We start from the raw sequence: 88,167 nt of genomic DNA on the forward strand, positions 1-88,167 counted from the left end.
GGCGATGCGCACGCACCCGAAGCGAGCCGTATGAGTCTCGATCTTCTGTCCACGCCCACGGCGACGAAGCCGTGGGACCACCCCGCGTCCTACTGGGACGCCATGAGCCATGCCGTGGCGGACGTGAGCGGCCCGGTGGCCGCCATCAACGCCGAGGCGCTGCGGTACAACGCGCTCGACCTCGTGGTGCGGGCCGGCGGTGTGCCGATCCGCGTCGCCAGCAAATCGGTCCGCGTGCGCGAGGTGCTGGACGCCGTTCTGGCCCTGCCCGGCTACCAGGGCATCCTCGCGTTCACCCTCCCCGAGGCGCTGTGGCTGGCCGAGACGATGGACGACATCGTGCTCGGCTACCCGACGGCCGACCGTGCCGCCATCGCCGCACTTGTCGCCGACGAGACCGCGGCGTCGCGCATCACACTGATGGTCGACGACCTGGCACAGCTAGACCTCGTCGACGTCGTCGCCGCGCCAGGTGCGCGGCCCGAGATCCGCGTGGCGATCGACGCCGACGCCTCTTGGCGGGCGCCGGCTCTCGGGCACATCGGCGTGCTCCGTTCGCCCGTGCACGAGGCGGCGGAGGTGGCCGCGCTCGCACGCTCGATCGCCGCCCGCCCCGGATTCCGCCTCGTGGGACTCATGATGTACGAGGCCCAGATCGCCGGTCAGGGCGATGCCACCGGATCCGGCGACGCCGTGATCCGCTGGATGCAGCGCCGCTCTGCCGCCGAACTCCTGGATCGGCGCGGCGCCATCGTCGCGTCGCTGCGCGACATCGCCCCGCTCGAGTTCGTCAACGGCGGCGGCACCGGATCCCTCGAGCTCACGGCATCCGATCAGGCCGTCACTGAGGTCACCGCCGGCAGCGGCCTGCTCGCCGGCCACCTGTTCGACGGCTACCGCGCGTTCGATCCCGCGCCGGCCGCGGCCTTCGCGCTCGAAGTGGTGCGCAAGCCCGCCCCCGACGTCGCGACCGTGCTCGGGGGCGGATGGATCGCCTCCGGACCGGCACTCGAGTCGCGTCAGCCCCGGGCGGTGTGGCCCGGCGGCCTGCGCATGGCGCCCCGGGAGGGCGCCGGCGAGGTGCAGACGCCGCTGCGCGGCGACGCGGCACGCGATCTCCGGGTGGGCGACCGTGTCTGGTTCCGCCATTCCAAGAGCGGCGAGCTCGCGGAGCGCGTGGATCGCTACCACCTCGTCGACGGCGACACCAGGGTGGGGGAGGTGGCGACCTACCGCGGCGAGGGTAAGGCGTTCCTGTGACCCGTCCCGGAGGCGTGTGGCGCAATTGGGGCCGCACGGAGTCGGTGCGGCCGCAGCGCCTGGAGTTCCCCCGCACCGTCGCGGCCGTGCAGCGCGCCGTCGTCGCGGCGGCGGCGCAGCACATGCCGATCAAGGCGGTCGGCGCCGGCCACAGCTTCACCGGCATCGCGGTGGCTCCCGGCGCGCTCCTCGAGCTCCGCGATCTCAGCGGGCTCGTCTCGGTCGACGTCGACCGTGCCCGGGTGACGCTTCTGGCGGGCACGCGCCTGCACGAGGTCCCCGCGCTCCTCGCGCCGTTCGGCCTCGCGATGGAGAACCTCGGCGACATCGACCGCCAGTCGATCGCGGGGGCGATCTCGACCGGCACGCACGGCACGGGGGAGCGCTTCACCGGCATCGCGGGCCAGGTCGTCGGCGCCACCCTCGTGACCGCCTCCGGCGAGCTGTTCACCGTGAGCGAGGACGTGAACCCCGAGCTCGTGCCGGCAGTGGCCCTCGGGCTCGGTGCCCTCGGCATCCTCGTCGAGGTCACGATCCAATGCGTGCCCGCCTTCGTGCTGCACGCGGTCGAGCAGTCCGAGGACCTCCACGATGTCCTCGGGGCCCTCGACGAGCGCGCGGCGGCGGCCGACCACTTCGAGTTCTACTGGTTCCCGCACACCGACCGCGCGATGACCAAGACCAACACGCGGCTCCCCGAGAGCGCGCCGCGGCATCCTCTCCCCGCCGTGGGCAAGTGGATCGACGACACGCTCGTCGGCACGGGTGTCCATCAGGTCGCGTGCGCGGCCGGTGCGGCGATCCCGGCGCTCGTGCCGCCGATCAACCGGCTGTCGGCGAAGATCTGGGGGAATCGGGAGTTCACGGATGCCTCGGCCCGCGTCTTCGCGACGAACCGGTCCGTGCGGTTCCGCGAGATGGAGTACGCGGTGCCGGTCGAGAACCTGCGCCCCGCGTTCGAGGCGATGCGTGCACTCATCGATGACCGCGGCTGGCGGATCGGGTTCCCGGTCGAGGTGCGGGTGGCGGCCGCCGACGACCGCTGGCTGTCGACGGCTCACGGACGCGACTCCGGGTACATCGCGGTCCACCGCTACTGGCGCGAGGACCCGACCGAGTACTTCGAGGCGGTCGAGGAGATCATGCTCGGCTTCGACGGTCGGCCGCACTGGGGCAAGATGCACACCCTCGGCGCCGACACCCTGCGGTCGCGCTACCCCCGATTCGACGACTTCGTCGCCCTGCGCGACCGTCTCGACCCGCAGCGGCTGTTCCGCAACCCGTACCTCGATCGCGTGCTCGGTGGGTAACGGCTGAGAGTCGGGGATAACCCCACATGCGAGGGGGTTTCGCGTCGGTAGGATGAGGGCACTATCGAACGGAGCCTCGGCAATGGAATGGCTGATCCCGGTCCTCATCGTGGTGGCGCTCGTCGTCATCATCGGCATCTATCTCTGGGCGACGTACAACTCGCTCGTCCAGCTGAATGTGCGGGTGGATGAGGCGTGGAGCGACATCACGGTGCAGCTCAAGCGTCGTGCGGATCTGCTGCCGAACCTCATCGAGGCGGTGAAGGGCTACGCCGCGCACGAGAAGGCGGTGTTCGAGAACGTGACGCGAGCGCGCGCCGAGACGCTGTCGGCGTCGGGTCCGGCTGAGGCCGGCGTCGCCGAGGGACACCTGCAGCAGGCGCTGAAGTCTCTGTTCGCGGTGGCCGAGGCCTATCCGCAGCTGCAGGCGAGCCAGAACTTCCTGCAGCTGCAGCAGTCGATCGTCGACACGGAGGACAAGATCCAGGCCTCGCGCCGGTTCTACAACGGCGGCGTCCGCGAGCTCAACACGAAGATCAAGGTCTTCCCGAACAACCTGTTCGCGCGCAACCTGGGCTTCCACGAGCGCGAGTTCTTCGAAGTGATCGACGGTGCGGCGATCTCGGAGCCTCCGCGCGTCCAGTTCTGACGCGGCTGACGTCGGACGCCGGCGATAGCGTCGGGACATGGTCCATCGGCTGAGCCGCGAAGAGGCGCGGCGCATCGCGTTGCGGGGACAGCTGCTGACGGCTGAGAGGCCGGCCGGCATCGTCGAGACCATCGACGCGCTCACGGTGGTGAACATCGAGCCGACCGCGGCGATCGCGCCCAGTGCCGACCTCATCCTGTGGAGCAGGCTCGGGTGGCCGTATCAGCCGGCCGACCTGACGCGCCTGTTCGAAGAGGACCGCGCGGTGTTCGAGTGGGGCGGGTTCTACCGAGCCATGACCGACCTCGCCCTTCTCATCCCCGAGATGCGGCGTCGACCCGAGTCCGCGCAGGCGCGGGAGTGGCTCGCGGCGAACGAGGTGTTCCGGCGTGAGGTCCTCGCGCGACTGCGTGCCGAGGGTCCGCTGCGGGCGGCCGACATCCCCGATGCCGCGCAGGTGTCGTGGCGTTCGTCCGGCTGGACGAACAACCGCAACTCGATGCAGCTTCTCGAGATGCTCGTGCTGTGCGGGGATGTGGCCGTGTCGTCGCGGGATGCCGGTGGCCGCCTGTTCGATGTCGCCGACCGCGTCTACCCGCGAGATGTGCCACAGCTGACCGACGAGGACGCCGGCCGCGAGCGCGCAGAGCGTCGGCTCGCGTCCCTCGGGATCGCGCGGGTGAAGGGAATCGCCCAGCCGTTCGAACCGATCGACGTCGGTGAGATCGGCGAAGCGGCCATCGTCGACGGGGTCGACGGCGTCTGGCGCGTCGACGCCGACGCCCTGGCCGCTGCTGGCGGGTTCGCAGGGCGCACCGCTCTGCTGTCGCCGTTCGACCGCCTCGTGTTCGATCGGCGCCGGCTCGAGGAGCTCTTCGGCTACGAGTACCTGCTGGAGATGTACAAGCCGGCGGCGAAGCGGCGGTGGGGCTACTTCGCGCTGCCGATCCTTCACGGCGACCGCTTCGTCGGAAAGCTCGACGCCAAAGCCGACCGCAAGGCGGGCCTGCTCCGCGTGCATGCCGTCCATGAGGACGAGCCGTTCACCGAACAGGTCCGGGAGTCCGTGGACGCCGAGATCCAGGACCTCGCCCGCTGGCTCGGGCTCGAGGTGGTCGGTCCGGGCGCCTGAACCCCGCTGGGTTGCCGGATCAGCCCGCGAGCTCCTCGACATCGAGGTCGCGCGCGTCTGCCCCGGGCTCGTCCGCGGCGAGCGGCACCGGCTCGGCCGGACCCGCATCGTGGCGCGTCGCCTCGGGCAGGACCCGGGCGAGGTCGTCGGTGGCATCGCCCCAGCGGGAGACGGAGAGGGACTCGAGTCCTTGCCAGGACGCGGCGAGCCGGAGTTCGTCGGCGAGACGAGGCGCAGCATCGACGGGGGCGCCGTGCTCCCACCACGCGGACTGCACGAGCAGTGTCGAGGCGGCGCGGTCGGCCTTCAGGTCGACGCGGCCGACGATGTCGTCGCCGATGAGGACCGGCAGCGAGTAGTAGCCGAACCGGCGACGCGGCGCGGGCGTGTAGATCTCGATGCGGTACTCGAAGTCGAAGAGCCGCTCAGCACGATCGCGGAACCACACGACGGGGTCGAACGGGGTCAGGATCGCGGCGGCGTCGATCTTGCGCGGCACCACGGCGTCGGCGTGCAGCCACGCCCTGGCCGGGCGACCGGCGGTCGTCCACCCTTCGACGGTGATCGGGTGCAGCTCGCCGGCGTCGACGAGGTCGTCCAGGGCCGCTGTGACGGCCTTGCGGTCGGCGATGCGCCAATAGTCGGCGATGTCGGCGGCGGTGGCGACGCCGTAGGCGCGCGCCGCGCGACGCGTGAGCTCACGCACGGCCTCGTCACGGGGGACCGGTGCCTCGAGCACGTGGCGGGGGATCACCTGCTCGGCGAGACCGTACCGTCGCTCGAAGCCGCGGCGGCCGGCGATCGCCACCTCGCCGAACATCCACAGGTATTCGAGAGCCTGCTTGACGACGTCCCAGTCCCACCAGGGACCCCGCGCACTCTCTTTGGCGTCGTGTTCGATCTGAGCCGGGCGCAGAGGGCCGCGATCGGCGAGCTCGGCACGCACCCAGTCCACGATGTCGCGGTTCGCGTCGAACCAGCCGCCGGGCTTGCTGCCGTACTTCGCACGCATGGCCTGCATGCGGAAATCGAACAGTCCCCAGTCTTCTGCGGGGATGAAGGCCGCGACGTGGGCCCAGTACTCGACGTAGGGTGAGCGCCGCGCGAACAGCAGGCGGTCGAGGGCGGCCGTGTCATAGGCGCCGACCCGCGAGAACAGCGGCATGTAGTGGGAGCGGGCGAAGACGTTGACCGAGTCGATCTGCAGCGTCGCCATGCGTGCGAGCGCACCGTTCAGCTGCCGGGTGCCGGCGGCGGTGGGCCGGGGTCGCCCGAATCCCTGGGCGGCGAGAGCCACGCGGCGCGCCTCTGCGGCGCTGAGTGAGGACTTCACGCGCGCCAGCGTAGCCCGGGGTCCGGACATCGCGCCGCCCGTCGTTCATGACCGGCGCGGAATGCGACGCGCCTAGACTGGCTCAATGAGCGGCTCCGACGACAAGCCCCGCGGCTCCATCTTCGACGCCGTCCGCGACCGCAGCAGGGTCGTCTCCACCGAGACGTCCGCCGCGGTGCCGCGCGGCCTCCGCCTGGCGACCGCCTACTCGTGGCGCCTCATCGTCGTCGCCGCGGCGATCGGGGTCGGCGTGTGGCTCGTCATCCAGCTGAAGCTGCTGGTGATCCCGCTCCTCATCGCCATCCTCATCACCGCCCTGCTGTGGCCCGCCTTCGCCTGGATGCTGCGTCGCCGCGTGCCGCGCTGGCTGGCAATCGTCATCTCCGTGGTGGGCACCGTCGCGATCGTGACGGGTCTGCTGTGGCTCGTGGTCTGGCAGATCATGCAGCAGTGGGACTCGGTGCAGGCGAGCACCGTCGCCGCGGTCGAGCAGTTCCGGCAGTACCTCATCGACGGCCCGCTCCACCTGAGCGAGGACCAGATCGACGACCTGCTCGCGCAGGGCTGGACGTTCCTCCAGCAGCAGGCCGAGCTGCTGTGGTCGGGCGCACTCGCCATCGGCTCGACGATCGGCCACGTCGTGACGGGCGCCGTGCTGGCGTTCTTCATCCTGCTGTGCCTGCTCGCCGACGGCGCGGGCATCTGGCGCTGGACCCTGCGGCTGTTCCCCAAGAAGGCGCGCCCCGCCGCCGACGGCGCCGGCCGCGCCGGATGGATCACCGTCGTCAACTACGCGCGCACGCAGCTGCTCGTCGCGACGATCGACGCCGTCGGCATCGGCCTGGGCGCCGCGCTCCTCGGCGTGCCCCTGGCGATCCCCGTGGCCGTGCTCGTGTTCCTCGGCGCGTTCGTCCCGATCGTCGGTGCCGTGGTCACCGGAACGGTCGCCGTCTTCCTCGCTCTCGTCTACAACGGTCCGTGGATCGCGCTGTGGATGCTCGTGGTCGTCCTCGGCGTGCAGCAGCTCGAAGGTCACGTGCTCCAGCCGCTCCTCATGGGCTCCGCCGTCAAGGTCCACCCGCTCGCGGTGGTGCTCGTGGTCGCGGGCGGTGCCATGATCGCCGGCATCCCGGGAGCCCTCTTCGCCGTGCCGCTCGCCGCGTTCGTGAACGTCGTGGCGGTCTACCTTGCCGAACGCGCGTGGGAGACCGGCGCCAGACCCACCGGGGATCTCATCTGGAGCACCGTCCCCCGGCAGAGGAGAGTCCGTTCGTGACCACCGCCATGTCATCCGCCGATCAGGCCGCCGAGACCGCGGCCACCCCGGCGGCACTCGCTTCGGCCGTGCCGACGCTCGCTGACTTCGAGGATGCCGCCGCCACCCTCGAGGGCGTCATCTCGCACACCCCGCTCGACGCCTCGCTGCACCTGTCGGACGTCCTGGGCGTGCCGGTGCACCTCAAGCTCGAGAACCTGCAGCGCACCGGGTCGTTCAAGATCCGCGGCGCGACCTATCGCCTCTCGCGGCTGACCGCCGAGGAGCGCGCCCGCGGCGTCGTCGCCGCCTCGGCCGGCAACCACGCCCAGGGCGTGGCGCTCGCGGCGAAGGCGCTCGGCATCCACGCGACCATCTTCATGCCGCTCGGCGTGCCGGTGCCGAAGCTCCTCGCCACGCGCGGGTATGGCGCCGACGTCGTGCTGGAAGGTGCCACCGTCGAGACGCCGCTGCGCCTCGCGGCGGAGTTCGCCGAGCGGACGGGGGCCGTGTTCATCCACCCGTTCGACCACCACGACGTCATCGCCGGGCAGGGCACCCTGGGCCTCGAGCTCATGGACGAGCTGCCCGACCTCGACACCGTCGTGCTGGGGATCGGCGGAGGAGGACTCGTCGCCGGCGTCGCCGCCGCGGTCAAGGCGCGCGCCGCGGCGGAGGGCCGCACGGTGCGGGTGATCGGCGTGCAGGCGGAGAACTCCGCCGCGTATCCGGCGTCGCTCGAGGCGGGGCATCCGCTCGAGGTCCCGACCTCGCCGACGATCGCGGACGGCATCGCGGTCGCCCGTCCGGGGGACCTGCCGTTCGAGATCATCCGCGATCTCGTCGACGAGGTCGTGACGGTGACCGAGGACGACATCGCCCGCGCGCTGCTCGTTCTGCTCGAACGCGCGAAGCAGGTCGTCGAGCCCGCGGGCGCGGTGGGCGTCGCGGCGATCCTGGCGGGCAAGGTCGTCGCGACCGGCCCGACCGTCACGGTGCTCTCGGGTGGCAACATCGACCCGCTGCTGCTGCAGCGCGTCGTCGCGCACGGGCTCGCGGCATCCGGTCGGTACATGACGCTGCGCATCCCGCTGCCGGATCGTCCCGGACAGCTCGCGCGCGTGTCGGAGCTGCTGGCGATCGCCGGGGCGAACGTCATCGAGGTGCTGCACACCCGCCACGGGCAGGGTATCCAGATCAGCGAGGTGATCCTGCAGCTGAGTGTGGAGACGCGCGGCGAGGAGCACCGTGCGCACGTCATCTCGGTGCTCGAGGATGCGGGCTACGCGCCCACGGTCGTCCCGGACTAGCTGAGGCCGCGCCCGGCGGCCTCAGAGGGATCCCTGAGGCCGCTTCGGGTCACTGCCCGTTGTAGGTCTCGACCTTGACGATCTCGACGGCGATCTCACGGCCGTTGGGGGCGGTGTACGACGTCTTCTCGCCCTCCTTGCGGCCGAGGATCGCGACGCCCAGGGGAGAGGCCTCGCTGTACACGTCGAGCTCGGAGCCGACCGCGATCTCGCGGTTGCCGAGCAGGAAGACCTCTTCGCCACCCGCCACGATCGCGGTGATGACGGTGCCGGGCTCGACGACGCCGTTGCTCTCCGGCGCCTCGCTGACCGTCGCGGTCTTGAGCAGGTGCTGAAGCGTGCGGATGCGGGCTTCCTGCTTGCCCTGCTCGTCCTTGGCGGCGTGGTAGCCGCCGTTCTCCTTGAGGTCGCCTTCTTCGCGCGCGGCCTCGATGCGCTTGGCGATCTCCTCGCGGCCGGTGGTCGAGAGGTGCTCGAGCTCGGCGGCCAGGCGATCGTAGGCGTCCTGGGTGAGGAAGGTCACGGGGGCGTCGGTGGACACGGCTGACTCCTTCGTTGGGCCCGCGGCCGACCGGAGCGGTGCGGGCATAAACCGAACGCCCCGGCTCACGGCCAGGGCGCGATTCTGCTGATGTCCCGCCAGACTACGTCACGGCGTCTGTTCGGACAAACTCACCCGGGCAGCACCCAGCACGAATTCACGAACCCGGTGGTGGCGAGCGCGGTCGTCGGGATCGTCTCGCGGAAGGCGCGCGCGTGGAGCTCGGATGCCGGCAGCTCGACGACCCGCCAGCCCACCACGCCGTGCTCCTGGTCCTGCGCCTCGATCGCGCACGCGACCGCGGCGCCGGGGGGACTGCTGATCTGGAATCCGAGGGTCACGGAGTGCTCGTCGACGACGTCGAACGACGTCGTGTCCGAGTCGACGGAGTTGAGGGAGCCCCGCACGGTGGACCAGCCGAACAGTCCGACGACGGCGACGGCGACGACGATGCCGGCGCCGATGATCCACGCGCGTGCGGGGGAGCGGCGGCGGCCGTAGCGCTCGTCGAGCATGTCCTGCGTGGTCACGCCGCTCCTTCGGGCTCGTCGGGTCGGATCGGAAGATTAGGCTGGAACTCCAGGCTATGCGCTCGCGCGCACCCCCGACGACACCGCCCGCCACGCGGGCAGAGCGAGGACCCCATGCAGCACGCGATCGTCGCACTCCTTTCCGCAGCGACGACTCCGACGCCGACTCCCACGCCCGCGGTCGATCCGAACCTCGTGAGCCCCGGAGTCGTGGGATTCCTCTTCACCGCGCTCATCGCGATCGCCGTGATCTTCCTGATCTGGGACATGATGCGCCGCATCCGCCGGGGCCGCGTGCGCGCCGACATCCAGGAGCAGCTCGACGCCGAGGAGCAGGCGGCGCGCGCCACGGAGGCGACCGAGGTCGACGACCAGAGCATCGACCCGGCGGCCGGCGACGAGCGCGGTGACGCCACGGCGCCGCCCAAGGGCTGAGCCGCCCGAGCGGTGATGGTGACGGATGCTGCGGCCCGCAGCATCCGTCTCGTCATCAGCCCGCGAGCCCCAGCGACGGGGAGTACGGGTGCAGCGCGATGATGAGGCACGCCGTCCAGTGGCAGAGGAAGGCCAGCACCGTGCAGACGTGGAAGATCTCGTGGAAGCCGAAGTGGCCCGGCCACGGGTTGGGGCGCTTGAGCGCGTAGACGACCGCGCCGCCGGTGTAGAGCAGGCCGCCGATGGCGACGAGGACCATCATGGCCGCGCTGGCCTGGAACAGCGGAACGATGTACATGACGGCCGCCCATCCCAGCAGGAGGTAGAGGGCGACATAGAGCCAGCGCGGCGCGTTGATCCAGAAGACGCGGAACAGGATGCCGAGCAGTGCGCCGCTCCACACGAGGACCAGCAGCAACGCCCCCTGTTGCGGCGGCAGCGCGAGCACGGCGATGGGAGTGTAGGTGCCCGCGATCAGCAGCAGGATGTTGGCGTGGTCGATGCGCTTGAGGATCGCCTTGGTCTTGGGCTTCCAGTTGAACCGGTGGTACAGCGCGGAGTTGCCGAAGAGCAGCAGCGAGGTGGCCATGAACACCGCCGACGCCCACTTCGCGGGCGCGCCCTGCGCGAGCACGATCAGCACGATGCCGGCCGCGATCGCGACGGGGAAGGTCGCCGCGTGGATCCAGCCGCGCCACGTCGGCTTGAGGTCGGGCGTCGCGGCGTCGACCGCCGCGGCGTCCATCAGCGGCAGCACGGGGACTTCGGGGGCCCGGGGAAGACTGCGACGGCGGCTCATGTCCTAAGCGTAGAGGGGCCCGCATGCCCCGAGGGGAACATACTGAGTACCGCGAATGGTGACACTCAGTCCCGAGCTAGGGACGGGGTCGCGCGAGAGGTAGCGTAGGCATGTGGCGCGCGGCGAGACGAACGAGGGCAGGGGGCCCCTCTATCGGCTCTACATAAACCGCCTGCGCCGACGTCTGGACCCGGCATCCGTTCCCCGCCACCTCGCGATGATGATCGACGGGAACCGCCGGTGGGCCAAGCAGCTCGGCTACGACTCCGCCGCGCACGGCCACCGCGCGGGTGCGGCCAAGATGAAGGAATTCCTCCGCTGGTGCGACGACGTCGGCATCCGCGTCGTGTCGCTGTACCTGCTGTCCAACGACAACCTGCGCAAGCGCGATTCGCGGGAGCTCTCCGACCTCATCGAGATCATCGCCGAACTCGCCGACGAGCTCTCGCACGAGCGCGACTGGCGGGTGAAGCACGTGGGCCGGGCGGACGCGCTGCCGGACGACCTCAGACGCGTGCTCGCAGACGTCGAGTCCCGCACCAAGGGCAACGCGGGGATGCACGTCAACCTCGCGGTCGGCTACGGCGGCCGGGGCGAGATCGTCGACGCCGTGCGCAGCATCATCGCCCAGCACGATGAGCGCGGGGGATCGCTCGAGGAGCTGGCGGCGAGCCTCACGCCCGAGCAGATCGGCGAGCACCTCTACACCGGCGGACAGCCCGATCCAGACCTCGTCATCCGCACCTCGGGGGAGCAGCGGCTGAGCGATTTCCTCCTGTGGCAGTCGGCCCACTCGGAGTTCTACTTCGTCGAGGCGCTCGGCCCGGATCTGCGCGAGGTGGACTTCCTCCGCGCCATCCGCGACTTCGCCTCGCGCGACCGTCGATACGGCGGCTGATCGGCCGCTCACACCGCTGATCCGACCTCTGCCAGAATGATCCGCGTGACGGATCTGGATTCATATCTGGCGTCGTTCGATGGGGAACCGGGGTATCTGGACTGGGCGGCGTTCGGGCCGCTCTCGCCTGCGGTCCGCAGCGAGGCGCAGGGGGACACCGAGCTGCTCGGCTCGGGCCGGCGGACGAGCATCGAACTCGTGGCCGACCACGAGCGAGAGGCCCGTGAGCTGGTCGCGGAGCTGATCGGGACGGATGCCTCGCACGTGGTGCTGCAGCCGTCCACGACGTACGGCCTCATGCACGCCATCTACGGACTGGCGGGCGGCCTCATGCTCGGCCGCGGCGAGTTCCCGAGCCTGACTGTGGCGGCGACCCGCGCGTCGGAGGCGTTCGGCTCGGTGCAGCTGCAGTGGGTCGAGCCGGCCGACGGGTTCATGACACCCGACGCGATCCGCTCCGCCCTCTCCGACGACACACGTGCCGTCGCGGTCAGCCTCGTCGACTTCCGCACGGGGTACCGCACCGATCTGTCGGCGATCCGCGAGGTGATCGGCGATCGCCTGCTCATCGTCGATGCCATCCAGGGATTCGGTGCGGTCGAGGCCGACTACCTCGCGGCGGACGTCGTGTGCGGCAACGGCTACAAGTGGCTCCGCGCCGGCCGGGGGACGGGGTTCGCGTGGTTCGGTGATCGCGCGCTCGAGCGCATCGCGCCCGTCCTGTCGGGCTTCCAGGGCGTGGAGGGCGACTTGCCGGTGGACACCGTGCCGGTGCCCGCCGCATCGGCGCGGGCCTTCTCGGTCGCCGGCGTCGACACGCTCGCCGCCGCACGCCTGGCGACGGCCCTGCGCGAAGTGGTCGATGTGGGTGTGGCCGACATCGAGTCGGTGCTGGCCGCGCGGGCGACCGACGTCATCTTCTTCGCGGATCGCTACGAGGTGCCGGTGGTCACCCCCAGGGAGCCGGAGCACCGCGCGGGCATCGTGACCCTGGAGCCTGCCCCGCAGGACGCGGCACCCCTCGCCGCCTCCCTGGCGAACCACGGCCTCACCGTCACGACGCGCGCCGGCCGCATCCGGGTCGCCCCGCACGTCGGCACCGGTGCCGACACGCTGCGGTTGTTCGGCGACGCGCTCGCCGCCTTCTCGTCGACGCGCGTCTGGTGACCGGGGATGCTGCTCGTGCAGCATCCGTTCACCGACATGTCACGAATTCGTGCGTGTCGAGCGCGTCCGACGACGCGGCGCGGTCGTAGCGTGAGCGCATCGGGCAAGGAGCCCGGTCGAGTCGGCCTTCCGGATCGCGACTCGTGACCCATGGTCGACTCGTGACTGCCGGGTGAACCACCCGGGGCGGGAGTGGGTTGTGACCACACGAGCACCACACGAGCAGCGCAGTCAGGACCTCGAGCGGGTCGCCGATTCCGATCAGGATCTGCGGACCTATGTACTCGACACCTCGGTGCTGCTGAGCGATCCGCGGGCGTTCTTCCGCTTCGCCGAGCACAGCGTCGTGATCCCCGTCGTGGTGATCACGGAGCTGGAAGGCAAGCGGCATGACCCAGAGATCGGCTACTTCGCCCGGCAGGCACTGCGCCATCTCGACGAACTCCGCGTCGAGCACGGGCGCCTCGATTTCCCCGTTCCGGTCGGTGAGGGCGGCACGCTTCGCGTCGAGCTGAACAACACCGACGCGACGGTCCTCCCCTCGGGCATGCGGCTCGGCGACAACGACAGCCGGATCCTCGCCATCGCGATGAACCTCGCCCAGGACGGGCAGGAGGTCACCGTCGTCTCGAAAGACCTGCCGATGCGGGTCAAGGCGGCGTCGCTCGGCATCACGGCGGAGGAGTATCTCGCGGAGCAGGCGGTCGATTCCGGCTGGACCGGCATCTCCGACCTCGACGTCTCGGGTGACGACATCAGCGACCTGTACGAGAGCGAAGTCGCCTCCAGCGAGGACGTGCAGGGGCTCCCGGTGAACACGGGCCTGATCATCCACTCCGAGCGGGGCTCGGCCCTGGGCCGGGTCGTCGGTGACGGCGAGTACCGCCTGGTGCGCGGCGACCGCGAGGTCTTCGGCCTGCACGGGCGTTCGGCCGAGCAGCGGATCGCCATCGACCTGCTGCTCGATCCCGAGGTCGGCATCGTGTCGCTGGGCGGCCGCGCCGGCACCGGCAAGTCGGCTCTCGCCCTGTGCGCGGCCCTGGAGGCGGTGCTCGAGCGCCAGCAGCAGCGCAAGATCATCGTGTTCCGTCCGCTGTTCGCCGTGGGCGGGCAGGAGCTCGGCTACCTGCCCGGCGACGCGCAGGAGAAGATGAACCCGTGGGGCCAGGCGGTCTTCGACACGCTCGGCTCCGTGGTTTCGACCAACGTGCTCGACGAGGTGGTCGAACGAGGCCTCCTCGAGGTGCTGCCGCTGACGCACATCCGCGGCCGTTCGCTGCACGACGCGTTCGTGATCGTCGACGAGGCGCAGTCGCTCGAGCGCAACGTGCTCCTGACGGTGCTCAGCCGCATCGGGCAGAACTCGCGCGTCGTGCTGACCCACGACGTGGGCCAGCGCGACAACCTGAGGGTCGGTCGTCACGACGGCGTCGCGTCGGTCATCGAGACGCTCAAGGGTCACGCGCTGTTCGGCCACGTGACGCTCGTGCGGTCGGAACGGTCGGCCATCGCCGCGCTCGTCACCGACCTCCTGGAGGCCGGAGAGCTCGCCTGAGAGACTGCGTCATCAGCTGACGACGCAGCGGGTCGGGGTGCCGGATCCCGGCCCGCTGCGCCGTGCGAGCATGAGGAAAGTCTCATCGCCCACGGCGCATACCGCGCGATCGGTCTGTCACCATGGAGGAGGGGAATCGATTCCGCGCACACGGAGGGCAGGCGAGAAGTGCAAGCACGCACGGGGCTCGTGATCGGCGGCATGACCGCTGTCGCGGCGAGCGTCGCCGTCGTGACTGCCGTCGCCCTCGCGAACACCGCGGCCCTGGCCGAGTCCGCCGGCACGAGCGTCGCCTCCAAGCGCGTCGTCGTCCCAGCGGCGGCATCCCCGTCGGCGACGCCCCAGCCCGCGCCGGCCGCGACGCCCGACGCACTGAGTCCCTCGGCCGAGCCCGAAGTGGTCCAGGCGCCCGCACCTGTCGAGGTCGCGCCGCCCGCGTCGACGACCACCCGCACGCCTGCGAACGCGGCGCCCGAGGTGGCCGCGCCCGCCCCTCCGGCGCCTCCGGCTCCTCCTGCCGCGCCCGGCGACATCGACTCCGCCATCGCCGCAGCGAAGGCCGCGGGCACGTGGGACGCGCTGCGCAGCTGGGCAGCCTCGCATGGCTGGTCGAACGGTCGGCTCGATGCGCTGATCGCTCGCCTGGAGCGGGAGTTCGCCGGACAGAACGAGCAGGGCGACGGGAACAAGTCGGGCGACTCGAGCAATTCGAGCGGATCCACCACTCAGCGGCAGGGCATCGTCCAGGCTCCGGCCCCGGAGCAGAAGGCCCCGGAGCAGAAGGCCCCGGAGCAGCCGCCTCAGAAGCAGAAGCAGTCCGGTCAGCAGCCGACCGGCCAGAAGCCTCCCGCCCACGCGGGATCGAACGTCGGAAACGGCAACGGCGCCGGCAACGACGGGAAGAAAGACCAGTCGCGCAATTCCCCAGACAAGCGCGACTGACAACGGTCGGATCCCCCAGTCCGGCCCTTCACAGCCCCCGGTGTCCCCCAGCACCGGGGGCTTCTTCCTGCTCGGGCGGGCACCCCGGTCATGGGGTGCCCGACGAGCTCACTCCCAGCGGTAGCCCGCGCCACGGACCGTGACGATGTGGTCGGCGCCGAGCTTGCCGCGCAGATACCGCACGTACACGTCGACCACGTTGGACCCGGGATCGAAGTCGAGCCCCCACACCCGGCTGAGCAGCTGCTCTCGGCTGAGCACGCGACCGGGGTTGCGCAGGAACTGCTCCGCGAGGGAGAACTCGCGCGCCGACAGGTCGACCTCGCGGCCCGCGACGGTCGCGCGGCGCGCGAGGATGTCGAGCACGACGTCGCCGTGCGAGACCGCGACGCCGGGCTGCGGCACGCTCTCGCGAAGGCGCGAGCGCACACGGGCGAGCAGCTCCTCGAACGTGAACGGCTTCGGCACGTAGTCGTTGGCGCCGGCATCCAGCCCTGTGACGGTGTCCCGCGTGCTGGATCGGGCGGTGAGCATGATCACGGGCACCGCGGAACCGCGGGCCCGCAGTTCGCGCAGCACCTCGAAGCCGTCCATCGTGGGCAGCCCGACATCGAGGAGCACGAGGTCGGCATCGCCGCGCAGCGCCGCCTCGAGCCCTTCCGGGCCGTCCTCGAAGAGGAGCGTCTCGTAGCCGGCGGCCTCGAGGCCGCGACTGACGAACGCGGCGATCCGAGGTTCATCCTCGACGATGAGGATCCTGGTCATCCGGCGGCCTCCCGTTGCAGCACGTCTCCGGCACGTACCGGTGCCGGCAGTTCGGCCTCCGTGGGAGGCAGGTGGATCGTGAATGTCGCGCCGCCGCCCGGCGTGTCCGTGACGACGCAGTGCCCGCCGTGACCCTTCGCGATCGCGTCCACGATGGCGAGGCCGAGGCCCGACCCGCCCACCGAGCGCTTCACATGGGCGCGGTCGAATCGGCGGAAGATCCGGGCCCGCGCTCCGGGTGGGATGCCGGGGCCGTGGTCGCGCACCCAGAGTCGTGAGCCGTCGCCCGAGTGGGCGCTGCCGATCTCGATGGGGCTGCCCTCTGGGGTGTACTTGGCGGCGTTGTCGGCGAGCTGCAGCCACGCCTGCAGCAGGCGGTCCTGGTCGCCGATGGTGCCGCCTTCGGCGCGGGCCTCGACCGTCCAGCTGTGCCCGGGGATGACGGCAACGAGCTCGCCCACCCGCTCGGTGAGCCCGGCGAGGTCGACCGTCTCGAGGCTGTACGAGTCCGCCTCGGCGGTGGCCAGCAGGTCGATGTCCTCGACGAGCCGCGTGAGCCGGTCGAGCTCCGCGATGCCGATGTCCCGGGCGGACGCCACATCCGCAGCATCCTGCGGGTTCATGAGCTCGAGGTGACCCCGCACGATCGTGATGGGCGTCTTCAGCTCATGGCGCACGTCGTCGAGGAGCTGGCGCTGCACGTCGACGGAGTCCTCCAGGCGATCGAGCATGGAATTGACCGTGCGCGACAGGTCCGCGATGTCGTCGTTGCCCTGGGGTTCGAGCCGATGCGAGAGGTCGGTGATCGAGATGGCGTCGGCCGTCTCGCGGAGGCGCCGGATCGGCGACAGAAGCCGACCGGTGACGAACCACCCCACGATCCCGATCGCGAACAGCACGGCGACCGCCGCGATGACGTACGTTGTCATGGCGAAGGTAACGGGTTGCAGCTCCTCGCCGAGATTCACTGCGCGGACGTAGAGTCCTTGTCGCGGGTCGCCGGTCATCCGCACCGGGATCGCGATGTAGCGAAGAGAGCCCTGAGGAGTGACGGCGGTGCCCCGTTTCGTGTCGCCTTCCGCGGTCTCCCGCACGACGCGATCGATGAGCTGCTTGTTCTCAGCGATGCTGAAGCCCGACAACGTCTGGGGCGCCCACCGCGGAACGCCGTCGATCAGCGCAAGCGACGCCTCGTTGCGGGCCGGGACCAGACGGGCCACAACCGCGTTCAGGTAGTCGTCGACGTTCTGGAAGTCGTTCTTGTCGAGATCTTCCACCGCCGCGGAGGCGCCGTCGATCGGGTCGACCGCTTCACCGGTTGCGACGTCCTCGAGCACCTTCACCTGATCCTCGAGTCGGGCGTTGACCCCGGACAAAGCCTGCTCGCGCTGCACCAGGAAGGTGACGCTGCCCACGATCGCGAGACCCACGCACGCGACCGCCAGGATCGCGGCGAGGATCCTGACGCGCGCGGGAACCGGGCGGGGCGTTCGGGCCATGACCCGATTATCCCGCCGACGCACGGCTTGCGGCATGGGACGGGCGAATCAGCCCGGGTGCGTCATCGAGAGAAGGTCGAGCTTCTCGTCGAGCTGCTCGAGCGTGAGCTCGCCGCGCTCCACGTAGCCGAGGTCGATCACAGCCTCGCGCACCGTGATGCCCTTCGCGACGGAGTGCTTGGCGATCTTGGCGGCGGCCTCGTAGCCGATGAGCTTGTTGAGCGGCGTGACGATCGACGGCGACATGCCGGCGTACGCGGCGGCGCGCTCGACGTTCGCCTCGAGACCGTCGATGGTCTTGTCGGCGAGGACGCGCGAGGTGTTCGCGAGCAGCTCGATCGACTCGAGCACCGCGCTGCCCATGATCGGGATGGCGACGTTGAGCTCGAACGCACCCGAGGCGCCGGCCCACGCGACGGTCGCGTCGTTCCCGATGACGCGCGCGCACACCATGAGCGTGGCCTCCGGGATCACCGGGTTGACCTTGCCGGGCATGATCGACGAGCCGGGCTGCAGGTCGGGGATGTGCAGCTCGCCCAGACCCGTGTTCGGGCCCGAGCCCATCCAGCGGAGGTCGTTGTTGATCTTGGTCAGCGACACCGCGATGGTGCGGAGGGCGCCGGATGCCTCGACCAGGCCGTCGCGGTTGGCCTGGGCCTCGAAGTGGTCCTTGGCCTCGGTGATCGGCAGCTCGGTGTCGGCGACGATGAGCTCGATCACGCGCTGCGGGAAGCCGAGTGGGGTGTTGATGCCGGTCCCGACCGCGGTCCCGCCGAGGGGGACCTCGGCGACGCGGGGGAGCACAGCCTGCACGCGCTCGATGCCGAGGCGGATCTGGCGGGCGTAGCCGCCGAACTCCTGGCCCAGGGTGACGGGAGTCGCGTCCATGAGGTGGGTGCGGCCCGACTTCACGACGGTCTTCCAGAGGTCGGCCTTCGCCTCGAGAGCGACGGCCAGGTGGTCGAGCGCGGGGATCAGGTCGTCGATGAGCTCCTGCGTCACGGCGATGTGCACCGAGGTGGGAAACACGTCGTTGGACGACTGGGACGCGTTGACGTGGTCGTTCGGGTGCACGGTCGCGCCCAGCGCCTGCGTGGCGAGGGTCGCGAGCACCTCGTTCATGTTCATGTTCGACGACGTGCCGCTACCGGTCTGGTAGACGTCGATCGGGAACTGGTCGGCGAACTCGCCGGCGATGATGCGGTCAGCCGCACCGGCGATGGCGTCGGCGATGGCGCCGTCCAGCGTGCCGAGCTCCTTGTTGGCGAGGGCCGCGGCCTTCTTGATGCGCGCGAGCGCGACGATCTGCGCGGGCTCGAGCCGGTCGCCGGAGATCGGGAAGTTCTCCACCGCGCGCTGGGTCTGTGCGGCATACAGCGCGTTCTTGGGCACGCGCACCTCGCCCATGGTGTCGTGCTCGATGCGGTACTCGATGTCGGTCACGTCGTTGTTCCTCACGTGTCGGTACAGGGGATGTCTTGGCAGAGTTCGGGGGTCAGGCGGCGTCGAGCCCCACAGCGACGAGGGGCACGGCGACGCCCTCGGCGAGGCGGTAGTTGGCGCCGACGATGCCGACGCGTCCTTCGGCGACGGCGGTGCTGATGAGCTCGGACGAGCGGAGGATGTCGGCGACTGTGTTGCGCAGGTGCTCACGTCCGACGAGCTCGGCGTCGATCTCGTCCGCGCGCGAGACGCCGGTCTCCGCGGCGACCTGGCGTGCGGCGGGCACGATCGGCGCGATGAGCCGCCAGATGTGCGGGGGGAGGGGCGCGGCATCGATCGCGGTGCTGTCGATCGCAGCGCGCACGGCGCCGCAGCTGTCGTGCGCGAGCACCACGATGAGCGGGACCTCGAGCATCGCGACCGCGTACTCGAGGCTCGCGACGATCGACTCGCCGACCACCTGACCGGCGTTGCGAACGACGAAGAGGTCGCCGAGCCCCTTGTCGAAGATGATCTCGGCCGCGAGCCGCGAGTCGGAGCAGCCGAAGAGGACGGCGCGCGGCCGCTGCCCTGCGGCCGTCTCTGCCCTGCGGTCGACGTCCTGGCGCGGGTGGTTAGGCTCGCCCGCGACGAAGCGGGCATTGCCGCGGATCATCTCGTTCCACACCTTTTCGGGCAGGGGCTGAGCGGTCACGGAGTCTCCTCGATGCTGTCGGCGTCGCGCAGTGCGGTGATCTGATCGGTGACGGAGCGGGCCGTCTCCGCGAGAGCGTCGGCGCTCGCGGCGCCGTAGATGAGCACCGTGTCGGTGCCGGCGTCGGTGGCGAGCGCGACCGAGATGTTCCCGGTGCGGTCGGGATCGAGTTCGTAGCGCTCCCACGTGATGCCGTCGATGGTGACGGTGTCCTGCGGGGCGGAGCCTGAGAGCACGCGGGCGGGCCACGCCTCGTCGGCGTCGAATCCCTGCGCGACGCGCAGGAAGCCGCGTTCGTCCTCCTCGGCGGGGGCGTAGACGACGGTGAACGCGCGCACCCCGCCGTTGCCTTCGATGCCGGCGCGGTTCACGATCCACCCGTCGGACATCTCCGGGGTGATGATCGTGCGGCCCTCGGAGGCGGCGACACCCGCCGCGACCGAGGCGACGTCGATCGCTTCGCGCGGCGGCGGCGTACCGCGGGGCACCGCGGCGATGATCACGATGACGACCGCGAGCGTCGCGAGCAGCGCCGCGATGAGATTGCGGACGTTCTGACTCGAGCGGTAGACGCGCGACGACTCGGCCTTGCGGTCGGCGGTCTCCTGCGGCGTCTCGGCGCGACCGAGTTCGGCGACGATGCGGGGTTCGCGTGACATCAGAGCGCCTCGCCCTGTGCGCGATCGGCGGAGGCGCGAGCGGCCTCGAGACGACGCTTGGCGCCCAGCAGCCATTCCTCGCAGCGGGCGGCGAGCGCCTCGCCGCGCTCCCAGAGTGCCAGGGAGTGCTCGAGGGTCGGGGCGCCCTGCTCGAGTTCGGCGACGACGCGGACGAGTTCGTCGCGCGCCTGCTCGAACGAGAGGGTCGCGACGTCCGTGAGGGCGCCGCTCGTCTCAGTCATGGTCACAGTCTATTCGGCCGCGGGACCCGCCCCGCCCCGCGCCCGGTCCGGCTCGACATCGTCGCCCGTCCGGCTGTCGTCCTCCGCGATCTCACCCTCCGAGCGTGCCGCGAACGAGCCGCGCCCGACGGTGACGACGATGGGGGTGGATGCCGGGGCCTGTGTGGCGTCGCGCACGATCACGCCGTCGGCGAGGTGAGCGATGGCGTAGCCACGGGCGAGCGTCGATGCGGGGGAGAGGGCTCGCAGCGTCGCGCGGAGCTCGGCGGTGCGCTGCTCCTGGACGCGCAGCGACCGGTCGATGCGATCGCGCCCGCGAGCCGCGAGGAGCTCGACCTCGTGCGAGCGGGTGGTCAGCAGCGTCTCGGGGTCGCGCAGCACCGGGCGGGAGCGCAGCTGCTCGAGCTGGGCGATGTCGTGCGAGATGCGCTGCGTGAGCCGCGTGTTCATGCGGGCACGCAGCTGCCCGACGAGCGCGCGCTGCTCCGCGACGTCCGGCACGACCCTCTTGGCGGCGTCGGTCGGGGTCGATGCGCGGAGGTCGGCGACGTCGTCGAGGAGCGGGTGGTCGTTCTCGTGGCCGATGGCGCTGACGATGGGGGTGGATGCCGCCGCCACCGCCCGGATCAGCCGCTCGTCGCTGAAGCCGAGCAGAGTCTGCGGGTCGCCGCCGCCGCGGGCGATGATGATGACGTCGACGTCGGGTGCGGCATCCAGCGCCTTCAGAGCGGCGATCGTCTCGGGAACGCACCGGTCTCCCTGCACGGCGGCGTACTTCGTCTGGAACCTCACCTGCGGCCATCGCAGCTCGGCGTTGCGATGGACGTCCTTCTCGGCATCCGAGTTCTCGCCGGTGATGAGGCCGATGAGGTGCGGCAGGAAGGGGAGGGGCTTCTTGCGGGAGGGATCGAACAGTCCTTCGGACCGCAGCTGCACGCGCAGGCGCTCCAGCTTCTCCAGCTGGTCGCCGAGTCCCACATGGCGCATCGCCGAGACGCCGAAGCTGAAGTCGCCGTTCTTCACGAAGTAGTCGGCCTTGACGCACGCGATCACATGGTCGCCGACCTTCAGGTCTGCGGGCAGCCGGTCTCGTGTGGAGGACCAGATGCGGAACGAGATCGTGGCGTCGGTCACCAGATCCTTCAGGCGGCCGAACACGTTGCCGCCGCGCTGGTTCCACCCCGTGATCTCGCCCTCGACCCACACCGAGCCCCACGTCTGGACGAAACCGCGGATCGTGTCGTTGAGCCGGGCGACGGAGGTCGGCGCCTGCGCCGTGGAATCTCGCGGCGGAACGGAGTCGGGGGGCGGCGGCTCGCCGGGGACGGTGGCGGGCTGGAAACTCGTCATGCGGTCCTTTCATGCCCGTGCGCGGGCTGCTCACGCCCGTGAGCCGGCGGGCATCGCGGGCTCCTCGGCGGAGGCCCCGCTCAGGAGCCCGCCCGTAGAATCGAGGGGTGAGCATCAGCACCGCGGGACAGACCCGATCGAGTCAGGCCCCTGTGAGCATGCCCGTCCCGCGGATCCCGCGGCGGCGCGAACCGCTCAAGGATATCGCCGGGGCCGGACAGAAGCGGGTGCTCCTGGCATCCCCGCGCGGCTACTGCGCGGGCGTGGACCGCGCCGTCATCGCCGTCGAGAAGGCGCTCGAGCGCTACGGCGCACCCGTGTACGTGCGCAAGCAGATCGTGCACAACATCCACGTCGTCACCGAGCTCGAGAAGCAGGGCGCCATCTTCGTCGAAGAGGTGGACGAGGTCCCCTCGGGCGCCCACGTCGTGTTCAGCGCGCACGGGGTGTCGCCCGCAGTCGTGAACGCGGCATCCGATCGTGGTCTTCGCGCCATCGATGCGACGTGCCCCCTCGTCACGAAGGTGCATCGCGAGGCGGTGCGCTTCGCGCGCGACGACTTCGAGATCCTCCTCATCGGCCACGTCGGCCACGAGGAGGTCGAGGGCACCGCCGGTGAGGCTCCCGACCACGTCACCATCGTGAACTCGCCTGAGGAGGCCGACACCATCGAGGTGCGCGACCCGTCGAAGGTCGTGTGGCTGTCGCAGACGACGCTCTCGGTCGACGAGACGATGGAGACCGTGCGCCGCCTGCGGGTGCGCTTCCCCGAGCTGCAGGATCCGCCGTCGGACGACATCTGCTACGCGACGCAGAACCGCCAGGTCGCGATCAAGAAGGTCGCGAAGGACGCCGACCTCGTGATCGTCGTCGGATCGGCGAACTCGTCGAACAGTGTGCGGCTCGTCGAGGTCGCGCTGGAGCACGGCGCCAAGGCCGCCTATCGCGTCGACTACGCGGACGAGGTCGAGCAGGCCTGGCTCGAAGGCGTCGAGACCGTCGGCGTCACCAGTGGCGCGTCGGTGCCCGAGGTGCTCGTGCAGCAGGTGCTCGACGATCTCGCCGCGGCCGGCTACCGCGATGTCGAAGAGGTGCGCACGGCCGAGGAGGATCTGCAGTTCTCCCTCCCGAAGGAGCTCCGGACGGATGCTGCCGGCAAGCGCGACGACCGCGCCCTCGGTGGACGGACCCGCGCATGAGCGACGCCGCGAACGCCGAACCCGATCCGCGCTCGCGTCCCCGCCCCCAGTACGGCGAGTACGCGACGCCGGAGGAGCAGCGCGCGCGCATCCAGGAGCCGGCGCCGTGGCAGCAGGAGCCGATCGCGCCGATCATGACGGATGCCCCGGCCGACGGCATCCCACCCGCCCCTGCCGTCGCCGAGAAGCGTCAGCACCCCGTCGATCGCATCGTGACGTTCGCTCTGCTCGCCTACGGCCTGGTCAACGTGATCAGTTCGGTGCCCGCCTTCCTCGACTACGGCTCGTATGCCGAGACGATGCTCGGACTGATGGGCGTCGACGTGCAGCTCTCGGATCCCGCCGCCGGAAAGCCGTGGGCGATCGCTGCCGTGATCGTCCTCGTGGTCGGCTGGTGCGCCACGGCGGCCCTCTCGGTCTGGAACATGCGCCGCTCGCGCGTGACGTGGTGGATCCCGCTGGTGGGCGGCATCGTCTTCTCGCTGATCGCCGGCGCGCTGATGGTCGCACCGCTGACGAACGACCCCGCCGTGTGGCAGGCGCTCCTCGACAGCGCGCGGCTCTGACCTTCTGCGGCGCGCGCATCGCGCGCCGTGCGGTCCCGCCGCCGCGGGTCCATACTCACAGGTGACGGCGCGGGCGCGCTGCGGATTCACGTGAACCCGCGGGTCGTGTGTCTCGTGTCTCCTGCGGGAGGTGATGGATGCCGCACGACAGCGTGGAGCATCGAGACAGTGCCGCCGGACGCGATGCCGCGCGACTGGCCGCTCTGTACGACGCACATGCGGCGCCGGTCTGGCGCTATGTCGTGCATCTCACCGGCGACCGCGCCGGTGCCGACGATATCGTGCAGGAGACGCTGCTGCGGGCGTGGCGAACGCCCAAGATCCTCGAGCAGGATCCCTCGACCACGCGCTCGTGGATGTTCACCGTCGCGCGTCACCTCGTGATCGACGAGGCGCGCAGTGCGCGGCGCCGCCGGGAGATCGGCGTCGCCGAGGTCCCTGAACGCAGCGCGCCGGACGCGACCGACGCGCTGTTCGAAGCGATCCTCGTCGAGGAGGCGCTGGCGACCCTCACCACGGACCACCGTGCCGTCGTCGTGCGCGCCTACTACCGAGGGCTCTCCGTCGCCGAGATGGCCGACGAACTCGACATCCCGGAGGGCACCGTCAAGTCGCGCCTCCACTACGGGCTGCGCGCCCTCCGGCTCACCCTGCAGGAGAAGGGGGTGACGCGATGACCACGGATCACGCCCGCTTCGCCGACTGGGACGCCGCGTACGTCGTGCGCGCGCTCAGCGTGGACGACCGCCGCCGGTACGAGGCCCACCTCGACAGCTGTCCCGTCTGCCGCGACGCGATCGCCGATCTCGCGCCGACGATGGGACTCCTGGCGCGGGTCTCACCCGAACGCGCCGAGACCCTGCTCGAGCCATCGGACCAGGACGGGCCCGATCCCGCGGCGCGCGAGCGCATGGTCGTCCGCGGGACGCGCGACGCCCGCAGGCGCCGCATGATCGCGTGGGGCAGCGGACTCGCCGCGGCGGCGGCCGTCGCCGTGGTGGTCGCGTTCGCGGTGACGACGGCGGTCGCGCCGGCGAGCGTGCCCGAAGAGGTCGTCGCGCTCCAGGCGGTGACGGACGTGCCACTGACCGCGAAGGTGGAACTGACCGATGTGGCGTGGGGCACCCGCATCGCGATGACCTGCCACTACCCGCCCAGCCGCGACCCCTACACAGCCGACAAGGAGTGGCCCTACGTGCTCGTCGTCACCTCGACCGACGGCACCACGAGCGAGCTGTCTTCGTGGCGAGCGGGGCCCGGGACGACGGCCCACCTCGACGCCGGCACGGCCCTCGACCGCGACGACATCGCATCGATCGAGGTGCGGGCCGTCTCCGACGGCCGCGTGCTGCTGCGCGGCGAACCTGCGGCGCCGCCGGGGGAGTGAGCGTGACCGGCAGGGCCCCTGGCTAGGATGAGCGGATGCCTCGCCTGGTCGCCGTCTGCGCCGTCCGACAATTGCGTCCCGATGCCGGCTCCGTCGGCGTGACCGCGATCGACAAGGGCCCCGTGGACGGACCCGTGCGCGTCGGTCCCTATGGCGTGTACGCCGACGTGCAGGCCGACCGCAAGCACCACGGCGGGTTCGACAAGGCGCTCTACGCGTACGCCGAGGAGGACGCCGCGTTCTGGGAGTCGGAGCTCGGCCGCGAGCTGCCGCCCGGCTGGTTCGGCGAGAACCTGCGGGTCGAGGGAATGGACGTCAACGCCGCGCTCATCGGCGAACGCTGGCGCATCGGAGACCGCGTCGAGGTCGAGGTCACCATGCCCCGAACCCCGTGCCAGACATTCGCGCGCTGGGTCGGCGGCGACGACGCGCGCGGATGGGTCAAACGCTTCTCGAACGAGCGTCGCCTCGGGCCGTACCTTCGCGTCGTCCAGGGCGGACGCGTGGAGGCGGGCGACGAGATCGTGGTGGTCCACCGCCCCGAGGGCGCGCCCGGGCTGCTCGACGGCTACGCCGACCCCGAGTGAACGAAAGCCCCGGCTCGGCCGCGAGGCCGGTGCCGGGGCATCCGTCGAATCCGCTGCTTACGCGCCGAGGCTCTTGCCGGCCGAGCCGAGCTGCTTCGTGGCCTCGACCACGCGGGCGGCCATCGCCGACTCGGCGATCTTGCCCCAGGCGCGCGGGTCGTAGGCCTTCTTGTTGCCCACCTCGCCGTCGACCTTCAGGACGCCGTCGTAGTTCGAGAACATGAAACCTGCGACCGAGCGCGTGAACGCGTACTGCGTGTCGGTGTCGACGTTCATCTTCACCACGCCGTTGGCGACCGCGAGCGCGATCTCCTCGTCCGTCGAGCCGCTGCCGCCGTGGAAGACGAGGTCGAGCGGCTTCGGGCCGGTGCCGAACTTCGCGGCGATGCCCTCCTGGATCTCACCGAGGAGCTCGGGGCGGAGCTTGACGTTGCCCGGCTTGTACACGCCGTGCACGTTGCCGAAGGTGAGGGCCGAGATGTAGCGGCCGTGCTCGCCGAGGCCGAGTGCCTCGACCGCCTTCGTCACGTCGGCGACCGTCGTGTAGAGCGCCTCGTTCGAGCCCTCGTGCTGGACGCCATCTTCCTCGCCGCCCACGACGCCGATCTCGACCTCGAGGATGGCGTTGATGTTCTTGAGGCGGGGGAGCAGGTCCTTCGCGATCTCGATGTTCTCGTCGAGCGGGACTGCCGAGCCGTCCCACATGTGCGACTGGAAGATCGGGTTGCGGCCGGCCTTAACCTCTTCCTCCGACGCCTCGATGAGGGGGAGCACGAAGTCGGCGAGCGCCGGCTTCGGGCAGTGGTCGGTGTGGAGAGCGACCGTGATGGGGTAGCTCTTGGCGACCTCGGTGGCGAACTTCGCGAACGCGAGCGCACCGGCGGCGCGGTTCTTCACGGTGTGGCCGGCGAAGTAGTCGGCGCCGCCCGTCGTCACCTGGATGATGCCGTCCGAGCCGGCCTCGGTGAGTCCCTGGAGGACCGCGTTGATCGACTGCGAGCTGGCGACGTTGATGGCGGGATACGCGAAGCCACCGGCCTTCGCGCGGTCCAGCATGTCGGCGTACTGCTCCGGGGTGGCGACGGGCATGAGTGCTCCCTTTTGATCGAATGGGCGTCACCGCAAACTCTACCCAAGGGCCGGAAGCCGGAATGGATGCCGCTGCCCGGCGGAGCGCGGGAAACCCGCGTCCCTGCACTATTGGAAAGAAACGCGATTCCTTCCCTTTCTGTCGCGTGAAATTCTCGTGAATCGGGCGCGATGCTGGCATAGGCTGACCGCATGGTGAGCCTGACCGCGGACATGAGTCCCCTCCACCCCGACCGCAACCTCGCACTCGAACTCGTGCGGGCGACCGAAGCGGCGGCGATCCGCGCAGTGCCGTTCATCGGCCGCGGCGCCAAGGAGGCAGCCGATGGGGCCGCCGTCGACGCGATGCGGGCGTTCTTCACCACGGTCAACTTCGACGGCACGATCGTCATCGGCGAGGGCGAGAAGGACGAAGCGCCCATGCTCTACAACGGCGAGCGGGTCGGCAACGGCCGCGGCCCGCAGGCCGACGTCGCGGTCGACCCGATCGACGGCACCTCGCTGACCGCCGCCGGCCGCAACAACGCGCTCTCGGTCATCGCCGTCTCTGACCACGGCACGATGCTCGACGCGTCGAGCGTCTTCTACATGGACAAGCTCGTCACCGGCCCCGCGGGCGTCGGCGTCGTCGACATCCGCCTGCCGATCGGCGAGAACATCCGCCGGCTGGCCAAGGCCCTCGACAAGCCCGTCGACGAGCTCGTGGTCTCGGTGCTCCATCGCCCGCGTCACGAGCGCCTCATCGAGGAGATCCGCGAGGCCGGCGCCGGCACCCGTCTGATGAGCGACGGCGACGTCGCCGGAGGCATCAATGCGGCGCGGCACAACGCCCGCACCGACATGTGCGTCGGTGTCGGCGGCAGCCCGGAGGGCATCGTCACCGCGTGTGCGATCAAGGCTCTCGGCGGCCACATCCAGGGCCGACTGTGGCCGCGCGACGACGACGAGAAGCAGCGCGGCATCGACGCGGGCCTGAACCTCGACGGCTTCGTCTACGAGGCGGACGACCTCGTGAAGGGCAACAACACGATCTTCGTCGCGACCGGCGTGACCGACGGCGCGCTGGTCGCCGGCGTCCGCCGCGAGGGCGGGTACGTCTACACCGAGAGCGTCGTGCTGCGCGGCGCGTCGGGCACGCTGCGCCGGATCTCGTCGGAGCACCTGGTCTCGAAGTGGCTCTGACCGCCTGAGGGAGACGGCCGCGGCGGCGCGACACGTGATGCCGCCGTGACCGTTTCGTGACCGGCCTTCGAGGGAACTCTGGCAGAATCTTCAGTGGTGTCGATGGAGACACGTTGGTGTTTCCTACTCGAGGAGTTGACGATGTCTGCGCACTCAGCCGATCCGTCGTCGCCCCAGACGGGCGCGCAGGCGGTGGTCGCGAACGCGATCGATCCCGCCCGCCGACCGGACGTGCTCCTGCGTGTCCGCCGTGACGAGGGTCACGAGATCAGTGCCTGGTGGATGATCGGCGCCTTCGTCGGCGTCTCGGCCGCAGTCATCGTGCTGCTGAGCTTCGTCCCCGGCGGCGCCTGAGCCTCACTCGTTCGGCGAGGCGATGCGTGCGCGCACGTCGCCGAGCTCCGCGGTCGCGGAGAGACGCGGGTGTTCGACGTCGCGTCCGGTGTCAGGTCCGGGTCGCTCTTCGAGCCCGGGGAGCGTCTCGTCGAGCATCTCCGGCGCGGTGAGACGGCGCGGACTCTTCTCGATGGCGGCGGGCTCGTTGACGGCATCGAGCTTGGTGGCGTCGATGCCGGGGAACTTGCGCGCGCTCACCAGCACACGGGTCTCGAGCGATCCGGCGAACCGGTTGTAGCTGTCGACGGTGCGCTCGATCGCCCGGCGCAGGTCGTCGGCGTGCGCCGCCAGCGACCCGAGCCGCTCGTAGAGCTGGTTGCCGAGGTCGAAGAGAACGCGTGCCTCCTGCGAGACGTCCTGCTGGGTCCAGGTGTACGCGACGGTCTTGAGCACCGCCCAGAGGTTCACGGGCGATGCCAGCGCAACGCGCTTGCCGAACGCATAGTCGAGCAGCGAGGGGTCCTCTTCCAGGGCGGCCGCAAGGAGCGACTCGCTCGGCACGAAGCACACGACGAACTCGGGACTCGACGAGAGTCCCGCCCAGTAGGTCTTGCGGGCGAGGGCGTCCACGTGCGCCCGTACGGCCTTGACGTGCTTGTCGAGCAGGCTGCGCCGACGAGCGCCCTCAGCGCCCTGCGCCGTCAGCGGGATGGCGCTCGCTTCGAGGAACGCGTCGAGCGGCACCTTGGCGTCGACGGCGATCGCCTTCTCGCCGGGGAGACGGATGACCATGTCGGGGCGGCCCGCGCCGGCGTCCGACGTGATCGACGTCTGCAGGTCGAAGTCGACGTGGCGCGTGAGCCCGGCGGCCTCGACGACGCGCCGCAGCTGCGTCTCGCCCCAGACGCCGCGGGTGCTGCCCGAGCGCAGGGCGCCGGCCAGCGACTCGGTGGTCGCCCGCAGGGCCTCGTCGGACTCGTGCGCCCGTCGCAGCTGCTCGGCGAGGGTGCCGAACTGCAGGTGCCGGTCGCGCTCGAGATCGTCGACCTTCGTGTGCATCGCGGCCAGCGTCTCCTGCACGGGCGCGAGGGCCCGCAGCACCGACTGCTCGCGGCGCTCGCGCTCCTCGCGGGCCGCCTGGTCGTGGCGCGCCTGGCTCGCGAGCTCGCGGTAGAGCACCTGCTGATGCTCGAGCTGGGCCTGCACCCCCTGCCGCGCGGCCTCCGAGCCGGCGAGCCGCGCGGTGAGGTCGGCCTGTTCGCGCGCGGCACGTGCCGCGCCGCGGGCGAGTCCCGCCGCCCAGCCCGCCATCACGCCGACGAGGAGACAGGCGATTGCCACCACACTGATCACGACTGCGTCCATGACTCCAGGGTGCCGGATGCCTCGGACATCGCCCGCGCGGCGGGCCGCAGGTGGGCGTACGCGGCCCGAGGCTCCGCTCGACGCGCCGGCGGCGAGTGGAGCGGCCGTGGGGACCGGTTCCGCGTCAGGCGACGGCGAACGAGACCGCGGGGGCTTCGGTGACCGAGATCTGCGACACCCGGACGCCGACCGCCTCGGTGAGGGCGTCGATGTCGTCGGCGCCCACGCGCCGCGCCGCGTCGATCATGACGTGCGCGCAGGCCATGGCGTCTGCGGTGGCGTTGTGGTGCGGGAAATCGGCGAATCCGGCCTCCGCCGCGACGAACGGCAGACGGTACGACTCGAGACGGTAGACCCTGCGGGCCACCTGCAGGCTGCACGCGTAGCGGTAGGGCGGGCACTCGTCGCCGGTCGCGTCGCACGCCCGCTTGAGCACCGCCATGTCGAAGCCGGCGTTGTGGGCGACGAGCACGTCGGATCCCACGAACGCGACGATGTCGGCGAGCTGGCGGCTCCACGGCGCTGCGTCGACGACGTCCTCCGGCCGGATGCCGTGGATGCGGACGTTCAGCTCGAAGAACACGTCGTGCCCGGCCGGCGGGCGGATGAGCCAGCCCGTCCGGTCGACGATCTCGCCGTCTCGCACGCGGACGAGTCCGACTGCACACGCCGAGGCGTTGCTGGAGTTCGCCGTTTCGAAGTCGATCGCGGTGAAGTCCAGAGGCACGTGTCCAGACTCACCCCGGCCCGGCTGCGCGGACGGAAGGCGCGCCGGGCGCGCACTCTCGTCATAGGGTCGGTGGCATGGCCAGTCGCGAAGAGATGTCGCTGTCGTTCGGGGCCGCCGCGGGAGCGTACGAGTCGGGCCGGCCCGACTACCCGCGCGAAGCCGTCGACTGGATGCTCGCCCCGGTGCGCGAGCCGGGCCGCGCCGTACGCGTCGCCGACGTCGGGGCGGGCACCGGCAAGCTCACGCGCACGATCGTCGAAGCCGGCGCCGAGGTCGTCGCGATCGACCCCGACGCCGACATGCTCGCCGCTCTCCGCGAGCACGTCCACGGGGTTCCGACCTTCGTGGGGACGGCGGAACGGATGCCGCTTCCCGACGCCTCCGTCGACGCCGTGCTGCTCGGCCAGGCGTGGCATTGGGTCGACCCCGTCGCGGCGTCCGCCGAAGTCGGGCGCGCGCTCCGCGAGGGAGGCGTGCTCGGGCTCGTCTGGAACATCCGCGACGAGTCGGATCCGTGGGTCGCGCGCCTCACGGCGGCGATGCGCGGCAGTCACGCCGAGGAGATGCTCGCGGGCGACGGACCCCGCGTGGCCGAGCCGTTCGACGGACTCGAGCCGCGCTCGTGGACATGGACGCGCTCGCTCACACGCGCAGCGCTCCTCGACATGGTCGCCTCGCGCAGCTACGTCATCACGGCGTCGGACGCGGACCGGGCGGCGATCCTGGCCTCGGTGAGCGACCTGTTCGACGAGCGCCGGGTCATCGAGGCGACCGGCGCGGAGGTCGTGGACCTGCCGTACCTGACGCACGCGTTCCGCGGCATCCGGTCGTGAGCTCGACGGGTCACGTGCGCACGGAGCCGACGACGTGCCACGGACCGCTGACCTCGCGGTAGCGCGGTTCGAGGCCGCGCCCGCTCAGCACCGCGATCATGGCGTCGGGCATGTGCGCGTACGCGCGATACGGGTTGCCCGTCAAGGTGTAGAAGGCGTTGATCGCGCGCGCCGAGAACCGGGCGAACAACGTGCGCGGCGGATGGCTGAACACGACGGCGCGCTTGGCTCGTCCGGCGGCGGCGCCCAGCAGACGCTCGTAGTCCGGGTAGCAGCAGACGACGCGATGCAGCACCACGATGTCGGCGGGCTCCACCGCCTCGGGCGTGCTCGCGAGATCGACCCCCAGCATCCGTGTGGCGCGATCGCGCAGGCCGGCCTCGTCGAGCAGCCGGGCGGCCTCGGGCTCGTAGGCGGCGGACAGCTCGACGTTGGTCGTGTGGGACGCGCCCCGCTTCAGCGCCTCGAGCTGGATGTCGCCGATCCCTCCGCCGATCTCGAGCAGCGAGGCTCCCTCCAGCCCGACCGAGCCCGCGAAGTCGAGCACCAGGGCCGCACTCGGCGTGAGACCGTCGCTCCGGTACTGCCGGGCGAGCCGCCGGGCGAACCGGGCGTTGAACTCCCGGTCGTAGCCCTCCGGCACCCGCGGCGCGCAGCACTCGTCCACGCGCTCAGTATCGCGTCGTGCGACACGCGCGGCAACGGGCGCGAGCGTCACGACGCAGCGGCGGCTTTCACGCCGCTCGAGACCCGGTCGTCGGAGCGATCGGGCAGCGTCCAGATGCGGTGGCGCGTCGACCCGGACTGACCCTCGGCGGGACGGATGCCGCGGGGTGCAGCATCCGTCGCCATCTAGACTGGATGCCCGTGGCTCTCACCATCGGAATCGTCGGTCTCCCGAACGTCGGCAAGTCGACCCTCTTCAACGCCCTGACCAAGAACCAGGTGCTCGCGGCGAACTACCCGTTCGCGACGATCGAGCCCAACATCGGCGTGGTCAACCTGCCCGACCAGCGGCTCGACAAGCTGGCGGAGATCTTCCACTCCGAGCGGATCCTGCCCGCCGCCGTGTCCTTCGTCGACATCGCCGGCATCGTCCGCGGCGCGAGCGAGGGCGAGGGTCTCGGCAACAAGTTCCTCGCGAACATCCGCGAGGCCGATGCGATCGCCCAGGTCGTGCGCGGCTTCGACGACGACGACGTGGTGCACGTCGACGGCGCGGTGAACCCGCAGAGCGACATGGAGACCATCAACGCCGAGCTGCAGCTCGCCGACCTCGAGACGCTCGAGAAGGCGATCACGCGGTACGAGAAGGAGGTCAAGGGCAAGAAGCTCGACCCCTCGGTGCTCGCCGCGGCTGTCGAGGCGAAGGACGCCCTCGAGCGCGGTGTGCTGCTGTCGGCCTCGGGCATCGACCTCTCGCCGATCAGGGAGCTGGGCCTGTTGACCGCGAAGCCGTTCATCTTCGTCTTCAACGTCGATGAGGCGGTGCTGACGGATGCTGCGAAGAAGGCCTCGCTCGAGGCTCTGGTCGCACCGGCCAAGGCCGTGTTCCTCGACGCGAAGATCGAGTCGGAGCTCATCGACCTCGACCCGGAGGAAGCGGCGGAGCTGCTCGCCTCGACCGGGCAGGACGAGTCCGGTCTCGACCAGCTGGCGCGCATCGGCTTCGACACGCTCGGGCTGCAGACGTACCTCACGGCCGGCCCGAAGGAGGCCCGCGCCTGGACCATCGGCAAGGGCTGGAAGGCCCCGCAGGCGGCCGGCGTGATCCACACCGACTTCGAGAAGGGCTTCATCAAGGCAGAGGTCATCTCGTTCGACGACCTCGTCGAGACCGGTTCGGTCGTCGAGGCCCGCTCGAAGGGCAAGGCCCGGCTCGAGGGCAAGGACTACGTCATGCAGGACGGCGACGTCGTCGAGTTCCGCTTCAACGTCTGACGCTCGCTTCCCGGAAAGGCTTCCCATGACCGACACCACGCAGATCTTCGAGCCCGACGGACGCGCGATTCCGTACATCGTCGAGGGCGACGGGCCCATCGGCCTGGTGCTGATCGCCGAACCCGGACAGGACGCGCTGGGTGTGGTGGGGCACTACCTCGCCGAAGAGGCGGGATTCCACATCATCCGCGTCGGCTATCGCACGAACGTCGACGCGGCGGCGACCGGCGATCAGGCCGACGATGTCGTCGCGGTCATCGATGAGCTGGGCCTCGAGCGCACGTGGGTCGGCGGGCACGGCCGCGGCGGCACCGTCGCGCGTGCACTGGTCGCCGCGCACCCCGAGCGGGTCAACGGACTGCTGCTGCTGGGTGTCGAGGACGAAGACATCGCTCTCGCCCCGGTGATCCCGGTGCTGATCGTGCAGGGTGCGGACGACGAGGTGACCCCGCGCGCCAACGGCGAGCGCCTGCAGGCGACGGCGCCCGAGCGGGCGAGCGTCAAGAACCTCGACGGTGCCGGTCACCTCTTCCCGCTCACGCACCCGGTCGAGACGGCGGTCATCGTCGAGGAGTACCTCGACTGGGACTGAGGTCCCGACGCGTCAGCCGATCGGGATCAGGTACGCGACCACGGCCACGACGGCGGCGACGGCGAACGCCAGCAGGCTGATGAGCAGCGCCTTGCGCTGATCCTTCCGCCGGAACTCGGCGTCCTGGATGCTCTCCTCCTTGCCGAGGTCGCCGAAGTTGTACAGACCCCGGCTCGCGAACCCGACGCAGAAGTGGAAAGCTGCCTGCAGGAATCCCTGGGCCGACAGGAAGACCGGCAGCGCGACCAGCAGACGCCACGGAGCCGTCCACCCGAGGGCGAACGCGATGCCCAGGAAGACGACGGCGATCGCGAGCCCCCACCACCCCGACGCGCGTCGCCTGCGGATCTCGGCGGGACCGATGTTGCACACGCCCGGCTGGTAGACGGCAGTCTGGTTCATGGCGACATTCTGACGTACGGGCTATGCGATCCCCGCGAATTCTGCGAGACGCGCCCGCCCTGCGCCGATGTTCTCCTTGAACCTCGCCGCGGCGGCGAGCACGGCCGGGTCGTCCGCCCGTTCCGGAGCCACGCGCGCAGGGTTCAGCGGCGTCGTGTTCGACCACGCCCGCAGATCCGTCTCCTTCGACATCGCGAGCGACGCGTCGCCGCCGATCGTCTGCATCGTCGCCCAGTCGGCGGGGGTGTCGGAGTACGGCGAGGGGCGGCAGACGCGGTTCTTCTCGGCGTCGTCGTCGCGGGTCGCCTCGACGTAGCCGGAGAGGGCTGCACCATAGCAGGGGAAGCCGACCCGCACCGGCTGCGGCGTGATGGCCTCCGGGGTCCAGATCGGTGTGAGGCCCGGGTACTTCAGCCCTTCGGCTGCGCAGTGCACGACGAGCGAATCGGCGGGCACGTGCACGTCGCCGTCGGCGAACGTCAGGCGTCTCTGGCCGACGGACTGCAGGTGTCCGCGACGGACGACGTCGTCGATCGTCCGGACGAGGTCGAGCTCCCATGTGGCGAGCGTCGGCGTCTTGGCCATCGTCGGGGTGACCGCGGGATCGAAGCGCAGCATGATCCCGGCATCCTCCATCCGGAAGAACACGTCGTCGGGATCCGAAGCCGCCGCCGCGGCGGCCATCGTGTCGGCCGCCATGCCGAGGAAGATCGCCGGGTCGGGCTGCACGACGGCACGGTTGAGCAGCCACGGGTCGCGCGGACGGACCCACGTGATCGCGTTCGCGGCGACGCCGTTCTGCAGCAGCCACACGCACGTGTCGGTCGCCGTCTTGCCGGCACCGACGATGACGTAGTGGCCGGGAGCCTCCGCGAGGCGCACGAGGTCGTTGACGGCCACGACGTGGGCGCCGTCCTCGACCGCGAACGGCGGGGGAGTGAGCAGCGGGATGTCGGGTGACAGGTACCGCGCGTCCACCACCCGCGCGCGGGGCGCATGGAAACGCGTACCGCTGAGCAGCGACACGAACCGGCGGTCGCCCAGGTACTCGCTGCGCCCGTGGAAGGCGACGCGGCCCGACCGGACGAGACGGGCGAGCACGCGCGCGTAGTACTCCGACACCTCCGCGGCGCTCGCGCGTTCGTGCAGTCCCCGCTCGGGGCCGTCCGTCTGCAGCCGGCCGCCGCCGAGGAGCGTCGAGGCGACGCCGTAGAAGGCCGACGCCTGGTGCAGCCGCACGAATCCGTACGCGTCGAGCCAATGACCCCCGGCGCCGTGGCGTCGGTCGACGATCGCGACCGACACGTCGTCGGCGGCCGCGGTGAGGGCGTCCACGAACGCCATCCCCATCGCACCCGCACCGACGACCACGTAGTCGACGTCGACGATCGCCTCCATGCGCTCATCAGAGCAGTGCGCGTGCGGCTCGTCAATGGCCCTTACGACACCCGGACCGCACAAGGCAAGAGGGCGCGGGCGAGACCCGGCCGCGTTCAGAATGGTCGCGTGGGCGAGAACGAAGAACCGCAGGTCTGTCGCGCGCCGCTCGCCGTGACGCCCGACGAGCCGCTTCCGCACCCCGACCCCCACCGCGCGACGGTCCTGGTGATCGGCGTGGTGGCCACGGTGCTGTTCGTGGTGCTGCGGTTCGCGGTGGCGCTGGGCGGACACGATCCCCTTGCCGTCGACCTCTGGTGGGACGACATCATGCTCGCGGGTCTGACCGACGTGGGTCTGGTGATCGCCTGGGTGCCTTCCATCGTCGGCGGGGTGGTGGGAGCGCCTGTCGTCGGGATCCTCATCATCGCGGTCTTCCTCTGGCGGCGACGGCGATGGGATGCTGCGACCCTCGCCGTCGCCATCGTCACCGTGACGGTGATCGGCGCCCCGATGGCCGCGATCATCGCGCGGGTGCGCCCGTCGGACTCGCTCGCCGAGAGCGTGGCCACCTCGTTCCCCTCCGGTCACACGGCCGTCGCGACCACCATCGCCGTCACGCTGGGACTGCTGCTGCGCCGCTGGTACGTGTGGGCACTCGGAGCGGTCTGGATCGCCTACATGATGTGGAGCCGCACCTACCTTCACGCCCACTGGGCGAGCGATGTGCTGGCGGGACTCCTGGAGGGCATCGCGGTCGCCTGCCTGGTGTGGAGTGCGATGCAGGCGTACCGCATCCGAAGGGCGATGTCGTCGCGGGCGTCCTCTGCGGAACCGGACGCCTGAGCACGGTTCGCGTGCGGATTTCAAGCCCCATTCCTGCGGGATTCCCCGGCGATACGCTTCGCGAATGACCACTGCGAAGAACGCGGCGCGGGCAGCGACGGAGTCGCCCGCATTCCGGACCATCGCCCGCATCGGCTACATCGTGCTGGGGATCGTGCACATCGTCATCGGCTTCATCGCCATCTCCGTGGCGACCGGCGGCGCCGGAGAGGCCGACCAGGGCGGTGCGATGGAGGCGATCCGCAGCACACCTCTCGGGGTGTTCCTCCTCTGGGCGATCGCTATCGGGCTGGCGGCGCTCGCCGTGTGGCAGGTCGCGCAGGCGTTCTTGGAGCGCAACCCCGACACCAGGAAGAAGTGGGGCTACCGCGTCAAGTACATCGGCACCGCCGTCGCGTACCTCGCCATCGCCTTCACGGCGCTCGTGTACGCGCTCGGCGGCAGCTCCGACTCGTCTCAGTCGTCGCAGACGCTCAGTGCCCGTCTCATGAGCACCCCCGGCGGGATCTTCCTGCTCGTGCTCATCGGTCTCATCGTCTTCGCCATCGGCGCGGCCTTCGTGGTCCGCGGGTTCACGCGCGCGTTCGAGAAGCACCTCGACCTGCCGACCGGAGTCGCCCGCAAGGGCATCGTGACGTTCGGGATCGTCGGCTACGTCGCGAAGGGCATCGCCGTGGCGGTGGCCGGCGCGCTGTTCGTCGTCGCGGCCGTCACGCACGATCCGCAGACGGCCGGAGGGCTGGATGCGGCACTCCACACGCTCGCCGGTCTGCCCTTCGGGCCCATCATCCTCTGGGTGGTCGCCGCGGGTCTGATCATCTACGGAGTCTTCTGCTTCGCGCGCGCCCGCTACGCGCGGATGTGAGAGAGCGCCGCGACGACTACTCGGCCACGAGCGCGGCATCCGCGGAGAGCGACGCACCACGCTGTGTCGCAGCATCCAACGCCGCCGTCGCCGCGCGGCGTCCTTCGGCGATGAGGCGCGGCACGTCGGTCATCCGCCACTGCGCCATGCCCTCCATCTCGGGCTGGACCAGCACGACCGACGGGTCGGCGACGAGGTCCGCGGTGCGGGTGACGGTGCGCATCATGCGCACGTTCTCCCACTTCGCGTGCAGCCGCACCACGATCACGCGCGTGGCGCCGAGGGCGCGCGCCGCGGCGACCGGCACGTTGTCGATCATCCCGCCGTCCGCGAGCAGCGCATCGCCGCGGCGGATCGGGGGGAGAAGACCCGGCACCGCGACCGTCGCGCGGAGGGCGGCGCTCAGCGGCCCCTCGTCGAGGATGATCCCGCGGCGCGTGCGCAGATCGGTGGCGTACGCGGCGAAGCGCCGGGGCAGGTGCTCGATGCGAGGGTCCTCGCCGAGAGCACGAGGGACGGCGTCGACGATGGCGGTGGTGTCGAGCAGACCCCAGCGCGGCGTCATCGACCAGCGTGCGATCGCGCTCCAGCGGAAAGCGCGTGCGGCGCGCTCGATGGCGTGCGCCTCCAGGCCCGCGGCGTACGCGGCCGCGACGAGGGCGCCCGAACTCGTTCCGGTCGCGATGCCGGGACGGATGCCTCGCTCGGCGAGCACCTGCAGTACACCGACGTGGGCGGCGCCGAAGGCGCCACCACCACCGAGTACGAGCCCCAGCTCAGGGTCGTCGATCATCCGTCCTCCACTTGTCGCGCCCGGGCGAAGGTAGCACTGCGCGGTTGGGGAACGCCTGTGACGCGTGCCGATCGCGGAGGCGATTGACGCGCCACGCGTCTGTTGGGATCCTGGGCGGGATCACGGATCGGCACTGGGGCGAGAGGTGACTGCCATGGCGATGTCGACACGGGCGACGGCGGCGAAGGCGGCGGTGGATGTCGTCGGTTCCTACTTCTCCCGCATGCAGGTCGTCGCGTCCGACCCGGAGGCGCTGGTCTTCGCGTTCGGCAACCCGCACGAGATGGCGCTGCCCGGCCTCCCGGCGGCCATTCGCAGGAACGCCGAGCCGCGGACCGTCGACTGGTTCGCCTACAAGAGCAGCGAGCGGTCCGCGCAGGAAGTCGTGGCGGGCGCGCTGTCCGGAGAGCTGGGACTCGACTTCGAACCCGAAGACATCGCCATGACGCAGGGCGCCTTCGGTGCGATCTCCCTCGCGTTCGCGCTGCTGGCCGACGCGGGGGACGAGGTGGTGATCCCGGTGCCCGGCTGGTTCTGCTACGCGCCGATGCTGCACGCCGCGGACCTCGTCCCGGTCGGTGCCGACCTCGCGCCCGACACGTTCGACCTCGATGTCGACGCGATCGCGCGCGCGATCACCTCTCGCACGAGGATCGTCGTCGTCAACTCGCCCGCGAACCCCACCGGTCGCGTCTATCCGCCGTCGACGTGGGAGGCGCTCGCCGCGGTGCTCGAGAAGGCGTCGCGTGCCCAGGACCGCCGTATCTGGCTGCTGTCCGACGAGCCGTACCGCCGCATCCGCTTCGACGGCATCGCGTTCACCAGCCCCGCCGCCTATTACCCGTGGACGCTGATCGACTATAGCTACGGCAAGGTGCTGCTCGCCCCCGGGGCGCGGCTCGGCTACCTGGCGCTGTCGCCCCGGATCCCCACGGCGGAGCGGGACGAGCTGCGCGCCGGGCTCTTCCCCCTGGGGCTGGCCATCGGCTGGGGGTTCCCCGACGCCGTCATGCAGTACTCGGTGCCGGAGCTCGAGACCCTGTCGCTCGACACGGCCGAGCTGACGCGCAAGCGCGACCGGATGTACGCCGCGCTCACCGATGCCGGGTACGAGGTCACCCGGCCGGAGGGCACCTTCTACCTGTGGGGCAAGGCCCCGGGCGGCGACGCCCAAGCGTTCTGCGACACCCTCGAGGCGCGGGGCGTGTACGTCATGCCCGGGTCGCTGTTCGAGCAGCCGCATCACTTCCGGATCTCGTTGACGGCGACCATGACGATGATCGACCGCGCGATCCCGCACCTCCTCGAAGCGGCCTCGGATCACGACGGGTCTGATTGACGCGGATGCCGCGTCGCCCGCGTTCAGGTCAGGCGCGAGTGTGCGCAGTCGGAGGGGTGGGATCGAGCAGCGACCGCGCAAGCAGCGTCGCCCCCGCGACGGCTGCCGGCATCGTGGCCACAGCGCCGAGCGGCACCAGGAAGCACAGCTGCGTCGCGACGCCGAACCCCAGCACGCGGAAGCGTCCGCGGCGGAGCAGCTTCTTTCGGTCGCGCCTCGTCAGTCCGCGGGCGGTCAGCGCGCGCGAGCTCAGCTCGTCGGCGATCAGCCATCCGGTGAAGACCACCGCGAAGACGGTGCTCGCCACGGCGCCCATCACCGGGAGGAGGCCGATCAGCGCGGCGACCAGTGCGATGCCGACGCCGCGTGCGATGAGCGACAGCCCGTCCGCGACCGAGCGCCAGAACCCGTAGTCGCCCTCGAGCCTCGGGGTCCCGGCGTCTGCCTCGACCGCCCTCCAGATCCGCTCGTAGAACGGCTCGCCCACCAGCAGGGTGAGTGCCGTGAACGTGACGGCGACCAGTATGAGGGCGGCGCCGAGGAGCGCGGTACCGACCGCGATGCGGAAGACGGTCGCCCACACACCTGGCCAGCGGTCGGCGAACGGCGTCATCGCCTCGGTGAGCGCCGGCAGCGAAGCGCTGAGTGCGATGAGCCCGCCGAGGAACAGCAGGCCGACGATCGCCGCAGGAACGAGGCCGAGTGCCATGAGGCCGGGCCTCTGCCGCCATTGCGCGAAGCCACGGCCGAGCAGACCGACCCCTCCGAAGAACTCCCGCATCGGCATCAGCCTAAGACGCCCTCGGCGGCGCAGCGCCACGTTCAGATCGCGGGCCCGCCGTCAAGCCCCTCCTCCCGCCATCCTTCGCCGAGGATCTTTGACGATGACGCGCGACGAGGCGCGGTCACCACCCAGGAGGTCGCCATGCTCGAGACATCGATTCCCGCGATTGAGACCCGTCGCCCCGAGCTGCTGTGGGTGGGATCCGGAGCCTGGGTGGCCTGCGATCCGTCTCTCGACCCCACGGATCCTCGTCGCGTGGTCGCGTACCTCGAGTGCAAAGACGACCTGGTCTATGTGCTGTGGGTCGCCGGAGCCGCCGGCGTGTGCGAGTTCGGATCGATCCGCGACGCACTCGAGCAGATCGCCCACAAGCTCGCGCCCGTGGCGCTCTGACCGACGTCGTCAGCTCGTGGGGAGCGCGGTCTCCGAGACCATCGCGAGAACGTCCTCGAGGAAGCTGGCGACGACACGGGCGTCGCTCGCAGGCAGTCCCGAGGCGAGACTGCGCAGCTTCATCGTGAGCGGGTCGAGGTGGTCCGGGTCGATGTTCCGGTCGAAGGGCTGGACGATCTTCTTGCGCCGGTCGTGTGGGTGACCTTCGACGACGACGAGTCCGCGTGCGACCAGACGGTCGATGAGGGCCGTGCCGGAAGCGGGGGAGAGGTGGAGCGCTTTCACGATCATGGAGGGAGTGACCTCCTCTGTGTCGACCCGCTCCAGCAGGTAGCGCATCGCTGCGCGGTCGGTCTCATTCATGCCGGTCTGCTGCTCGCGGCGACGGGCGAGCTTCGCTTCGGCGAGACGCAGTCTCTCGAGGACACCGGCCACGTCGGGGCTCTGGCCATTGATTCCCGCCGTCGAAGGCATCACGCTCTCCGTCACGAGCACACTCCCTCGTCGGTCCCCGCTCAGGCTCGAGCAAAGAGATACGTTTGATTCGACCACAAAAGGCTTGAAAGCGAAACCTTCAGTCAGTGAACTTCAATTAGCTGAACTTCTGAGAGTGAAATTCTCACTATCGAAAAGTACGGTATCAAACTATTATGGGGAGACGTCTCCGGAAGGAGCAGTCCCCATGGCTGAACTCGCCTACGGTGCCGAGGGCACCCCCATCTACGTCCCGGAGCATCTCCTCGCCCACGTCAAGCTGATCGTCACGACCAAGCTGCGCCGCAACGAGAGCTTCATGATGTCGTGGCGTCACGCCGACGGCTCGGGACGCTCGTCCGTCTGGCTCGATCCGTCGATTCCCCTCCGCTTCACGTTCGAGAGCGCCGACGAACCTCGGATCGATCACGCCCTGCTTGCCCGCCTCGCCGCCGAGGCGAGCTCCAACGCCGGCCTCGTCCTCGAGCTCGATGACATCCACCTGCTGGCTCCGCCGGCGATGACGTCACCCGCGCTCGAGCAGTCCGTGGCCTAGGAGGCTCCGTCCTCAGGAGCAGCCTGCGCTACCACGTCGATCCTGCCCCCGCAACGACGTGGGCGGTTCACTCACCGCCGCGCAGGCTGGGAGCATGGTCTTCCTCGGCTACCACGCCTCCCACGAACAGCTCCCGCCCTCGCGCCTGCTGGCCTCTGTGCAAGAAGCTGAACGCGCCGGATTCGACGGCGCGATGTGCTCCGACCACTTCGCACCGTGGGGTTCGGCGCAGGGGGAGTCGGGGCACGCGTGGAGCTGGCTCGGCGCAGCGATGGCGACCACCGGCTTTCCGATGGGCGTGGTCACGGCACCCGGCCAGCGGTACCACCCGGCGATCTCGGCGCAGGCCATGGCGACGCTCGCGGAGATGTTCCCGGGGCGCTTCTGGTCCGCACTCGGCAGCGGCGAGGCGCTCAACGAGCATGTGACGGGCGACGCCTGGCCGCCGAAGCCACGGCGCGAGGAGCGCCTCGCCGAAGTCGTCGACGTCATCCGGCGCCTTCACGCGGGTGAACGCGTCGACCACGACGGGCTCGTCAGGGTCCACGACGCCCGGCTCTGGTCGCGTCCCGCCGGTCCGCCGCCGCTGCGCGCGGCCGCGGCGTCCGAGCCCACGGCCGCATGGGCGGCCTCCTGGGCCGACGGCCTCATCACGGTGGGACACGACCCCGACGAGATCCGCGCGATCATCGCCGCGTACCGGGATGCCGGGGGCCCCGGCCCGTGCGCGGTGCAGGTGCACGTCAGCCTGGCCGATTCGCACGACGAGGCACGGCGCATCGCGGCCGACCAGTGGCGTCAGGCGACCGTGCCTGCAGAGCTCATGTGGGATCTCATGCAGCCCGAGGACTTCGACCGCCTCGCCGATCCCGGCGATGTCGACGCCCTCGAACACGGCGTGCTCATCTCGTCCGACGTCGGGGAGACGGCGGAGCGCCTCGGCTCCCTCGCGGCGGCCGGCGCGGACGAACTGTTCCTCCACGCAGTCGGATCCGACCAGGAGGCGTTCCTGCAGCGCGCCCGCGGCGGATTGCTCGAGGCGGTCAGGAGCCGGGCATGACGCGCGCCTACACGGGCGATCTCTGGTGGAAGACCGCCGTGATCTACTGCATCGATGTGGAGTCCTACTCCGACTCGGACGGCGACGGCGTGGGCGACTTCGCAGGACTCACCGACCGCGTCGACTACCTCGCGGAGCTCGGCGTGAACTGCGTCTGGCTGATGCCCTTCTATCCGTCGCCCGGCCGGGATGACGGCTACGACATCACGGACTTCTACGGGGTGGACCGACGGCTGGGCACACATGGCGACGTGGTGGAGTTCTTCCGAGATCCTCGAGACCGGCTTGCGCGAGGCGCTGGCACACCGGCTGTCGATCGGCGAGCGCGGCTTCGTGGCCGTGCACAACCTCTCGGACTCGGGCACGTCGGTCACGGTGCCCGTGACAGGTAAGGGGCTCGCCGATCGGCTGTCACCCGCCGTGTACGCCGCCGACGACGACGGCACCGCGACCCTCGCGCTCGAGCCCTACGGATTCCGCTGGCTGCGCGAGGTCGAGATCGTCTGACGGCGCCGTCGCCGCGGTGAGCAGACGCATCGGGGTGCGCGATGTCAAGCCCCTTCGCCGATGCGCCCCGGACGCACAGGCTCGCGCCATGGAACACGACGATATCCACCAGCTGGTTCTGACGCCCCTCGTCGATCGTGCGTGGCGGCTGTGCGACCGCGGGGTGGCCCGGAGCGAGGTGGCGAGCGTGATCGCCTACGTGGAGCAGCTCGACTCGGGGGCGTACGAGGCTGTCTGGGTGTCGGTCGGCCTCGGATCGGCGCGGTTCGCCTCCTTGGAGGGTCTCTTCCGGGCGGCGGTCCAGATGCTCGAGCAGTCGCGCAGCCTCGGCGCGCTCAAGCCTGCACCGATTCCGCACCGCCCGCCCGCGCGCGCCTGACGGCCTCCATCAAGCGCTCGTTGACGCCGGCATCGATTCCGCGGATGAGCGCTCCATGATGACGCTGGGCGGACATCGCGCGATCCGCGTGTCGGGGCTCGGTGGCAGGATGGGGCCATGCCTGAGTCGCCGGAGGTCGAGGCTCTCGTGCGGTTCCTCGCTGACGAGGGGTCCGGGCGAGAGTTCCGCGGAGTCGATGTGCTCGAGTTCCGCACGGTCAAGACGCGTGCCACGCCCCCGGCGAGCATCACCGGACGAACGATCACCGGCGCCCGCCGCCACGGCAAGCATGTGGAACTCGTCCTCGACGAGGCGAGCCTCGTGGTCTCGCTGGGGCGCCATGGATGGATGCGGTGGCTCGATGCCGCGCCCGACGACGAACCCGCCCCGCTCTCGGTTGACGCGCCGCCGGCCCTGGCGAGCTTCGAGCTGTCGGGCGACCGCAGTCTGGAGGTGACCGATGCCGGCAGCTGGGTGTCGCTCGGACTGTTCGTCGTCGGCGACGCCGGTGAGGTTCCCGCGATCGCGAAGCTCGGGCCCGATCCCGCGGACGCGGCCTTCACGCGCGCGCAGTTCGACAGCGCGCTGGGCGGTCGCCGCAAGCAGATCAAGGCGATCCTGCAGGAGCAGGAATCGCTCGCCGGCATCGGCAACGCCTACTCCGACGAGATCCTGCACCTCGCCAAGGTGTCGCCTGTGACCCACGCGGCTGCGCTCGACGACGGCTCGACGGACCGGCTGTTCGACGCGACGCTGACGACCGTGCGCGGTGCGATCGATGCCCGGCTCGGCGTCCCCATCGATCAGCTCAAGGAGTACAAGGTGGCGGCGATGCGCGTGCACGGGCGCACGGGCGAAGCCTGCCCCGTGTGCGGCGACACCATTCGCGATCTGACGTTCTCCGGCACGTCGGCGCAGTACTGCCCGACGTGCCAGAACGGGGGAGTGCCGCTCTGAATCGGAGCCCTCAGGGACTCGGGCGGCCGACGTCGCTGTTCCCGTGGGTAGCATGGTCGCTATGACGACTTCGCAGCAGCCCGCCCCGATCACCCTCGCACCCGTCGCCGACGAGAAGAACCTCCTCACGGTGGTCGAGTCCGCAGGTTCGTGCTGCGGTGGCGGCAGCTGCAGCATCGACTGACCCGCCTCCGTCCACTTCACGACGCGCCGGCGATGACCGACGAACAGCTTCACATCACCCCGCGGGTCGGCCGCATCCTCATGTCGGAGGAGGCGATCTACGGACTGATCCTCGTGTCGGGCATGATCGTCGTCTCGGCGAAGGGCACCTCATGGGAGGCGCTCGTGACCGTCGCGGTCACCGTCATCGTGTTCTTCGCCGCCCACGTGTTCGCCGGCACTCTGGGCCGCCTGGCCGCCACCGACGGTCATGCCGGACTCCGGGCCAGCCTGCGCGCGTCCGCTCGTCAATCGGGCGGCATGCTCCTCGCGTCTGTTCCGCCGCTGCTCATCCTGCTGCTCGGCGCGACGCGCGTCATCGAAGACTCCACCGCGCTCTGGGTGGCGCTCATCGCCAACACCGTCATGCTCGGCGCACTGGGCTGGATCGCCGTCGCGCGCTGGAGCACGCACTGGCTTCCACGCATCCTGAGCGCGCTCATCACCGCCGCTTTCGGCGGAGTGCTCATCCTCTTGAAGGCCGTCATCCACCACTGACGTGGCCGCGTGCGGCCTGCGCCGGCGCGAGCAGGGCGGCGACCAGTGCGGGGCTGAGACCCGGCACGTCGTCGACGGGCACCGCCAGGGCCAGCAGCGCCCGGCTGAAGTAGTTCCGCACGGCCGCGGCGAGCGTGATGTCGACGATCTGCCGATCGGTGAACCCGAGATCGCGGAGGCGCTGCGTGTCGGCGTCGGTCATGGTCGCGGCATCCGTCGAGAGCTTCTCGGCGTACGCGACCACCGCCATGTCGGTCTCGTCGAGGCCGGCGTCCGCGCCCTCGCGTGCAAGCCGGGCGAGTTCGTCCTCATCGAGGAGACCGGCGCGCAGGCTCTTTCGGCCATGCGCGAGGAGGCAGTGGTCCGACCCGATCGCGCGGGCGGCGCCGAGGGTGGCGAGTTCGTAGTTGCGCAGGCCGATCGACGGCACGATGCTCCGGATGAGCGTCTCGAAGGCCGCATGGGCCTCGGGATTGATCGCCATCGCGCGCGTATGCCCGAAGACGAACCCGTCGCTGCGGAGGTCGCCGTCGTACATCTCGGCGACGTGGCCGGTGGCGCCGTCGAGGTCCGGAGTGCTCACGATCATGGTGCTGCCTTCCCGTCGGGTTTCGGGCGCATCCAGAATCGCGGATGCCCCACCCCTTGTCGAGGGGCGGGGCATCCGGGTGATACCTCGGTCAGTGACCGGCGGGCGCGCCCATCGGTGCGTCGGCCGGCTTGCGGATGAGGAACGCGCCGACCAGCAGCGGCAGCGACAGGAACGCCGCCGTGAGGAACGCGGCGTGCGTGCCGGCGGCTCCGGCGGCGACGGTGTCGGCACCCGACGACGTCGCGGCCGACGATGCCGCCGCCATGACGCCGAACATCAGTGCGATGCCCGCGGCGCCGGCGACCTGCTGGGCGGTGCCGACGACAGCGGAGCCGTAGGAGTAGAACTTCGGCTGGAGCGAGCCGAGCGACGCCGTGAAGAGCGGCGTGAACGACAGCGCCAGGCCGAACGACAGGATCGTCTGCGCCACGGCGATCAGCCACACCGGCGTCTCGGCGCCGAAGGTCGTGTAGAACCACAGCATCGCGCTCGTGATCACCGCGCCGGGAACCAGGAGCACGGTCGTGCCCCAGCGGTCGTAGATGCGGCCGATGACGGGGCCTGCGAGGCCCATCGCGAGAGCGCCGGGGAGCACGACGAGACCCGTGGTGAGCGGGTCGACGCCGACGACGTCCTGCAGGTAGAGCGGCACCACGGTGATCGCACCGAAGAACGCCATCGACATGATCGACATCTGCGCGATCGACAGCGAGAAGTTCGCGCTGCGGAACACGCGGAGGTCGAGCAGCGCGTCATCCTTGCGCTGGAGCACGACCTGGCGCCAGCCGAAGAGGCCGAGCGCGACGACGCCGACAGCCAGGGACACGATGAGGGTCGTGGTCGAGGCGGCGCTCGCGGCCGCGGCATCCGCTCCGCTGCCGTGTCCGCCGGCGCCCAGCTGGCTGAGGCCGAAGACCAGGCCGCCGAAGCCGAGGGCCGAGAGGATGACCGACAGCACGTCGATCGGCGCGCGCGTGGTCTCGCCGAGGTTGTGGATCCAGCGCGCGCCGACGACGAGCGCCACGATCGCGATCGGCAGCACGATGCCGAAGATCCAGCGCCACTCGAAGTTGTTGAGGATCGCACCCGCGAGGGTCGGCCCGATCGCCGGGGCCAGCGACATCACGATGCTGACGCGCCCCATCATGCGGCCGCGGATGGCGGCGGGCACGACGGTCATGAGCGTCGTCATCAGCAGCGGCATCATGATCGCGGTGCCGGACGCCTGCACGACGCGTGCGGCGAGCAGCATCGGGAAGCCGGGCGACAGGAAGGCGATGAGCGTTCCCAGCGAGAACAGCCCCATCGCCGCGATGAACATCGCCCGTGTCGTGAAGCGGCGCAGCAGGAAGCCGGTGATCGGGATGACCACCGCCATCGTCAGCATGAACGCGGTCGTCAGCCACTGCGCGGACAGCGCGGTGATGCCGAGGTCGGTGATGAGGTGCGGGATCGCCACGCCCATCGTCGTCTCGTTGAGGATGGCGACGAAGGCGGCCGCGAGCAGCAGCCAGATGACGCGGCTCTCTTCGGGGCGCAGCTTGGGCGCCGCACCCGCGGCGCTACTCGGAACAGCGGGGAGGCTGCCGGTTCCGGGGGTCGTTTCGATGGCGGCCATAGGTCGTCTCCTCGAGGCTCGGATGGACAGCGATGTGCCACCCGAGGATGGCAAGCCTTCAAGATAACCACAGGTTCCGACATCCCATTCCCGCATTTCGGGACGGGATGCCGGAGATCAGGCGACCCGAGGGGTCAGCTGTCGGAGCGCTCGGGCTCCGCGTCGTCCCACTTCTCGGAGCCGATCGCGTCGGTCGGCTCGGCCTCGGGCTCGCGCTCTTCGAGGTTCTTCGGGAGGGGGTTCACGATCTCCTCGTGCGGGATGGCCTGGAGGGCGTCGATCTCTTCGCGGAGCTCCGCGAGGTCGCTGCCGTCGTGTGCGGGGAGGTCGGGCGTCGAGGTCATGCCACGAGCCTAGCGTCGGCGGCGCTGGTTAGGCTGGCCACGTGAGCATGCGCGGCGGTGGGGGCGGGGGCGGACACCCCGGCTTCCGCCCGGTCGACACTGACGCCCAGCGGCGCGCGAACGCCGAGGCGCCCCAGATCCCGAATCTCGGGCGGCGGGTGGTCGCCCTCTTCCGGCCGTACAAGTGGTCGATCGTCATCACCGGAATCCTGGTGGTGGTCGCCGCCGGCATCGCGGTCATCCCGCCGCTGCTCGTGCAGCGGGTGTTCGACGACGCACTGTTCCCCGTCGACGGCTCGCCCCCCGACCTCTCGCTGCTGTGGAAGCTCGTGCTCGCGATGATCGCGCTCTTCCTGCTGTCCGCCGCGGTCGGCGTGGTGCAGACGTGGCTCACCTCCACCGTCGGCAACCGGGTCACCGGCGACCTCCGGGTGAAGCTGTTCGATCACCTGCAGTCGATGGAGCTGGGCTTCTTCACGCGCACGAAGACCGGCGTCATCCAATCGCGCCTGCAGAACGACGTGGGCGGCGTCTCGGGTGTGCTCACGAACACCGTGACGAGCATCCTCGGCAACACCGTCACGGTCGTCGCTTCGCTCGTCGCGATGATCCTCATCGACTGGCGGCTCACGATCATCGCCGTCGTGCTCATGCCGTTCCTCATCCTGGTGCAGCGCCGCGTCGGCCAGGTGCGGGCGCGCATCGCGGGCGAGACGCAGGAGTCGCTGTCGGAGCTGACCGCCATCACACAGGAGACCCTGAGCGTCTCGGGCATCCTGCTCTCGAAGTCGTTCAACCGCCAGCGCACCGAGTCGACGCGCTACGCCGACGAGAACGTCAACCAGGTGCGGCTGCAGGTGCGGCGCGCGATGAGCGGCCAGGGCTTCTTCGCCGTGGTCCAGGTCATCATGGCGAGCGTCCCCGCCATCATCTACCTCGTCTCGGGCTACCTCATCGGCGGCGGCACCGACGCCATCACGGCGGGCACGATCGTCGCGTTCACCACGGTGCAGGCGCGACTCCTCATGCCCCTCATGGGGCTCATGCGCGTCTCACTCGACCTGCAGACCTCGTCGGCGCTGTTCGCCCGCATCTTCGAGTACCTCGACCTCGTGCCGGCCATCCGCGAGGCCCCCGACGCCATCGCCGTCGCCGACGCCCCCGGCCCCCTCGGGCGCATCGAGTTCCGCGACGTGGAGTTCCGGTATCCGGACGCCGCGTCCGACGCCCGCGCGACGCTGCAGGGCGTGTCGTTCACGGCCGAGCCCGGTCAGCACGTCGCGTTCGTCGGGCCCTCCGGCGCGGGCAAGACGACCGTTCTGTATCTGACGCCGCGGCTGTACGAGGCATCGGGCGGGTCCGTCCTCTTCGCCGGGGAGGACGTGCGACGCCTCACGCAGGAGTCGATCATCGACAACGTGGGCATCGTGTCGCAGGAGACGTACCTGTTCCACGCCACGATCCGCGAGAACCTGCGGTACGCGAAGCCGGATGCGACGGATGCCGAGGTCGAGGCCGCGTGCCGCGCCGCGAACATCCATCACGTGATCGAGCGTTTCGAGAAGGGCTACGACACCGTCGTCGGCGAACGCGGTTATCGGCTCTCGGGCGGGGAGAAGCAGCGCATCGCGATCGCGAGGGTGCTCCTGAAGGACCCGCCCGTGCTCCTCCTCGACGAGGCGACGTCGGCCCTCGACACCGTGTCGGAGCGGGTCGTCCAGGAGGCATTGGATGCGGCGGCGCGGGGCCGCACGACGCTGTCGATCGCGCACCGCCTGTCCACGGTGATCGCGGCCGATGTCATCCACGTCGTCGAGGCCGGGCGCATCGTCGAGTCCGGAACGCACGCCTCGCTGCTCGCGGAGGGCGGGCTGTATGCCGAACTCGCGGCTCAGCAGCTCGCGACGACGCGGATCCTCGAGGCGGAGGACGCCGAGGCGCCCGCCGACCACCCCGAGCGGCGAGCCGACAGCCCGCCCGACGCGCCCGTCCTCACCTCGGAAGAGGTGATGGCCGCCGGTCGCGGCAGCGTCGGAGACCCGGAGTGGCGCGAGGACTGAGCTCCCGCACGGCAGGCGGTGGCGTCGTCACCAGAGCCGCGCGGCGGCCAGCGCCGTCGCGGCCGGCTCCGACAGCACGACCCCGTCCGCGCGCGACCCCAGCGTCCGTGCGAACGCGCCGAGCTCCCGCCGGTAGGCGTCGTCGGCGTGATCGCGGGCGAGGTCGACGAGGGGCGGCAGGTCCATCGCGAGGATGAGACGGACACGGGATGCCGCGGCCCGCGGCTGGCCCGCCGCATCCAGCACCGCGATGCCGCCCGTGAGCGCCTCGAGGTAGTCGCGGAGCACGGGGAGCTCGCCCTTGTGCTGGGTGATCGAGGACCCGTCGGCGCGCTCGCGCCACTCCACGACGACGTCGGGGATGACGTCGAACGCGCGGGCGCGCGTGTACATCTGCTGCGCGACGATCTGGTCCTCATAGGCCTTGCCCTCGGGGAAGCGCAGACCGGTGCGCCGCCACAGATCGGTGCGGCTCACCTTCGACCACGCGACGATGTTGCCGGATGCCTCGGGGTGCTGGTCGAGGGTGACGCCGACGCGTGCGGGATCGGTCGCCGCCGCGACCCAGGGCTGCACGCTGCCGGCCTCGTACCCGCCGGCGCTGTCGGGGCGCAGGCGCACATACGCGCCGAGCGCGAAGTCGCTGCCGCTGTCGGCCACCGTGCCGACGAGCCGTTCGAGCGCGGTCGGGGTGAGGCGGTCGTCGGCGTCGAGGAACCCCAGGAACGGGGTGCGGACGAGGTCGAGGGCGGAGTTGCGCGCGGCACCGAGCCCGCTCTGCGCATCGTGGTGCACGACCTGGAACCGCTCGTCCGCCGCGGCGGCGGCGTCGAACAGCCGCCCGGTGGAGTCGGTGGATGCGTCGTCGACGAGGATCGCGACCCAGTCTTCGCGTGTCTGCGCGCGCAGGGAGTCGAGCGCCTCGGCGGCATAGAGAGCCACGTCGTAGCCCGGGACGATGACGGTCACGGCGGGGGTCACGTCCCGATCCTACGGGCGCTCCGGAGGGCCGGGCTCCGCTGTGTCAGTGCGGTGAACCGTTGACGGCGGCGACGGATGCCTCGACCGCATCGGCGACGGCGTCCAGCGGCGCGTTCAGCCAGCGCGGGAAGGTGAACCGCACCGCGGTCTGCGCCACCTCCGGGGCGATGCCCATCGCCAGCAGCACATGCGAGGGCTCGTCGCTCCCCGCCGCGCACGCCGAGCCGCTCGACGAGACCACGCCGCGGCGCTCCAGCTCGAGCAGCACGGCCTCGCCGCTCGTCCCGGCGAACGTGAAGCTCGCGGTGCCGGCGAGGCGGTGCACCGGGTCGCCCGTGAGACGCGCCGACGGGATCCGCTCGAGCACGCGGGCGATGAAGCGGTCGCGGATGGCCGACACACGAGCGGACGCCTCGACCCGTTCGGCTTCGGCGAGCTCCAGCGCGGTCGCGAAGCCGACGGCGCCGGCGACGTCCTCGGTGCCGCTGCGGCGGCCGCGCTCCTGACCGCCGCCGTGCATCAGGGGTTCCAGCGGGATCCTCCCGCGGACGCCCAGCACCCCCGTGCCCTTCGGCGCGCCGAGCTTGTGCCCGGCGAGCGAGATCGCGTCGTACCCGAGCTCGTCGGCCGACAGCGTCAGCCAGCCCGCCGCCTGGACGCCGTCCAGGTGCAGCGGGACGCGCCGCTCGCGGACGATGGCCGCCAGGGACGCGGCATCCTGGATCGTCCCGACCTCGTTGTTCGCGTACCCGATGCTCACCAGCACCGTGTCGTCGCGGAGGCTCTCTACGACAACATCCGTCGCCACGCGCGCGTGCTCGTCGACGGGCACGCGCGTCGCCGCGAACCCGTGCACGCGTTCGAGGTAGTCGACCGATTCGAGCACCGACTCGTGCTCGATCGGCGTCGTCACGACGTGCGCGCGGCGGTCGTCGCGACGGAGGGTGGCGGCGATCGCGATGCCCTTGATCGCGAGGTTGTTCGCCTCGGTGCCGCCGGAGGTGAAGACCACGTCGCCGGCGCGGAGGCCGAGCACGCCTGCCACGCGCGCCCGGGCGTCTGCCAGGGCGTCGGCCGCCGCCTCGCCCACGGTGTGGTGGCTCGACGCGTTGCCGTACCAGCGGGTCAGGTACGGCATCATCGCCTCGAGCACCTCGGGGCGCACCGGCGTGGTCGCGGCGTTGTCGAGGTACAGCATGCTCATCGGGTGCTCCGGGGTGGATCAGGCGGCGTCGATGCGCACGTCGAGCCCGAGATCGAGGGCGCGCGCAGAGTGGGTGAGCGCGCCGACCGAGATCACGTCTACGCCGGTCTCGGCGATCGCGCGCACGGTCTCGAGCGATACCCCGCCGGATGCCTCGACCGTCGCCCGGCCGGCGACCTGGGCGACCCCCGTGCGGAGGTCGTCGAGGGAGAAGTTGTCGAGCATGATCGTGCCGATGCCGGCGGCGAGCACCGGCTCGATCTGCTCGAGCCGGTCGACCTCGACCTCGATGTGCGTCGTGTGGGGGAGGAGGTCCTTCGCGGCGAGGAGCGCCGCCGTCGGCGAGACGCCCTTCTGCGCGAGGACCGCGAGGTGGTTGTCCTTCGCCATGACCGCGTCTGACAGCGAGTGGCGGTGGTTGCGGCCGCCGCCGTCGCGCACGGCCTTGCGCTCGAAGGCACGCAGGCCCGGGGTGGTCTTGCGCGTGTCGGCGATGCGCGTGCCGGTGTGCGCGATCTCGGCCACGTACGTCCCGGTGAGGGTCGCGATGCCCGACATCCGCTGTACGAAGTTGAGGCCGATCCGCTCGGCCGTGAGCACGCCGCGCGCCGGACCGGTGACGACCGCCAGCACGGCGCCGGGTTCGAACCACTCGCCGTCCTCGACGACCAGCTCGACGTCGATCGCCGGGTCGGTGAGCCGGAATGCCGCCTCGAACACCTCGCCGCCCGAGAACACGCCGCGTTCGCGCGCGACGAGATCGGCGCGGGCGACCGCGTTCTCGGGGATCAGCGCCTCGCTGGTGAGGTCGCCCCACGGCGCGTCCTCTTCGAGGGCGGCGGCGACGGCACGGTCGATCACGGCGCGGGTCAGCATGCGACGGGCTCCTTCGAGAGGTGCGAGGCGGGGGAGTTCTGAGCGGCGGTGCCGCGCGATGCGGTGACAAGGGCGGGAGCCTCCGCGGGCGTCCCGTCGGAGCGGAAGTGCGCGCCGACCGACGCCCGGCGCGCAAGGGCGGCCGCGACGAGGTGCTCGGCGACGAGGAGCAGGTTCTCGTCCTCGAAGTGGTGCTCGGTGACCGGGGTGCGCTGCTGCGCGCGCCAGGTCGAGATGACGGATGCTGCGTGCCCGAGGCCCGCTTCATCCCGCACGAGTCCGGCATCGTCCCAGAGCAGCTCCTGCAGCGCCGGCCGCGAGAACGCCGGTGCGTCTGCGGTGTCGCCGCCGCGCCTGCTCGCGGTGAGGGCGGGGGCGGGGAGGACTGGCCAGGATCCGGCGGCCGCGTCCTCGGCGATGACGTCACCCGCGCGTGCGCCGAACACGGCGCCCTCGAGCAGCGAGTTCGAGGCCAGACGGTTCGCGCCGTGCACGCCGGTGCGCGCGACCTCGCCCACGGCGTAGAGGCCGGGCAGGGTGGTGCGGCCGAGCAGATCGGTGCTGACGCCGCCCATCAGGTAGTGCGCGGCCGGCGTGACCGGGATCGGCTCGCGCGCCCAGTCCAGGCCCCGCTCGCGCACCGCGCGGTCGATGGTGGGGAAGCGGCGGGCGAGGAAGGCCGCGCGCTCGTCGGCATCCTCGGAGTGGATGTGCGTCGCGTCCAGGAACACCGGGCGGCCGTGCTGCGCCTCCATCTGCCGTGCGATCGCGCGGGCCACGACGTCGCGGGGCGCGAGCTCGCCGTCGGGGTGCGCGTCGAACGCGAACCGGCGGCCGTGCTCGTCGACGAGGGTCGCGCCCTCGCCGCGCACGGCCTCCGAGACCAGGAACGAGTCGCCCACCGCCAGCACGGTCGGGTGGAACTGGAAGAACTCGAGGTCGGCGACGTCGGCGCCGGCACGAATGGCTGCGGCGATGCCGTCGCCCGTGGCCACCTCCGGATTGGTCGAGTGTGCGTACAGCTCACCCGCGCCGCCGGTCGCGAGCACGACCGCGTCGGCCGTGACGATCTCGCGACGGCCGGCGGCAGCATCCGTCTCTCCGACGACCAGTTCGACGCCGCTGACGCGACCGTCCGTCACGACGAGGTCGACGAGGAACGCGTGTTCGATCACGGTGACGTCGCTGGCGCGCAGCCGCGCGACGAGCGCCTTCTCGATGGCCGTTCCGGTGGCGTCGCCGCCGGCGTGGAGGATGCGGGGATAGGAGTGCGCGGCCTCGAGCCCCTTCACGAAACCGCCGGTGTCGTCGCGGTCGAACGCGACGCCGAGCGCGATCAGCTCGCGGATCCGCGCGGGGCCCTCGTCGACGAGCACGCGCACCGCGGCCGGATCGCTGAGACCGGCGCCGGCGACCAGCGTGTCGCGCACGTGGTCGTCGGCACGATCGTCGTCGAACATCACGCCGGCGATCCCGCCCTGTGCGAAGCGGGTGTTGGCGTGCTCGAGCACGTCCTTCGTCACGAGCGTGACGCGGCAGCCGTGCTCGACGGCGTGCAGGGCGGTGAGCAGCCCGGCGATGCCCGAGCCCACCACGATGGCACCCGGCCCGCCTTCGGTTTCGTGCACCGTCATGAGGCGTTCTCCCACGCGGCCGCGGGTGCTGCCGGCGGCTTGGCCGCCAGCATCCGCTCCAGCGCCACCCGTGCCGGATCCGCAACGGAAGCCGGCACCGTGATGCGGTTGCGCACCTCGCCCGCGACGAGACCCTCGAGCACCCACGCGAGGTAGCCGGGGTGGATGCGGTACATGGTCGAGCAGGGGCACACGACCGGGTCGAGGCAGAAGATCGTGTGCTGCGGGTGGTCGGCGGCGAGGCGCTGCACGAGGTTCACCTCGGTGCCGATCGCGAACGTGGTCGGCTCCGTCGCGGCCTCGATCGCCTTGCGGATGTAGTCCGTCGAGCCGGCCTCGTCGGCGGCGTCGACGACCTCCATCGGGCACTCGGGGTGCACGATCACGCGCACGCCCGGGTGCTCGGCGCGGGCCTTGTCGATCTGGTCGACCGAGAAGCGGCGGTGCACCGAGCAGAAGCCGTGCCACAGGATGACGCGGGCGTCGGCGAGCGTGTCGGCGTCGGAGCCGCCGAGCGGCTTCCGCGGATTCCACATCGGCATCTGCTCGAGTGGCACGCCCATCGCCTTGGCGGTGTTGCGGCCGAGGTGCTGGTCGGGGAAGAACAGCACGCGGCGTCCGCGCTGGAACGCCCACTCCAGCACCGTCCGCGCGTTCGACGACGTGCACACGATGCCGCCGTGGCGTCCGACGAAGCCCTTGATCGCGGCCGAGGAGTTCATGTACGTCACGGGGATGACGGGAACGAGCCCATCCTCGTCGACGGCGTCCATGTCGCCGTAGACGTCGGCGAGCTGCTCCCAGCACTCCTCGACCTGGTCGATGTCGGCCATGTCGGCCATCGAGCAGCCGGCCGCGAGATTCGGGAGGATCACGGCCTGCTCGGGACGTGACAGCAGATCGGCGGTCTCGGCCATGAAGTGGACGCCGCAGAACACGATCGCCTCGGCGTCGGGGTGCTCCAGCGCCGCGTTCGCGAGCTGGAACGAGTCGCCCACGTAGTCGGCGTGCACCACGACCTCTTCGCGCTGGTAGAAGTGCCCGAGCACGACGACGCGGTCGCCGAGCGTCGCTTTCGCGGCGCGGATGCGCTCGTCGAGCTCGGCCTCGGACGCCTCGCGGTACTCGCGGGGCAGCTCGCCCTGGCGCGGCGACCCGGTGGGGATGACGTCGCCCATCGACGAGCCGGGGCCGTATCCGGGGCGCGTGTCGAAGTCCCAGGGGCCGGCGGCGAGATCGGTGTTGCAGGTCTCGCCGACGACGGCGCCCGCGACGATCGCCTGGATGGCGTGGTCGACCGAGGCGTCCAGTTCGGGGCGGGGCTGGAGGGTGATGTTCACGGCAGGCATGTCGGGTGCTCCGTTCGGGGGATCAGTGGCGGGCGTCGAGCGGGCCGCGGTCGGCGAGCTCGACGTCCTGGTTGTAGCGGTAGAGCCGCGCGGGGCGGTGGCTTCCGGTGCGGAAGCGGTCTGTGGGGATGAGGGTGCCGGAGTTCTCGACCTGACGGCGGAAGTTCGCCGGGTCGAGGCGCCGGCCGAGGATCGCCTCATAGACCTCGCGCAGGTCGGCGAGGGTGAACTCGTCGGCGAGGAGGCCATGGGCGATGCGGCTGTAGCCGACCTTGTTGCGCAGGCGCCACAGCGCGTAGTCGACGATCTCGTTGTGGTCGAAGGCGAGTTCCGGGAGGGCGGCCGCGTCGAACCACTCCACGTTCTCGACCGATCCGTCCGTGATCTCGTCGGCGCGCAGGAGCGCCCAGTACACGATCGAGACGACCCGCGTGGGGGAGCGGTCGACGGCGCCGAACGCGTACAGCTGCTCGAGATAGCTCGGTGCCAGCCCGGTCGTCTCGGCGAGGGTACGGGATGCCGCAGCATCCAGTCCCTCCGTCGCGTCCAGCCATCCGCCGGGGAGCGCCCACTGGCCCTCGTGCGGATCGCGCGTGCGCCGCACCAGCGGCAGGACGACCTGCACGGCGTCGCTTCCGGGGAGCCGGCGGAGGGTGAAGATCACCGTCGACACCGCGACGCGGATCGTTTCGGCGTCGGCCGGGGCGCTGGGGGAGTGGGGCTCAGGTGCTGTTCTGGTCATGGTGACTCTAACTGTCTGATCCGATCATAGTGTCACTCTGACCAGAAGCCAAACCCCTGCCGTAACACCCGTCGCGACCCACCAGCCCGGCCCGAACCGTTGCGAAGACGTGACGTACACAGTGCGTTCCCAGGATGCGCGGGAGGGGGAATGTTTGTTAGGTTTACTAACACTCATTTGTTAAGGATCAGTACTTAATGAATGCACCGGGTGCCCGCGCACCTCCTCCCTGCAATGCCGCACGAGAGAAAGAACCAACGATGATTCGAAACGCGAAGCGCCGAGCGGCGCTCATCGCCGTCGCCGGGGCCGCCATCCTCGGTCTCGGCCTGTCGGGCTGCGCCACTGGCGGCGGCAACGACAGCGGCGATTCCGAGGGCCGCACGCTGCGGGTCTGGGCCGGAAGCCAGACTCCGATCGAGGCGAACTTCAACCCCTTCTCGCCGAGCGTGCTGCATGCCGCGCTCGGTCCGATCTACGAGCCGCTGTTCTTCTACAACAAGACCGCCGACGACGCGCCGGCCCCCATGCTCGGCGAGAGCTTCGAGTACAACGAGGACGGCACCGTCATCACGGTGACGCTCAAGGACGGCGTGAAGTGGAGCGACGGTGAGGACTTCACGGCGGAAGACGCCGCGTTCACCTTCAACTACGAGCCGAACCACCGCGACGGTCTCATCTCGGCGGAGGCCCCCGACGACACCACGCTCGTCCTGACCTACGAGACGCCGCAGTTCACGAACGAGTTCCAGATCCTCGGCACCACCTGGATGCTGCCCGAGCACATCTGGTCGGAGGTCGACGACTACACGACCTTCACCGACGAGGAGCCGGTGGGCACCGGCCCGTACGTCGTCGACAAGGTGACGGACGCGTCCTACACCGTCGTCGCGAACGAGAACTTCCGCGAGGAGGGCGTGCCGGCGATCAAGAAGGTGCAGTACATCGGCATCGACGCCAACCAGTCCGCGCAGGACCTGCTCACGGCGGGCGAGCTCGACTGGACCGGCATGTTCGTGCCCAACCCCGACTCGGTGACCTCGAACGGCGTCATCAGCATGCTGAACACGCCGCAGGACCCGACCGTGCTCTACACCTGCTCGAACGCCGAGCTCGGTTGCACGGGCCCGCAGACCGACGTCGCGGTGCGCCAGGCGCTCAATGTCGCGATCGACCGCGGCACCATCAAGGAGAAGGCGTTCGTCGGCCTGACCGGCGACATCTCGCCCACCTTCGCTCTGCTCCCGCGCGACCAGAAGTGGGTCGCCGACCCGGCCAACGAGATCAGCCCGCAGTCGCCGGATGCCGCGGCCGCCGGTGAGATCCTCGAGGCCGCCGGCTACACCAAGGGCGGCGACGGCTTCTACGGCAAGGACGGCACCCCGATCGAGCTGAGCCTCATCTCGGTCGACGGCTGGACGGACTACAACGACGCGGCCAAGCTCATCAGCGAGCAGGCGGCAGAGGCCGGCATCAAGGTCAACGCCTCGACGGTGCAGTGGCAGGAGTTCTCGGACGCACGTCAGACCGGGCAGTACCAGCTGATCATGGGCGGTGTCATCGGCACCTCGGTCGCCGACCCGTTCCAGATCTACAAGGACTGGTTCGCCGGTGAGTCGACCTCGCAGGTCGGCGAAGAGGTCCCCGCCGGCCGCTGGAACTTCAGCCGCTACGACAACGCGATCGTGAACGAGGCCGTCGCCGCGGCCGCAGCCACGAACGACGAGGCCGTCAAGCAGGAGGCGTACGCCACCCTGCAGACCGAGATCGTCCGCGACCTCCCGTACATCCCGCTGGTGATCAACGCGACCCAGACGTTCTTCAACACGAAGGACTTCACGGGCTGGCCGACCGAGGACGACCTGTACGCGTTCCCGCCGGCCTGGGGTTCGGTGGCGGCCGGCTACGTGCTCCAGCACCTGGAGCCGGTGAAGTAATGCACGACCGGGCAGAAGCCGCGGCACGGAGGAGCAGGCTGCGATGAAGTTCTATGCGCGGCGGATCGCGTTCTATGTGGTGACACTCTGGGCGACGATCTCCCTCAACTTCCTCCTGCCGAGGCTTCTGCCCGGCGACCCCGCCGACATCCTCCTCGCGAAGATGCAGCGTGCCGGCGGGGAGATCAACGAGACCACGGTCCGCAACATCAAGACCCTGCTCGGCGTCGACTCGTCGTCGATGTGGGACCAGTACGTCGCGTACTGGGGCCGGATGCTGCAGGGAGACCTGGGCATCTCCATCACGAAGTACCCGGCCCCGGTGACGGACCTCATCGCCGCGGCCCTGCCGTGGACGGTGATCCTGGTGGGTCTCGCCACCGTCATCTCGTTCGTCCTGGGCGTCGGCATCGGCGCCTGGGTGGGGTGGCGCCGCGGTACCTGGGTCGACCACCTGGTGCCGTTCACGACGGTGCTGCAGTCCATCCCCTACTTCTGGCTCGCCCTGGTGCTCATCGCGATCTTCTCCGTCGCGCTGGGCTGGTTCCCCATCTTCGGCGGCTACGACGTGTGGGCCTTCCCCGAAGGCCCGGAGTGGAGCTGGGCGTTCATCGGAAGCGCCGTGTACCACGGGTTCCTTCCCGCACTCACGATCGTGCTGAGCTCGGTCGGCGGGTGGCTGCTCGGCATGCGCAACATGATGGTGTCGACCGTCTCGGAGGACTACATCGTCACCGCCGAGGCCAAGGGCCTGAAACCGGTGCGCATCCTTCGCACCTACGCGACTCGCAATGCGGCGATCCCGTCGATCGCCGGGTTCGGCATCTCGCTCGGGTTCGTCGTGGCGGGCTCCATCGTCATGGAGCAGGTGTTCACCTATCCCGGCATCGGCAAGCTCATGATCCAGTCGGTGCAGAACAGCGACTACGCGCTGATGCAGGGCGTCTTCCTGGTGATCACGATCGCGGTGCTCGCGGCGAACTTCATCATGGACATCGTCTACGGATTCATCGACCCGAGGGCGCGCCACAATGTCTGAGAGGCTCGAAGTGACCGACACGTCGACCGACTACGAGAGCGTCCCCGAGACCCTCTCCGACCGCACGATCGACCCCGCCCTCATCGCACCGGGCGCGATGATGTCGCCGCCCGTCGACGCCGACGTCGAGGCGGCGCGCGACGAGGCGCGCGCCGCGCGCCGCGGCTTCCGCCAGCTGCTGCCGAGGATGTCGCTGAAACTCGCGCTCGGTCTCACCATCGTCATCGGCATCACCCTCTTCGGCATCCTCGGGCCGCTGTTCTGCCAGGACCCGACCGACTCCGACAACCCGGCGCTGTCGCCGCCGAGCGCGGAGCACTGGCTCGGCACGACCAAGCTCGGCTACGACGTGCTCGCCCAGCTCGCGTGGGGCACGCGCGGCTCCCTCATGGTGGGCATCGTCGCGGGCCTCATCGCCCTGATCCTGTCGATCGTGTTCGGCATCCTCGCCGGCTACAAGGGCGGCTGGTGGGACGAGATCCTGTCGCTCTTCACGAACATCATGCTGGTCATCCCGGGCCTGCCGCTGGTGATGGTGATCGCCACCTACATCCCCGGAAGAAGTTGGATGCTGGTGGCCCTCGTCCTCGGAATCACGGGGTGGGCGGGGTCCGCGGTCGTTCTGAGGGCGCAGGCGCGCTCGCTGCGGTCGCGCGACTACGTGGCCGCCAGCCGGGTCGCGGGGGAGAAGACGGCGCGCATCATCCGCGTCGAGATCCTCCCGAACCTGCTGCCGCTTCTGGCAGCCCAGTTCCTCTTCGCGATCATCTTCGCGATCCTCGGCGAGGCGGGCCTCTCCTACCTCGGGCTCGGGCCGACCGGCTCGATCACGTGGGGCACGATGCTCAACGACGCGCAGACCGGCCAGGCGCTCGGCACCGGCGCCTGGTGGTGGTTCGTGCCGCCGGGCCTCATGATCGCGCTCCTCGGCGCGGGCCTGTCACTCATCAACTTCTCGATCGACGAGATCATCAACCCGAAGCTGCGGCTCGCACCCGAGAACGCCCGGCGCGTGCGCCAGGCCAAGCGCGCCGGCCGGGGTGTCGAGTCGGTCCACGTCACGAACGGAGGCGAGGCATGAACGGCGACGCCGTCCTCACCGCGCGCAACGTCTCGATCGAGTACGAAGTCGATCCGCCGGTCAAAGCAGTGCGCGATGTGTCGCTCACGCTCCACCGCGGCGAGATCCTGGGACTCGCCGGCGAGTCCGGGTGCGGAAAGTCGACCCTCGCGTACGGCATCAACCGGCTGCTCAAGCCGCCGGCGCTGATGACGGCGGGCGACGTCGTGTTCCACGACCGGTCGGGCGAGGACATCGACGTCGTCGGCCTCGCCGACGAGGAGCTGCGCCGGTTCCGCTGGGACAAGGTGTCGATGGTGTTCCAGGGCGCGATGAACTCGCTCAACCCGGTCATCAACGTCAGGGCGCAGCTCTTCGACGTCTTCACGACCCACCGCCCCGAGATGTCCAAGCGCGACAAGCAGCGGCGCAGCGAGGAGCTCCTCGAACTGGTCGGCGTCGACCCCAAACGCCTCACCAGCTTCCCGCACGAGCTGTCCGGCGGCATGCGGCAGCGCGTCATGATCGCGATGGCGCTCGCGCTCGACCCGCAGGTCATGATCATGGACGAGCCGACCACTGCCCTCGATGTCGTGGTGCAGCGCGGCATCATCCGCGAGATCATGCGCCTGCGCGAGAAGCTCGGGTTCGCGGTCATCTTCATCACCCACGACCTGCCGATGCTGATCGAGATCTCCGACCGCATCGCGGTGATGCTGCAGGGCGAGATCGTCGAGCTCGGCACCGCGACCGACATCTACCGCACGCCGCAGCACGAGTACACGAAGAAGCTGCTGTCGAGCTTCCCGAGCCTGCGCGGCGACCGGGGCGACTTCGTGCGCACCGGCCATCAGCCCATCTCGGCGATGCTCGGCGCGGCCTCAGCAGAAGGAGGGGCCGCATGAGCGCCCAGAACCCGGTCGCGGGCTCACCGCGCACGCTCGAGGCACGGAACCTGGTCAAGGACTTCCGGCTGCGCAGCGGCCTGAAGTTCTCGACCCTCCACGCGGTGAAGGACGTGTCGTTCACGCTCGAGGCCGGCCGCACCATCGCGCTGGTGGGGGAGTCGGGCTCGGGCAAGTCGACGATCGCCAGGATGCTGGCCCGGCTCGAGACGCCGACGAGCGGGCAGATCCTGCTCGACGGTGCACCCGCCGGCCGCCGCAGCCGCGACGTCGCCGCGTATCGCGGCGACGTGCAGATGGTCTTCCAGGACCCGTTCGCGTCGCTGAACCCGTTCCATTCGATCGAGCACCATCTGGAGCGTCCGCTGCGCATCCACAACCCGGGGATCGGCCGCGACGAGGTGCGTCAGCGCGTGCTCGAGCTCCTCGAGAGGGTGCGGCTCACGCCGAGCGACAAGATGGCAGAGCGTCGTCCGCACGAGCTGTCGGGCGGTCAGCGCCAGCGCGTGGCGATCGCTCGGGCGCTCGCGCCCGGCGCGCAGTTCATCATCGCCGACGAGCCTGTCTCGATGCTCGACGTGTCCATCCGCCTCGGCGTGCTGAACCTGCTGGCGCAGCTGCAGCGCGAGGACCACCTCGGGGTGCTCTACATCACCCACGACCTCGCCACGGCCCGGCACTTCTCCGACGAGATCCTGGTGATGCACCGAGGCGACATCGTCGAGCGCGGCCGCGCCGACGACGTGATCCTCGATCCGCAGCACGAGTACACCCGCACTCTGCTGGGCGCCGCACCGGATCCCGAGAACCAGGGGATGCTGCGCGACGAGGTGCGGAGGGAGCTCGCCGCCGAGCGCCGCTGACCCGCCTCTGCACGCGGGTCCTCCCGACACGCCCGGGCGGCCGATCGGGGTCCTCTCCCAGCCTCGATGCGTAGCCTGACGAGACGGGTCCCGTCGGGAAGGGGTGAGGATGATCGTCGTCGACGTGATCGTCGTCCTCCTCCTCATCGCCGCCTGCGTCGCCGGCGTCCAGCGCGGCTTCTTCGCGAGCATCGGCACCTTGGCGGGTCTCGCCGCAGGCGCCTTCGCAGCGTTCTGGCTGACCCCGCTGGTGAGCGCCTGGGTGCCGTCGCCGGTGTGGCGCGGCCCCGCCGTGCTCCTCACCGCTCTCGGGCTGGTCTTCGCCGGTGCGGCGGTCGGCTCGGCGATCGGCTCGGCGCTGCGCTCCGGCGCCGACCGGCTGAAGCTGCGGGGGATCGAGCGCTTCCTCGGCGGCATCGCCTCGGTCGTCGCCGCGATCCTCGCGCTGGCGCTCGTCGCCCCCGCGATCGCGGTCGCCGGCATCCCGGTCATCTCGTCGGCTGTGGCGTCGTCCGCCATCCTGCGCGGTATCGAGGCCGCTACCCCCGACCCCGTCGCCGCCGCCCTCGCACAGCTGCGCGGCGCCGTGCTCGACGACGGACTGCCAGGGCTCGGGCTGCTGCTCGGACCGGGGACCGCGGAGCCTGCGCCCCCGGTCGCCCTGGACGATCCCGAGCTGCAGCGGGCCGCAGCATCCGTCGCCCGCGTGTCGGGCAATGCGTACGCCTGCGGGCGCGGATCGTCGGGCACCGGCTTCGTCGTCGCCGAGGACCGCGTCGTGACCAACGCCCACGTCGTCGCGGGCGTCGACACCCCCATCGTCGAGCTGCCCGGAGTGCCCGCACGGGAGGGGCGCATCGTCTACTTCGACCCGATCGACGACCTTGCGGTGATCGCCGTGGACGACCTGGACGCCACCGCCCTGCCGTTCTCTCCCACGCTCGCGGCGGGCGCCGCCGCGGTCGTGCAGGGCTACCCGTACGGCGGCCCGTTCACGATGGTGTCGGCGAGCGTGCAGTCGGTGGGTGTCGCGAACGTGCCGGACGTGTACGACAGCTCGTGGAACCCTCGCGAGATCTATTCGCTGCAGGCCGTCGTGCGACCCGGCAACTCGGGTGGCCCGCTGCTGACGGGCGACGGCGAAGTCGCCGGCGTCGTGTTCGCGCGGGCCGAGAACGACGACAACGTCGGGTACGCCATGACGATGGCCGAGCTCACCCCGGTCGCCGATCGCGCGCCCTCGCTCACGAACACCGTGTCGACGGGCTCCTGCGTCGGCTGACGGCACCGACCGGTATGCTTGCTCCGCAAGTCAATAACGGCCCATCACCCGGGCGGGAGAGCCTCGGCAGCACGATCGCCGAGCACCGAAGGAGCAAGCCTCCCCGCCAATCTCTCAGGTACGCGTACCGTTCGGGCAGGCCGACTCTGGAAAGTGATTCAAGCGCAGCGAGGATCCGCCGACGGTGAAAACCCGCTCCCTCGCAGGACGGGCGAAACTCTCAGGCCCATGACAGAGGGGGAGTTCACAGGCGTCGATCGGACGCCTGCCCGTCCGCGACCGGGAGAACTCATGCCAGAACTCCGTACGACTGCCCTGCACGAGCGCCACGAGGCGCTCGGCGCCTCCTTCACCGACTTCGGCGGCTGGCTCATGCCCGTGCGCTACAGCTCCGACCTCGCCGAGCACCACGCCGTGCGCGGCGGCGCGGGCCTCTTCGACATCTCGCACATGGCCGAGTTCCTCGTCAGCGGGTCGGGCTCGGGCGCGTTCCTCGACTACGCCCTCGCCGGCGCGATCTCGCCGATGCGCGTCGGCAAGGCGAAGTACTCGCTCGTGCTCGCCGAGTCCGGCGGCATCGTCGACGACGTCATCGTCTACCGCCTCGCCGACGACCGCTTCCTCGTGATCGCCAACGCCGCGAACCGGGATGCCGTCGCTTCGGCGTTCGCGGACGGCATCGACGGCTTCGAGGTCGAGCTCGAGGATCAGACCGACGACACGTCCCTCATCGCCGTGCAGGGTCCCGCGGCGCTCGAGATCGTCGAGGCGACGGCAGGCATCGCCGACGTCGCGCCCGCCTTCGCCGACCTCGGCTACTACGCATGGTCGTCCGGGACGTTCGACGGCGAGCCTCTCTTCATCGCGCGCACCGGGTACACCGGCGAGGACGGCTTCGAGCTCCTCGTGCCGAACCGTGCCGCGGCCGCGCTGTGGGACGCCCTGCTCGCCGCCGGCGAGCCGCGAGGGCTCGTTCCCGCCGGCCTCGCCGCGCGCGACACGCTGCGCCTGGAGGCCGGCATGCCGCTGTACGGTCACGAGCTGTCGCTCGACATCGTCCCCGCACAGGCGGGCCTCGGCCGCGTCGTGGCGGTCGACAAGGAAGACTTCGTCGGCAAGGCGGGCCTCGGCGCGGTGGTCGCGTCCGACGCTCCCGTCCTCGTCGGCCTCGCCGGCGAGGGGCGCCGCGCCGGCCGCGCCGGCTACGCCGTGTTCGACGGCGCCGACGCCGCCACCCCCGTGGGCGAGATCACGAGCGGCGCGCTCAGCCCGACCCTGGGGCATCCCATCGCCATGGCGTTCGTCTCACCCGCCGCGAGCGCTCCCGGCACCGAGCTCTTCATCGACGTGCGGGGTACCCGCATCCCCGCGACCGTGACCGACCTGCCCTTCTACCGGAGGAACAAATGACCGATCTCACCGCCCTCAAGTACACCGCCGAGCACGAGTGGGTCGCCCTCGAAGGCGACGTCGCGACCGTCGGCATCACCTCGTACGCCGCCGACAAGCTCGGTGATGTCGTGTTCGTCGAGCTGCCCGCCGTGGGCAGCTCGGTGACCGCCGCCACCGTGGTCGGCGAGATCGAGTCCACGAAGTCGGTCGGCGAGCTCTACGCTCCGCTGACGGGCGAGGTCGTCGCGGTCAACGACGCCGTCGTCGACGACCCGTCCCTCGTGAACGCCGACCCGTTCGGCGCCGGATGGCTGGTCAAGATCACGGTCGACCCCGCGTCCGTGGCGGACCTCCTCGACCGCGACGCGTACATCTCGCTCACGGGCGGCGCCGAATGACGGGTCTGTTCGCCGACCGTCACATCGGGACGGATGCCGCAGCCCAGCGCACGATGCTCGACGCCCTGGGCTACGACAGCGTCGACGCGCTCGTCGAGGCGGCGGTTCCGGCATCCATCCATGTGAAGCCCCGCGCCACGAGCGACATCCCGCCCGCAGCGACCGAGGCCGAGGCGCTCGCGGAGCTGCGCGTGCTGGCGTCGCAGAACCGCACCGCGCGGCCGATGATCGGGCTCGGCTACTACGACACGCTCACGCCGTCGGTGATCGCCCGCAACGTGCTCGAGAACCCCTCCTGGTACACCGCGTACACGCCGTACCAGCCCGAGATCTCGCAGGGGCGCCTGGAGGCGCTCATCAACTTCCAGACGATGGTCACCGACCTCACCGGCCTCGCGACGGCGAACGCGTCCATGCTCGACGAGTCGACCGCCGTCGTCGAGGGCATGCTCGTCGCCCGACGCGGCTCGAAGGTGTCGTCGAACGTGTTCGTCGTCGACGCCGACGCGCTGCCCCAGACGAAGGCCCTGCTCGCGCACCGCGCGGCCGCGGTCGGCATCGAGCTCGTCGAGCTCGACCTCGCCCGAGGCGCGACCCTGCCGGACGAGCTGTTCGGCGTGCTGGTGCAGTACCCCGGCGCGTCGGGCCACGTGTGGGACCCGTCCGGCGTCGTCGACGCGGCGCACGTCGCCGGTGCGCTCGTCGTCGTGGCCGCCGACCTCCTCGCCCTCACACTGCTGCGTTCGCCGGGCTCGTTCGGCGCCGACGTGGCGGTGGGGACGACGCAGCGCTTCGGCGTTCCGCTCGGCTTCGGCGGTCCGCACGCCGGCTACATGGCCGTGCGTCAGGGACTCGAGCGGCAGCTGCCGGGCCGCCTCGTCGGCGTCTCGCAGGACGCCGCGGGCCACCCCGCCTACCGCCTCGCCCTCCAGACGCGCGAGCAGCACATCCGCCGCGAGAAGGCCACGTCCAACATCTGCACGTCACAGGTGCTGCTCGCGGTCATGGCGTCGATGTACGCGGTGTACCACGGGCCCGACGGCCTCCGCGCGATCGCGACCGACGTCGCCAAGAAGGCCTCGGCGCTGGCTGACAGACTGCGCTCGTACGGCTTGTCACTGCGGTCGGACTCGTTCTTCGACACGCTGCGGGTGGCGACCCCCGGTGCCTCGCGCCGCGTGATCGAGCGCGCACGCGAGCGTGGTTTCCAGCTCTTCTGGGCCGACGACGCGACGGTCGGCGTCTCCGTCGACGAGACCACGACGGCCGACGACCTCGCGGCCGTGGCGTGGGCCTTCGGTCTTCCCGAGAACGAGTTCCTGGGCGCGGGTGAGCAGGGCGAGCGGGTGCTTTCCTTCACGGATGCTGCGCCCCTGGCGGGCGTGCCGTCCGGGCTGCATCGCGTCGAGGAGTTCCTCACGCACCCGGTGTTCAACTCGCACCGCTCCGAGACGGCGATGATGCGCTACCTCAAGCAGCTGTCCGACCGCGACTACGCGCTCGACCGCGGCATGATCCCGCTGGGCTCGTGCACGATGAAGCTCAACGCGGCGACCGAGATGGCCGCCGTGTCGTGGCCGGAGTTCTCGCGCGTGCATCCGTTCGCGCCCGAGGACGACGTGCACGGCTACCTCGCGATGATCGAGCAGCTCGAGGTGTGGCTCGCCGAGGTCACCGGGTACGACGCGGTGTCGCTGCAGCCGAACGCCGGCTCGCAGGGCGAGCTCGCGGGGCTCATGGCGATCCGCGGCTACCACCGCGCGAACGGCGACCTCGCCCGCACGGTGTGCCTCATCCCGTCGTCGGCGCACGGAACGAACGCCGCGTCCGCCGTGCTCGCGGGCATGCGCGTCGTCGTCGTCGCCTGCGACGAGGCCGGCAACGTCGACCTCGACGACCTCCGCGCGAAGATCGCGGCGCACGCCGACGAGCTCGCGGCGCTGATGATCACGTACCCGTCGACGCACGGCGTGTACGAGCACGACGTGCTCGACATCACGCAGGCCGTGCACGACGCCGGCGGCCAGGTGTACGTCGACGGCGCCAACCTCAACGCGCTCCTCGGCTACGCGCGCTTCGGCGACCTGGGCGGCGACGTCTCGCACCTCAACCTGCACAAGACGTTCGCCATCCCGCACGGCGGCGGCGGTCCGGGCGTGGGCCCGGTCGCGGCGAAGGCGCACCTCGCGCCCTACCTCCCGTCGCATCCGCTGTCGCAGCGCAAGGACCACGCCGGCGGCGTCTTCGACGGCGGACCCATCTCGGCCGCACCGCACGGCTCGGCCGGCATCCTCCCGATCTCGTGGGCGTACATCCGCATGATGGGCGCTTCCGGTCTGCGTGATGCGACGGCGGCGGCCGTGCTCGCGGCGAACTACATCGCGGTGCGCCTGCGCGACCACTACCCGGTGCTCTACACCGGCGAGGACGGGCTCGTGGCCCACGAGTGCATCCTCGACCTTCGTCCGCTCAAGGAAGCGACCGGGGTCTCGGTCGACGACGTCGCCAAGCGTCTCATCGACTACGGCTTCCACGCCCCGACGATGTCGTTCCCCGTGGCGGGCACCCTCATGGTCGAGCCCACGGAGTCCGAGGACCTCGGCGAGATCGAGCGCTTCATCGAGGCGATGATCGCCATCAAGGCCGAGGCCGACCGCGTCGGCGCGGGGGAGTGGCCGCAGGGCGACAACCCCCTCGCGAACGCCCCGCACACGGCCGAGTCGGTCGTCTCCGATTCGTGGGACCACCCGTACTCGCGCGAGACCGCCGTCTACCCGGTCCACACGCTCGTCCGCACGAAGTACTGGCCGCCGGTCCGCCGCATCGACCAGGCCTACGGCGACCGCAACCTGGTGTGCGCCTGCCCGCCCATCGAGGCCTTCGCCTGACGATCCCCGAGCGACGGGATGCCGGTGCCCCCGGCATCCCGTCGCTCCGTCGTTCCCCCGCCCGGCCTGGCGCTGGCACCCGTCCCAGTCCGGCGCCTGCCCCAGATCCGCGAGAGTGCACCTGGTCGCCGAGAGGTAGGGAAGCAACCGGCATCTCGGCGACCAGCTGTACTTTCGCGATCTCAGCGGACCCGTTGCCCGGTGGATGCGCCGATCAAGTGGGGCGCGTGCGGCGCCAGCAGGCGCCGGAGCGAGTGGAGATGCGCGGTCTGTTCGGGCGCGATCGCCCGCAAGCCAGCGCCTGCCAGGATGTCGCGCAGGGGCGTCACCGTGGTCGCATCCGTCCATCCCCAGTGAGCGACCGCGCGGAGGTGCGTTCGCAGCCTCCTGTCGCGGAGGGTCTGGCGGCGCAACATCTCACGCGCGTCGCCGTAGCGTCCGTCGTACTTGAGGTCGCCATCGGCTTCGCCTCCAAGCCTGACGTGCTTCCAGACGAAGTCGGCACGATCCTCCTTCCCCGACGACCGGAACGCGACCTGAAGTTCGGGTGCGGGAAAGCCGAGCCACTCGATCACTGCTCGGCTGATGGCTTCGATGGCGGTCTCGGACAAGGCGGTCGCACGTGCGAGCGGCCACCGCGCGATATCGCGACCGCGACCGCTGATGCGCGCTTCGCTGATGCGGATCAGTCCGTCGGCGGAGGAGTCGGGTGCGAGTCTGAGCGCAGAGTCCGCGGCAGCAAGTCCGATCGCCGGGTGCCGGAGACGAGCGAGATCCACTGCGGTGTCTTCCGGACCGGTCATCGCGAGTCCGCCCATCTCGACGATCGTCCGGTCTTCGCTCGACCGGTGCGTGCGCACGCCGGCAACGAGTCTCGATGAACGTGTCGCCGGCACGAGCACATGCACGTCGACCGGGTCACCGAAGATCGGCATCCCCAGCAGCGCGGCGGCGGACTCCAGACAGAAGATCGCGTCGGGGTGGACGAGCGCCGCTGCGTAGACGCGTGCGAGGTATCGGTCCCACGGCGGCAGCGACGTCCACAGCGCGGCGGAGGCATAGATACCGTGGCGGACCTTGACCAGTTCTCCCTTGGCGGCCCCGCGTTCTGGGTGGGACACGTCGACGTGCCGCAGCAACGCCAACGGACTCGGCTTGAGGGCTCGCGCGACACTGACCAGCGGCATCCGTCCACCATCTCCGTGTCAACCGGGTGTGGATGCATGGCGCGACGCTTCTGTGGACCCGCCGCGTCCCGCTGCCGCTGTGGAGGAGGCCGCCAGGTGCCCCCTCAGCCGGACCTCCCGTCCCCTCGCGCCCCCAATCGGCGAGAGTGCACCTGGTCGCCGAGAGGTAGGGAACCAACCAGCATCTCGGCGACCAGGTGCACTCTCGGCGATCAGGGACGCCGGCGGGGTGCGAGGTCAGGCACCGCGCGCGATCCGCGTGTGGGGCGGGGATGGATGCTGCGGCGCAGGGGCATCCGCGACCGGGTCAGGCCGCGGGGGTCGGCGTCGGCGTCGGCGTGGGCGTGGGGGTCGGGGTCGGGATCGGGGCGAACACGCCCGGCCAGAGGGCCGCGGCCAGGGGATACCCCACGAACGCGACGATGTCGAGGAGCGTGTGCGCGATGACGAGCGGCATGACGCGACCCCACCGGCGGTAGCACCAGCCGAAGACCACGCCCATCACGAAGTTGCCGACGATCGCACCGATGCCCTGGTACGCGTGGTACGCGCCGCGCAGGCCGGCGGAGGTCAGGATGATGGCCCAGTCGTTCCAGCCGAACCGCCGCAGCCGGTCGAACAGGTAGCCGATGAAGATCACCTCTTCGGTCAGCCCCGCCCGCAGCGCCGACAGCACCAGCAGCGGCACGGTCCACCACGCCGCATCGAGGGGGGAGGCGACGACCGCGACGGTGACCCCGAGCGCGCGTCCTGCGGCATACAGCGCGAGACCCGGAACGCCGATGACGGCGGCGAGAAGGATGCCTCGGCCGAGGTCTCCGCCGAAGCGCGAGAAGTCCAGGCCGATGCGGCGCAGCGCGTTGCTGCCGGGCTCCCAGAGCAGGTACACGACGAGTGCCACGAGGGCGAGCGCGAAGAAGACGGCGAGCACTTGGTACACGACATCCCAGACCGCCTGCGCGTCCCGCGAGGGGTTCACCTGCGTCTGCTGCTGGCCGAGCGGAACGGGGGCGAGCAGCTTGCGCACGAGCGACAGCACGGAGTACACCGCGGACTGTCCGACCGTGATCGCGAGGACGATCCACACCTCCCAGGTGAGGCGTCGGCGGTCGTACGACGTGAGGGGCGAAAGCGTAGTCGAATCCCTCTGACCTGTGGGCCGGTTCGGCGGCGTCATCTTGTCAGATTGTCACACTCCGCGTCGATTGAGTTAAGGCTCTGTAACGTTTTCGCCGATCGTTTTGACCATCTCACAACCGGTGCTTATCGTTTTCCCATCCGCGCGCAGGTCCGGCTTCCGGCTGGATTCGCGCGCATTACCCTGCACAGAGGAGACACAAGTGTCTGACAAGACGACGTGGCGCATGCGCGCACTCGGAGTCGCGGCGGGCGTCGGCGTGACCGCATTGGTCCTCGCCGGATGCTCGACGACCCCGCCGGCGACGGAGGAGACCGGGAACACCGCCGACGCCGCGGTGACCATCGCCGAGGTGAACGAGTTCACGGGCACGAACTCGAACAGCGACAACGGCAACCTCGACATCAACGGCAAGGTCAACTACCTGACCCGCGCCGGCTTCTACTACGTCAGCGACACCTACGAGGTCGTCCCCGACGAGTCGTTCGGCAAGATGGAGATCGTCAGCGAAGACCCGCTCCAGGTCAAGTACACGCTCAACGACGGCCTCGAGTGGTCGGACGGCGAGCCCATCACGACCGACGACCTGATCTTCGGCTGGGCCGCGACGTCGGGCGTCTTCGACGACGCCACGCTGGACCCCGAGACCGGTGAGCCCACGAGCGGCACCAAGTACTTCGCGTACGCGGGCAGCACCGAGGGCGTCAAGACCTCGACGATCAAGGATGTCGCCGACGACAAGCTGTCGCTCACGCTCGAGTACGACACCCCGTTCGTCGACTGGAACATCATCGGTCTCATCGACCAGCCGGTCCACGTCGTCGCCGAGAAGGCCGGCGTCGACCAGGCCGAGCTCATCGACACGATCCTGACCAGCCCCCGCGGCGACGCCGCCGCTCCGGCTCCGGTCAACGAGACGCTGAAGGCTGCGGCCGACTTCTGGAACTCGGGCTTCGACATGACGTCGCTGCCGGACGACCCGTCGCTGTACCTCTCGAGCGGCCCGTGGATCATCGACTCGTGGGAGCCCACGCAGTCGATGACGCTGAAGCTCAACGACAAGTACACCGGTGACCTCAAGCCGCAGTTCTCCGAGATGGTCATCCGCTTCATCGGTGACGCTCAGGCTCAGGTGACCGCCCTCCAGAACGGCGAGGTCGACGTGATCGCCCCGCAGGCGAGCGGCGACACCCTCACCGCTCTGCAGGCGATCGACGGCGTGGAGGTCCTCCAGGGCGACGCGCTCAACTACGACCACCTCGACCTGACCTTCGCCGGCCCGTTCGCCGAGAAGAACGTCCGCGAGGCGTTCCTCAAGACGATCCCGCGTCAGCAGCTCGTCGACACGCTCATCAAGCCCGTGAACCCCGAGGCTGAGGTTCTCAACTCGAACCTCTTCATCCCGGCCCAGAAGCCGTACAAGGACGCTGTCGCGGCCAACGGTTCGGACGCGTACGCCGATGTCGACATCGAGGGCGCCAAGGAGCTCCTCGCCGGTGCGACCCCGACGATCCGCCTCATGTACAACATCAACAACCCGAACCGCGTCGCGGCGTTCGAGGCCATCCAGGCCTCGGCTTCGCAGGCCGGCTTCGTGATCGAGGATGTGGGCCGTGAGGACTGGAGCGCCCAGCTCGGTTCGGACATCTACGACGCCGTCATCTTCGGCTGGATCTCGCCCGGTGTCGGCAACGGCACCATCCCGCAGATCTTCGCGAGCTTCGGTGGCAGCAACTTCAACAAGTACGCCAACGACACCGTCGACGAGATCGCTCGCACGATCCCGCAGACGCTCGACACCGACAAGATCGACGAGATGACGATCGAGGCGGACACCGAGCTGTTCTCCGACGCATACGGTCTGCCGCTCTTCCAGGGCCCCGGCCTCGAGGCGCACACCGACCGCGTTTCGGGCATCACCTTCATGGGCAACCAGACCGGTGTGTTCTGGAACTTCTGGGAGTGGACGGTCGCCGGTTAATTCGGTGACGATCTGAAACACCACGCCATGGGGCGTCGGGTGCTGAACAGCCCGGCGCCCCGTGCGTGTGTCTTCCCGTCCACAGCCGGCGAACCCGACGCCCGGCCTCTGCTGCCGTCGTCGCCCGCCTGCTACCTTTTCTGCATGAAGGGCCAGCCCAGTGCTTAGCTTCGTTCTGCGGCGCATCGGGGTTTCGATCCTGATCCTCATCGCCGCATCCTTCCTGATGTACACCCTCGTGGCTCTCGCCAAAGACCCGCTCGAGGACCTGTACGCCTCCAACAGCCCGAACCGTGACGCGCTGATCGCACAGCGCATCGCGTGGCTGAACCTCGACCAGCCCATCCCTGTCCGCTGGTTCAACTGGCTGCTCGGCGCCGCCCGCTGCGTCATCCCGTTCGGCGGCTGCGACCTCGGCGTCACCATCCAGAACCAGCCGGTGACGATCGTCCTCGCACGTGCGATGGGCGCGACGCTCCAGCTCGTCACCGCGTCGACGATCCTCGCCATCGTCCTCGGCGTCCTCGTCGGCATCGTGTCGGCACTTCGCCAGTACAGCGCCATCGACTACTCGTTCACGTTCGCCAGCTTCCTGTTCTACTCGCTGCCGTCGTTCGTGATGGGTGTTCTCCTCAAGGTCTTCTTCGCCCTCGGCTTCAACGACTGGCTCGACAGTCCGGTGTTCACATGGCCGTGGATCATCGCACTCAGTCTCATCTCCGGCGTCTTCTGGCAGGCGATCATCGGCGGACCCAGGCAGCGCCGCCTGATCGTCTTCGCCGCGTCCGTGGTGACCACCGGAGCGATGCTGTACGGCATGAGCGTGACGGCGTGGTTCCTCAACCCGTCGCTGGGCCCGATCCTCACGCCGCTGCTGATCGCTGCGTTCGCCGCGGGCATGGTCCTCATCATCGCCGGACCGCGTGCGCGCTACGCGTGGCGCACCGCCGGTGTCACCGCGATCGTCCTCATCGCCGCGTACTTCGTGCTGCAGCCGTTCCTCAAGTCGTTCAACGGCTGGGGGGTCCTCGCCCTGTTCGTGGCGGCGGCTCTCGTCGGCGCGGCCGCCGGCTGGTTCCTCGGTGAGTACGACAAGGGGCAGGCGATCCGCATCGGCGTCCTGACGGGCCTGCTCGGCATGGGCGTGATCATCCTGGACCAGTTCATGCAGAACTGGAACTCGTACGTCAACAACCCGAAGGTGAACGGACGACCGATCGCGACGATCGGCTCTCAGACGCCCAATCTGCAGGGCGACTGGTGGATCCAGAGCATCGACACATTCACCCACCTCCTGCTGCCGACGATCAGCCTCATGCTCATCTCGTTCGCCGCGTACACGCGATACGCCCGCGGCGGCATGCTCGAGACGCTGAACCAGGACTACATCCGCACCGCCCGAGCGAAGGGTCTTCCCGAGCGGACGGTCGTGGTGCGTCACGCGTTCCGCAACTCGCTCATCCCGATCACGACGATCGTCGCGGCCGATGTCGGCGCGCTGATCGGTGGCGCGATCATCACCGAGCGCATCTTCGCGTTCAGTGGCATGGGTGCGCTCTTCAACCAGGGGCTGTCGCACGCCGACCCGAACCCCGTCATGGCGTACTTCGTCGTCATCGCCGTGTTCGCCATCACGTTCAACTTCCTCGCCGACCTCGCGTACTCGGCGATCGACCCGAGAGTGAGGGTCAAGTAATGTCGATCCCCATCGATCCGGCCCTCGAGCCGCCCACCGCACCCTCCGACGGAGGCGTGCACGTCCAGACCGCTGACGAGCGCGGCATCAGCCAGGGACGCCTGACGTTCCGACGCTTCATCGCGCACAAGCCCGCAGTCGTCAGCGCGGTCCTCTTCGTCCTCATCGTCGGCTTCGCCATCTCGGCGACCGGCATCGGGCCCATCCCGGGCTGGTGGAAGTGGAACTACGAAGAACTGATCCCGATCAGCAACGGCGGCAAGCCCACGCTGACGCTCTGGCCGTTCTCGCTCGGCGATCACCCGTTCGGCCAGAACACGGTCGGCAAGGACTACTTCGCGATGGTCATGCGCGGCCTCGTCAACTCGTCCTACATGATGTTCATCATCGGCCTCATCGGCGCCTTCCTCGGCGTCGTCGTCGGCGCTCTCGCGGGCTACTACCGCGGGTGGGTCGACGCGGTGCTGATGCGCCTGACCGACATCGTCATCGTGATCCCCGTGATCGTGATCGGCGCGGTCGTCGGATCGGCCGTGGGCAACCTCGGTCCGCTGCTGCTGGCCCTGTTCCTCGGATTCTTCGTCTGGACGGGAATCGCCCGACTCGTGCGGGCGGAGTTCCTCACCCTGCGTGAGCGCGAGTTCGTCGAGGCGGCACGCGTCGCCGGCGCGTCGGATGCGCGCATCATCTTCAAGCACATCCTGCCGAACGCGATCGGCGTGGTCATCGTCGCGACGACGCTGCTGATCGCCGCCGCGATCATCCTCGAGACGTCGCTGTCGTTCCTCGGGTACGGTGTCCGCGCGCCCGATGTGTCGCTGGGTCTGCTGATCTCAGCGAACGAGTCGGCGTTCCAGACGCGCCCCTGGCTGTTCTGGTGGCCGGCGGCGTTCATCGTGATCCTGTCTCTCCTCGTGAACTTCGTCGGCGACGGTCTGCGCGACGCGTTCGACCCGCGTCAGAAGCGCATCGTCTTCCGCAAGGTCAAGGATCTCCCGGAGGATGCGGTCATCGTTGCCGGCACGACCGCCGACGTGCCCGAGGGCGCGCTGGTCACGGCCGGCGGTGCGGCGATCGTCGAAGGCGTCTCGAGCGATCGTCCGGACGACGTCCTCGACGAAGAGATCGCGCCCGACCCGGATCGTCGCGGATGATGCGCGCCAGGCTCTCAGCCGGTGGCGACGATCAGCGCAATCGACGTCGCGGCGAGCACGATCGACGCGATGAGGAACGTCACGTGCCAGTGGCGCTTGACCGGTGTCTCATCGGCCACGCCGAGTTCGACCTGACCGGCATCGAGGCGGCTGCGCCACGACTCTCGCACGACGAGAGCCGCGTTGCCCGAGTCGGTGCCCATGCGGTCGCTCGGGCGGGCGTCGCCACCGGCGGCGCTCGCCTCGCGGCGGGCCTTCGCGTTGCCCATCATCGTGGTGAAGAAGCCGGGCGCCGGCGCCGACCAGGCAGTGAAGCTGCCGGACGGCGTGTGCAGCGTCAGGGCCCGCGCCGTCTCGACGTGCACGAGGGCCTCCCACGGCACGTCGACGTCGTGGCTCACGTTCTCGATGCGCACACCGCGATCCGACACCTCGACGCAGGGGCGCCACAGCGCCATCCAGCCGAGCAGGGCCGCCAGCGGAGTGGCGGCGTAGACCCACGTCAGCCGCGGGTCCGCGCTCCATACGGCGGTGATCACTGCGAGCGCCGCAAGACTCCAGACGATGACGGCAGCAATGCGGTTGAAACGGGAGTCGATGCGGATCGCACGGTCGGTCACCCCCTCATTCTCTCAATCGATCCCACAAGGACCATGAAATGAACGCGTCTCCCACCCCCATGACCGGCAGTCCGCTGCTGGAAGTGAGCGGCCTGTCCGTGGACTTCGCCGTCGACAACTACTGGGTGCCGGCAGCGAAGAAGCTGGACTACTCCGTCGAGTCGGGCAAGGCCCTCGCGATCGTCGGCGAGTCCGGCTCCGGCAAGAGCGCGAGCTCGATGGCGATGCTCGGGCTCCTGCCGTCCAACGCCCGGGTGACCGGCAGTGTCAAGCTCGGAGGCCGCGAGATCCTCGGCCTCCGCAAGGACGACCTGCGTCGTGTGCGCGGCCGCGAGATCGCGGTGATCTTCCAGGAGCCGATGACCGCGCTGAACCCGGTGTTCACGGTCGGGTTCCAGATCATCGAGACGCTGCGCATCCACCAGGGCATGACGCCGAGCGCCGCGCGCACGCGTGCTCTCGAGCTGCTCGACATGGTCGAGCTGCCCGATCCGCTGAAGGCGTTCAACTCCTACCCGCACCAGCTGTCGGGCGGCCAGCGTCAGCGCGCGATGATCGCGCAGTCGATCTCGTGCGACCCGCAGCTGCTGATCGCCGACGAGCCGACCACGGCCCTCGACGTGACGGTGCAGGCCGAGATCCTCGACCTCATGCGGGACCTCCGGCACCGCCTCGACTCGGCGATCCTCATCATCACCCACGACATGGGCGTGGTGGCCGACATCGCCGACGACATCGTCGTGATGCGCAAGGGCGAGATCGTCGAGCGCGGCTCGGTCGATGCGGTGTTCAACCGCCCCACGCACCCGTACACGCAGCAGCTCCTCGCCGCGGTGCCCCGCATCGGCGACGCGCAGGGGGAGTCGATCGACACGACGGCGGCCCTCGCCGGGGACACCTCGGTGATCCGCCTGGCCGATGTCGCCGCGCGCGAGGACGAGCAGCGCCGCCAGGGCCTCGGCGCCCCGGTGCTCGATTTCGCCGACGTCGCGATCGACTACCCGAAGCGCGGGCGTGTGCCGGCGTTCCGTGCCGTCGAGCATGCGAACTTCACCATCTACCCGGGTGAGGTCACGGGCCTCGTGGGCGAGTCCGGCTCGGGCAAGACCACGGTGGGACGCGCCGCGATCGGCCTGCTCCCGATCGCGGACGGCAAGGCCGAGGTGGTCGGCTACGACATCTCCAAGGCCGACCGGCGCCTGCTGCACAAGGTGCACAAGGACGTCGGCATCGTCTTCCAGGACCCGTCGTCGTCGCTCAACCCGCGTCTCCCGATCGGCCAGTCGATCGGCGAGCCGATGCTCCTGGCGAACGTCGCGAAGGGCCGAGAGCTCGACCTGAAGATCCAGGAGCTGCTCGACGCCGTCGAGCTGCCCCGCGCGTACCGCAACCGCTACCCGCACGAGTTGTCGGGCGGTCAGAAGCAGCGCGTCGGCATCGCCCGCGCCCTGTCGCTGCAGCCCAAGCTGCTCATCGCCGACGAGCCGACCTCGGCGCTCGACGTCTCGGTGCAGGCCACCGTGCTGCAGCTGCTTCGTCAGCTGCAGGCCGACATGGGGTTCGCGTGCCTCTTCATCAGCCACGACCTGGCGGTCGTCGACTCGCTCGCGGACCGCATCATCGTGATGCACCACGGAAAGATCGTCGAGCAGGGCGCGACCGGGCAGATCCTCCGCGCGCCCAAGGAGGACTACACGCGTCGTCTCATCGCCGCCATCCCGGTGCCCGACCCCGAGGAGCAGCGCGTGCGCCGCGAGGCGCGCGCGGCCCTGCTCGAAGCAGGCCTGGAGGGCTGATCCGCCGCCGAAAGGCGATACACAGCAGCGCCCAATAGAATGGGGATGCCGGCATTCCGGCATCCCCATTCTCTTTCAAGGATTCCCTCATGGCGCGCGCCCTCCGTCCGGACCTCCGCAACGTGGCTATCGTCGCTCACGTCGACCACGGCAAGACCACCCTCGTCGACGCGATGCTCCGCCAGACCGGCTCGTTCGGCGAGCACGCACACGTCGAAGAGCGCGCGATGGACTCGAACGACCTCGAGCGCGAAAAAGGCATCACGATCCTCGCGAAGAACACCGCGATCACGTACAACGGTGCCCACACCGACGTCCCGGTCACGATCAATGTGATCGACACCCCCGGCCACGCCGACTTCGGCGGTGAGGTCGAGCGCGGCCTGTCGATGGTGGACGGCGTCGTGCTCCTCGTCGACGCGAGTGAAGGCCCCCTCCCGCAGACCCGCTTCGTGCTGCGCAAGGCGCTCGAGGCGAAGCTGCCGGTCATCCTCCTCGTCAACAAGACCGACCGCCCCGACGCGCGCATCGCCGAGGTCGAGGAAGAGGCGCACGACCTGCTGCTCGGCCTCGCTTCCGACCTCCACGAGGACGTGCCCGACCTCGACATCGACGCCCTGCTCGACGTCCCGGTCGTGTACGCGAGCGGGCGTGCGGGCGCGGCATCCCGCAACCGTCCTGCCAATGGCGAGCTTCCCGACAACGCCGACCTCGAGCCGCTGTTCGGCGCGATCCTCGAGCACGTCCCGGCTCCCGCGTACGACGACGAGGCGCCGCTGCAGGCCTGGGTCACGAACCTCGACTCGAGCCCGTTCCTCGGCCGCCTCGCGCTGCTGCGCGTCTTCAACGGCACCCTGAAGAAGGGCCAGACCGTCGCGTGGGTGCGTCACGACGGCACGCACTCGAACGCCCGCATCACCGAGCTCCTCAAGACCCGCGCCCTCGAGCGCTACCCCGCGGAGGAGGCCGGCCCCGGTGACATCGTCGCCATCGCCGGCATCGAGGAGATCACGATCGGCGAGACGATCGCCGACCCCGAGGACGTCCGTCCGCTGCCGGCGATCCACGTCGACGACCCCGCCATCTCGATGACGATCGGCACCAACACGTCGCCGCTGGTCGGCAAGGTCAAGGGCCACAAGGTCACCGCCCGCATGGTGAAGGACCGCCTCGACCGCGAGCTCATCGGCAACGTCTCGCTGAAGGTCGTCGACATCGGACGCCCCGACGCGTGGGAGGTGCAGGGCCGCGGCGAACTCGCGCTCGCGATCCTCGTCGAGAACATGCGCCGCGAGGGCTTCGAGCTCACCGTCGGCAAGCCGCAGGTCGTCACGCGCAAGGGAGAGGACGGCAAGGTCAAGGAGCCCTTCGAGCACCTCACGGTCGACGCCCCCGAGGAGTACCTCGGCGCGATCACGCAGCTCATGGCGTCCCGCAAGGGCCGCATGGAGACGATGGTCAACCACGGCACCGGCTGGGTGCGCATGGAGTTCATCGTCCCCTCGCGCGGTCTCATCGGGTTCCGCACCGAGTTCCTCTCGATGACGCGCGGCACCGGCATCGCCAACGCGATCTCGCACGGCTACGACGACTGGGCGGGCCACATCGTCGCCCGCCAGAACGGCTCGATCGTCGCCGACCGCTCGGGTGTCGTCACCCCCTTCGCGATGATCGCGCTGCAGGAGCGCATGAGCTTCTTCGTCCAGCCCACCGAAGAGGTCTACGAGGGCATGGTCGTCGGCGAGAACTCGCGCGCCGACGACATGGACGTCAACATCACCAAGGAGAAGAAGCTCACGAACATGCGGTCCTCGACCGCGGACGCGTTCGAGTCGATGACTCCGCCGCGCCTGCTCTCGCTGGAGGAGAGCCTCGAATTCGCCCGCGACGACGAATGCGTCGAGGTGACGCCCGAGAAGGTGCGCATCCGCAAGGTGGTCCTCGACGCCACCGAGCGCGGCCGCGCCGCCTCGCGCCTCAAGCGCCAGGACGCCAACGCGTAAGCACGGACACGGATGCCGCGACCCGAACCCTGCGAAGGGCACGGGCCGCGGCATCCGTCGTATCCGAAGGTGCCACGGGCCGCGGTGCGGCCGGGCGTGGGATGTCGAGGCCGTCGGTAGCATGACGAGGTGACCCTCGACCCGCACTTCGACGACGCCCACAGCGCCGGCGAGGGCCGCAGGGCCGTCCGCGAGGGCCTCGGTGTCGCGCTGGCGACGAGTGCGTACGGCATCTCGTTCGGCGCTCTCGCGGTCGCGGCCGGGCTCGACGTCTGGCAGACGTGCGTCCTGAGTCTCGTGATGTTCACCGGCGGATCCCAGTTCGCCTTCGTCGGCATCGTGGGCGCCGGGGGACTGGCCGCGGTGCCGGCGGCGATCGCCTCCGCGGCGCTGCTCGGAGTGCGGAACGTGGCCTACGGCATCCGGATGTCCCCGGTGGTCGGCGCGGGCTTCTGGCGCCGCGCCGCGGCGGCGCAGTTCACCATCGACGAGTCGACCGCGGTCGCGCTCGCGCAGCGCTCACCGCACGCCCGGACGCTGGGGTTCTGGGTCACGGGCATCGGGATCTACGTCGGGTGGAATCTGTCGACGCTCGCCGGCGCGCTCCTCGGCGACGTGCTCGGCGACGTGCGGGCGTACGGACTCGACGCCGCTGCGGCAGCGGCGTTCCTCGCCCTCCTGTGGCCGCGTCTGCGCGCCCGCCAGCCCATCGTCGTCGGCGTGGCGGCGGCCGTCGTGGCGACGGTCCTCACGCCCGTGCTCATGCCCGGTCTCCCTGTCATCATCGCGGCCCTCGTCGCGATCGTGGTCGGCTGGACGAACTGGCTCGGCAAGGACGACCGGGTGAAGCCCGAACCTGACGACGTCGCCGAGAGGGAGGGGCTGCCGTGACCATGTGGACGGCCATCCTCGTGGCCTCGATCATCTGCGTCGCGCTCAAGACCGTGGGGTATCTCATCCCCGCGAAGTGGGTCGAGGCCCCGACGCCGATGCGCATCGCCGATCTGCTCACCGTGGCGCTGCTCGCCGCTCTCGTCGCTGTCCAGACGCTCGGCGCGGGGCAGGCGGTCGTGGTCGATGCGCGGGTCCCGGCTGTGCTCGTCGCCGCGGGTCTGCTGATGCTCCGGGCGCCCTTCCTCGTCGTGGTGGTCGCGGCAGCGCTCGTCGCGGCACTCCTGCGTCTGTGGGGCTGGGCGGCGTAGCCGACAGGTCAGCCCCGATCGCCTCGAGCGGGGCGAACAGCACAGGCGCGGTCGGTACGATCGAGGCATGCGCCCTTCCGTCCCCGCCCGCATCGGCAGCTGGATCGTCGCCCTGCTGGTGGGACTGGTCTACGGCGTCGCCGGCACGGTGGCCCACGCCTACGCGATCGGCTGGTTCCCGCTCGGGCTGATCCTCGCCGTGATCGGCTCGGCCGCGCTGCTGCTGGCCGTCCGGCTGCTCACCTCCGATCGCTGGGCGACGCTGGCCACCGGTCTCGGCATGATGGTCTCGACCCTCGTCTTCTCGGGCAGCGGCCCCGGCGGCTCGGTCGTCGTGCCGCAGTCCGGGCTCGGCGTGGTGTGGACGATCGCGGTTCCGATCCTCGTGGCACTCGTCGTGGCCTGGCCGGATCGCATCCCCAGGATGGAGTGAGCGCGTCGCACGGCGGATCGTGATCGGAGGTCGCGGCTAGACTGGCCAGGTGACGTACGTGATCGCCCTTCCCTGCGTGGACGTCAAGGACCGCGCCTGCATCGACGAGTGTCCCGTGGACTGCATCTACGAGGGCGATCGATCGCTGTACATCCACCCCGACGAGTGCGTCGACTGCGGCGCCTGCGAGCCCGTGTGCCCCGTCGAGGCGATCTACTACGAGGACGACCTGCCCGACGAGTGGCAGGACTACTACAAGGCCAACGTCGAGTTCTTCGACGACATCGGCTCCCCGGGCGGCGCCGCCAAGGTCGGCGTCATCCACAAGGATCACCCGATCATCGAGGCGCTCCCCCCGCAGGAACACTGACGTGGGGGTCGCCGACCTCGCCGACTACCCCTGGGACGCGGTCGCGCCGTATGCCGCGCGCGCACGCTCCCACCCGGACGGCCTCGTCGATCTGTCGATCGGGTCGCCGGTCGACGCGACGCCCACCGTCGTCGCGGACGCGCTCCGCGCCGCGACCGACGCCCACGCGTATCCGCAGACCGTCGGCACCCCGAAACTGCGGGCGGCTATCGCGAGCTGGTACGACCGCCGCCGGGGCGTCCCCGGGCTGACCCCCGAGAACGTCCTTCCAACCGTCGGATCGAAGGAGCTCGTCGCCCTCCTCCCGCTGCTGCTGGGCCTCGGGCCCGGCGACGTCGTGGTGCACCCCCGTGCGGCGTATCCCACGTACGAGGTCGGCGCGCGCCTCGTCGGCGCGACGCCCGTCGCCGCCGACCATCCCGCGGACTGGCCCGAGGGCACCCGCCTGGTGTGGGTGAACTCCCCGGGCAATCCCGACGGCCGCGTGCTCGACGTCGACGCCCTGCGTGCGGCGGTCGAACGCGCCCGTGAGCTCGGTGCCGTGCTGGCGTCCGACGAGTGCTACGCCGAACTGGGGTGGGATGCCCCGTGGGACGCCGAACCGGTGCCGTCGGCACTCGACCCCCGCGTGACCGGAGGCGACCTCAGCGGCATCCTGTCGGTGTACTCGCTGAGCAAGCAGTCGAACCTCGCCGGCTACCGTGCGGCGTTCCTCGCCGGCGATCCAGCGGTGATCTCACGTCTGCTCACGGCGCGCAAGCACCTCGGCCTCATGCTCCCGCTTCCGGTCCAGACGGCGATGACCGCCGCCCTCGAGGACGACGTCCACGTCGCCGCGCAGAAGGAGCTGTACCGCCGTCGGCGCGATGTGCTGCGCCCCGCCGTCGAGGACGCCGGATTCCGCATCGACGCGAGCGAGGCGGGCCTGTATCTCTGGGCGACCGAGGGGCGCGACGCGTGGGAGAGCCTCGGGCGCCTCGCCGATCTCGGCATCCTCGCCGGTCCCGGCCACTTCTACGGCACGCACTTCCCGCAGCACATCCGGCTGTCGCTCACCGCGACCGACGAGCGCATCGCGGCCGCGGCCGCACGCCTGCGCGCGGCATCAGACATCTCGATCTGAGGATTCCTCTATCGGATGCCGCGGGCCTTTGGTCGTGTCAACAGTAGGCGCGGCGGCGCACTAGGCTGTAGGAACGCGGCGACGCGGCATCCCCCGTCCCGCCCCTCCGTCCTGCTGCAGCCCTCTCCATGGCGCCGTACAGGACTGGACGACACCCCCGGTACGACCAGAAATCGCGAGGAGGCGCCGTGAGCGACGCGGGCACCCAGCACGAGAAGGCCACCCTCACGATCGGTGGCAGCACCGCCGAGTTCCCGCTCCTGCGGGGCACCGACGGCACACCGAGCGTGGACCTCTCCACCCTCACCCGCCAGACCGGCTACACGGCTCTCGACTACGGCTTCGTGAACACCGCGGCGACGAAGTCCGCGATCACGTACATCGACGGCGACGAGGGCGTGCTGCGCTACCGCGGCTACCCGATCGAGCAGCTCGCCAAGAACAGCACGTACCTCGAGGTCGCCTGGCTGCTCATCTACGGCGAGCTCCCGAGCGCCGACGAGCTGGCCGAGTTCGACGAGAAGATCCGCCGGCACACGCTGCTGCACGAGGACCTCAAGCGGTTCTTCTCCGCGCTGCCGCACACCGCCCACCCGATGTCGGTGCTGTCGTCGGCCGTGTCCGCGCTCTCGACGTACTACGAGCACCAGTCCGACCCCAACAACCCCGAGCACGTCGAGCTGAACACGATCCGCATGCTCGCGAAGCTGCCCGTGATCGCGGCGTACGCGCACAAGAAGAGCATCGGCCAGGCGTTCCTGTACCCCGACAACTCGCTCGGGTTCGTCGACAACTTCCTCAAGCTCAACTTCGGCGTGCTGTCGGAGGTGTACGAGGTCAATCCGGTCATGTCGCGTGCTCTCGAGCGACTGCTCATCCTCCACGAGGACCACGAGCAGAATGCGTCGACCTCGACCGTGCGCCTGGTCGGCTCGACCGGCGCGAACCAGTTCTCGTCGATCTCAGCCGGCATCAATGCGCTCTACGGACCGCTGCACGGTGGGGCGAACGAGGCCGTCCTCGACATGCTGGCGCGCATCCGCGACTCCGGCGAGAGCGTGCAGCGTTTCGTCGAGCGGGTCAAGAACAAGGAAGACGGCGTGAAGCTCATGGGCTTCGGGCACCGCGTCTACAAGAACTACGACCCGCGCGCGAAGCTGGTGAAGGAGTCGGCCGACGAGGTGCTGTCGGCGCTCGGTGTGAGCGACCCGCTCCTCGACCTCGCCAAGGAGCTCGAAGAGATCGCGCTGAACGACGCGTACTTCCAGGACCGCCGCCTGTACCCGAACGTCGATTTCTACACCGGCGTGATCTACAAGGCGATGGGCTTCCCGACCCGCATGTTCACGGTCCTGTTCGCCATCGGGCGTCTGCCCGGCTGGCTCGCGCAGTGGCGCGAGGCCGCGAGCGACCCGCAGACCAAGATCGGCCGCCCGCAGCAGCTGTACATCGGCGCCGCCGAGCGCAACTACCCCGGTCTGTCCTGACCCGGAAATGACGGATGCCGCGCCCCCGAGCAGGGGCGCGGCATCCGTCGTTGAGGGGGTTGTGCCCGCCGCAGGCTGAGTCAGCCGACTTCGGCCAGTGCTGCGTCGTCGGCGTTCTCGAGCGCGCCCTGGGCCGCAGCATCCGACCGTCCACGCGGCCGGATGGACAGCACCAGGATCGCGGCGACGACCGCCCCCGCGGCGAGCGTCAGCCAGGCGACGGCGTAGCCGTCGAGCGCGGGGGTGCCGCCGGGCTCGATCGCGCCGAACACGACAGCCGTCGTGAATGCGGAGCCGATCGCCGACCCGATGGTGCGCAGATTGGCGTTCACGCCGGTCGCGATCCCGGTCCGGTCGGCAGGCACGCTCTCGACGATGATGCTCGCCGTCGACGCGTATGCGAGGCCGATGCCCAGTCCGAAGACGCCGCCCGCGATCGCGAGGGTGACGAGCGTCTCGTGGTCGAGCACGGCGAACACGACGCCGCCCGCCATGAGCAGGGCACCGAGCCCCATCATGAGCCGAAGCGGGATGACGCGGGCGATCGCACCCGTCGCGAATCCGACGCTCGACATTCCGATGAGAAGCGGCAGCAGCGCCAGCCCGGCGGCCTGCACGCCCAGTCCGAGACCCCATCCGGAGTCGACCGGTGTCTCGAGGAACTGGGGAAGGTAGCCCCAGAAGCCGAAGGCGGCGGCTCCGATGAGGAGCGCGGCGGCGTTGACGGGCCAGATCGGACGCGAGGCCATGAGGCGGAGATCGACGAGGGGCTCCGACGACCGGAGCTCGGAGACCACCCACGCGATCATGAGCATCACGGCGGCGCCGAACAGCGCGAGGGTGAGCGGGGCGGTCCAGCCCCAGCGCGCACCGGAGCTGAGCGGAACGAGCAGCGCGATGAGCCAGCCCGACAGGAGGACGGCCGAGAGGACGTTGACGCGTCCGACCGCGCGCAGGCCTGCCGGCGGCACGAGCATCATCGTGAGCACGATGCCCGCGACCGCGGCCACGAACGGGACGGCGAAGATCCCGTGCCACCCGAGGAGCTCGGCGAGGGGACCCGCGAGGACGCTGCCGGCCGCGCCGCCGATGCCGATGATGGCGCTGGTGGCGCCGATCGCGCCGGTGAGCTGGTGGCGGGGCATGACGTCGCGGAGCAGGCCGAACGCGAGCGGGAACAGCGCCCCACCCACGCCTTGCAGGACGCGGGCGAGGATGAGCACCTCGAGGGTCGGCGCGAACGATGCGACGACGTCGCCGATCGCGACGACGGCGAGGACCGCCAGGAACGTGTTGCGGCGGCCGCGGAGGTCGCCGATGCGGCCGAGCAGGGGAGTGGCGACGGCCGCCGCGATGAGCCAGGACGTGTTGGTCCAGGATGCGGCATCCGCCGTGACGCCGAAGTCGGCGGCGATGAGGGGGATGACGGGGATGACGAGGTTCTGGAGCAGCGCGAGCGAGGCGACGCTGAGAGCGATCGCCGCGAACGCCGCGCGGGGTGTGAACGGGACAGTGGGCATCGACGGGCCTTCCGATGGGTGCGGATCCGGTGAATGCGGGATAAAGTGGAGGGAGGTCTCCGAACGGAGGATGCCTCCGCTTTGAGATTAGCGGAGGGTCCCTCCGTTTCGCAAGCACAGGTTTCGCCGTCGCCGGAGGGCGCGGCTCGGGTCCAGCGGAAGGGTGCGGTCATGGCGGTGGTCGAGCGGGTGTCTGCGCTGGATGCACGTCGTCCGCAAAGGGCCGATGCCGCGCGGAATTTTGACGCGCTCGTCGCCGCCGGCCGCGAGGCATTCGCCGAAGAGGGGTCAGGCGCGTCCCTCGAGGACATCGCCCGCCGCGCCGGCGTGGGGATCGGTACTCTCTACCGCAACTTCCCGACCCGTGACGACCTCATCGAGACGCTCTACCTCGGGGAGGTCGACGCGCTCGCGCGCGCCGCGGACGAGGTCTCCGATCTCGAGCCGTGGGAGGCGCTGCGCGCGTGGCTCGACCGGTTCGTCGCCTACGTCGGCACCAAGCACGCGCTGCTCGATGGGCTGAACCGCCGTTCACCCGTGCTCGCGGAGTGCCGCACGATCATGCTGTCCGCGGGCGAGCCGCTGCTCGAGCGGGCCCAGGCAGCCGGCGACGTCGACCCCGACATCTCGATCGGCGACGTGGTCAAGCTCGTCTCCGGGGTCGCGGCGGTCGCCTCGTTCGACGATGAGGCTCAGCGCCGACGCGTTCTCAATCTCGCGATCAACGCTATCCACCGCTGACGCGTCGGGCTCACGCGCCCCGGCGTTCGTGACTGGGGGCCGCAGACGACGAGACCGCCCCGTCGTGGATGACGGAGCGGTCTCGGTGCGCGGGACTCAGGCGTGGAGCGCCTCGTTGAGGGTGACGCCCACGCCGGCGCGGCGCACAGCCTCGACCGCTCCCGTGAGCGAGTTGCGGCGGAAGAGCAGCCCGGCGCTGCCGGAGAGGTCGGCTCCCTTCGCAGTGGGAAGCGTTCCATCGGCCCGGCGGGGCTCGTCCGCCAGGACGATCTTGGTGCCCGCGGTCACGTAGAGGCCGGCCTCGACGATGCAGTCGTCGCCGAGCGAGATGCCGATACCGGCGTTCGCGCCGAGCAGCGTGCGGGCCCCGACGGACACCTTGTGCGTGCCGCCGCCGGAGAGGGTGCCCATGATCGAGGCTCCGCCGCCGATGTCGCTGCCGTCGCCCACGACCACGCCCTGCGAGATGCGGCCTTCGACCATGCTCTGGCCGAGGGTGCCGGCGTTGAAGTTCACGAAGCCCTCGTGCATGACGGTGGTGCCGGGAGACAGGTAAGCGCCGAGCCGCACGCGGGACGCATCGGCGATGCGCACGCCGGCCGGCGAGACATAGTCGAGCAGGCGGGGGAACTTGTCGAGTCCCTGTACCTGGATGCCCTCCCGGATGAGGAACGGGCGCAGGCGGTTGAGCGCGTCGGGATGCATCGGGCCTGCGTTCGTCCACGCCACGTTGGGCAGGTGAGCGAAGATCCCGTCGAGGTTCACCTCATTGGGGCGCACGAGCAGGTGCGAGAGCGCGTGAAGGCGCAGGTACGCGTCCGGAGTCGATGCCGGCGCCGCATCGAGGTCCGCCTCGATCGCGACGACCTCCACCGTGACGGCGCGCCGTTCGTCGGCGACCGCGAGGCGGTCGAGCTCGTCCGGCGGCATCTGAGGGTCGTAGCCCAGGGGGATGCGTCCGGCAGCAGGGGAGGGGAACCACGTGTCGAGCACGGTCCCGTCTTCGGCGGTCGTCGCGAGGCCGACGCCCCACACCCATCGTTCTTCGGTCATGCCTCAACGCTAGCGCGCGGGCTCCGCTGAAGTTCCGCGTGTTTCCGGGGTTGGAGCGTTGCGACACGCCCGGGGAGCGGGGCGGATTCGACGTGAGCGCGGGACCCCCGTAATGTTCTTGTTGTTCGCCCCAAAGGGTAGAGCGGAAGGCCTCAGGGTCTGGCTCCCCTCAAGTTGCGAACCACCCCATCCGATCTGCTCCTGGCGAGCAGGCCGGGTTCCGGTTTAGGATGGGTTTCTTCCACTTCTGTGACTGCTGGTCTCCGGCTGTGGTGAGGTCTTGTGCCTCGCTGAGCCGACTTGACAAGCGAGAGCGGATGTGTAAGATAGAGAAGTTGCCCAGCCGGGGTAGCGGGTCGTGAGATTCGTTGCGGGTTGGTGCGTCCGATCTTTGAGAACTCAACAGCGTGCACTTGTCAAATGCCAATTTTTTTCTCTGTCGACCGGTTTTCTGGTTGGTGGGGGTCTTTTT

General features: G+C 70.2%; 89 protein-coding genes, 1 pseudogene and 2 riboswitches. Of the genes and pseudogenes, 55 read left to right on the plus strand and 35 right to left on the minus strand.

Annotated features, from left to right (window positions below; genetic code table 11):
- The first annotated feature begins 30 nt into the window (after nt 1-30).
- The 4 genes from ACFVSU_RS17740 (at nt 31) to ACFVSU_RS17755 (ending at nt 4,351) form a co-directional block, all read left to right on the plus strand.
- On the plus strand, nt 31-1,260 hold the full coding sequence (locus ACFVSU_RS17740; protein WP_387145938.1) for an alanine racemase: 1,230 nt from the start codon (nt 31-33) through the stop codon (nt 1,258-1,260).
- Nucleotides 1,257-2,570, plus strand: a complete 1,314-nt coding sequence (locus ACFVSU_RS17745) for a D-arabinono-1,4-lactone oxidase (protein WP_387145941.1) — start codon at nt 1,257-1,259, stop codon at nt 2,568-2,570. Before ACFVSU_RS17740 ends, ACFVSU_RS17745 begins: the two co-directional genes overlap by 4 nt.
- A gap of 82 nt (nt 2,571-2,652) precedes the next feature.
- Nucleotides 2,653-3,219 (plus strand): LemA family protein, encoded by a 567-nt coding sequence (locus ACFVSU_RS17750; RefSeq protein WP_310291997.1) that lies wholly within the window; start codon nt 2,653-2,655, stop codon nt 3,217-3,219.
- A 37-nt stretch (nt 3,220-3,256) separates the two neighbouring features.
- Entirely contained in the window at nt 3,257-4,351 is a 1,095-nt protein-coding gene (locus ACFVSU_RS17755; RefSeq protein ID WP_387145945.1) for a DNA glycosylase AlkZ-like family protein, read from the plus strand.
- Between the two features lie 19 nt (nt 4,352-4,370).
- Here ACFVSU_RS17755 and ACFVSU_RS17760 read toward each other — a convergent pair whose 3' ends face one another.
- A complete protein-coding gene (locus ACFVSU_RS17760) occupies nt 4,371-5,684 on the minus strand; it encodes a winged helix-turn-helix domain-containing protein (RefSeq protein ID WP_387145948.1) in 1,314 nt (437 codons plus the stop codon).
- 85 nt (nt 5,685-5,769) lie between these two features.
- Between ACFVSU_RS17760 and ACFVSU_RS17765 the strand changes: the two genes are divergently transcribed.
- Together ACFVSU_RS17765 and ilvA are read left to right on the plus strand one after the other, a co-directional pair.
- Complete coding sequence (locus ACFVSU_RS17765) at nt 5,770-6,960, plus strand: AI-2E family transporter (RefSeq protein ID WP_310291992.1); 1,191 nt, start codon at nt 5,770-5,772, stop codon at nt 6,958-6,960.
- Nucleotides 6,961-6,968: 8 nt separating this feature from the next.
- Complete coding sequence (ilvA, locus tag ACFVSU_RS17770) at nt 6,969-8,249, plus strand: threonine ammonia-lyase (protein WP_387146171.1); 1,281 nt, start codon at nt 6,969-6,971, stop codon at nt 8,247-8,249.
- A 49-nt stretch (nt 8,250-8,298) separates the two neighbouring features.
- On the opposite strand, the gene greA is transcribed toward ilvA, so the two are convergent.
- A complete protein-coding gene (greA, locus tag ACFVSU_RS17775; protein WP_045296735.1) occupies nt 8,299-8,790 on the minus strand; it encodes a transcription elongation factor GreA in 492 nt (163 codons plus the stop codon).
- A 131-nt stretch (nt 8,791-8,921) separates the two neighbouring features.
- Nucleotides 8,922-9,320: a DUF4307 domain-containing protein gene (locus ACFVSU_RS17780; protein ID WP_387145951.1), complete on the minus strand. Its 399-nt coding sequence runs from the start codon at nt 9,318-9,320 to the stop codon at nt 8,922-8,924.
- Nucleotides 9,321-9,434: 114 nt separating this feature from the next.
- Between ACFVSU_RS17780 and ACFVSU_RS17785 the strand changes: the two genes are divergently transcribed.
- Complete coding sequence (locus tag ACFVSU_RS17785) at nt 9,435-9,755, plus strand: hypothetical protein (RefSeq protein WP_375872704.1); 321 nt, start codon at nt 9,435-9,437, stop codon at nt 9,753-9,755.
- 55 nt (nt 9,756-9,810) lie between these two features.
- Here the strand turns inward: ACFVSU_RS17785 and ACFVSU_RS17790 are convergent, their stop codons facing one another.
- Nucleotides 9,811-10,554 carry a hemolysin III family protein gene (locus ACFVSU_RS17790; RefSeq protein WP_310291988.1) on the minus strand — a complete coding sequence of 248 codons (744 nt, stop codon included), beginning with the start codon at nt 10,552-10,554 and terminating at the stop codon, nt 9,811-9,813.
- Nucleotides 10,555-10,666: 112 nt separating this feature from the next.
- Here ACFVSU_RS17790 and ACFVSU_RS17795 point away from each other — a divergent pair, with 112 nt between their 5' ends.
- From ACFVSU_RS17795 to ACFVSU_RS17810, 4 genes are all read left to right on the plus strand, one after another.
- A complete protein-coding gene (locus ACFVSU_RS17795; protein ID WP_387145955.1) occupies nt 10,667-11,452 on the plus strand; it encodes an isoprenyl transferase in 786 nt (261 codons plus the stop codon).
- Between the two features lie 36 nt (nt 11,453-11,488).
- Nucleotides 11,489-12,619 carry an aminotransferase class V-fold PLP-dependent enzyme gene (locus ACFVSU_RS17800; protein WP_387145958.1) on the plus strand — a complete coding sequence of 377 codons (1,131 nt, stop codon included), beginning with the start codon at nt 11,489-11,491 and terminating at the stop codon, nt 12,617-12,619.
- A 199-nt stretch (nt 12,620-12,818) separates the two neighbouring features.
- Nucleotides 12,819-14,174, plus strand: coding sequence for a PhoH family protein (locus ACFVSU_RS17805; protein ID WP_387145961.1), 1,356 nt, complete (start codon nt 12,819-12,821; stop codon nt 14,172-14,174).
- Nucleotides 14,175-14,342: 168 nt separating this feature from the next.
- Entirely contained in the window at nt 14,343-15,116 is a 774-nt protein-coding gene (locus ACFVSU_RS17810; RefSeq protein WP_387145964.1) for a hypothetical protein, read from the plus strand.
- 108 nt (nt 15,117-15,224) lie between these two features.
- On the opposite strand, the gene ACFVSU_RS17815 is transcribed toward ACFVSU_RS17810, so the two are convergent.
- The 7 genes from ACFVSU_RS17815 to xseA are packed head-to-tail and all read right to left on the minus strand — an operon-like array spanning nt 15,225 to nt 21,768.
- Complete coding sequence (locus ACFVSU_RS17815; RefSeq protein ID WP_387145967.1) at nt 15,225-15,881, minus strand: response regulator transcription factor; 657 nt, start codon at nt 15,879-15,881, stop codon at nt 15,225-15,227.
- Nucleotides 15,878-17,380 (minus strand): ATP-binding protein, encoded by a 1,503-nt coding sequence (locus ACFVSU_RS17820; protein WP_387145970.1) that lies wholly within the window; start codon nt 17,378-17,380, stop codon nt 15,878-15,880. The genes ACFVSU_RS17815 and ACFVSU_RS17820 overlap by 4 nt, the downstream gene beginning before the upstream one ends.
- A gap of 48 nt (nt 17,381-17,428) precedes the next feature.
- Nucleotides 17,429-18,823, minus strand: coding sequence for a class II fumarate hydratase (locus ACFVSU_RS17825; protein ID WP_310291977.1), 1,395 nt, complete (start codon nt 18,821-18,823; stop codon nt 17,429-17,431).
- A 52-nt stretch (nt 18,824-18,875) separates the two neighbouring features.
- Nucleotides 18,876-19,478: a carbonic anhydrase gene (locus tag ACFVSU_RS17830; RefSeq protein WP_387146174.1), complete on the minus strand. Its 603-nt coding sequence runs from the start codon at nt 19,476-19,478 to the stop codon at nt 18,876-18,878.
- A gap of 35 nt (nt 19,479-19,513) precedes the next feature.
- The gene (locus tag ACFVSU_RS17835) at nt 19,514-20,176 is read right to left on the minus strand and encodes a DUF4245 family protein (protein ID WP_387145973.1); all 663 of its coding nucleotides are present in this window, start codon (nt 20,174-20,176) and stop codon (nt 19,514-19,516) included.
- Entirely contained in the window at nt 20,176-20,418 is a 243-nt protein-coding gene (locus ACFVSU_RS17840) for an exodeoxyribonuclease VII small subunit (protein ID WP_387145976.1), read from the minus strand. The genes ACFVSU_RS17835 and ACFVSU_RS17840 overlap by 1 nt, the downstream gene beginning before the upstream one ends.
- A gap of 9 nt (nt 20,419-20,427) precedes the next feature.
- Nucleotides 20,428-21,768, minus strand: coding sequence for an exodeoxyribonuclease VII large subunit (gene xseA / locus ACFVSU_RS17845; protein WP_387145979.1), 1,341 nt, complete (start codon nt 21,766-21,768; stop codon nt 20,428-20,430).
- A gap of 158 nt (nt 21,769-21,926) precedes the next feature.
- Between xseA and ACFVSU_RS17850 the strand changes: the two genes are divergently transcribed.
- From ACFVSU_RS17850 to ACFVSU_RS17870, 5 genes are all read left to right on the plus strand, one after another.
- On the plus strand, nt 21,927-22,967 hold the full coding sequence (locus ACFVSU_RS17850; RefSeq protein ID WP_387146177.1) for a 4-hydroxy-3-methylbut-2-enyl diphosphate reductase: 1,041 nt from the start codon (nt 21,927-21,929) through the stop codon (nt 22,965-22,967).
- Entirely contained in the window at nt 22,964-23,533 is a 570-nt protein-coding gene (locus ACFVSU_RS17855; RefSeq protein ID WP_387145982.1) for a DUF6264 family protein, read from the plus strand. Before ACFVSU_RS17850 ends, ACFVSU_RS17855 begins: the two co-directional genes overlap by 4 nt.
- Before the next feature lie 137 nt (nt 23,534-23,670).
- Entirely contained in the window at nt 23,671-24,210 is a 540-nt protein-coding gene (locus ACFVSU_RS17860) for a sigma-70 family RNA polymerase sigma factor (RefSeq protein WP_387145985.1), read from the plus strand.
- Nucleotides 24,207-24,920, plus strand: a complete 714-nt coding sequence (locus ACFVSU_RS17865) for a zf-HC2 domain-containing protein (RefSeq protein WP_387145988.1) — start codon at nt 24,207-24,209, stop codon at nt 24,918-24,920. Before ACFVSU_RS17860 ends, ACFVSU_RS17865 begins: the two co-directional genes overlap by 4 nt.
- Before the next feature lie 35 nt (nt 24,921-24,955).
- The gene (locus tag ACFVSU_RS17870; RefSeq protein WP_387145991.1) at nt 24,956-25,507 is read left to right on the plus strand and encodes an MOSC domain-containing protein; all 552 of its coding nucleotides are present in this window, start codon (nt 24,956-24,958) and stop codon (nt 25,505-25,507) included.
- Nucleotides 25,508-25,564: 57 nt separating this feature from the next.
- Here ACFVSU_RS17870 and fbaA read toward each other — a convergent pair whose 3' ends face one another.
- The gene (gene fbaA / locus ACFVSU_RS17875; RefSeq protein ID WP_387145994.1) at nt 25,565-26,596 is read right to left on the minus strand and encodes a class II fructose-bisphosphate aldolase; all 1,032 of its coding nucleotides are present in this window, start codon (nt 26,594-26,596) and stop codon (nt 25,565-25,567) included.
- A 192-nt stretch (nt 26,597-26,788) separates the two neighbouring features.
- Here fbaA and glpX point away from each other — a divergent pair, with 192 nt between their 5' ends.
- Entirely contained in the window at nt 26,789-27,778 is a 990-nt protein-coding gene (gene glpX, locus ACFVSU_RS17880; protein ID WP_310291961.1) for a class II fructose-bisphosphatase, read from the plus strand.
- A gap of 141 nt (nt 27,779-27,919) precedes the next feature.
- Complete coding sequence (locus ACFVSU_RS17885; protein ID WP_082496936.1) at nt 27,920-28,132, plus strand: UDP-N-acetylmuramyl pentapeptide phosphotransferase; 213 nt, start codon at nt 27,920-27,922, stop codon at nt 28,130-28,132.
- A 3-nt stretch (nt 28,133-28,135) separates the two neighbouring features.
- Here the strand turns inward: ACFVSU_RS17885 and ACFVSU_RS17890 are convergent, their stop codons facing one another.
- Entirely contained in the window at nt 28,136-29,479 is a 1,344-nt protein-coding gene (locus ACFVSU_RS17890; RefSeq protein ID WP_387145998.1) for a DNA recombination protein RmuC, read from the minus strand.
- Nucleotides 29,480-29,603: 124 nt separating this feature from the next.
- Nucleotides 29,604-30,206: a 3'-5' exonuclease gene (locus ACFVSU_RS17895; RefSeq protein WP_310291957.1), complete on the minus strand. Its 603-nt coding sequence runs from the start codon at nt 30,204-30,206 to the stop codon at nt 29,604-29,606.
- Between the two features lie 77 nt (nt 30,207-30,283).
- On the opposite strand from ACFVSU_RS17895, the gene ACFVSU_RS17900 reads away from it, so the two are divergent.
- Nucleotides 30,284-31,042: a class I SAM-dependent methyltransferase gene (locus tag ACFVSU_RS17900; protein ID WP_387146001.1), complete on the plus strand. Its 759-nt coding sequence runs from the start codon at nt 30,284-30,286 to the stop codon at nt 31,040-31,042.
- Between the two features lie 10 nt (nt 31,043-31,052).
- Here ACFVSU_RS17900 and ACFVSU_RS17905 read toward each other — a convergent pair whose 3' ends face one another.
- The gene (locus ACFVSU_RS17905; RefSeq protein ID WP_387146004.1) at nt 31,053-31,709 is read right to left on the minus strand and encodes an SAM-dependent methyltransferase; all 657 of its coding nucleotides are present in this window, start codon (nt 31,707-31,709) and stop codon (nt 31,053-31,055) included.
- Between the two features lie 47 nt (nt 31,710-31,756).
- Nucleotides 31,757-31,894 carry a hypothetical protein gene (locus ACFVSU_RS17910; RefSeq protein ID WP_387146007.1) on the minus strand — a complete coding sequence of 46 codons (138 nt, stop codon included), beginning with the start codon at nt 31,892-31,894 and terminating at the stop codon, nt 31,757-31,759.
- A gap of 15 nt (nt 31,895-31,909) precedes the next feature.
- On the opposite strand from ACFVSU_RS17910, the gene ychF reads away from it, so the two are divergent.
- Together ychF and ACFVSU_RS17920 are read left to right on the plus strand one after the other, a co-directional pair.
- On the plus strand, nt 31,910-32,983 hold the full coding sequence (ychF, locus tag ACFVSU_RS17915; RefSeq protein ID WP_310291951.1) for a redox-regulated ATPase YchF: 1,074 nt from the start codon (nt 31,910-31,912) through the stop codon (nt 32,981-32,983).
- A gap of 25 nt (nt 32,984-33,008) precedes the next feature.
- Nucleotides 33,009-33,575 (plus strand): alpha/beta fold hydrolase, encoded by a 567-nt coding sequence (locus ACFVSU_RS17920; RefSeq protein WP_387146010.1) that lies wholly within the window; start codon nt 33,009-33,011, stop codon nt 33,573-33,575.
- A 12-nt stretch (nt 33,576-33,587) separates the two neighbouring features.
- On the opposite strand, the gene ACFVSU_RS17925 is transcribed toward ACFVSU_RS17920, so the two are convergent.
- Nucleotides 33,588-33,977 carry a hypothetical protein gene (locus tag ACFVSU_RS17925; RefSeq protein ID WP_387146012.1) on the minus strand — a complete coding sequence of 130 codons (390 nt, stop codon included), beginning with the start codon at nt 33,975-33,977 and terminating at the stop codon, nt 33,588-33,590.
- 21 nt (nt 33,978-33,998) lie between these two features.
- Nucleotides 33,999-35,375 (minus strand): pyridine nucleotide-disulfide oxidoreductase, encoded by a 1,377-nt coding sequence (locus tag ACFVSU_RS17930; protein WP_387146015.1) that lies wholly within the window; start codon nt 35,373-35,375, stop codon nt 33,999-34,001.
- A gap of 108 nt (nt 35,376-35,483) precedes the next feature.
- Here ACFVSU_RS17930 and ACFVSU_RS17935 point away from each other — a divergent pair, with 108 nt between their 5' ends.
- The gene (locus tag ACFVSU_RS17935; RefSeq protein ID WP_387146018.1) at nt 35,484-36,200 is read left to right on the plus strand and encodes a phosphatase PAP2 family protein; all 717 of its coding nucleotides are present in this window, start codon (nt 35,484-35,486) and stop codon (nt 36,198-36,200) included.
- A gap of 64 nt (nt 36,201-36,264) precedes the next feature.
- The gene (locus ACFVSU_RS17940) at nt 36,265-37,065 is read left to right on the plus strand and encodes a DUF1206 domain-containing protein (RefSeq protein WP_387146021.1); all 801 of its coding nucleotides are present in this window, start codon (nt 36,265-36,267) and stop codon (nt 37,063-37,065) included.
- Nucleotides 37,066-37,081: 16 nt separating this feature from the next.
- On the opposite strand, the gene ACFVSU_RS17945 is transcribed toward ACFVSU_RS17940, so the two are convergent.
- On the minus strand, nt 37,082-37,858 hold the full coding sequence (locus ACFVSU_RS17945) for a patatin-like phospholipase family protein (RefSeq protein ID WP_387146024.1): 777 nt from the start codon (nt 37,856-37,858) through the stop codon (nt 37,082-37,084).
- A gap of 154 nt (nt 37,859-38,012) precedes the next feature.
- On the opposite strand from ACFVSU_RS17945, the gene ACFVSU_RS17950 reads away from it, so the two are divergent.
- A complete protein-coding gene (locus ACFVSU_RS17950; RefSeq protein ID WP_387146027.1) occupies nt 38,013-39,197 on the plus strand; it encodes an aminotransferase class I/II-fold pyridoxal phosphate-dependent enzyme in 1,185 nt (394 codons plus the stop codon).
- A gap of 28 nt (nt 39,198-39,225) precedes the next feature.
- Here the strand turns inward: ACFVSU_RS17950 and ACFVSU_RS17955 are convergent, their stop codons facing one another.
- Entirely contained in the window at nt 39,226-39,978 is a 753-nt protein-coding gene (locus ACFVSU_RS17955; RefSeq protein ID WP_387146030.1) for an EI24 domain-containing protein, read from the minus strand.
- Nucleotides 39,979-40,122: 144 nt separating this feature from the next.
- Between ACFVSU_RS17955 and ACFVSU_RS17960 the strand changes: the two genes are divergently transcribed.
- Nucleotides 40,123-40,374, plus strand: a complete 252-nt coding sequence (locus ACFVSU_RS17960; protein ID WP_387146033.1) for a hypothetical protein — start codon at nt 40,123-40,125, stop codon at nt 40,372-40,374.
- 9 nt (nt 40,375-40,383) lie between these two features.
- On the opposite strand, the gene ACFVSU_RS17965 is transcribed toward ACFVSU_RS17960, so the two are convergent.
- Nucleotides 40,384-40,848 carry a MarR family winged helix-turn-helix transcriptional regulator gene (locus tag ACFVSU_RS17965; protein WP_387146036.1) on the minus strand — a complete coding sequence of 155 codons (465 nt, stop codon included), beginning with the start codon at nt 40,846-40,848 and terminating at the stop codon, nt 40,384-40,386.
- Nucleotides 40,849-41,056: 208 nt separating this feature from the next.
- Between ACFVSU_RS17965 and ACFVSU_RS17970 the strand changes: the two genes are divergently transcribed.
- From ACFVSU_RS17970 to ACFVSU_RS18005, 8 genes and pseudogenes are all read left to right on the plus strand, one after another.
- Nucleotides 41,057-41,404, plus strand: a complete 348-nt coding sequence (locus ACFVSU_RS17970; RefSeq protein ID WP_387146039.1) for a hypothetical protein — start codon at nt 41,057-41,059, stop codon at nt 41,402-41,404.
- Between the two features lie 94 nt (nt 41,405-41,498).
- Nucleotides 41,499-42,464 (plus strand): TIGR03885 family FMN-dependent LLM class oxidoreductase, encoded by a 966-nt coding sequence (locus ACFVSU_RS17975; RefSeq protein WP_387146042.1) that lies wholly within the window; start codon nt 41,499-41,501, stop codon nt 42,462-42,464.
- Nucleotides 42,461-42,748, plus strand: a pseudogene (locus ACFVSU_RS17980) (alpha-amylase family glycosyl hydrolase); the annotation flags it as partial. The gene ACFVSU_RS17975 and the pseudogene ACFVSU_RS17980, both read left to right, overlap by 4 nt.
- Complete coding sequence (locus ACFVSU_RS17985) at nt 42,708-42,971, plus strand: hypothetical protein (protein ID WP_387146045.1); 264 nt, start codon at nt 42,708-42,710, stop codon at nt 42,969-42,971. The pseudogene ACFVSU_RS17980 and the gene ACFVSU_RS17985, both read left to right, overlap by 41 nt.
- 88 nt (nt 42,972-43,059) lie before the next feature.
- A complete protein-coding gene (locus ACFVSU_RS17990; protein WP_387146049.1) occupies nt 43,060-43,350 on the plus strand; it encodes a hypothetical protein in 291 nt (96 codons plus the stop codon).
- A 117-nt stretch (nt 43,351-43,467) separates the two neighbouring features.
- Nucleotides 43,468-44,307 carry a DNA-formamidopyrimidine glycosylase family protein gene (locus ACFVSU_RS17995; RefSeq protein WP_387146052.1) on the plus strand — a complete coding sequence of 280 codons (840 nt, stop codon included), beginning with the start codon at nt 43,468-43,470 and terminating at the stop codon, nt 44,305-44,307.
- A 61-nt stretch (nt 44,308-44,368) separates the two neighbouring features.
- Entirely contained in the window at nt 44,369-44,491 is a 123-nt protein-coding gene (locus ACFVSU_RS18000; protein WP_268776123.1) for a hypothetical protein, read from the plus strand.
- 32 nt (nt 44,492-44,523) lie between these two features.
- The gene (locus tag ACFVSU_RS18005) at nt 44,524-45,027 is read left to right on the plus strand and encodes a hypothetical protein (protein ID WP_387146056.1); all 504 of its coding nucleotides are present in this window, start codon (nt 44,524-44,526) and stop codon (nt 45,025-45,027) included.
- Here ACFVSU_RS18005 and ACFVSU_RS18010 read toward each other — a convergent pair.
- The 3 genes from ACFVSU_RS18010 to ACFVSU_RS18020 all read right to left on the minus strand — a co-directional run bounded on the left by ACFVSU_RS18010 (nt 45,014) and on the right by ACFVSU_RS18020 (nt 47,581).
- Complete coding sequence (locus ACFVSU_RS18010; protein ID WP_387146059.1) at nt 45,014-45,616, minus strand: carboxymuconolactone decarboxylase family protein; 603 nt, start codon at nt 45,614-45,616, stop codon at nt 45,014-45,016. The two genes, ACFVSU_RS18005 and ACFVSU_RS18010, sit on opposite strands and share 14 nt — an antisense overlap.
- A 91-nt stretch (nt 45,617-45,707) precedes the next feature.
- A complete protein-coding gene (locus tag ACFVSU_RS18015; RefSeq protein WP_387146062.1) occupies nt 45,708-47,237 on the minus strand; it encodes an MDR family MFS transporter in 1,530 nt (509 codons plus the stop codon).
- A 134-nt stretch (nt 47,238-47,371) separates the two neighbouring features.
- Nucleotides 47,372-47,581, minus strand: coding sequence for a hypothetical protein (locus tag ACFVSU_RS18020; protein ID WP_387146065.1), 210 nt, complete (start codon nt 47,579-47,581; stop codon nt 47,372-47,374).
- A 47-nt stretch (nt 47,582-47,628) separates the two neighbouring features.
- Between ACFVSU_RS18020 and ACFVSU_RS18025 the strand changes: the two genes are divergently transcribed.
- Nucleotides 47,629-49,641, plus strand: a complete 2,013-nt coding sequence (locus tag ACFVSU_RS18025) for an ABC transporter ATP-binding protein (RefSeq protein ID WP_387146180.1) — start codon at nt 47,629-47,631, stop codon at nt 49,639-49,641.
- A gap of 27 nt (nt 49,642-49,668) precedes the next feature.
- Here the strand turns inward: ACFVSU_RS18025 and ACFVSU_RS18030 are convergent, their stop codons facing one another.
- The 6 genes from ACFVSU_RS18030 to ACFVSU_RS18055 are packed head-to-tail and all read right to left on the minus strand — an operon-like array spanning nt 49,669 to nt 56,427.
- The gene (locus ACFVSU_RS18030) at nt 49,669-50,622 is read right to left on the minus strand and encodes a glycosyltransferase family 2 protein (protein ID WP_387146068.1); all 954 of its coding nucleotides are present in this window, start codon (nt 50,620-50,622) and stop codon (nt 49,669-49,671) included.
- A 43-nt stretch (nt 50,623-50,665) separates the two neighbouring features.
- Nucleotides 50,666-51,820: a cysteine desulfurase family protein gene (locus tag ACFVSU_RS18035; RefSeq protein WP_387146184.1), complete on the minus strand. Its 1,155-nt coding sequence runs from the start codon at nt 51,818-51,820 to the stop codon at nt 50,666-50,668.
- 24 nt (nt 51,821-51,844) lie between these two features.
- Nucleotides 51,845-52,702: a carboxylating nicotinate-nucleotide diphosphorylase gene (gene nadC, locus ACFVSU_RS18040; RefSeq protein WP_387146071.1), complete on the minus strand. Its 858-nt coding sequence runs from the start codon at nt 52,700-52,702 to the stop codon at nt 51,845-51,847.
- Nucleotides 52,696-54,336, minus strand: a complete 1,641-nt coding sequence (nadB, locus tag ACFVSU_RS18045) for an L-aspartate oxidase (RefSeq protein WP_387146074.1) — start codon at nt 54,334-54,336, stop codon at nt 52,696-52,698. The genes nadC and nadB overlap by 7 nt, the downstream gene beginning before the upstream one ends.
- The gene (gene nadA / locus ACFVSU_RS18050) at nt 54,333-55,685 is read right to left on the minus strand and encodes a quinolinate synthase NadA (protein ID WP_387146077.1); all 1,353 of its coding nucleotides are present in this window, start codon (nt 55,683-55,685) and stop codon (nt 54,333-54,335) included. Before nadA ends, nadB begins: the two co-directional genes overlap by 4 nt.
- A 22-nt stretch (nt 55,686-55,707) precedes the next feature.
- Entirely contained in the window at nt 55,708-56,427 is a 720-nt protein-coding gene (locus ACFVSU_RS18055; RefSeq protein ID WP_387146080.1) for an NUDIX domain-containing protein, read from the minus strand.
- Between the two features lie 260 nt (nt 56,428-56,687).
- Here ACFVSU_RS18055 and ACFVSU_RS18060 point away from each other — a divergent pair, with 260 nt between their 5' ends.
- The 9 genes from ACFVSU_RS18060 (at nt 56,688) to gcvP (ending at nt 68,191) form a co-directional block, all read left to right on the plus strand.
- Entirely contained in the window at nt 56,688-58,364 is a 1,677-nt protein-coding gene (locus tag ACFVSU_RS18060; protein WP_387146083.1) for an ABC transporter substrate-binding protein, read from the plus strand.
- Nucleotides 58,365-58,407: 43 nt separating this feature from the next.
- Entirely contained in the window at nt 58,408-59,403 is a 996-nt protein-coding gene (locus tag ACFVSU_RS18065) for an ABC transporter permease (protein ID WP_387146086.1), read from the plus strand.
- A gap of 97 nt (nt 59,404-59,500) precedes the next feature.
- Nucleotides 59,501-60,484, plus strand: a complete 984-nt coding sequence (locus ACFVSU_RS18070) for an ABC transporter permease (RefSeq protein ID WP_387146187.1) — start codon at nt 59,501-59,503, stop codon at nt 60,482-60,484.
- On the plus strand, nt 60,481-61,368 hold the full coding sequence (locus ACFVSU_RS18075; protein ID WP_387146089.1) for an ABC transporter ATP-binding protein: 888 nt from the start codon (nt 60,481-60,483) through the stop codon (nt 61,366-61,368). Before ACFVSU_RS18070 ends, ACFVSU_RS18075 begins: the two co-directional genes overlap by 4 nt.
- On the plus strand, nt 61,365-62,231 hold the full coding sequence (locus ACFVSU_RS18080; protein ID WP_387146092.1) for an ABC transporter ATP-binding protein: 867 nt from the start codon (nt 61,365-61,367) through the stop codon (nt 62,229-62,231). The genes ACFVSU_RS18075 and ACFVSU_RS18080 overlap by 4 nt, the downstream gene beginning before the upstream one ends.
- Before the next feature lie 109 nt (nt 62,232-62,340).
- Nucleotides 62,341-63,513: a MarP family serine protease gene (locus ACFVSU_RS18085; RefSeq protein WP_387146095.1), complete on the plus strand. Its 1,173-nt coding sequence runs from the start codon at nt 62,341-62,343 to the stop codon at nt 63,511-63,513.
- 43 nt (nt 63,514-63,556) lie between these two features.
- A riboswitch (glycine riboswitch) is annotated at nt 63,557-63,653 on the plus strand.
- A riboswitch (glycine riboswitch) is annotated at nt 63,654-63,758 on the plus strand.
- A gap of 46 nt (nt 63,759-63,804) precedes the next feature.
- The gene (gene gcvT / locus ACFVSU_RS18090) at nt 63,805-64,923 is read left to right on the plus strand and encodes a glycine cleavage system aminomethyltransferase GcvT (protein WP_387146098.1); all 1,119 of its coding nucleotides are present in this window, start codon (nt 63,805-63,807) and stop codon (nt 64,921-64,923) included.
- Nucleotides 64,920-65,303, plus strand: coding sequence for a glycine cleavage system protein GcvH (gene gcvH, locus ACFVSU_RS18095; protein ID WP_387146101.1), 384 nt, complete (start codon nt 64,920-64,922; stop codon nt 65,301-65,303). Before gcvT ends, gcvH begins: the two co-directional genes overlap by 4 nt.
- Nucleotides 65,300-68,191: an aminomethyl-transferring glycine dehydrogenase gene (gene gcvP / locus ACFVSU_RS18100; protein WP_387146104.1), complete on the plus strand. Its 2,892-nt coding sequence runs from the start codon at nt 65,300-65,302 to the stop codon at nt 68,189-68,191. Before gcvH ends, gcvP begins: the two co-directional genes overlap by 4 nt.
- A 182-nt stretch (nt 68,192-68,373) precedes the next feature.
- On the opposite strand, the gene ACFVSU_RS18105 is transcribed toward gcvP, so the two are convergent.
- The gene (locus ACFVSU_RS18105; RefSeq protein ID WP_387146107.1) at nt 68,374-69,378 is read right to left on the minus strand and encodes a hypothetical protein; all 1,005 of its coding nucleotides are present in this window, start codon (nt 69,376-69,378) and stop codon (nt 68,374-68,376) included.
- Nucleotides 69,379-69,685: 307 nt separating this feature from the next.
- Nucleotides 69,686-70,555 (minus strand): CPBP family intramembrane glutamic endopeptidase, encoded by an 870-nt coding sequence (locus ACFVSU_RS18110; protein ID WP_387146110.1) that lies wholly within the window; start codon nt 70,553-70,555, stop codon nt 69,686-69,688.
- Between the two features lie 163 nt (nt 70,556-70,718).
- On the opposite strand from ACFVSU_RS18110, the gene ACFVSU_RS18115 reads away from it, so the two are divergent.
- From ACFVSU_RS18115 to ACFVSU_RS18125, 3 genes are all read left to right on the plus strand, one after another.
- Nucleotides 70,719-72,497, plus strand: a complete 1,779-nt coding sequence (locus tag ACFVSU_RS18115; RefSeq protein ID WP_387146113.1) for an ABC transporter family substrate-binding protein — start codon at nt 70,719-70,721, stop codon at nt 72,495-72,497.
- 160 nt (nt 72,498-72,657) lie between these two features.
- Nucleotides 72,658-74,193 (plus strand): ABC transporter permease, encoded by a 1,536-nt coding sequence (locus ACFVSU_RS18120; RefSeq protein WP_387146116.1) that lies wholly within the window; start codon nt 72,658-72,660, stop codon nt 74,191-74,193.
- Nucleotides 74,193-75,347, plus strand: a complete 1,155-nt coding sequence (locus tag ACFVSU_RS18125) for an ABC transporter permease (RefSeq protein ID WP_387146118.1) — start codon at nt 74,193-74,195, stop codon at nt 75,345-75,347. Before ACFVSU_RS18120 ends, ACFVSU_RS18125 begins: the two co-directional genes overlap by 1 nt.
- Before the next feature lie 14 nt (nt 75,348-75,361).
- Here ACFVSU_RS18125 and ACFVSU_RS18130 read toward each other — a convergent pair whose 3' ends face one another.
- Nucleotides 75,362-75,967, minus strand: a complete 606-nt coding sequence (locus ACFVSU_RS18130) for a PH domain-containing protein (RefSeq protein ID WP_387146120.1) — start codon at nt 75,965-75,967, stop codon at nt 75,362-75,364.
- Nucleotides 75,968-76,005: 38 nt separating this feature from the next.
- On the opposite strand from ACFVSU_RS18130, the gene ACFVSU_RS18135 reads away from it, so the two are divergent.
- The 8 genes from ACFVSU_RS18135 to ACFVSU_RS18170 all read left to right on the plus strand — a co-directional run bounded on the left by ACFVSU_RS18135 (nt 76,006) and on the right by ACFVSU_RS18170 (nt 84,381).
- Nucleotides 76,006-77,763: an ABC transporter ATP-binding protein gene (locus ACFVSU_RS18135; protein ID WP_387146123.1), complete on the plus strand. Its 1,758-nt coding sequence runs from the start codon at nt 76,006-76,008 to the stop codon at nt 77,761-77,763.
- A gap of 89 nt (nt 77,764-77,852) precedes the next feature.
- Complete coding sequence (typA, locus tag ACFVSU_RS18140; protein WP_387146126.1) at nt 77,853-79,766, plus strand: translational GTPase TypA; 1,914 nt, start codon at nt 77,853-77,855, stop codon at nt 79,764-79,766.
- A gap of 129 nt (nt 79,767-79,895) precedes the next feature.
- Complete coding sequence (locus tag ACFVSU_RS18145) at nt 79,896-80,657, plus strand: AzlC family ABC transporter permease (protein ID WP_310291858.1); 762 nt, start codon at nt 79,896-79,898, stop codon at nt 80,655-80,657.
- Nucleotides 80,654-80,968, plus strand: coding sequence for an AzlD domain-containing protein (locus tag ACFVSU_RS18150; protein ID WP_056367912.1), 315 nt, complete (start codon nt 80,654-80,656; stop codon nt 80,966-80,968). The genes ACFVSU_RS18145 and ACFVSU_RS18150 overlap by 4 nt, the downstream gene beginning before the upstream one ends.
- Before the next feature lie 67 nt (nt 80,969-81,035).
- Complete coding sequence (locus ACFVSU_RS18155; protein ID WP_387146130.1) at nt 81,036-81,401, plus strand: DUF6113 family protein; 366 nt, start codon at nt 81,036-81,038, stop codon at nt 81,399-81,401.
- A 49-nt stretch (nt 81,402-81,450) separates the two neighbouring features.
- Nucleotides 81,451-81,771, plus strand: coding sequence for a ferredoxin (fdxA, locus tag ACFVSU_RS18160; protein WP_018170155.1), 321 nt, complete (start codon nt 81,451-81,453; stop codon nt 81,769-81,771).
- Nucleotide 81,772: 1 nt separating this feature from the next.
- Nucleotides 81,773-82,894 carry a succinyldiaminopimelate transaminase gene (gene dapC / locus ACFVSU_RS18165; protein WP_387146133.1) on the plus strand — a complete coding sequence of 374 codons (1,122 nt, stop codon included), beginning with the start codon at nt 81,773-81,775 and terminating at the stop codon, nt 82,892-82,894.
- Nucleotides 82,895-83,082: 188 nt separating this feature from the next.
- Nucleotides 83,083-84,381, plus strand: coding sequence for a citrate synthase (locus tag ACFVSU_RS18170; protein WP_387146136.1), 1,299 nt, complete (start codon nt 83,083-83,085; stop codon nt 84,379-84,381).
- Nucleotides 84,382-84,461: 80 nt separating this feature from the next.
- On the opposite strand, the gene ACFVSU_RS18175 is transcribed toward ACFVSU_RS18170, so the two are convergent.
- On the minus strand, nt 84,462-85,901 hold the full coding sequence (locus tag ACFVSU_RS18175) for an MFS transporter (protein ID WP_387146139.1): 1,440 nt from the start codon (nt 85,899-85,901) through the stop codon (nt 84,462-84,464).
- A gap of 171 nt (nt 85,902-86,072) precedes the next feature.
- Here ACFVSU_RS18175 and ACFVSU_RS18180 point away from each other — a divergent pair, with 171 nt between their 5' ends.
- Nucleotides 86,073-86,642, plus strand: a complete 570-nt coding sequence (locus ACFVSU_RS18180) for a TetR/AcrR family transcriptional regulator (protein ID WP_387146142.1) — start codon at nt 86,073-86,075, stop codon at nt 86,640-86,642.
- Between the two features lie 96 nt (nt 86,643-86,738).
- Here the strand turns inward: ACFVSU_RS18180 and dapD are convergent, their stop codons facing one another.
- Nucleotides 86,739-87,695 carry a 2,3,4,5-tetrahydropyridine-2,6-dicarboxylate N-succinyltransferase gene (gene dapD / locus ACFVSU_RS18185; RefSeq protein ID WP_387146145.1) on the minus strand — a complete coding sequence of 319 codons (957 nt, stop codon included), beginning with the start codon at nt 87,693-87,695 and terminating at the stop codon, nt 86,739-86,741.
- Nucleotides 87,696-88,167: the final 472 nt, after the last annotated feature.

The sequence above is a fragment of the Microbacterium sp. NPDC058062 genome (assembly GCF_042885375.1).
GTDB lineage: Bacteria > Actinomycetota > Actinomycetes > Actinomycetales > Microbacteriaceae > Microbacterium > Microbacterium trichothecenolyticum_C.

Coding starts and splice junctions, on each gene's coding strand:
- ACFVSU_RS17740 (WP_387145938.1), top strand. CDS start 31: ATGAGTCTCGATCTTCTGTCCACGCCCACGGCGACGAAGCCGTGGGAC.
- ACFVSU_RS17750 (WP_310291997.1), top strand. CDS start 2,653: ATGGAATGGCTGATCCCGGTCCTCATCGTGGTGGCGCTCGTCGTCATC.
- ACFVSU_RS17755 (WP_387145945.1), top strand. CDS start 3,257: ATGGTCCATCGGCTGAGCCGCGAAGAGGCGCGGCGCATCGCGTTGCGG.
- ACFVSU_RS17765 (WP_310291992.1), top strand. CDS start 5,770: ATGAGCGGCTCCGACGACAAGCCCCGCGGCTCCATCTTCGACGCCGTC.
- ilvA (WP_387146171.1), top strand. CDS start 6,969: ATGTCATCCGCCGATCAGGCCGCCGAGACCGCGGCCACCCCGGCGGCA.
- ACFVSU_RS17785 (WP_375872704.1), top strand. CDS start 9,435: ATGCAGCACGCGATCGTCGCACTCCTTTCCGCAGCGACGACTCCGACG.
- ACFVSU_RS17790 (WP_310291988.1), bottom strand. CDS start 10,554: ATGAGCCGCCGTCGCAGTCTTCCCCGGGCCCCCGAAGTCCCCGTGCTG.
- ACFVSU_RS17800 (WP_387145958.1), top strand. CDS start 11,489: ATGATCCGCGTGACGGATCTGGATTCATATCTGGCGTCGTTCGATGGG.
- ACFVSU_RS17815 (WP_387145967.1), bottom strand. CDS start 15,881: ATGACCAGGATCCTCATCGTCGAGGATGAACCTCGGATCGCCGCGTTC.
- ACFVSU_RS17820 (WP_387145970.1), bottom strand. CDS start 17,380: ATGGCCCGAACGCCCCGCCCGGTTCCCGCGCGCGTCAGGATCCTCGCC.
- ACFVSU_RS17830 (WP_387146174.1), bottom strand. CDS start 19,478: ATGATCCGCGGCAATGCCCGCTTCGTCGCGGGCGAGCCTAACCACCCG.
- ACFVSU_RS17835 (WP_387145973.1), bottom strand. CDS start 20,176: ATGTCACGCGAACCCCGCATCGTCGCCGAACTCGGTCGCGCCGAGACG.
- ACFVSU_RS17840 (WP_387145976.1), bottom strand. CDS start 20,418: ATGACTGAGACGAGCGGCGCCCTCACGGACGTCGCGACCCTCTCGTTC.
- xseA (WP_387145979.1), bottom strand. CDS start 21,768: ATGACGAGTTTCCAGCCCGCCACCGTCCCCGGCGAGCCGCCGCCCCCC.
- ACFVSU_RS17850 (WP_387146177.1), top strand. CDS start 21,927: ATGCCCGTCCCGCGGATCCCGCGGCGGCGCGAACCGCTCAAGGATATC.
- ACFVSU_RS17855 (WP_387145982.1), top strand. CDS start 22,964: ATGAGCGACGCCGCGAACGCCGAACCCGATCCGCGCTCGCGTCCCCGC.
- ACFVSU_RS17860 (WP_387145985.1), top strand. CDS start 23,671: ATGCCGCACGACAGCGTGGAGCATCGAGACAGTGCCGCCGGACGCGAT.
- ACFVSU_RS17865 (WP_387145988.1), top strand. CDS start 24,207: ATGACCACGGATCACGCCCGCTTCGCCGACTGGGACGCCGCGTACGTC.
- ACFVSU_RS17870 (WP_387145991.1), top strand. CDS start 24,956: ATGCCTCGCCTGGTCGCCGTCTGCGCCGTCCGACAATTGCGTCCCGAT.
- fbaA (WP_387145994.1), bottom strand. CDS start 26,596: ATGCCCGTCGCCACCCCGGAGCAGTACGCCGACATGCTGGACCGCGCG.
- glpX (WP_310291961.1), top strand. CDS start 26,789: ATGGTGAGCCTGACCGCGGACATGAGTCCCCTCCACCCCGACCGCAAC.
- ACFVSU_RS17885 (WP_082496936.1), top strand. CDS start 27,920: ATGTCTGCGCACTCAGCCGATCCGTCGTCGCCCCAGACGGGCGCGCAG.
- ACFVSU_RS17890 (WP_387145998.1), bottom strand. CDS start 29,479: ATGGACGCAGTCGTGATCAGTGTGGTGGCAATCGCCTGTCTCCTCGTC.
- ACFVSU_RS17900 (WP_387146001.1), top strand. CDS start 30,284: ATGGCCAGTCGCGAAGAGATGTCGCTGTCGTTCGGGGCCGCCGCGGGA.
- ACFVSU_RS17910 (WP_387146007.1), bottom strand. CDS start 31,894: ATGGCGACGGATGCTGCACCCCGCGGCATCCGTCCCGCCGAGGGTCAG.
- ACFVSU_RS17920 (WP_387146010.1), top strand. CDS start 33,009: ATGACCGACACCACGCAGATCTTCGAGCCCGACGGACGCGCGATTCCG.
- ACFVSU_RS17925 (WP_387146012.1), bottom strand. CDS start 33,977: ATGAACCAGACTGCCGTCTACCAGCCGGGCGTGTGCAACATCGGTCCC.
- ACFVSU_RS17930 (WP_387146015.1), bottom strand. CDS start 35,375: ATGGAGGCGATCGTCGACGTCGACTACGTGGTCGTCGGTGCGGGTGCG.
- ACFVSU_RS17940 (WP_387146021.1), top strand. CDS start 36,265: ATGACCACTGCGAAGAACGCGGCGCGGGCAGCGACGGAGTCGCCCGCA.
- ACFVSU_RS17945 (WP_387146024.1), bottom strand. CDS start 37,858: ATGATCGACGACCCTGAGCTGGGGCTCGTACTCGGTGGTGGTGGCGCC.
- ACFVSU_RS17950 (WP_387146027.1), top strand. CDS start 38,013: ATGGCGATGTCGACACGGGCGACGGCGGCGAAGGCGGCGGTGGATGTC.
- ACFVSU_RS17955 (WP_387146030.1), bottom strand. CDS start 39,978: ATGCGGGAGTTCTTCGGAGGGGTCGGTCTGCTCGGCCGTGGCTTCGCG.
- ACFVSU_RS17960 (WP_387146033.1), top strand. CDS start 40,123: ATGCTCGAGACATCGATTCCCGCGATTGAGACCCGTCGCCCCGAGCTG.
- ACFVSU_RS17965 (WP_387146036.1), bottom strand. CDS start 40,848: ATGCCTTCGACGGCGGGAATCAATGGCCAGAGCCCCGACGTGGCCGGT.
- ACFVSU_RS17970 (WP_387146039.1), top strand. CDS start 41,057: ATGGCTGAACTCGCCTACGGTGCCGAGGGCACCCCCATCTACGTCCCG.
- ACFVSU_RS17975 (WP_387146042.1), top strand. CDS start 41,499: ATGGTCTTCCTCGGCTACCACGCCTCCCACGAACAGCTCCCGCCCTCG.
- ACFVSU_RS17985 (WP_387146045.1), top strand. CDS start 42,708: ATGGCGACGTGGTGGAGTTCTTCCGAGATCCTCGAGACCGGCTTGCGC.
- ACFVSU_RS17990 (WP_387146049.1), top strand. CDS start 43,060: ATGGAACACGACGATATCCACCAGCTGGTTCTGACGCCCCTCGTCGAT.
- ACFVSU_RS17995 (WP_387146052.1), top strand. CDS start 43,468: ATGCCTGAGTCGCCGGAGGTCGAGGCTCTCGTGCGGTTCCTCGCTGAC.
- ACFVSU_RS18000 (WP_268776123.1), top strand. CDS start 44,369: ATGACGACTTCGCAGCAGCCCGCCCCGATCACCCTCGCACCCGTCGCC.
- ACFVSU_RS18005 (WP_387146056.1), top strand. CDS start 44,524: ATGACCGACGAACAGCTTCACATCACCCCGCGGGTCGGCCGCATCCTC.
- ACFVSU_RS18010 (WP_387146059.1), bottom strand. CDS start 45,616: ATGATCGTGAGCACTCCGGACCTCGACGGCGCCACCGGCCACGTCGCC.
- ACFVSU_RS18015 (WP_387146062.1), bottom strand. CDS start 47,237: ATGGCCGCCATCGAAACGACCCCCGGAACCGGCAGCCTCCCCGCTGTT.
- ACFVSU_RS18020 (WP_387146065.1), bottom strand. CDS start 47,581: ATGACCTCGACGCCCGACCTCCCCGCACACGACGGCAGCGACCTCGCG.
- ACFVSU_RS18025 (WP_387146180.1), top strand. CDS start 47,629: ATGCGCGGCGGTGGGGGCGGGGGCGGACACCCCGGCTTCCGCCCGGTC.
- ACFVSU_RS18035 (WP_387146184.1), bottom strand. CDS start 51,820: ATGCTGTACCTCGACAACGCCGCGACCACGCCGGTGCGCCCCGAGGTG.
- nadC (WP_387146071.1), bottom strand. CDS start 52,702: ATGCTGACCCGCGCCGTGATCGACCGTGCCGTCGCCGCCGCCCTCGAA.
- nadB (WP_387146074.1), bottom strand. CDS start 54,336: ATGACGGTGCACGAAACCGAAGGCGGGCCGGGTGCCATCGTGGTGGGC.
- nadA (WP_387146077.1), bottom strand. CDS start 55,685: ATGCCTGCCGTGAACATCACCCTCCAGCCCCGCCCCGAACTGGACGCC.
- ACFVSU_RS18055 (WP_387146080.1), bottom strand. CDS start 56,427: ATGACCAGAACAGCACCTGAGCCCCACTCCCCCAGCGCCCCGGCCGAC.
- ACFVSU_RS18060 (WP_387146083.1), top strand. CDS start 56,688: ATGATTCGAAACGCGAAGCGCCGAGCGGCGCTCATCGCCGTCGCCGGG.
- ACFVSU_RS18065 (WP_387146086.1), top strand. CDS start 58,408: ATGAAGTTCTATGCGCGGCGGATCGCGTTCTATGTGGTGACACTCTGG.
- ACFVSU_RS18070 (WP_387146187.1), top strand. CDS start 59,501: ATGATGTCGCCGCCCGTCGACGCCGACGTCGAGGCGGCGCGCGACGAG.
- ACFVSU_RS18075 (WP_387146089.1), top strand. CDS start 60,481: ATGAACGGCGACGCCGTCCTCACCGCGCGCAACGTCTCGATCGAGTAC.
- ACFVSU_RS18080 (WP_387146092.1), top strand. CDS start 61,365: ATGAGCGCCCAGAACCCGGTCGCGGGCTCACCGCGCACGCTCGAGGCA.
- ACFVSU_RS18085 (WP_387146095.1), top strand. CDS start 62,341: ATGATCGTCGTCGACGTGATCGTCGTCCTCCTCCTCATCGCCGCCTGC.
- gcvT (WP_387146098.1), top strand. CDS start 63,805: ATGCCAGAACTCCGTACGACTGCCCTGCACGAGCGCCACGAGGCGCTC.
- gcvH (WP_387146101.1), top strand. CDS start 64,920: ATGACCGATCTCACCGCCCTCAAGTACACCGCCGAGCACGAGTGGGTC.
- gcvP (WP_387146104.1), top strand. CDS start 65,300: ATGACGGGTCTGTTCGCCGACCGTCACATCGGGACGGATGCCGCAGCC.
- ACFVSU_RS18105 (WP_387146107.1), bottom strand. CDS start 69,378: ATGCCGCTGGTCAGTGTCGCGCGAGCCCTCAAGCCGAGTCCGTTGGCG.
- ACFVSU_RS18110 (WP_387146110.1), bottom strand. CDS start 70,555: ATGACGCCGCCGAACCGGCCCACAGGTCAGAGGGATTCGACTACGCTT.
- ACFVSU_RS18125 (WP_387146118.1), top strand. CDS start 74,193: ATGTCGATCCCCATCGATCCGGCCCTCGAGCCGCCCACCGCACCCTCC.
- ACFVSU_RS18135 (WP_387146123.1), top strand. CDS start 76,006: ATGAACGCGTCTCCCACCCCCATGACCGGCAGTCCGCTGCTGGAAGTG.
- typA (WP_387146126.1), top strand. CDS start 77,853: ATGGCGCGCGCCCTCCGTCCGGACCTCCGCAACGTGGCTATCGTCGCT.
- ACFVSU_RS18155 (WP_387146130.1), top strand. CDS start 81,036: ATGCGCCCTTCCGTCCCCGCCCGCATCGGCAGCTGGATCGTCGCCCTG.
- ACFVSU_RS18175 (WP_387146139.1), bottom strand. CDS start 85,901: ATGCCCACTGTCCCGTTCACACCCCGCGCGGCGTTCGCGGCGATCGCT.
- ACFVSU_RS18180 (WP_387146142.1), top strand. CDS start 86,073: ATGGCGGTGGTCGAGCGGGTGTCTGCGCTGGATGCACGTCGTCCGCAA.
- dapD (WP_387146145.1), bottom strand. CDS start 87,695: ATGACCGAAGAACGATGGGTGTGGGGCGTCGGCCTCGCGACGACCGCC.